The following is a 113,228-nucleotide window of genomic DNA, read 5'->3' as shown; positions in this document are numbered from 1 at the left end:
CACCGCGTCCAGGCAGCCAAATCCCGCTCCACGGTGGTGCCGACGACTGCCGCGGCTCGTCCCGTAACCCCGTCGCCGCGTTCGCTGCCGGCTTCGCAGGCCTCGCGCTCCGGGTACGCCCGCTGACGAACACGCCCTCTCCCCGACCATGTGGAGCCGCTCATGTCCAACACCACCGCACTCGACCAGGCCACAGCCATGATCGAGAAAGCCTGGAACCGCCCTATCGACGCTCTGGAATCCCTCGCGATCCGCCGCCCCAGCGACGACCCGCTCCTGCGCTCGGCCATGCGCATCCGCTCGGCCATGGTCATCACCGACAGTGATGCGACCGTGCACCAGGACCATCTTCACGCCCTGACCCGCCCCGGCCACGTGCCGGCCTTCTACGGCCTGGAACGGATCACCAGCTCAGCGGCAGACCTCCGCGTCGCCAAGGCGGAGAGCAGTACGTCCCTGCAGGCCATCAGCCACGTGATCGAAGCCCGCGAATCCGCCGCGACCACAGTCTCGGCCCCGGCAGCCCGGCTGACCCAGGCCGCCGTCGCCCGCTCCGGGCACACACCACGCCCCCTGGGTCAGGCACCCGATCAGCCCGCCCATTCGGCCGCTGTCGGCCTTCCGGTGGCCGGCCCGGGGCCGCGCCGCTGACCGTTCAGGCAAGGTCCTCGTCGCGGTGGGCCTCCCCCTTGGGCCTCCCCCACGCGTGAGAACTTCAGTGCGACATCGCACTTTTCAGCAAGAGATGGCCCCGCCCTGACGTCGGCTGGCCTCGGCGCTGGTTGCGCTCGGCGGGTCCATCATTGTGACCGAGTGCGCCACGGCAAGTCTGAGCATTGTTGTTTGCCAGCTCGCTTCGCTCTTGTGCGCAACCGGTGGGCTCTGTCTACCGTCCCTTCTGGGTATGACGTCTTCGCCCTCTCCTGCGGCACCGCCACACTGGTCCCACTGCGCGGAGGGCGTCGACCCTGATAATCTGGTCGGTTGTCGCGGCCGCCGAACTGCGTCTCATGACCGGTGCCTGAACCATCTCACCAGTAGCGAACGCGCCACGTATTTCAGCGGCCTTGGCCCCGGTAGCGCCGTGGATCACCGCGGTACTGATCTGGACGCACCTCTGCTTGATCAACTGCTGATTGCCCTGCGTGATCCCTCTACCGGCACAGCCCGCCTCGGATACGCCGACTTCGGTGAAGCAACTTTCCAGGATGTCGCCAACTTCGGCGAGGCAACCTTCGAGGACGTCGCCCGGTTCGATTCCGCGACTTTCCAAGATGACGCCGACTTCTCGGAGGTGACCTTCCGGGGCGGTACAGGGTTCAACGCGACGATCTTCACGGGCGAGGCCTCGTTCGAATCGGCGACCTTCAACGGATACGCCGACTACTCAGAGGCGATCTTCCATGGCGGTGCAGGGTTCAACGCGACGACCTTCGAAGACAATACCTCGTTCAAGAAGGCACGTTTTAAGGGCGGTGCTGGATTCAGGTCGGCAAGTATCCAGGGTTCCACTAGCTTCGAATCAGCGACCTTCACAGGTGTTGCCGACTTCACGGAGGTGACCTGTGTGGACATTGTGTGGTTCCAGAAGGCGGTCTTCGAGGACAACACCTCGTTCGAATCGGCGACTTTCAACGATGCAGCAGGGTTCGGGGAGGTGGCCTTCAAGGGCGTCGCGGCCTTTAATAAGGCGACCTTCGAGAGTATGGGCGCCTTCGAGGAAGCTAACTTCGAAGGCAGGGCAGGGTTCGAAAGCGTGACCTTCGAAGGCAGCGCCGGGTTCAGCCAGGCGACCTTCACGGACGAGGCCTCATTCGATTCGGCGACCTTCAACAGCCACGCGCTTTTCAGGGAGGTGGCTTTCGCGGGCGACGCCTCGTTCGAATCAGCGACCTTCACAGGTGAAGCCAGGTTCAGGGAGGTGACCTTCGCGGGCAACGCCTCGTTCAGATCAGCAACCTTTGAGCGGGAGGGCATTGTCGGGCCGTTGGTGTGCACAGGGCAGATGACGTTGTCTTTCGCGGTCTTCAGCAGCCCGGTGGTCATCGCGATCGCTGCGCGTCGCCTGTTGTGCCAGCGGACGCGCTGGTCATCCACGGCCGCGTTGCAGCTGCGATACGCCACGGTCGACTTCTCCCACGCGGTTTTTGAATACCCGCTCACGATTGCTGCGGAGGCCAGCCCCTTCGACTCAGCGAACGAAGAGATTCTCGCCGGGGCATCCGGTGCCACGGTCCGGATGGTCTCGCTTAGTGGCGTGGACGCCGCCCATCTGGTCCTGGCCGATGTCGACCTGTCGCAATGCCTTCTCACCGGCACGATCCATCTGAATCAGCTGCGGTTGGAGGGCGCCTGCTCATTCGACAGAGTCCCATCCCGCGTTCACTGGCGGCGCTGGCGCCCGCTGCGGTTCACCCGGCGCCGTTCCCTAGCCGAGGAACAACATTGGCGCGCGGCCCGACCGGCGGCGGTTCGAGGGTGGAACACGTCCGTGTTCGGATCCGAACACGTCGGGCCGGCACAACTGGCACCGGTGTACCGGGCCTTGCGCAAGTCCTTCGAGGACGTCAAGAACGAACCGGGGGCCGCCGACTTCTATTACGGCGAGATGGAAATGCGCCGCCATGACTCCGCCACTCCCTTCGCCGAACGCGGTCTGCTCGCCGCCTACTGGGCCCTCTCCGGCTACGGCCTCCGTGCGACCCGCACGCTGATGTGGCTGCTGCTGGCCATGGCCGGAACACTCCTTGTGATGATGCTGTGGGGCCTAGCCATAGACGACCCGAAGCCGGTGTCGGCCGGGAAGGTAACCGGCCAGGACATTCGGCTCACCACCGACACTCCCGACCCGGTCAACCCCACCGGCCCGCTGCACGAGCGGATATCGACCGAGCGGTTCGAAAAGGGCCTACACGTGGTGATCAACTCCGTTGTCTTCCGCTCGTCCGACCAGAACCTCACCACTACCGGCACATACACCGAAATGTTCTCCCGCCTGACCGAGCCGGTCCTCCTCGGCGTGACCGCCCTCGCGATCCGCAACCGAGTGAAGAGGTAACCGCTACCGACAATGCTGTCGCCCGACGTGCTTGGGCGCTACCCGGGGTGAAGCCCAGACGGGCGTTGCCCTCGGATCTTGAACACCGGAAAGCCTTGGATCTTGATGGTCCAGGAGGACGAAGTCCCCGTGAGGATGAAGCACTATCCGCCGGAGTTCAAGGCGGACGCGGTCGCGTTGTACCGCTCACGTCCGGGAGCGACAATCAAGTCGGTCGCGGCTGATCTCGGGGTGAACACCGAGACGCTGCGCAACTGGATACGGGCCGCCGCCGCGCGGCGTCCGGGCTCACGCTCGGCGGCCCAGACGGCCGCGCCGGCATTGGACTCGGCGGAGGTGACCGACTCGGTCCCGGTATCTGCCCGGCCCCGCCACCCCTGTTCCTCTCCCCTTCGGTTCTGTGTGGCCCGTTGCCGCGACCCGGATACGACAGCCAGGTCCGCTCATCCGTTCCCGGAGCCGCTGGCCATCTGCTGTCAGCGGCCAGTTCGCCCACGGCAGACGCCGCTTCCTGGGAAGGGACTACGTACTTCTGCGCACCGCATGCCAACGTACGGGTGTTGGGAAAAACCACAGGTCAACGAAGGGATCGTCCAACCGTGACCGCCTCCGCCACCCGCCTACCCGCCGTCGTCCGCCCCGCCGTGGAAGACCGCTGCCGGCTCTCCTCCGACCACTGCGCAAGCCCGGTGCTCGACCTGCTCGACGCCCTCGACTGGGCGGTCGTCGACACCCCGGAGGCCAACGTCCATGCAACGAGCCCGGACGGCCGCATCTACGTCGGCTGGCTCCCCGAAGACCCCGCCACCTGGAAGCGCGACATCGTCTGGCAGATCCAGGTACAGCCCACCGAAGGCGTCTCATGGGTCCAGGAGTTCGGCCTTCATACCCCTGCCGAGGCCGTCGCCGGATTCATCGTCGCCCTCGTCGCACACCGCTGACCACCTCCCGCACAACGTACGTGGCCCATTCCGGCTGCCCTGACGTGCAGACGAACCAGCCTTCCCCGCACCCGCCCTTCCCTACCGATCTTGGAGGCCTTCCGTGCCCCGCCACCTGACCGTCGGCCACGTGCTCCGTCAGCTCCAGGAGCTCGACCCCAACCTGCCGATCCGCCTCGCCGTCAACCCTGACTTCCCCTTCACTCACTACGCGGGTGCCGAGGTCATCGTCCGGGACGGCAAGGCGTTCATCGCCGACGACGGCCAGGAGGGCTACCTCCCGGCGGCGGTGGGCGAGGCTCTCAACTGGACATGACCAACCCCATAAACGCCCTGGAGGTTCCTATCTCGTCGCACGTCCTTCCGCTGCACAGCATCGCCGCGCACCCCATGCCGAGCGGTGTACGCGGGGCACTTGTCCAGCGCGTCTCCGTCCTGCCCGACGGGCCGCTCGACGTCATCTGGCTCGCCGCCGTATCCCCGAGGCTCCCTCTCGGGCGCATTCGCCTCCGCTGGGAGCCGGCTTCCCTCACCGGCTGGGACGTCACCGCCCACCTGGGCCTGGCCACCGCCGAGGTGCATCTCGCCTCCTGGCCCGCCGCACCGGACGACTGGCCGCTCCTGGTCCGCCCGACCATCCACGAGGTACTCGGCCTGTGCGCCGCCCTCACGGTCGCGACCGCCGCCCTCAACCTCTCGAATCGTCTCGCCCAGGTCTGACCGGAACCGCAGCACCTTCCTTCAACTTCGCGGCCAACTCGTCGAGGAGCCGGGCCTCGGCCACCGACTATCGGAGCACCTACGAGATGCGGGGGCCGTCCTGTGGCGTGCGTGAGTCACGGTGCGTCGGCGGGCAGCCGAGAAGCTCTGTGCAGAGCGACTGTCAGCCCTTGGCGGCCTGGGCTGCCAATGCCGCTTCTGGCAACCGTGCCGTCGACCCTCCCTTCGCTGCCCGGACCGCATGTTCCCCACAGGATCCGAGGTCCGTCGAAGACCTGACCGGTGCGCTCTCCCTCCGGCGTGTCCCATCCACTGCTTCAAGACTCGCGGGGACGGACGGGACGGCAGCGCATATTCGTGAAGCGCTGTCACGGTCGGCCGGGCGTGAGTCCGGTCGCTCCTGCCGGTCCGCCCCGGGCGACTTCGCCGTGTTCGGATGGCTGGAAGTCTCTGCCCGACGTTGCGCCAGATGTGATCTAAGTTACCTTCGGGGGGACTGAATGGAGAACCGTGATGATTCGGGGCTGGGAAGCCGATCCTTCTTCGCCGCTGGTGCGCCGCCTGGGTAAATCCCCCACCGAGCTCGGGACCACGGGCGGCGAGCAGGGATGCCCGGATATCTGGGAACTGGAGAACGGGGACATCGCCATCGTTGGCCGCGACCTCACCGATTCCTACCTGCCCAGCCTTCCCCCGGGGCTCGTCGTCGCCCCGGATGAACGGATCGTCGTCATCCCCCGCAGGACAGCCGCTGCGGCGAAGGTGGACCTTCCCGATGCTTAGCCCACAGGCCGGCGGTCCGGGTCAGCGCCTCGGACTTGACGACTACTCCGAGGACTTCGGTCGCCATTTCTGGCGTTCCGGCTCCGAAGGCTTCTGGAAGCTCGAACGTCAGCAGAGCTTCCAGGAGCCCGGGGTGGAGAGCTGGGAGGCCTTCCGCAAGGGGCACTGGGACGAGTCCCTGGCACTGATCGAGGGACAGCGGGGTCACTACGAGGAGTACCTCCGGCGAATCACCGGAAGCGGATTCGCCCTCCACCGTGTCCGCTGCGTGGAGGAGCCCATCGCTCCATACCTCCAGTGGGAACTCCACCTGCTCAACCTGAAGGCCCAGTGCGGGGAGGACACGAGAGTCCTCAGCCTGGACGGCATCCTCCGGTACGAAGCGCAGCATCCGCTTCCGGAGATCGTGGTCCTCGGTTCCTCGGTGATGTACGAGGTGTTGTATGACGACGACGGAAAACTCGCCGGCGGTATCCGCTTCGACGATCCGCACGTCATCTCCCGTTGGCGGAAGACGATCCAGGAGATGCACCAGGCTGGTGAGCCGTTGAACGACTTCTTCAGCCGCCGGGTCGCTCCACTGCCTCCGCCGTCCGTGACCGAGGAGTAGGGCGGAGTAATCCCGCCCGGAACTCGGTGGAGAGTCAGGGATGGGCATGAGGGTTTCGGCCGGACGCTGGTCGCACCACAAGGGCTACATATGCGCATTATCCTGATTTCATACTCTGCACAGGGCTTCGCGCTCCTGCACCGCGTGTGCGAGCGGGCCGGACACACGCCCGTCGCTTACCTGCATGCGCGATCACTACGGCCGGGCGAGCCGACGCGAAGCGGTGCTGGCGATGTCGTGGGCGAGATCGTCGACGCGCTGCCGAACGGGATGGATCTGCTGATTCCGGGCCGGAAGAGCATGCTGCCGCACATCCTCGCGGGATATCAGGCGGATCTCATCGTCTGCTACGGCTTTCCCTGGAAGCTGCCGCCGGCGGCACTCCGGTCGACGAACTTGGGTGCCCTCAACGTGCATACGTCGATGCTGCCGAAGTACCGAGGCCCTATTCCGGTCAACTGGGCGATCAGGAACGGCGACAAGGAAATCGGCGTCAGCATCCACTGGATGGAGAGCGAATTCGACTCCGGCGGGATCCTGGCGCAGGAGGCGGGTATCGCGTTGGGTGACGATGTCGCCCCCCGGTTGTTGTGGGAAGAGGTCGACCGGTACATCGAGCGGCTTCTGCCCGGCGCGCTCTCGCTGGCCGAAGCCGGTTCGCCCGGTACACCGCAGGAGGAGAGGTCGGCCACCTACGCGGGGTGGATGGAACCAGCGTTCTCGCAGATCGACTGGACCGCCTCCAGGGAGGAGATCCACAACCAGGTGCGCGCCGTCAGGTTCGGCAGCTCGGGAAGATCCGGCCCGGTTGCCGTGGTGGCTGACCGTCGTCTGCGGGTTCTGCGGACATCGTTGCAGCCGACGGACGGAGTCAAGGTGACGTGTGGAGATGGATCCGTGTGGATTACGGAGTCCGTACCGGTGGCGGACTCCGAATCCTGAACGGACACCGAACCACCGCGAGTCAGCTCGGGTCCGGTGACGTTGCCTCCGCCAGGGAACGCCGGTACCGCCCGAGCTTGTCCCGGATTCCCCTCGTCCACGGGTGCTCTGGACCGAGTACCCGCTCGCGCCATTTCCTGACGATTTCCGCCTGTTCGATGGCTTCACGGTCCTCGCCGACCGCGTGCAGGACGTTGCTGAGCAGGCTTCGTGCCGCCAGCGTGATGGGGTAGCGAGCTCCGAACCGGCGTTCGTGCGCCGCCAGCGCACGGCGGGCCGACAGCAGTGCTTCGGCGTGCTTTCCGGTGTTGAGCAGCGCTCCGGCGCAGTTGAGGTCGGCCGACAGTGTGATCGGGTGGTCGGGGCCCAGCTCACGGCGACAGTCGGCGACCACATCCGGTCCTGCCAGTGCCTCACGGTCCAGGTCCGGACCGGGAGGCAGTTCGAGCAGACATGCCCTCGCCTCCAGCGCCAGCGGGTGCCATGGGCCCAGCAGCGCGGCTCGCCCGGCGACCGCCCGGTGCATCAACTGCACGGCTTCCGTCACTCGATCGAGCCAGACCAATGGTCGGGACAGATGGAGGCAGGTGGTCAGGGTGTCCAGCGCCTCGGGACCGCAGACCCGTTCGAAGTCGTCGAGCAGCCCGCGGTGGAGATCCGCAGCCGCGTCGAGGCGCCCCAGACGATCGGTCGCCTTCCCGATCCGCTGCCGCAGGCGCAGCGCCAGGACGTGATCGTTTCCCAGTCGTCGTTGCACGAGGGCTGTCGCCTGTTCGGCCGTGGCCAGCGCAGATGCGTAATCGCCGGAACGATGCTGGGCCGTCGCCAGACGCAGGGCGCAGGTGGCAGCTGACTCGGCGGTGCCGATCGTGATCTCGGGCCAGGTCATGACGCGGCGAAGCAGTGCCAGGACATGGGGGGTGAGGGGGGTGAGCAGGCTGTCGCGCAGGCCGCGTTCCGGGGATGCGGGTAGGGAGTGCAGGAGAAGTCCAGCCGCTGCGGCGGCGAGTTGGTCGCGTTCATCGGCCGGGGTGACGCGTGCGACGCTGTCGAGCAGCACTCCGTGCGTACGCAGGCAGCGGATGTCGCCGGGAACGAGTTCGGTGAGCGAGTGGTCAAGCAGCCCCCGAAGCGCCAGTTCCACCCGGTCTGCGGGCAGGGTCAGGTCGAGCCGGATGTTGGCCAGCAGCGACAGGGGCAGCGGGTCGTTCGACCAGCAGGCCAGCAGGCGCAGCAGGGTGACGGCCTCGGGCAGGTTCTGCCCGGCCAGGGAGTTCAGCGAGAGCTGCCACGTTCCGCTGACCAGGTGGCGCGAGTCGTTGCCCGCGTCGAGGGCTCCCTGGTCGATCAGTTCGATGGGATCCGGACGCTCCTGCAGACGGCGCCCGTACTCCTCCATCGTCCAGGGGTCGATCACCTGGTGGGCCAGAAACCCGCCGGCCAGAGTCAGGGCGAGCGGCAGGCGGCCGAGGCTGTCGGCGATGGCGGCCGCGTCCTCGGCGGAACCCGTTCCGGGGGCGAGGTCGCGCAGGACCTGGGCCGCCTCCTCACGCGGCAGGACATCCACGTACAGCAGTTCGGCTGCGGGCCACCAGTGGCCGGCGGCCTGCCGTGTGGTCACGAGGACGGTTCCGCGCGGGCTGGTGCGCAGCCATCCGCCGTCCCGTAGCACCGCTGGGTCATCGGCGTTGTCCAGCACCAGCAGCCAGGGTGTGTCGGACCGGTCGAGGTGGTCCCAGACCAAGTCTGCGGCTGCGCGTAAGCCGTTGCGCGCAGCCATCAGTTCGCCGTCGCCGGCGCCGCGGTCTGCGGCCACAGCGAGCATCCCGGCCCGTAGGGATGCCTGATCGGAGGCGTTGACCCACAGGCCCAGGCGTCCGCGTTCCCGGATGGCGTGTTCGAAGAGTGCGCACGCCACGGCTGTCTTCCCGCATCCTCCCAGGCCGTGCAGGACGAACACGGTGCTTCCGGCGCCCTCGCTCACCGCCTCCCTCAGTCGCCCGATGAGTTCGCCGCGATCCCTCAGGATCGCCGGTGCTCGGCCGATGGGCGGATGCCGCACCGAGTCCGGGCCGGCCCAGGCGGCGCCGTGATGGTGGTGCTCGGTGATGTGTTGGTCACCGGAAGCCTGGTAGACGCGCCCCTGATCAGTGGCACGGCCGTCGTTGCGGCCGGTCACCGCTGGTCGACGTTCAGGTCACGGCCGGCCTGGTAGACGCGTGAGCTGCCTGATGCGGTCGCACGTTGGGTGACGGTCGGGATGGCGGGTGTGCCGGGGTCGAGTTCGGTCAGCAGAGAGCGCAGTTCCGCCACCAGTTCGGGGTGCGCGACGAGGAGACGGCGAATGCGGCCCTGCCACTCCGCCGCGATCTCCCGCTCGGTCTCCTCGTCACCACTGCTCTGCGCGCCCAGGAGGTCCCGGCGCGACGTGTCGAGCTGGGCGCCGACTTGCTCCTCATGGCCCGGCCGGACACGTCGCCACAGACCGACCACGCCGTTCCGTACGCCGTTCCACGTATCGGTCGCCAGCAGCGTCGCGATCGTCGTCCCGGCGGTACCCGCTAAAAGCGCGATCTCCGCGTCCATCCTTTGTCCTCCCTCGATCCGGCCCGGGTCACAACTCTATGGAGCCGACGCGGTGCCAGTACACCGGACTTTCAGCGACATTTCGCGCCGCTCTCGGCCCACTGACACGGACCTACCGCTCCCAGTCGTCACCCGGCTCGCCACCGAATCCCCAGACTCCCTGTCGGACGCATCCGCCTCCACCGGCAGCCGACTTCCCCCGCCGGCTGGAACGTCACCGCCCACCTGAGCCTGGCCACCACCGAGGTACGCCTCACCTCCTGGCCCGCCGCACCGGACGACTGGCCGCGTCTGATCCACCCGACTATCCACGAAGTACTCGGCCTGTGCACCGCCCTCACCATCGCGACCGCCACCCTCGACCGCTCAAATCAACTCGCCCATTACTAACCGGAAGGACGCCCGCGCCGAACAGGCAAGGGCGGCCTTGCCGTACTCGGTAAGGCGAAGCGCGCCACGGAGCGCCGAACGTCGTCCATCACCTCGCGTGGTCCGGCCGTCATCGGCCTCGTCCTGGCCGCCTCGGTCGGGCTGCTTCTAGGATTGGCCGGCCCACACTGGATTACCGGCTTCTTGCACGTGCAGGGTCGGTGAATGCTCCCGGTATGCCCACTGTGTCGCCCCGTACGGTGTTACCCAGGCTTTGGCCTGGAATGCCTGAATGGGTGTCAGCGCAGCGGTGCAGGTGTCAAGCGGGCTGATTCGAGTGGCCCTGGCTGGGATGGTGATGGTCGCCGAGGTTCCCCAGGGAGCGGGGCAAGTCTGCTCCACGGAGGCTTGGACGTAGGCGAGTTTCGCTTTCACTGTCATCGGCTTGCCCGAGGTGTTGGTGAACTGAACGAGGAAAGCCATCGTCGCCTCGTCGGTGACGATCAGGCATGGCTTCCACACCACCGTCCCCGCGCTCCGCTTTCTTCCGCATCGGCGATTCCCGTTCAGGCTGCCTGACACGGCGGAGGTAACAGCGTTGGGACCGGCGGCATCCATGGCATGCGCGCTCGGTGACGCTGACCTGTCCGGGCCCCTGCCAGCCGTGGTCGGCGCTTCTTCGCCCGGCCACGCCCACAGGCCGATCGACACAGCCGCCGCGGCGGTGAGTGCTCCTGCCCCGATCCACCTCCTCCTCGCCGGGCACGATGTCCGGTCGGTGATGCCCGCCGCCACGATCACGCCGGTTTCCGCCTCAGCCGCAACTGCTGCGCTGGGTGCCCCGGGCGAGACTGCAATGGTGACGGGTTCGACCGGCAACAGCTCGTGGAGTTCCGGCTCGGTAACTGCCGTCGATTCCACGTTCGCCTGGAGTGCGACAGGTTCTGCGGGGCTTGGTTCAACGGCTTCGCTCGATGCGACGGCTACGGAAAGCCCGATGGATTCTCCAGGGCTGATCTGCCCGGGGGAATGCAGACATCTGCTCTCCCCAATCCGGCGGCGCCACCCGCGTCCAGCTGTCTCCTGAAGCCTGTGTGCCAGATCGGCGATCTCCCGGCCAATCATTGGCAACCGCTCCGCATTGCCGGGTGCATGCAGCTTGAGCGCTCGTGCGATAGCCGCACTGTCCTCCACGCTGGGAAACCGGTTGTGCTTGGTGCCGGGAAGGAGTTGCCTGCGGCCGCGGAGCCAATACGACAGTATTGGCCCGTCGATCGGCGCACGCGATGTCCACTCTGGTGTAGCCCGCTCCTGCTCCAGCGCCCTGACTAATACTTTCCGTGCCGGCCTGTCCTTGGAGATCGGCTCCCCCACACACACTGCCCATGCATCCAGTGCCTGCACCAGGCCGCGCGCGAGGTCCGCGAACTCATCCCCTGGTTCCTCGGTCATCGGCTCCCTTCCGACGGACTCTTCGTTGCAGTGCAACGAAGAAACAGCAGGTTACGGAGGTGCAAGTTGCGCTGCAAATCCCTGATTCTCTTGCACTGGTGTTCTCCCGATCCGGCTACGGCACAGTCGGTTCCGGCGGCACGGAGCATCCGACCGCTGTCCCCAACGAGGGTCGAAAGTATTAGGGAGAGTCGACACCATGAACAATCTCAAGAGCGTTATCGCGGCAGCGGCGGCCACGGCCGTACTCGCCACTGGAGTGGTCACCGCGATGGCCGCGCCGGCCACTGGCACCCCGTCGGCTCGGCACTCCGCTGCTGCGGCATCCCGCGTGGCCCTCGTGTTCGTGAAGAACGCAAAGGACCCGTCCAACTCAACTTTGCAGCTCTGGAACGGAAGGGACCGCATCGCCACGTACCGGGCTGGTTCCGGGCTGGGAACGGCCGCCAACTACAATACGAATAAGGGCAACAGCTACCGGAATGACTGCACGAGCAAAGCCGGGTGGCTTCCCAACGGCACGTACAAGCCGACCTCCTTCGAGACCGGCCGGAACAGCGCGATCAAGGGCTACGCCATCGGCCTGCCGGACACGAAGTGCCGCACCGGCAAGGTCAAGCGCACCGGACTGTTCATCCACAGTGAGATGACGAAGGACAGGAAGCAGGGTCCGCGCAACGGTGCCGACAGCCCGCAGCGCTGGGAAGGCGTACAGGACTACAAGTCCTACGGCTGCATCAAGCTCCACCCCAGCCACATCGCCCAGCTCTTCAACTACATGAACAAGCATGGGCGTGCTGTCTTGCTCACCGTGCGCTGACCCGCCGGCAGCCCCGGCCCCCGAACGGCCCGCTCCGGTGTTTGCGAGGTGCTGCGACGCCGGAGCGAGGCGTGGTCACGGATGGGCTAGTCGAGTCGGACGAGGTTCAGGGTGGAGCGCTGACCCCAGCGGGCCGCGCAGACGTGAGCCTAGTCCAGGTAGGTGCCGGCGAAGGTCCCATCAAAGCCGAGCGCAGCGAGACCGTGCTCGATGCTGGGGTACGTGGTCCCGTCTGGGATGTCTATCAGGGCGTCGAAGTCGGCGCGGCTGATCTCGGGTTCGAGCCACTGGTTGCTGCAGCGGCAGACGATCCAGACGTTGCGGCCGTGGTTGATGAGCAGCCAGTCTCGTCGGGCGTTGCAGGCTGTGCACATCGCCGGGATTCCGCGAAGTGCCAGCTCGCGTGGGTGGTTGAGGCAACGTGTCACGCCGGGGCCCTTGGGTGGCTGTGTCTCGTACTCGTGTTGCAGCAGCGGATCGGTTCCGGTGGGAGGGGTGGGCTGCCCGGGTGTTGTCGGCTCTGTGGGGCGGTGGGTGGTTCTGAGCACGAGTTTCATCTTCCGGTCGGGGTCCTTCTGTTTTCATCCATAGCGGCTGGTGGGGTCGGTTGTCCACGGGTTTCGTGGTCTCCGGCGGGCCGGAGACCGGACTCTGATCAGCGGCGCGGTGGGCGGCTGCGGGGGTCGGAGGCTGCGGGGCGGGATGCTGCCGTGGGTGCCGTCCGGTTGATGGTGTGGTTGGTCGCGGTCTTGGGTCGGCTTGTGCTGGCCTGCGGGCGACGGGTCGCTTCGCCTGGGTGTGCGGGGAGTTGGGCGAGTCGGCGTAGGCGCCAGACCAGGACGTCGTTCGTGTTCTCGGCAGTGTCGAGTTCGCGCATGTCGATGGCCTGCTGGAGAAGGACCTTGGGGTCATGGCCCGCCTGCTCGGCCTGGGCGAGGGTGGCGGCCAGGGCATCGGTCTTCGTCGACGAACTGGTCGCTCGCCGCTCCTCGTTCGGCAGGGCTGCGCGGATGGTGGCCTCGTGGGTTCGGCGTTCGACTTCGGGCAGGGCGCGGCCTTGGTCGCGCAGTGCCCGCATGGGCGTGGCGGCAGCCTGGCGGTAAGCGGCTCGTAGGTGCTCGGCGGCCTGGCGGGATGCGTGGGCCTGCTGGGCGTGGCCGCGGGCGGAGTGCCAGTGGGCGGCGGCGAGGGCGACGAGGACGAGGGTGGAGAGGAGCATGGCGGTGGTGCCGCCGTCCTCGCCACGGCCGAGAGCGCTGCCGGCCTGGATGATGCCTCGAGCCGCCGTGCGGATCGCCCGGGTGTCGGCGTGCTCTGCTCGGACGTGACTGCGGGTGGCACGCTCGAACGCCCTGGCGGCGGCTCCCAGTTCAGCGCGTGTGGCGACCGGGGAGGTCTGGGCGACCGCGTCCAGAAGTTCTCCGACGCCGACGAGCTGGGCGGCGGCTTCGTCGTCGTCGCTGTCGAGGAGGACGGCGGCACGCTCGGCGATCCCGGTGGCGCTCCGTCGCTCTCGGGCGGGCGGGGACCAGTTGGGTCGTCCGTCGGCGGTCGAAGGCGTTGTCCGCTCGGCGGTACCGTCGGCCAGCCGGAGGCGGATCTTCGGAAGTGACAGGTCAGGGGCCAGTTTGGAGCCGGGGTACCAGACCGGTTCACCATGGCGGTTGCGGTCACCGGGCAGGGCCACGTTGTATCCGAGCGCGTCGCCGGACGGGGCGTGGCGCATTTTCACGCGCAGGCCCGCCTCGTGGAGTCGGGTGAAGAACTCCTTCTCGTCGTCCGCTCCGGCAAGGGCCTGGCGGACGGCTTCGCGGAGGGTCTCGCGGGAGGTCTCGGGGCGGCCGGTGCGTTCGGCCTTGAACTTCTCGGCGCTGGTGGGGTTTTTCGCTGCGGTGCCGTCGCCGGCGTTGAGGCGACGCAGGCCCATCTCCTCCTCGATGCGGCGGCATTCGGCCTGGGCCTTGTTGAAGTCGTAGTTGAGGCGCGGGTTGCGCAGGTCGCCTCGGACGAGGGTGGCGACGATGTGGATGTGGTCCTCCGCGTGGCGGACGGCGATCCACCGGCATCCGTCGGGATCACCGTCGGGGGCGATGCCGGTGGCGTGGACGATGCGTTGGGCGACGGTGTTCCACTCCTCGTCGGAGAGTCGCCTGTCGCCGGGGGCGGTCCGGACCGAGCAGTGCCACACGTGCTTGGCGGGTGCGCGGTCGCCGGCCTGCTTGACCCGGAGGTCGAGGGCGGCGGTGAGGCGGGCGAGGGTGACTTTCGGATCGGGGTCGGGGCTGGTGTCGCGGCCGGGGTCGGGGGCGAAGCCGTCCCAGGAGCCGACGAGGTGCGCGTCGCTGTGCTCCTCGCGCCTGCCGGGGCCGTAGAGGTAAATGAGGAGTCCGTGGGTGCGGGAGCCGCGTCCGATGTCGGGAACCATCACAGCCGCCTGTTCACCAGGTCGTTCGCCGCGTCGTCGAGGCGGCCAAGGAGCCGGATCAGAACGCTCAGCGCGTGTTCGAATTCGTCGACGCCCGGGCGGCTGCCGCTGTTGAGGACGTAGGCGATCTGGTTGATGTTGTTGCCGATGCGGGCAAGCGCGGTGCGCAGCGCAGCGAGTTCGTCGATGGCCGCGTCGAGCCGGTCGTTCCTGTGCACGCCGGCGGGCCCGCGGGCGGCAGTCAGGCCGGCGGTGGCGAGGAAGCGGGCGACGGTGATGCCTCGCTGCGCGGCAGCGGCGGCTATCTCGGCTTTCTCGTCGTCGGAGAGTCGGGTGGTCGTCTTGCGAGTGCGCTCGCTCGGGTTGCGGGTGCGGCGGCGCGGTTTGCGGTCGGGGAAGGCGGGCGTGCTCGGGCTCGGCTGCTCGCGGTGGTCGTCGTGTTCGGCTTCTCCCCTGGTGACCGGCGCCCCCTGGTGCCGGTTGCACGGCTGGTCCCCGTGCGCCCTCGCCCGGGGACCAGCCGGGCTTCCCCCGCCCTCCTGGGCGGGGGCAAGTGCGTACGACGGGCCGTAGGACCGTCGTACGCGATAGCTTGCTCCGCCAGGAGCCGTCGTGGGGTCACGCTGCTGTCCGGACGTGGGGACTGCCGGGTCGTGGGCGCTCACCGGGTCGTCTCCGGGTTCTGCTGCCGGATTTCGAGGACGAGTTCCTCGATCCAGTCCATCGCGAGAACCGGGTGGTGCAGGGTCCAGGGGCGGGTGTGCGGGGTTCGTTGCACGGTCCAGGTGTTGTCGGGGGTGGACTTGGCGCGGTGGAGGTGGCCGTGCTGGTGCAGGACGGCCAGCCAGGAGTCGACTTCGGCGGGGGTGGCCGGTTGGGTGCGCATGAGGTGCTCTCCGCTTCGCTTGGGGAGGGTGTGGGGGTACGTGTCCGGGGGCGGGTGACCTGCCGGGGTGTCCGGCTCGGTCACCCGCTTCGGGCTGTCCGGTCAGTTCCGGGTGGAGGTGACCGGCTGTCCGTGCTGCGCGCGGAGCTGGGCCATCAGGACGGTCAGCGTGTCGCTGGAGAGTGGGATCTGCTGACCGCGGATCGCCTGGGCGACCACCTTGCGGGTCAGCTTGTCCTCGGCCCTGACCGCTGACCGGGCGATCTTCAGCAGCTCCTCGGTGTCCGGGTCGGACCGCCGGTCACCGGCCGTCCGGGCGCACCGGTCAGCGACCGGCGGCGGAGTGACTGGCTGACCGGTGACCGGCTCGGGGCTGCCCCGGTGACCGGTGACCGGCTCGGGGCTGCCCCGGTGGCCGGTGACCGGCTCGGTGCCGGCCGGTCGGTCAGTGGCCGCCGGGGCGGTGGTCGGCTGTCCGGGCAGGTCAGCGGCCTCGTCCGGCTGACCGTGCTGACCGGTGCCCGGGGCACCGCTGTCCGCCGGGGCGCTGTCCCCGGTCAGTGACCGAGGGATCGGGGTCGGCTTGTCCGGGGACGGGTGCGGCCGGTCGGTCAGGGCAGTGACCGACTGTCCGGCGCTGACCTGACCGGCCTTCGACTGCGGCTGACCGACCCGGTCAGTCCAGTCGGCCCGAGTGACCTCGCCGTCCTCGGGCCGGTCAGCCTGACCGCGGTGACCGGAGAGACCGACCTGACCGCGGTGACCGAGGTCCTCGCTGTCACTATCCTTGACCGACCCCCGAGCTATGAGGATGTAGAGGTGGACAGCCCCGGCCAGTGCGAGCGGTGCGATGGTGGACAGCACGGCGACCACCGTGTCCCCAAGCCGCAGACCGGTGACCGAGCCGATCTCCTCGTTGAGCCTGACCGCGTGCAGCGCGTTGGCCCAGATACTGGCCGCCGTCGCCGTACCGAAGAGCGTCCATACATAAAGCCGGGCGCGCAGAGGCGCGTCGCGCAGGACCAGCAGGGCCCGTACGCCGTAGGCGATGAACCCGTCGATCACCAGGGGGAAGAGGTAGGTGAGGAAACCGCGGATGTGGATGGCGACGGCCATCTGCTGGAGGGCGTCGTACGACAGGGCGCAACCCGCGCCGCCCAGGGCGATGACGACCGTGCGGTCCCAGCCGGTGATGTGCGCCGTCCTCGGCGCGTGCGTGTTGGTCATGCCGCGGTCCCGAAGTCGACGCGACCCAGGCGCTCGCCGTCGGTCACGGGCGGCTGGACGGTCTTCGTCGCCGGCTCCAGGTCGCGGTGTACGAGTGCCCGGCGGGTCTCGCGGTACAGCTTCTGGGCGTGTTCCTCGGTGATCTTCAGGAGCCAGGCCAGGCGCTGTTCGGTGAGGCCGTGGCGGTAGGCGGCCTGGACGACCGCGCGGCGTTCGGCCTTGGTGAGGTGGACGTCGCGTCCGGCGATGGTGGCGTTGACGCGGCTGTAGTCGAGACGGTGGGCGAGCTTCTCGTGCAGCGGTCGGCGCTCCTCCTCGGTCAGTCCGCCCCGGATGCCGTCGGTGTCGTTGTTCTCGAGGGCGGCGTCCAGGCAGGCGCGCCGCACCGGGCACTGGCCGCACAGCGACTTCGCGGCGGTGATCTTGGCCGTCTCGTCGGGCTCGGGGAAGAAGATTTCGGGGTCCACCGGGTTGTACTCGGTGGACTGGCAGACGGCCTCGTCCTGCCAGGTGTGATCGCCCAGGGACCGGTGGTGGGCAGGGCTAATCGTCGTGGTGGTCATGCGGGTTGCTCCGATCGCTCTCCGCGCGCATGGGGCGTCGGCGGAGAGGTGCGCTGGGTCGTGAGGTGCATGGGGCTGCGCGCTGAGGGCGCGTGGGGCGGCCAGTGGTGGGTCAGGCTGCGGTGCGGTGGCGTCTGCGGTCGACCGGTTCGAACTCGACCCGAGTGGTCATCTGGGCAAGACGGGAGGTGACGCGGTCGCCGAGGTACGCCTTGAGGTCCTTGATCGCCAGGTTGGTGGTGACCAGGGTCGGGAGCATGTGGTTGTAGCGGCGGTTGATCAGCCGGTACGTCACTTCCTCGACCCACTCGGATGCCTTGGCCGCACCGAGGTCGTCGATGATCAGCAGCGGCACCCGGCTGTAGGCCGCCAGTTCCCGCTCGCTGTCGACGCCGGGGCGGGGGCGTAGGTCGGCGTAAAGGTCGGCGGCGGTGGTGGCACGCCAGCGCACGCCGATCCCGTTCTGCACCAGGAGGCGGATCGCGCCATACGCCTGGTGGGTCTTGCCGGCGCCGACGACGCCGGCCATCAGCAGGCTGGGTCCGGTGGCGACCTGCCGCCGGGCTCCCGCGCTGGGGACGACGGCCGCTTCGGTGACCTCCCGGATCCAGGCCAGGACCTGGGGGTGGTCGGCGATGGCGGCCTGGTAGCGCGGAGGCATTCCGGCCGGCAGGGCGTCCAGCGGCGAGAAGGGCTCGGGGTCGTCGGCGATTGCGGCGACGGTGGCCGGGTCGATGTGCCGGGCGGCCAGAATCCGAGCCATCCGGTCCAGGGTGCCCCCGCCGGCGAGGGTCTGCGGTTCGCGGTTACGGGTGCGCATCACAGCTCCTCGGCGTAGGCGGCTGCAGCGTCGGCCGGGTTGGTCCACGCCTGGTGAGCGGGCACGTGAGGCCAGCTTCCCGGCCGTGCCGAACCACCGGGCCTCGCGTTCATGGCCTCGTTGACCATGCTGGTCAGCACGCTCGGGTGCTTGGGGTTGGCCGCGAAGTTCCGCAGCCCAGCCCGGATGTGTTCCGGGGCGATGCCCTCGGCCAGGAGCTTCTTGGTGATCCGCCCGAGGTGCCCGATCACGTCGCTGGGCGGACGCTCCTCGCAGGCAGCGATGTACTCGCCGACCAGCTGATTGGCCGAGACGGTGTCTGCGGGCGCCGTGCGCCCCGTAGGGAAAGAGGATCCAGGATCCAAGATCCTAGATCCAGGCGCCGAGCCCTCGGGGAGGCTTCGGGGAAGGTTCAGGGAAGCCTCGGCGAATGCGTCCTGACCTGCGTTTTTCGCGCCCGTGTGGTGATGGGCGCCGACCGTGACGTCAAGTGGGTCCTGCTGGCCGGTGGGAGGCCCGCCTGCGGGGCCGGGAGATGTCGCGGCGGCCTGGGCCGGCAGATCGAGGCCTCGGGGAGTGTTCGGCGAAGCCTCGGCGAACACTCCGGGAGAAGTAGGGGACGGCGCCTGCGTCCGCTCGGTGCAGGTGCCCTTGCAGGGTGCGCACCGGTGGGCGGCTTGGTGCTGCGGGCAGGACGGCAGGCGGGACTGGCTCGGCTTGTCGATCTTCTGGTGCTCGGACCAGGTGACGATGTGGAGGTAGCGGCGGCCGTCGCAGCCGGTGTACCGGCAGACAAGGCCGGCGTTCGCGAGCTGCTGGAGGTCGTCCTCGACATGGACCGAAGTGTGCTCGGCGCGCAGGGGCCAGAGCAGCCCGGCGATGATCGCAGCGTTGTCGCGGTGACGGCCATGATCGTCGGCCTGGGTGAGCAGCCCGAAGAAGGTCCGTTCGGCCTCGACGCTCACTTCGGCGAGCGACTCGGAGGTGAACGCCTCCGGCTTGATGGTGCGTATCCGTGCCATGTCAGCGACCCCGGCCGGCCGCGAGGTCGCTACGGATGAGGGTCGCGTCGGCGAGGTCGAGGATGTGCGGCCGGGTCCAGTCCGCCTCCGGCCAGACCCGCAGGATCCAGCGGGCCGCGACCCTGGCGGTCGTCCGGCTCAGCGCCACCGTCTCGCCGGCCTCGCCCTTGGCGCTGGCGTGCGGGTGCGGCCAGGCCTGGCTCGGGTCGGTAAGGCTGACGCGGATGGTGACCGCGCCCGGGATCATGCCGGTGAGCTGGGCGGCAAGACGGTGCTGGCGGCCGGTTTCCGGGCAGGCCGGGATTCCGCTCGGCGTGGCGAGCATGCGATACTCCGTTGTTCGTAGGAGCGCGGTGCGGTGGTTCTCCTGAAAAAGCCCGCCGCCCGCGAGATGTGAGTCGGCCCCTCTGGGGCGCCGGCCTGGCGCTCCGGGAGTTGGTAGCTCCCGGGCACTGGGCCCCTCTTCCTTCCCTGCCTCTTCCCTCTCGTTCGTTGCCGCAGCGCCGGTAGGCGATCTGCTGGGACCAGGACCATAGGGTGAGCCTCGTTACAAGTCCACCTCTTGCACCTGCCCTGACCAGGCAATCACCACTCCAGTGGATTAATGCGCGATCAACATACACCGCAATCGCGAACCTTCGTCAACCACAGTGTTGCCATTCGGTACGATCGGACACGTAGCACCACCGAAGTGGATGGGCTCACCCGCGCAGCGAAGGGATCCGGAATGACCACAGAGCGGCAGTTCGCGGAACTGCTCGACCGGCTCTTCAGAGACATGCACCCCAAGGGGCGAGGGCCGTACACCTACGCGGAGGTGTCCGCCGGCATCCGGGAGAGCACGGGGACATCCATCTCGGCCAGCGCCATTCAGCAGCTCCGGACCGGCTCCAACCGCAACCCGAAGCTGGAAACGATCAGAGCGTTGGCCGCCTTCTTCGGCGTACCCCCGGCGTACTTCTTCGACGCCAAGGAGTCGGAGCAGATCGAAGCCGAGCTGGCCCTCCTGACGACCATGCGGGACGCCGACGTCCGCGCCGTAGCCCTACGCGCCGCCGGCCTGTCGACTGAAACGCTCTCGACGATCAGCGGATTCATCGAAAGGGCGCGCGCGCTGGAGGGGCTTCACGACGACCCTGCGAAGCCGAACGCGTGACGGTTGTCACCACGCAAATTCAACACCGCGAAGATCGACGCCGAAAAAATGCACTATGCACCATTTTCGAGCTTGATCAACTGACACCCAATCAACAACAGCCATTCCTTGCATTCCCCCAGCCCATTCGCGCGTGATCACTGTCGTATCGTGATTCGGCCGAAGAACGCTTCGGTATGACATCGAACCGGAGCAGCACGTTGAACCTGCGCAGTCACTTCGGTCGGGTGGGCAGTAGCGCGGCAAAATCCCCGAAGCACAAGGGCTTGCTCGCCACGACAGAGATCCCCGACCCGTTTGACGTACAGACTTTCTGCGAGATGCTGTCTGCACAACGCGGACGCCCCGTATACCTTCACAGCACTCCGGGAATCACGTCCAGCGGAGTTCCCTGCGGGGCCTGGATCGCCACGGAGCGGGCCGATCACATTTTCCACGAGGAATCGACTTCCCCGCTTCATCGCACACACATCGTCCTCCACGAAGTAAGTCACATGCTGCTGGAACACACTTCGTTGCAGGTTGAACGAATGGCGCATCTCTTCAAGCGGGTTGACTCATCAGCCGTGAAAAGTGTGCTCGGGCGGGCCAGTTACAACACGGAGGATGAGCGAGCTGCCGAGCAGCTCGCCGACCTCCTTGCCAGGAAAGCCAACTTGTTCTCCCCGAACGAGACCCGAAGCAACCCCGTCCTGCAGCGCCTCGACGACGCGCTGAGTGACTCCTGATCCGATGGCTTCCTTCATCCCCGCAGCCCTGCTGTGGATCGTCACGGTGTGGCGCACGCCGGCCGCCTGGCGTGTTCCGGCGAAGCGCGCTCTTTGGGTAGCGTTCTTCGCACTGTCCATAGCCATGACCATCCGTCCGGACGACGTCTCATCGGCTCTGGATTCCTGGTTGGGGATCCACAACGTGGCGACCCTGTGCAAGCACCTGGCAGGCATCACAGCCGCCTACGCCGTACTGACCTTCGTGTACGACGTGGCACAGGAGCAGGCCACCTCGCTCCGCGGATCACGTCCGCGCATCGCAGTCCCTCTTGCCGCAGGAGTCGGTCTGACCCTGCTGTTCTTCGCCGCTCCGCAGCCCGGGGAAGCCACCGACCTTCTCACCGACTTCGCCGACGACTGGCGTATCGCCGTCTACGGCGTCATCTGGTCCGGCTACCTCGGTACGGCTCTCATCAGTGCCACTCGACTGTGCTGGCGATGGGGTCGCCTCCCGGAAGCCGGCCTCCTGGGGCGCGGGCTTCGGATCACCGGCATGGGGACGGCTCTGGGGATCGTCTACGCGGGGCACCGCGTACTGGCCTTGGCGCTTCGTTACTTCGGCTTGACGCCGGTATCCCCGCGGACTGATGAAAACATCAGCAGCGCCTTCTTGTTCGGGGCGTTGGTCTTCATCCTCGCCGGAAGCACCTTGCCGGTCGTCCGTCGACTCCACCAATGGGGCCGTGCCCATCTCGCTCTCACGCGGCTCTACCCTCTCTGGCTCGAGCTCACTTCCGCCGTCCCTTCAGTGCGTCTCGATCCACCGCGCAGCAGGCGAGCGGATGCTCTTCTTTTCCGCCACACACGCGGCCGCCTGTATCGACGGGGGATAGAAATCCGAGACGCGATTCTGGATCTCGGGGACCATGCTTCCCCGGCCCTACGTTCCGAGGCCGCACGTTACGTCGCGGAGAAGGGCCTCATAGGCGCCCAGGCCGAGATATACGCCGAGGCGTGCTGGATCGCCAGCGCCAAGGAGGCGCGGGAAAACGGCGACGCCCGCGCGGGTGAGCACACAGCCCCTGCCAGTGGCGGTAAGGACCTTCACAGCGAAGTCGAAGCTTTGAGGCACCTGGCAACAGCCTACGAATCAGCACTTGTTCGAGAATTCTCCTCAGCCCGGAGTTCAGGATGAAGCTCACTTCAACTCGTCTCGCCCGCATAGTCACCGACGCCCTCGCACCGGCTTACCTCGTCATAGCCATTCTGCTGATCATCGGCTGGCACAGCACCGGAAGCGCCGAAGGGCTGGCTTGGGGACTCCTCGCCGCGTTGTTCTGCGGTGGCATTCCCATCGCCATCATCTTGTTCGGTGTGAAACGCGGATCCTGGACGGACAAGCACGTCAAGGTCCGGTCCCAGCGCGCCATCCCACTCACGGCGACCATGATCTCGGTGCTCGTCGGCATCCTGATCCAGGTCGTCTTCGACGCTCCCCGTGAGCTCTTCGCCCTGGTTATCGCCATGCTCGTCGGCCTGGCCGCCACCATGGTGGTCACCGTCTGGTGGAAGGTATCGGTGCACACCGCCGTCGCCGGCGGGGTGGCCACGATCCTGACGCTCGCCTTCGGGCCGGCCCTGGCCGCCCTCGCCCTTGTCGTCGCCGCCGTCGGATGGTCCCGTGTCCAGCTCCGGGACCACACCGTCGCGCAGACCATCGTCGGCGCTCTGCTAGGCGGAGTTGCCGCTGCCGTGACGTTCGGGCTTCTCAGGTAGCGCGGTGTCGGTGAGCGGGCCGGCCTGCACAACTCGACGAGTGCGAGGTGCGGCATCACGCCGCTGACGCGGGGCCGATTCGCCGCCGAACTGACCCTGGCGGCATGTCGGCGAGCGTCCTGATCAGAGGATTCCCGTCCACGTCCACGGCCGCGGACCGGATCGACCGCGCAGGCAGTCGATCCGGTACTGCGCTTGGCTGATCCATTCTTCGTTGCCAGCCGCGTGCTGTGCGGCGTATGTCGCCATCCGCAGCTCCCGAGCGCGCGCGAGGATGGGATAGCCCTCCCACGCCGTGACGTCGTGGCCGTAGGTCGCGCAGAACTGGTCGTACTCGCGCATGGTGACCGCGCCAGTGGTCTTCGCCCGCACTGCGGTGGATACGAGATCCCACTCCGGAGGCCCCACGGAGAAGCGCTCCAGGTCCATCATCAGGACCCCGTCGGCCGTGCGGACGAAGTTGCCGGGCCAGGCGTCGCCGTGCACAGCCCGGTCGGGGAGGCCGGCCGGCCGCTCGGCCCAGGCCGCTGCGAGGTCGCGGTGGAGTCCGTGCAGCCACTCCCTGTCGTCGTCGCGGATCGTCGTGGCTGCTTGGAGTCGTTCGCCGACCCGGACGAAGGGATCGAGGTACCCCAGCTCTATGCCCGGCATGGGCAAGGAGTGAAGCTGCGCGAGGAGTTGGGCGACGTCTTGAACGGAGCCGTGCTCCTGCGGCGGGAGTTCCGCCCAGAAGGTCACCGGCCTACCGCCCACCTCGACCGGCTGCTCCACGCCGACCAGGCGAACAGCCGCGACGTTCTCCCGGGCGAGCCAACGCGCGACGCGCACCTCACGGGCCGCCGCAGCGCTCTGGCCCGCCCGTGATATCCGTACGATCACCCGCCTGCCCGGGAGCCGCCATATCTGGTTCTCGGCCAGCCGTAGCGGTTCCGCCCCGGCGGATTCCAGTCCGACCACGGAACATGCCTGCTCCAGGACGTGACGCGCAGGGGCGGCTGCCTCAGAAGTCATGCGGAAACCGTAGCGGCGATCCGATCGCGCAGCCCGAGAGCCTCTTGGACCGTCTGATGCTTCGAGGCGAAGCGACCGAGCTGTCGTAGGTCGTCGGCAGCGCGGCGGGAGGTGAGCCGGCCCACCTCGTCCAGGGCCTCGTGGCCGAGTGCCGCCGCCTGGCGGGGGTCACCCTTGGCCATGATCAGGGAGGCCAGTTTGGTGCGCGAGATCGCACGGGACCGCTTGTAGGCGTCGGTGTGCCCCTTCACTGCGGTGCCGAATCGGCGGGCTGCCCGGCCCGGGTCCTGTCCGGCGAGGATGGCGAGATCGAACAGGGCGTGGGCTGTGTCCCCGTTGTGCTGCGCCTCGTCGTAATAGGCCATCCACGGCGCCTCTTCGGCAGGCCGGGCCCGGGCGAACGCTTCATCCGCGGCGCCGACGGCCGCCATGGTGTCACGCACGTTGCCCATTTTCCCGAAAGCCCTGGCCCGTGCCGCGTGAAGCATCGCCTGCTCTGTCGCGGACAACCGGTCGGCGCGTACGAGTCCCTTCTCGGCGTAGGTCAGGCCGTCGTCGGGGGCTCCGATCCATACGGCCTGCCGGGCGAGGAACGAGTACGTCTTGGCCCGTAGATGCCAGTCGCCGGCCTCCTCGGCGCAGTCCGCTGCGAACCGGAACGTCTGGGTGGCGTCATCGTGGTGGTAGGCGTCGAACGCGGAGGCGCCCACCACGATCCCGAGTCGCGACACAGAGGCGAACAGTTCGGTTCGCAGGTGCTCGGGAACCTGGGCCTGGAGGAGGCCGGCCGACCACTGCATCGCTCGGCCGGCTACGTCACGCACCATGCCGCCGCCGCCCAGCTCGTTGTCCATGCCGCTGATGGCGGTGGCTGCGGCCAGGACCTGGTCGACGTGGCCGGGGTTGACGTTCGCCGGGAGAGTCAGCTCGGCGGGGGCGAAGATCTCGGTGAGGTCGAGGGGCGCGATGGCGGCGAGGCCACCGAGTTGGAGGAACGAGCGTCGAATCACGGGCTCATGGCTCCCAGGGCGAAGAGTCGGTTCGTCTCTGCCCAGGATGCGGCCTGCCGGCACCTGAGCGAGCCTCTCCCCTCTTCCCGTGGATGTCTTATCGGCATCAGCGCGCTTTCTGTCGGCATCGCGGTTACCGAAGGCCATCGGCCACGCCCGGTCGAACAGCCCTCCCGTACGGAGGACATCATCGAGCCGTTGAGCCACGTCGCGCCGGCAGCTTGGATATTTCCCCTTCTCGATCGACAAGATCATGTCGTCGCTGACCTGCACCAACCGCCCCAGTGCCTTGGCCGACAGCCCTTGCTCCAGGCGCAGGTTGCGCAGCTCGTTGCCGAACCACTCCTGGGGGGAGGCGCCCGGATCGAGCTGCTTCATTGGCTGCGGCATGTTCTGTCCCCGAAGTCGTTGATGCCGAACTTCTCATCTGTCGGCATCAGGCTCTGCACGCTCTCGGTGCGCTCTGCCTAAATGGTTGCTGACCGGTTCCAGTCCAGTACACACCGCAACCCACCCCTGCTGAAGGGGTTCTGGCAGAACGGAGGAAGCAGCAATGGACCTGCTCATCGGCGCCCGCGATCGGGACGCTTCTGTTCGAGCCACGTCCAGAAGCGTGGGCGGTCAACTCGACATGAATTTCGAAGTCCGGGCCGAAGATCTGGGAACCGTCAGGGGCATCGTCGCGGCGCACCTTTGCTGGTGGCGCGTCGACGACAGCACTGCGCACCGCATGCTGACCGTGGTCAACGAACTGATCACCAACGTCTTGCAGCACACGGTGGCGGACACCGATGGATACCGGATGGCCAGCCTGCTCCTCCAGAAGGTGCCGGACGGAGTCACCGCCGTCGTCCGCGACCAGGACCCTTGCCCGCCCGTATACGCGTCTCCGGACCCCCTGGCCGAGGAGGGGCGCGGGCTGTTGTTGCTACGGGCCCTGGCCGACGACACGTCCGTATCCGTGACCCCAGGGGGCAAGGACGTGTGGGTCTTCATCGGAACCCCGGAAACCCCCGAACACTTCTAACCCCCCACGGCCAGCACTTGGCCCTCTACAGGAGTTCCGATGTCCCTCACCGCTCTGGTCCCGGACAACGACGTGGTTCCTCCGCCGGCCGACGAGCCGAGCATCCCGCAGTGGACACCTCCACTCGATGCAGAGGGCTTGAGGTCCGTCCTGGAGCGGATCAAGGACTGGAGTCCGCTAGATGTCGAGGAAGTCTTCGACGACCTCGACACGGCAATCGGCAATCAGCTGCCGTCGGTCACGACGACCGGCGCCTTGATCGACCGCCTCCGCAGCCACTTGAAGCAGCTCAGCGACATCGCCCTCGCGGACGAGCAGTTTCCGCCCACGCGGGCGATGGTCCAGCTCGCTGAACGAGGGCTCCCCTTGAGGGGCGAGCGAACGCCGGCCGCACATCGGCAGGCTGTCGGCCTTGCACGTCGCCTGGCCTTCGTGACCTCCGACCTGGTCGAAGAGCTGATCGAAGCCCGCTACATCACGGGGGCGGAGTGATACACAACCCCAGCGCCGTTCAGACACCCGTCGTGACCGCAACGGCGGCAGCCCTTCCGCGAGACGCGTACGACTTCGGCTCGTCCTGCCCGGACGCCTGCCCCGTTCCGGACGCCCGCCCCGTTATCGAGTGGGGAGAGAAGCCACCGATGCTCCGGGGCGACCGCAGCGTCACCGCCCTTGGTCGGCTTCTACGGCTACAGCGAAACAGCCATCACCGACTTCATGCAGCGGCGCCCCACGACTCCCTCTTCGGCCATCTCCGTTCCGTGTTCCCCCACGGCACCGTAGCCCGCCGAAGAGGGCCCGACTTCCCACCCGAGAGGACGAGCACCATGTGTGCGCACAATCCGCCGTGCCCCGTGGCCGAGGCTCCCGACAGGGAGGCGGCGCGCCCCGTCACGCACCGCCCTGAGCAGGGCTGGAGCCTGCTGTGCAACGGAGTACTTCTCTTCGAGGACACGGGCGAACTCCTCCCCGACGGCCGTGTGATCGCCCCGCACCGGTCCCTCGACAGGGCGAGGGCAGCAGCGTGAAGCGGTCCAGCGCAGCACCGAGACTCGTCCCGTACATCACTTCCCGGGAGGGTGAGTACGGTGCGCTGGAGTCGGAGCTCACGCTACGCACGAATGTCTTCGGCGCCGTACGTCTCGCTTACCACGCCGAGACTCCGGCCGATCGTGGGCCGCGCGGTGAGCTGTGGGCCCGGTGTTCCCAGTCGCTCAACACTGCCGGGAAACCGACAGGCAAGCCGCAGTGGCGCTTGGTCAACCCCGCCCGGCAGCGGGCAGCCATGCAGCAGCTTCGCTGCCAGATCAGCTTCTGTCCGGCCGAAACCGCCCGTGGGTACGTCTTCCTGGCCGGAGCCGCGGAAGACCCGTCTCATCGCCCCTGTGAGCCGGTGAGGACGGCCCAGCCGCCAGTGTGCCTGGAGCACGTGCGACCGGCCGTCGAGCTGTGCCCGCATCTACGGAAGGGGCACGTCGCCTTCCTCGCGGGGGCGACATCGGTCTGGGGTGTCATCGGCTCCCGATACCGCCTCACCGCCACCGGCCTGGAGCCGCTTCCTGCCGAGGACGACGACGCGCCCGTGGCTTACGGGCACTCGCAGTTGGACTGGTTCCTGGCAAGCCAACTCGTGCGCGAACTACACGACTACGAGGTCGTCGAGCTGGACGACCTCGTACCCGCCGCATAGACGGCCGCCCGGCGGTCCTGAGTGGTACAGACGGGACTGTCGGGCGGCTCACCGCCGGCGCGCGAGCGCTCACACGTCGCCCGGCACGACACCGCCGGACTTCGGCGGTCCGCGAGAACGGAGAGCGTTCACCAACAACCTCTCGGCCCACCGCACGCGGTGTCGGCCTACCTACCCCGAACACGAGCGAACGAAGGAAGTCCATGACGAACGTGACCGTCGAGTCCGACGAGGCAACCCGTCTGCGGAACAAGGTGGTGGACGAACTGCGCGCGGACGGCAACATCTCCTCCCCGGAGATCGAAGCGGCCATGCGCAAGGTGCCCCGGCACGAGTTCACGCCCAACACCCCGCTGGACAAGGCGTACGACGCGTACGCTGCCGTGATCACCAAGACGGACGAGCACGGCGTGCAACTCAGTTCCGTCTCCGCGCCGCAGATCCAGGCCATGATGCTGGAGCAGGCCCAGGTGAAGCCCGGGATGCGGGTGTTGGAGATCGGCTCGGGCGGGCTGAACGCGGCCTACCTCGCCGAACTCGTCGGCGAGGACGGTGAAGTCGTCACCGTGGACATCGACCCCGCCGTCACCGATCTCGCGCGCCAGCTCCTGAACGAGCACGGCTTCGGCCGAGTGCACGTCGTCACCGCCGACGCCGCCGAGCCCATCCCGGACCTCGGTGAGGTCGACGTCGTGATGGTGACCGCCGGGGCCTGGGACGTCTCCCCGGCGTGGACCGCGCAGCTCAAGCAGGGCGGCCGGCTCGTCGTCCCGCTGCGGATGCGCGGCCTGACCCGGTCGGTCGCCTTCATCCAGGTCACGGGCGAGCACGGTCCCTACCTGGAAAGCGAGTCGGCGCGGATCTGCGGCTTCGTCCCGATGCAGGGCTCGACCGCCCACCGGGAAGAACTCCTCCTGGTCAACGGCACCCCGGAGATCGGGCTCAAGTTCGATGACGGCCTGCCGGCCGACCCGCACCGGCTCGACAACGCCGTCACGTTTCCGCGCCACGAACTGTGGACCGGCGTCACTGTTCGCATCCAGGAACTCATCGACACCCTTCAGATGGCGATGGCGATCTCTCTGCCGGGCTTCTGCACGATGGCCGTCGATGAGAACTCGGACTCGGGGCTGGTCGCCCCCGTGAACAAGCGGTTCGCCCTCGCGGCCGTCGATGACGACACCTTCGCCTACCTCGTCACCCACCGCACCGAGGACAACAAGCACCTGGAGTACGGCGTGCATGCCCTCGGCCCGGACGCGGAGCAGTTCGCCGACCAGATCGCCGACGTGCTCCGCGACTGGGAGGCCCACCGGCGCGGCGGCCCCAGCCCGGTCATCCGGGTCTATCCGGCCAGCACCCTCGATAACCAGATCCCGGCCGACCGGGTCATCGACAAGGTGCACAGCCGGATCTCGCTCTCCTGGCCCTCGGCGTAACACCGGGAGCCAGGTCGTTCCGCACCACCCCAACAAGAGGAAGGCACATCATGACGAGCGCCACTCTCGCCCCGCCCCCGGTCGCGCCCGCCCCGCTGGCGGGCCTGGATGACGACGACTTCGCGCCCCTGGACGTGAAGGTCGTCATCGCCGAGCACTCGTATGGCCATCTCATGTGCTCCACGGGCGACGGCTGCGGCCAAACCTGCGCGACCGGTGCCTCCGCCTGCGGTTCCTTCACGGAGGACCCGGCCTGATCCAGGCCGACCCCCTGACCTGTGGGCCGGGCGAAGCGCTTCGCCCGGCCCACGGGCCCCTCTCCCCTCCCCGCGCCGCCTCATGGAAGGGCCTCATGGCTTCCCGAGCAGCCGCCGGATACCAGTGGCAAGGCGTTGCGATGCTGCGCGCCACCACCAGCCCCGGGCCGGCAGACATCCCCCGTACCCTCGACCTGGACGACGTGGCCGTCACCCGAGGATGGCTGAACCGCATCTGGCAGCGTGAGGACTTCCGCCGCGCGCTGGAGCTGGCCACCCCCGTCCTGTCCGACGCCATCGAGGCCGTCGTCCGGGGTCGGCAGACCGAGCCCCGTCACGTCCGCCGCACCGCGCTGTCAACGGTCTCCTACCTCCTGCGGTGGCAGCACCGGCCGACCCCGCTCGGGCTGTTCGCCGGCACCGCCCCGGTGTCGGTCGGGCCCCGGGCGAGCGCGCGGTGGCGCGACAAGCACCGCGCGATGATCCGGCCGGACGCCGAATGGGTCACCGACATGGTTCTCCGGCTCCAGCGCACCCCCGCGTTGCTGAAGCGGTTACCGCTCGTCGCCGACAACGCCGCCCGCATCCGCGGTGACCGGCTCGTGGCACCGGGTCCGCCCTCCGACGGCCACGCCGTCCTGCTGGCCCCGGTCGAGATATCCGTCCGCAACGCCCGGCCGGTGACCGCCGCCATGGACGGGGCCCGCACCCCCATCCTCTACGGCGACCTCCACAGCCACCTGCGCGACCGGTTCCCACAGGCGACACCGGAGAAGATCGACGCCCTTCTCACCAGCCTGGTCGAGCAGCAGTTCCTCATCACCAGCCTCTGGGCGCCCATGACCACCGTGGACGCCTTCCAGCACCTGTGCCGGGAGCTGAAGGCGCACCAGGCGGAGGACGTCCCGGAGGTCCGGGACCTGGTCCACGCGCTGTACGGGCTGCGCACCGACGTGTCCGCCCACCAGCCGACGCTTTCCGACACCAGCGTGAGCGCCGTCGCCGCGCGGATGCGCGCCCTCACCACCGTCACCTCGACCCCGCTGCTCATTGACACCGTCCTCGACTGCGAGACCCAGCTCCCGCAGGCCGTGATCGCGGAAGTGCAGGCAGCCGTGTCGGCCCTCTACCGGACCACCCCGCAGCCCTACGGCTACCAGCACTGGCGCGACTACCACCGCCGCTTCCGGGCCCGGTACGGCGTCGGGGCCCTGGTGCCGGTGATGGACCTGGTCGCCGACAGCGGTCTGGGCCTGCCCGCCGGATACGTCGGCTCCGAACGCGGCGCCGCCCTGAAGGTGCGCACCGACCGCGATGAACTGCTGCTCGCGCTGATGCAGCAAGTCCTCCTGGACGGCCGCGATGAGCTGCGGCTGACGGACGACATGGTCGACGCCTTGGAGAAGGCCGCCGGAGAGGACGAGCGGCTGTTCGTGCCCCGGGTGGAGGTGGCCTTCGAGGTCCACTCACCCAGCACCCGGGCACTGTCCAGCGGCACCTTCGATGTCCTTCTCACCGCGGTTCCGCGCCCCGGCAGCAGCATGGCCGGCCGGTTCGCCCACGTCCTGCCGCCCGAGCATCAGGACGCGCTCGCCGCCACGTACCAGGGGGCACCGGACGGCCTGACGGCGCAGCTCGTGTTCCCGCCGCGCCGCCACCGCAACGAGAACGTCACCCGTACGCCGCGGCTGCTGCCGCACGTCATCGAGCTGTCCGGCCACCGGGAGACGGACGAGACGACGATCCCGCTCGCCGACATTGTCGTCACTGCGGACCCGCGCAGCTTCCACCTCGTGCAGCTCTCCACCGGCCGGCGTATCGACGTGCGGGTTCTGCACGCCCTGGAAGGCGGGACACAGACCCCACCACTGGCCCGGTTCCTCGCCGAAGTGGCCAACGGGCGGTACGCCGCCTACAAGCCGTTCGACTTCGGCGCCGGCTCCCGGCTCCCGTTCCTCCCCCGGGTGCGCTACCGCCGCACCATCCTCACGCAGGCCCGATGGCTGCTGATGACCGACGACCTGCCCGGCCGCAAAGCCTCGACCGAGGAGTGGGAGGACGCCTTCACCGCCTGGCGGGACCGGCTACGGGTCCCCATGCAGGTCGCGATCATCGAGTACGACCAGCGCCTTCCACTCGACCTGTCCCACCCGGTCCACCGCCGGACCCTGCGCGCCCACCTCAACAACGCCCGGCGTCTGGAGCTGCGCGAGGTCCCGGACGTAGACGCCCACGGCTGGATCGGACGGGCACACGAGATCTGGCTCTCCCTGGGCCGGTTGCAGCCGGAGACCGCCGATGTGCCCCGGCCGCGCCCCGCCACGTCACCGGTCCCCGGGCGGCACCTTCCGGGCGCCGGTGACGTCCTGCTCGCGCAGCTCCACGCCCACCCGCGCCGCTACGACGAGATCCTGAGCCGCCACCTCCCCAGCCTCCTCGCCGCGTTCGGCGACACCCCGCCACTCTGGTGGTTCACCCGGCACCGGGAGATGGCCCGCCCGGACACCGACCAGCACCTCGACCTCACGCTGCACCTGCCGCCGGACGCGTACGTGGCCGCCGCCCAGCACGTTCGTACGTGGGCGGACAGCCTGCACGGGACCGGTCTGGCGGCGGGGCTCGTCCTGGCTCCCTACCAGCCGCAGACCGGGCGCTTCGGCAGCGAGGCAGCCATGGACGCCGCGCACCAGGTGTTCGCCGCAGACTCCGCCGCTGCCCTCGCACAGATCCAGCTCACCGAGCGCACCGACGCCGTCGCCCCGCAGGCCCTCGCCGCGACCAGCGCCCTGCACCTCGTCACGCCCCTGGCGCCGAACACCGCGGCGGCCGAGGAGTGGTTGGTGCGCAACCTCCCCCAGCACACGGGGCGATTGAGCCGGGCCCTGCGTACCCAGATGCTCGAACTCGCCGCGCCGAACGGCGCCTCCGCGCTCGCGGCCCTCCCCGGCGGCCCTGCGGTCGCCGAAGCATGGCGGGCTCGCGCCGCCGCCGTGGACACCTACCGGAACGCCTTGACCGACCAGCGTGATCCCCTCGGCGTCGCCAGGTCTCTCCTGCACCAGCACCACGTCCGGGCCCTGGGCGTCGACCCGCGCGCCGAGGAGACCACGATCCGGCTCGTACGAACCGCGGCCCTCCAGCACAGGATGGCCGCCCGATGACCGCGCCGGCCGCCACAACCGCGACGATCCTGGAGCAGTACACCGCCCACCTCGCACAACCCGGTCCGCCGCCCCCGGACGAGCCTTGGGCGGTGCAGTCCCTCGCCGACGGCGCCGCCGGAATCAGCCTGCTGCACATCGAGATGGCCAGCCGTCACGGCGGCTCCTGGCGCCCCGCCCACCGATGGATCGCCGCCGCAGCGGCCGGACATATCAGCGCGGCCGACACCGCCGGACTATTCCTCGGCGCCCCGGCCCTCGGCTTCGTCCTCACGACCGTCCCGCCGCCCTTCCAGCACCTGTACGAGCCGGCGCGCCGGACTCTGCACCAGCACATCACCGACCTGGCCCACCGCCGTGTGGATGTCGCGCTCACCCGCATCCGCAAGGGCGACCTGCCCACGTTCGCCGAGTACGACCTGTTCTACGGCCTCACCGGCATCGGGGCCTACCTCCTGCGGACCGACCCCGAAGGGCTCCCCCTGGAACGGGTCCTGAAGTACCTCGTTGCCCTGACCCGCCCCCTCGCCCTCGACGGCCGCGGCCTGCCGGGCTGGTGGGTCCGCCACGACCCGGCCCGCGGTGAGTCCCCCCACTTCCCGGGCGGCCACGGCAACTTCGGTGCCGCCCACGGCATTACCGGCCCGCTCCTCCTCCTGGCTCAGGCCATGCGCCGCGGCATCACCGTCGGCGGCCACCGCGAAGCCATCTGGAGCATCTGCGAACACCTTGACGTCTGGTGCCAGCTCAGTCCCTCCGGTCCCTGGTGGCCCGAGTACATCTCGCGCCGCGATCTCGACCTTGGGCGCCCGCACCACGACGCTCCCACCCGGCCGAGCTGGTGCTACGGAACCTCGGGCATCGCACGGGCCGGGCAACTCGCCGGCCTCGCCCTGGGCGCCCCCGACGTCCAGGCGTTCTACGAGGACGCCCTGTACCGCGCTCTGATCGACCCCGAACAGCTCGCCCACGTCACCGACTCGGGTCTGTGCCACGGCTGGGCAGGCATCTACCAGACCGCAACCCGCGCCGCCGCCGACGCCCTCGACCACCGACTTCAGACCCTCCGGAAGCGCCTCGGCGAGACCCTCGTAGCACAAGCCCAACCCGGCGGCCACCCCACGACCGGGCTGATCAACGGCGATGCCGGCACCGCGCTCGCCCTCCTCACCTACGCCTCACAGCAGGCCCCGATCACCGGATGGGACTCATGTCTCCTGATCAACTGACCCAGAGGGAACCGAACCGGGTCCAAGGTGCGGTCCTCGCTGTCCTCACCGGCCTACCGATCGCCGACGCCGCTCACCAGTACCGGATGGACACCGTGGCTCTGTCCGACGCCGTCAAGATCTACGACCAGGCCGGCAGAGAAGCCCTCGCCCGCCGCTCTGCCACCACCGACTGGTGGCAGGCGTACCTCCACTTCACCGACTGGGCGAACTCCGATAACACCTTCACCACACACGTGCTGCCCGTCCTGCTAGACGCTGAAGCAGCCGGCACCATTGACGGCTGGTGGTACACCCGCAAACACCCCTGCTGGCGCCTGCGTCTGCGCGTACGGCCCACGATCGGAGCCAAGTGGACCGTCGGTGACGGCTTGGACCGCCTCGTCTCCGACGGGCACATCCAACGATGGTGGCCCGGCAACTACGAGCCGGAGACCGCAGCCTTCGGAGGGACAGCTGGCATGACGGCCGCGCACGCCCTGTTCATCACCGACAGCCGGGAGGCACAGCAGTTGCGGCAGCGCGGCGACCTGGCCGTGGGGCCTCGCGAGCTGTCCGTCCTCCTCTGCACGCTCATGATGCGCACTGCCGGGCTGGAGTGGTACGAGCAAGGGGATGTCTGGCACCGCGTCATCACGGAAGAACACCGCTCTGCTATCAACGATGTCGCGGCGGACGGACTCGACGCCCGCGCCCGAGAGATCCGGCCCCTGCTCTTCGCCGACACCAACGCCATGCTGCGGCCCGGTGGGCCGTTAAAGCCCGTGGCCGAGTGGGCTGGTGCTTTCCAGCGCACAGGGCAGGCGCTCAGTAGCGCCGTCCAAGAAGGAACGCTAGACCGTGGATTGAGGCAGGTGCTCAGCTACCATGTGATCTTTCACTGGAACCGACTCGGGCTATCCATGCGTGGTCAGAGCATCCTGGCCTGGGCAGCCCGGGAGGCCATTCTCCACAGTGCGGACGGGCCGTGATCAAGTACAGGCTGCGCCACAGCACACGTCTTTCGCCGTCCGTGACCAACTGGGTCGATGACGTTCCGCCTGGCGGAGATCGTCGACGACCTCGGGTCCGATGTCTCAAAGCTCGCCCGTGCACGCGCACTTCACGAAAGCGCGAAGTTGTGCCTGCCCATTGATCCGAATTCATGGGGTCTACCTCGGGCGCATCGTCTAGATTCGGACCATGTCGGGTCACACAGGTTCGACTGCCAGACGACGACAACGTAGGGGCCAGGTTGCGACACTGGGACGGGGCCAGCAGCCCCCGCGCCGTTCCCCAAGAGATCGTGCACCCGATCGGACGTGGTCCCACCGTAGTGCGAGCCGCTCCTAGCAGGTCTGCGCCTACCGGCGACTCGGCTTCGTTCGATAAGAGGAGCGGTTGCCCATGACGATCACACCACAGTCCTGGACACCGGACTCGGGCCTTGTGCGGGAAGTGGAGGATCAGTTCGACAGGGCCCTCGCGTCCTACAGGGCCAATGCGCACCTCGTCTCCGAGCATGCCAACCACGAGGAGTCCATCCGGGTCGGCGGGTATGCCAATCGAACACTTCTGGAACTCGTCCAGAACGCCGCTGATGCGATGTCAGAGGTCAGCGACGACCAGAGTGGATTCGCGGGCCGGGTCGAGATCGTCCTCGACCCGGAGAAGCGGACCCTCTACTGCGCCAACGCCGGTCGCCCGTTCTCCAGGAGCGGACTCACTGCGATAACGCACGCGCACCTGAGCGGCAAGCGAGGCGACGAGATCGGGCGCTTCGGACTCGGGTTCAAGTCCGTCCTGGCCGTGTCGGACGCGCCGCAGGTCTTCAGCCGCTCGGTGTCATTCGAGTTCAACTCGCGCACGGCGCGGGCCGAGATCGGCCGGATCGCATCCACTGCTAAACGTTATCCGATCCTGCGTACGCCCACTGTCGTCGACCCGTTCGCCATGTTCGCCGAGGACCCGATCCTCGCTGGGCTCGCCGGTTGGGCCACCAGCATCGTGAAGCTTTCGCACGCTTCCAACCTCGAACGGCTCCGCCGGGAGATGGAATCGTTCGCCTCGGAGTTTCTGCTTTTCGTCGGGTCCGTTCGTGAGGTCAGGCTCATGGTGCTTGGCGTCGATGGCTTCGAGACGAGCCACACGTCCCGTGACTTTGGCGGCGGCGTCTACAAGATCGAGACCCCGAACGGCGGCGGCGACGAATGGATCGTCGCGGACCGGATGCACGCACCGTCCGCAGCGGCGCGCAAGGAGGTCGGCGAGGCCGTCTCGCGTACGGAGGTCAAGGTCACCGTCGCGATCCCGAAGCAACAGGCGAGACAGCGCGTCGGACGGTTCTGGTCCTACTTCCCGCTCCAGGACCAGACCTCAGCGTCTGCGCTCTTCAACGCTCCTTGGAGCGTGAACGACGACCGGACCACGTTGTTGAAGAACGACTACAACCGGGAGATCCTCGCGACGCTCTCAGACATGTTTGTCGAAGTGCTACCGCAGGTGAAGCAACCCGACGATCCGGCAGCCCACCTCGACTACATGCCCGCACGAGGACGGGAGCCGTTGTCATTCGGCGACAAGCTGCTCTGCGCGCATGTGCCGGAGATCGCGGCAAGTGTCGGCCTGGTTCCCGACGCCGCGGGGACTCTTGTGAACGCCGACGAGCTACGCCCTCTGGACTTCGCCGTCCAGGTTCACGCGGATATCCACCGCGCGTGGACCATCTCAGTCCACACTGCCACCGACGTGCCACATTGGCGGTGTTACACGTCGCCGCAGCGCGTCACGCGTCTACGACAACTGTTCACTTCCGCAAGTCCGCACGGCGGCATCGATGCCACAGACAGGGACATGAAGCGTGCCCTGGAGGATCTCCCGAAGCGCGGACTCCTCTCCTGGCTTCGCGAATGGGCCGATGGACCGGACTCAGTGTCATCTTCCAACGCATTCAAGTTCGTGCTCGGGCATAAGCCCCAGTCCGCCGTCGAGCAGGCCAAAGTCGTCCCGACCACCGAAGGCATGCGTTCGCTCGCGGACAGAAGTGTCGTCTTCCTGCACCAGGAGGAGGGCGTCGAGATCGAGGGCGCCATCTTCGTCTCCCCCGACTTCCTGGCCCGACCCGGTGTCGACGAGGGTCTCAGGAGGGTCGGTTTCCGAGACCTGGATCCGCGCGCAATCCTCAATGCGCGCCTCGCTGCGCTCTCGAGCACCTCAGGCGACGAAGAACTCACCAAGCTTTGGAAGGCTGTCGTCGGCCTACCTCCGCGCGACACGGGCAAAGCGCTGACTGGCCACCCACTCACGGTCAAGGTTCCCACTAAAGACGGTGGTTGGTCCTGGCCCCACACAGTCTTCGACCTTCCTGAACCCTTGGGTGACGAGTACGCGGCGGTGACGCTCGACCGCCAGCGTTGCACGCCCGAGGTGGCGCACGAGCTGGGCGTGGTCCGTGCGCCCAGAAGCCGCTACCCCGCTGAAGACGAGCTGGCGCTCGCGCAGTACCGGGAGTGGGTCGTAGCAACGCTCAACGAGGCTCAGGGTCCCGGCGAACGGCCAATCGAGAACATCGACCTCCTCCCCGGCGAGGGCCCGGGTCCGTTCTCCATGCTGCCCATCCTGCTCGACTCGAACGCGTCGTCGAAGTTGCGCGAGATCTGGACCGTCGGTCTGCTCGAGATCGGCGACGTCGAGTGGACCTGCGATGACCTCCACACGGGTCGAACCCATACCGTGCCGTCACCAGTTCGTTGGGCGGTGGACCGTGCAGGTCTGCTCCAGTCGACCCGCGGTTTCCGCACACCGGCCGAGATCGTCGCTCCCTCCCTCGTCAGGTACGAGAAACTCCTGCCGCTGTTCCGTGGACCGCGCCGGGTCGCCGAGACGCTGGGTCTGCCGGACGAACTGGAAGCCGTACCCCCTCAGGTGCTCAGGGAGGCCCTTGCAGCGGAGCTCTTCCCCTCGAACATGGAGGACGACCTCCTCGTCGAGTTCATCACGACAGCGTCCCGCATCGCCCATCCAGGTGGCCGCCCGCCGAGCATCCCCGCCCGAGTCAAACGCGCCACCGAGTCGCGTTCCCCCGCGTCGGTCTACCTCGCCACGACGGACGATCAGCAGGATTTTCTGTCTTCGCGTCAGCGCCCGTACCTGCGTGTGACGGATGCCCAAGCTCTGGAACTCATAGCCTCGGTGGGGTGCCGGCGATTCGAGGACAGCTTCGCGTTCTCGATGGTGATCGCCGGGGAGCAGGAGAGTGAGCGGGTCCTCGACCTCTTCACCGGGCTGCGCAACACGCACGTCGCCCGCAGCCTGACCAACGCGACGGTCACCCGCGCAATCCAGGTGGTCAAGCGGGTGACCACGGAGGACGGCGTGGAGGACCAGCCGCTGCCCTGGCACCTCGACGGGGCGGCTCTGGTTGTACGAGACGATGTCGGCGAGCGAGGGCTCCTTGGCTACATCAACGAAGCATTCGAGCTGCGCCTGACTAACGCCGACCTCGAGAACGTGCTTAGGACGGGCCTCGATCACCGGCTCCAAGGGCTTCAACAGGAAGCCCTTGCGGCCGCCACTGACGCCGAACGACTCGACGTCTACTTCGGGCCTGACGACCTGCGCGACGCCCTCCCCAAGGGGCTGTGGCAGGCTCTGGAGACGCAGGGGCTGCTCGATGGCAACGCCTCCGTCTCCGAACTTTTCCTCACGGTGCACGGATCGGACTCGGTCAAGGAGCTTGCCCATCTGTTCCGACAGGAGGGCTTCCCCGATGTCCCGAACGCTTGGGCCGGAAGCGCCAATACCATCTCGTGGTTGCGGAGTATGGGCTTCGGGACGAAGTATGCGGGTCGCCGCAGCGAGCCCCAGGAACACGAGTTCATCGTCCCCGGAGCCGTGAAACTAGATCCCCTTCACCAATTCCAGAAGAGAATCAGCCAGCAACTCAAGGACGTGCTCGTACTACGTGACGCGAACGGCCGCCATCTGAAGGCGATGGTGGAACTCCCCACGGGTGCGGGCAAGACACGTGTCGCGGCGGAGACCGTACTCAGGCTCTTCATCGAGGGAGGCCTGCGGGGGCCGGTCCTGTGGATCGCGCAGTCGCTGGAGCTATGCGAGCAAGCGGTACAGACCTGGACGACGGTCTGGCGGGGGCTCGCGGACGAGCGCCCGTTGACGGTGGGGCGGCTCTGGGAGCGCAACGCCGTACACGAACCAGACACCGAGTTCAGCCTCATCGTCGCGACGGACGCCAAGCTCGACGTCATCCTCGGCAGCCCAGAATACGCGTGGCTCGCCAACGCATCGACGGTCATCATCGATGAGGGGCACCGTGCGGGCGGTTCGGAGCGGTATACGCGCATCTTGGAGTGGCTCGGTGTGGCCGGGCGCGGCTGGGCGCGTCCCCTGGTCGGTCTGTCCGCGACGCCGTTCAAGGGGACGTCCGATGCGGCGACCAAGGCCCTCGCCAACCGGTTCGGCAACCGCAAGCTCGACGCCTTCGGCTCGGACGCGTACAAGCAGCTCGCAGACCTCGAGGTGCTTGCTCGGGTCGAGCACCAGGTGCTCGACGGAATCGACGTCCAGCTTCTGCCGGAAGAGATCACCGAGGCAACGGAGCAGCGCAGGATCAGCCCCCGCGTCATGGAACGTATCGGCCAGGACCAGGCCCGCATGGCGACCCTCGTCAATCACATCATGGGCCTGGACGAGGGCTGGCCGGTGTTGGTCTTCACTCCGAACGTCCTCTCGGCCCAAGTGCTCGCCGCGACTCTGAGGTACCGCGGAGTCGCGGCCGCGGCGGTGAGCGGGCAAACCGGAAGGCAGGAACGCCGCGATATCATCGCGAAGTTCAAGAGGAACGAGATCCGAGTCCTCGCCAATTGCGACCTGCTGATCCAGGGGTTCGATGCTCCGGGCGTCCGAGCCCTCTACATCGCCCGCCCCACCTTCAGCCCGAACGCCTACATCCAGATGGCTGGGCGCGGCCTACGCGGCCCCGCCAACGGTGGCAAGCCCGAGTGCCTCATCGTGGACATGGCGGACAACTTCGGCGACGTCAATGAGTTGCTCGGATACCGTGAGTACGAAGACCTCTGGAAGGAACAGCGCGCGTGATCCTCGTTCCCGATCTCGCTGACATCGAAAGGAACGCTGACAGCCACGCTGAACGCAGGGTCGCCCGTCTGCTCCGAGATGTGGAGGGTGACTCCGATGCAGTCGCCTTCCATTCGGTGAAGTTGCGGTCGCACGCCTACAAGCAGCAAGCGGAGGCGGACTTCGTCATCCTGTGGAAGAAGGTAGTCATCCTCGTCGAGGTGAAAGGCGGGGGAGTCAGGAAATTTGACGGAGCCTGGTACAGCGTCGACCGTCGCGACGACTGGCACAAGTTGTCAGGATCCCCGATGGAGCAGGCCCGCTCCGCCATGCACGCGCTGCGGGACATCCTCCACGAGGAGGGCATCGGGTGGTTCGCACACGAGGCCGTCGTCGTCACGCCCGACACCGAGCCCCTCCCGCACTCGGTCGAATGGCAACCGACCCACTGGCTGGCGAAGAACTCCATGAGCGTCGAGCGCATGACCAGTGCGCTCGACGCCGTCGCTGCGGCTTCGCGGAAGCCTCCGGTCGGCCGGAGGCTCGCGAGGGTCGAGGACCTCCGGGCCCGACTGTTCGGCGAGTTCACCCGAATGCCCGTGATCGACGCTCAGCGCGGAGCAGTCATCGAGGAGCAGAACCGCGCGACGGCAAGCCAGGCCAGAGTCCTCGCGTCGCTCGCGCGCAACCCCCGGGTGATGGTCTTCGGGGGCGCCGGGACGGGCAAGTCGATCGTCCTCGTCGAGGCGGCCAAGCAGGAGGCGGATCAGGGGAGGTCAGTACTGGTGACCTTCCGGTCACCAGGGCTCGTACGCTTCTTCGCTCCGCACGTGACCGATCGCGACATCGACGTGGTCCCGTTCGACAACCTGAGTCCGACTAAGGACTACGACGCGGTGTTCGTCGATGAGGCGCAGGACCTGATGACGGCAGAGGCGATGGACACTCTCGACGCGGTCGTCGGTGGTGGGCGAGCCGGTGGTCGGTGGCGGATGTTCCTCGACATGAACAATCAGGCGCACGTTGACGGCGGCTTCGACGAGGACGTCTTCGAGCTGATCGCCCCCGAGGCACTTTCAGTCGACTTGGACCTTAACGTCCGCAATACGCAGGCAATGGTGCACGTCGTGCAGGAGTACCTGGGAGCAGACGTCGGGGATCCGGGCATCGTTCACGGGGAGCGGGTCCAGTGGCACACTCCTGACGCGGAGGCCGACCTCGCCGCGGCCGACGCAGTGGCGCGGCGGCTTCTGGCCGACGGGGTCCCCGGTGAGGACATCTGGGTCATCAGCACGACTTCGAATACGGCTCCCCGCGAGATGCCCAGCGGTCACATCGTGACGAGCCCGAAGTACGCGAAGGGTCTCGAAGCGGAGCACGTCATCGTCTGCGATCTTCCCTGGACCTACGACGACGCCGGAACGGCGGCATTCTATGTGGCGGTCACGCGCGCTCGCGTCTCGCTTCACATCGTCGCAACCAAAGAGGACCGGCGACGCCTCCAGCAGCTTCTCCCCCAACGGGTGGTGACCTCATGAGTAGGACCAGAGCGCAGGACCTCGCACTGAAGCACCTTCGTGTGGCGTACGTCGGACCGGACGGCGGGGAGGAAGAAGTGGTCACCAACATGCCGGACCGGCAGTACGCCGTCGGAATGTTGTTTCCCGCTGGATCGTCCGCGCCCGGTGCCGAGATGGGTGACGATGGGACGGCGGTCGCGAGCGATGTCACCGAGGGAGAGGTGGAGGAGTCGGGCGCAGGTGTGCCGTTGGCCGAGGACTGGCGCCCCTCCTCGGTGGCGATTTCCTTTGTCACGGACAGGGACACCGTCTCGTGCGACTTCTCGGGGGGCACCTACCAGCCGGTGACAGGCGACGGGCCCCCGCGCTGGCAGCGCCGCCCCTTCCAGTTCGACGGGATCGAACTTTCCGGCAGAAGGCCCCCGCATGAGATGCGGGCGGGGGAGGTAGAGCTGGAGATCGGATCGAGATGGCGCCCGTACGGCGACGCCCATCTCGTGACAGTCCACGCGCGCGTGCTGTCCAAGTCAACGGGCAAGGACCGACCCGACATCGCTCTGATGCTCTTCCAGATCTGCCTAGGTGTGAAGCCCGCCGACGACGGACGAATCCGCGAGTACGACGGTGCGCGGTCACTCGAACTGGACGACGAATCCGCCGAACTGCGGCTGCGCTACCGCGACAAGAGAGTGTATGCAGTCGGCCACGGCATGGCGGCCGACTGGGATCTGCGCGACGGCACTTGCACGCGAGTCTTCCTCGATCCCGTGCCGGCGTACGTCGTCCCCGCAGTCGAGACCACCGGGTTCGCTTCACAATCCGAGGCTGCGAAGGCGCTCCGCCTCGACCTCCTGCAGCGGATCGACACGAATCCGACTGAGGTCCTGTCGACACTGGACGTGTTCGTCAAGTCCTTCTCCAGCTGGGTCACGGAGCAGGAGGACCGCGTCAGTGAACACGGTGATGACGCCCCGATCGCCCGGTCGATCACCAAGCGGGCGCGCTGCGCCGTGCGCCGCATGGAGGCCGGCGTTGACCTGCTGCGCGACCCGGAGCATGAGACGTTGCGAAAGGCGTTCGCGCTCGGCATGGCAGCGATGCGCCTCCAGATGCGTCAGACGGTGATCAAGAGTGGCAAGGACCCAGTAGAGGAGGAGGAACCTCGCTGGCGCCCCTTCCAGCTCGGCTTCCTGCTGGTCTCTCTCGCGTCGACCATCGACGAGAGGCACGTCGACCGGGAGCTCGTCGATCTGATCTGGTTCCCAACCGGCGGCGGAAAGACGGAGGCCTATCTGGGGCTGGCGGCGATCGAGATCTTCCGACGCCGGTTCGTGTACGGATTCGCCGGCGCCGGTACCGCGGTGATCACTCGCTACACGCTCCGTCTCCTGACGGCACAGCAATTCCAGCGCGCCGCCTCCCTCGTCTGCGCGATGGAGGTCCTGCGGCACGACGACCCGCGAGCGAAGGGCATGGCCCGGTTCTCTATCGGTCTGTGGGTCGGCAACGAGGTCACCCCTGCCACGAGGATTGACGCCAAGCATGCCTTGGACCGCTTGCACAAGGCCTCCCGACCCAAGGAGGCGAATGAGTTCCAGGTCGAGAGCTGTCCGTGGTGCGGCGCCTCGCTCCTGCCTCAGGCTAAGGCGCACGACCGGACTCAGTACGGCTTCCGGCTCGTCGGCCACGACGTCACCATCCACTGCACCCGCGAGGACTGCCGGTTCCGTGACGAGCTTCCCGTAGGCGTGGTCGATGATGCTCTCTACGACGAACCGCCGACGATCCTGCTGGCTACGGTGGACAAATTCGCCCGTCTCCAGTTCAAGCCGGAGGCTGGCAGTCTCCTCGGCCTCAACACGTCGTTCCGACTGCCGTCGCTGATCATTCAGGACGAGTTGCACCTGCTGTCGGGGCCGCTCGGCACGACGGTCGCCGTCTTCGACGCGATGATCAAAATGCTCCTGGGCAAAAACGGATCCACCCCCAAGATCATCGCCTCGACGGCCACGATCCGCGCATCGGACGAGCAGGTCCGTGGGCTGTACGGGCGTAGCGTCGCCCTCTACCCACCGACAGGGCTCGACGGTGACCAGACCTTCTTCTCACGCCCTGTCGAGAGCGGCGAGGGTCGCCTGTACGTCGGCCTGATGCCACAGTCCCTCTCGCAGGTCTCCGCGGTCATCGCCGCGACAGCACCCGTGATCGAGATTCCCGAGGTGCTCGCCAAAGCAACCGATCCGGGTACGACACGGGACTCCTACTGGACGGCCGTGATGTACCACAACAGTCTTCGTGAGCTCGGCCGCTCGGGGACTCTGATCGTCGACGATGTGAACGGGCGCCTCGAAGTGCGTTCGGAACGTCTGCGCCTGCCGATGCGGCGAATCCGGGCCGACCGAGTGCTGGAACTGACAAGCCGGCGAGGCCCGGAGGAACTTCCCAACGACCTGCGTGAACTGAGCAGGAGCGTAGAGGACGGCGGTGGGGCCGTCGACGTGGTTTTGTCCTCCAACATGCTGTCTGTGGGCATCGACATCCCTCGGTTGGCACTGATGCTGATGGTCGGCCAGCCCAAGACGACCGCCGAGTACATCCAAGCGACCAGTAGAGTCGGACGCGGGCGCAACAACGGCATCGTCACCACGCTGTTCCGCTCGAATCGGGCGCGCGACCGTTCACACTTCGAGACCTTTCGCGGCTATCACGAAGCTCTATACCGCAGCGTCGAGCCGACGAGCGTCACCCCGTGGTCCGTAGCGTCCCGTGGACGATCGCTGGCCGGCGCACTCGTGGCGTTGCTGAGGCAGTCGTTCTCCACCCTCGCTGACAATGACAACGCGTCGCGTCTCGACCTCTCCGACCAACGGATGCGCGGTGCGATCGACGGGCTCGTCGCGACATTTATCGATCTCGTGAACCGCTCCGAGGGAATAGAGGCCGAGGGAACCGCGGAAGAAGTGCAGCGGCTCCTGCGCGACTGGGACCACCGCGCGCGCACGGCGCGGGAGGCCGGTTCCACACTGTTGTACGACCGACGAAAATCGGACGACAACGCATTGCTCAAACGATTCGGCCAACCGGGCGAGGGATGGCTCGTCGCCGACTCGATGCGGTCGGTCGAGCCGAAGGTCGCTGTGCAGGTCCGTGAACCGATGGAAGGAGGCGACCATGGAACGCATCCTGCATGATCTGCGGTTGTCGGAGACGCTCTCCCCGTTCGGTGTGGGAGCCATCGTCGACGTGCTCGGGGAGTCCTTGATCGCACCCGACACCTCGTGGTGGGACCGCAAGTTCGCTCCCGAGATCAGTTGCGAACGGCTCCTCTCGCGGCTGGGCGCTGGCGTCCTGCGACAGGCCCCGGCCCACTCCGGGCGCGCGGCCAAGGGGACCCCACACCTGCTCTATTGGCGGTTCCCGGCCTGGCGGTTCTGCGAGAGGTGCACCAAACTCTCCCAATTCAGCGGCAAAAACAAAGGCCGTTTCACCAACAGCTGTGAGTGCGGTGGGACGCTTGTGCCCATGCGCTACGTCGCAGTGTGCAAAAAGGGCAGCCACATCCAGGATGTCCCCTGGTTCAAGTGGGCGCACCGCGGAAATGACGGGGGCGTCGGCGACGCCGTGCGGTTCTGCCGCGCCTACAAGGAACTGAAATTCGTTCGTTCATCCCAGCTCGGAGAGGGGCTGGGGTCGCTCCGCATCCAGTGCACCGGGTGCGACCGGTCCCGCCCGCTCTCCGAACTGGTCGGCAGCGAGTCACTGCGCCGTGACGCCATCCGCTGCGAGGGCATCCAACCCTGGGAGGACCCGAAGCCCGGTCACGTCTGCGATCACCACCTCGTCGCCGTTCAGCGCGGTGCCACCGGCAACTACATCGCGGATAGCCTCTCGGCGCTCGACATCCCGGAGGAACGCCCGAGGTCCGCGCGAACGATGGACCTGATCCGCGGCCACGTGTACTTCGAGAAGGTGGTGGTGGACAACGGTGGCCCTCAGGCAGAGCTGGTGGCCGGATGGATTGCGGACGAGATCGATGGGGTGTCGCCGGAAGACGTCCTCGCCCTCGCGGCTGGCGGAGAGGCCTCCGATGAGGACCCGCTCCTCGAACTCAAAGACGGCGAGTGGGCGGCCTTCGTCCGGAAGCTCGAAAGCGGCAGGGACCACGGTGCGGGAGACTTCGTCGTCGACGGCTGGCGGGTGACCGCCACTTCGGATCCACACTCGGCCCTCACGAGCCGACTCCTCGGTGTGGGTCAGGTTCGCCGCGTCCGTGAGGTCAGGGCGCTACGCGGATTCCAGCGTCACGACGCCGACGCCGACTTCATCTCCGCGGATCTCGGTCCCGACCGGCGGCGCAAGCCTGTCTATCCCGCCGTCGAGACGTTCGGGGAGGGGATCTTCCTTCGGTTCGACGAGAAGCAGATGTCCGAGTGGGAGATCCTGCCCGAAGTCCGTGCACGCGCCGACATTCTGGTGCACCGCAGGGACGCGACCCCGTGGGCCCAGCGCCTGGATGTACCCGAACCGCGGTACGTCGCGCTTCACACCATCTCCCACCTGCTGATCCGCAGGCTCGCATTCGCGAGTGGCTACGCGTCGGCGGCCCTACAGGAGCGCATCTATGCACACTCCGATCGGCCGGACCGCACTGCAGGCATCTTCATCTACACGGCATCCGGGGACGCGCAGGGGACGCTCGGTGGGCTCGTCCGCTTGGGTGCACCGGACAAGCTCCTTCCGCTGCTACTGGCCGCGCTGAGCGACGCGGACGTCTGCTCGAACGACCCGGTGTGCATCGAGAGCGACCGGCAAGGCTCGTCGCAGCTGAATCTGTCCGCCTGTCACGGATGCGCCCTCGTCAGCGAGACCTCATGCGAATCGGGGAACCGACTGCTGGATCGGCAGCTCGTCCTCGGCGGAGCGAACGTGCCTGGCCTCCTCGACCGCGTACTCAGTCAGGTTCGGTGCAGGACAGGCCTGTAGAAAGAAGAAGCTCAGATTGAACACCCCTTTCGCCTCAGTACAGCTCAACCTCCTGATCGAATGAAACAGACTGTTTCATGCACGAATACCCACCTTGCGGCTCCTACGCCAAAACCTGGCTTCGGCTTCGAAGCATGAGGTTCAGTGCGCTGCTTTATTCAGTGCTGGCGAGTTGATGCGCCTAGCACCTAGAGGCGAAGCGTCAGGCTTCAAGTAGCCGCCTTGCCAGTTCCATAGTGTGCGCGACGGACGGGCCTGCCAATACCAATAGTTCGGGGCGATTCCCGTCCAGCTCGAATCCACAGCCAGCAGCCTTGACGTGGCGTTGCAGCCGAGCAACGGAGGGGCGATCCGCGGATACATAGACGACGGGGTAGGGGGCCCAGGAATGTGGTCCCGGGTGCCATCTGCAGCTTGCGGCAGGAATACATCCTGCTGCAGCAAGAGCGTACGACAATCCGGAAACCCCCGCCTCAAGCCCGCCGAGGTCTACTGAACCCGCCGAGTCCGCCCACCCAAACAGTTCACCAGCTTCCGGCACACCCTTGAGTCTCACTGGAATCGACTCAACGTCGGAGTACTCGAACGCATCGAGAATCTGCTCGAATTCGTCATGGTCGTTAGCGAAACTGTCTGCCATGCGAACGAGCTCGGACTCGTGCTGCACCATCATCATGGCTTCGTCTGGTGTAACGGATCCGAGTAGCCATACCCCGTCGAAGAAACCTATCGAATCGCGTTCTTTTAGGTCTTGCGAATCCGGCACCCAAAAACTGGCACCCTCGGGGATGGACGAGTCGATTGACGCACCGCTGTTGGGTATCAAAGGCCCCTACCGAAAGGATCTACCGTTGTCTGGAGGATTCGAGTACTTCCCACCGCCGCCCCTCAACCAGCAAGTCGACAGCTACGTACAGGTGCCACCGCCCTCAACGACACCTTGATGCAGCACCAGCGTAGGGCTGGCACCGCCGCCCGCATAGAGCCGCCCTGCGACTCACAAGAGGAGAATCTCCTCAGGTCGCCTGTGGGCTACGGGGAGCGCACGGTGGTCGACAAGGTGCTCGACGCAGGCGATGAGGTCTCCCCCATGGTCGTCACGCGCCATGGCGCGGATCTCGCGGACTAGGTCCCGCCCGTTGACGAGGAGGATCGGGTATTGGTCCTCGACCATCTCCAACTGGGCCGCCTCCGAATAGGAGCCGGTCGTGACGTAGACGCCGATCCAACCGCGGCGCAGTCGCGCGACCACACGGGCGATTTGTTCCGCCGTGACGTTACTCGCCGGCAGGATGCACTTTGCCTGTCCCAACACGACCAGACTCGTACCCGACAGACCTGTCCCAAGGTCGAGTCTCCCGACGAAGTCGGCTCCACCGTCACCCGAGAGGCGGGTGAGCCATCCTTCGCGGTAGGCGTGACCGCCCTGCCGGAGGATGCGGGCGGCCACTGCCGAGGCAAGGGCTTCGAAGTCGTGCTTGCGACCGTCGAAGTGCTCGTACACGAGGTGAAGGTCTCGCTCGTCGGTGCTGCCGGGCGCGGGGCGCTGCTCTCGGACTTTCTCGACCTTCGAGCGGGCCACCCGCCGCCGCACTCGAGGAAGCGCACCATGGCCGTGCTCGACCCACTCCCGCCATGCCACCGGTGCGGCGGAGAGAACCTCGGCGTCTCTCACGCCGTCACGGCGGGCGGTGATCCAATCCCAGTCCAGCCGCTCGTCCTCCGCCGTGAGGCTTATCACGGCGATGTCGTACGCGTAGTTGGTGAAGGTGGTGCGCTCGCGGCCGGCCCACTGCACGATCCGCTCGGCGCGCTCGACGATACCCACGCCGCAAAACTCGACGTGGCCCTTGGGCTTGCCGTTCTTCGTCACGGAACGAAAGAGGAGGAGCGGCACCGCCTTGGCCCGACCTTCGGCCGTAGGCGCCTGGTGACCTTCGAAGGCGTCGAGGAGCGCCGAGTTCCCTTTGCTCCCGTTCGGCGAGCCCAGCGACCCCACCTTGTGGTCCCCGAAGTAGCGGACGTGGCCGTTCTCTAGATCGAACACATCGTGCCAGGGGGTCTGCACGCTGCCAGCCTTCCAGGGACTGGACCGGATGAGGAGGGCGGGCCGGCGTTCGCCGTCGTCGGTCCGCACCCTGCGCATACCATTGATCCCGGCTTCCAAGAGGGCTCGCAGGTGGCCTGGGCTGTCCGTCACGAAGTGAAAGTTCGGGCACCCGTCGATGACAGGCACCCTGGAGTCCTTCTCACTGGTGTAGCGAAGGACCTCTCCGATCCGCATCGTCCTGCCCACGCGTCGCACCTCTCTCACTGCTACCTAATATTTGTTGTTCGCCCTCGCCGATGGCCTGCGTCAGCCGCGAGCGCGGCGAACACCGCCCAGAGGGCGAGAGCGCCGCCGTCAGACACGACCGGTCAGCACTCGAAGCGACTCGTCGGCAAGCCTCCCGAGTTCCTCGTCCAGGTCATCAGCTGTCAACGAATCGAACGAGACGAAGGCTTGAAGCCTCAACACCCTCATCAGGAGATCCCGGAGAAGATCGCGCTCCCTCACCTCGTCTCGAGGCACCTCGATCCCCTCCCAGACTCTGAGAATGCCGCGGACCAGTGAAGGGCTGCCGCCGATGGACGTGCGGCGGGCATAGATCTGATCGAAGGCCGATTCGCCGAGGATGTGCAAAGCGGCGTAGAGGTCTCCCTCTTCGGCCTCACTGTCGTGGACGAGGTGGGCACGCCACCAGAGCCGACCGAAGACGTGTCGGGTGACATCGCTACCCAGGACACGGTCACGGTGCAGATCGGAGTATCGCCAAGCGGCGACGTCCGGCATCAGCACCAAGGAGAGAAACGCCCACAGATCACCCGCGACGGCCTCCGCCGGGATAATCCCGGAATCTCTGTGAAGCATCTCGGCAACCGTGATGTCGAAGGTGGCAGCCTGCTTACGGTTGTGCGAGGCGGGAAACCCTCGCTCCTCAGCTGCTCGAAGAATCTCGGCGCGTATGTCCCTCAGCCGCCCTACGGGCAACCGGACACCGCCTGTCGCTGCGTAGAACATCGCGGTGTGGGAGAGGTCTGCACTGCTTCTCAGCTCCTCCGCTGACTTGCCGAGGTATGCCTCTCGCAGAGTCTTGGCCGCACTGGGGAGGAGGCGAGGGAAAAGGAAGACCATCACGCCTCCTTGGCAAAGAGCCCGACGGCGCTTTGTACTCGGGCTGCGAGCAGGGAGGGGTCGCTACGCCGCAAGTTTCGGAGGGCGGCCAAGGTCATGTCGGGAAGGTGACTGCCGACAACGCCGAGGAGTGTGTGACCGAGGGTGTCCGCTTCGAATTTCGATTGATCGTCCAAGTCTTCGTTGCCGATGGCATGCTCAATCATGAGACGCACCACGTCTTGTCGGAGCGCCGAGTGGATCAGCCTCTCCGCGTGTGTCGCCTTCTCTGCCTTGCGCATGGCGTCCAGGACGAGAGGGGTCCTGCTGTTGACGAGCAGAAGCACGGCGCCCATGGTCGCCGCTTCGAGATTCGATCCGATGTCCAGGTACCAGGGGGCGTCCTCGGGATACCCCGCGCTTTTGAAATCCACGACGGCCATCGGGAACTGCGAGGCGTCGCCCTGCAGACGAATCCGGGCTGCGCGCTGCCAGAGGATGGAGCCGGCTCGGTGGGGTCCGGTCGGGTCGGGGTTGTCCAAGTGCTTTCGCAGAACGAGTTGGGTGTCGATCGACAACACACCGCCGCCCTCCCTGCCGAGAACGGTGAAGGCCAGATGTACCGATAGGGTACCGACGCCTTGGAGTTGCCGGTTGACTGCGAGTAGGCGCAGTCCGGAACCGGAGGAGCTCCAGACGACCGTGAGAGCGAGTTCAGCTTCGGACGGCAGCGCCGCCGTCTCCCGGACCTTGTCGAGATCGACGTCCACCGTGCATTCGAAGTCCAGGTCCCGCTGGTAGTCCCAGTCCACCACCGAGGGCGGGAGTGGGACGCCCTCGCCGTCGGCCTGCTTGAGGAGCCACCCATCGGTGGTGACGGCGTCTGGATGAGGCCGTCTATAGGGGTAGGCGCGGCGATTCACCCCGACCCGTCCTTCCGTTCGGAGGTCACGGCGATCTCGGTGACGGTGTCGGGAGCCGGGCGGACCACGAGAGACCAGATTCTGCCGTCCCCTCCGGCAACGTGAAGCTCGGGGACGGTGAGAACCTCTCCCGTCTCGGACCGCCACCCCAGCACCGTAGGGACGGACGCCCCCTTGGGCGGTTCGCCCTCTCTACCCAGGGCGCCGCTCAGGGCCACGGCCAATCGGGCTCGGACCGCCTGGTCGCCTATATCGAGGAGCTCGAAGCGCTGGACGAGGACCGCCTTCCCGTCCAGGGCGTCGTGGAAAGGGTCGTCCAGATAGCGCAACCGGGCTCCGCGTTTCCCTTGTCGCCCTGTCCCGCTCGGCTCAGCAGCCCCTGATGCCTCGCCACCGGATTGACGTGCTGCATCCGGCCACTGCCGGTCCGCACCGGCGGAACTGACAGATCCGGCTTCAGCCTCTGTGGTGAAAACGGCCGAACCGCCTTGGCCTGGGGCGCCGGCCATGAGTCCGGCCATGAGCTTGCTCATGCCGGCCAGAGAGACGCCCTCACCGGCGTTGTTGACCACCGCAGCCGGCCCCGAGGCTTCCTTCATCGCGTCGGCGATCTTCCTAAGAGCGTGCTTTGCCAGCAGGCGGTCCTCACCCTGCAGTCTGTCGACCATCCAGTTGTCGTGGCTGGCAGGCTCGGTCGCGGCGAAGACCCGGTCCATCCCGGGGTCCGCCCGAAAAACCGCCGCGTATCCGCCGTGCTCCTCGTAGAAGGGTGGGCCCGCGAGGTACCGCACCACGAGGTCCACCGGACGCATGAGGCAGGTGTGGTGTAGCCGGTCTCCTACACCCGCCTCCTGGGCGGCCTTCGGCGGAGGGCCGGGCGGTGCGATGAACTTGCGTACGCCCATGCGCCCGAGGGACCGCCCCAACCTCTTGTGCTCGACGACACGGTTCATCTCCCCGTGTGCCCACAGGAAGGGCCGAAGATGCGGTACATCCGACGGGCCGGGAACGGGGACCTCGACGCCGTCGCGGGTCACGGTGAACCGCATGGGGGCGTTTCCGCCTTCGGGCAGCATCTTGGGCCAGAGGTTCCAGACCATGGCGTCGACGATCCACTGCATAGCTTCGCTGTCGTCCCGCTCCCCAAAGTCCGGGTCGACGATTGCGACGGTGGTACCGGTGCCGTCCGCCGGGAATGCCTTGAGCCCCAGCTTCCGTGCGACCTCGTCGGCTTCGTCTCCCACCAGAGGTTCGACGTAGCCGTTCTGCACGCGCCCCCAGTAGTGTCGACCCGTGAAGGTCTTGGGGCCATCGACAGTGTCCGTGCTGTAACTCTCGTGAACGGCCCAGCCTATAAGGCGTGTCTCGAACCGGTGTCCGATCCGGCAGCGAGTATGGACCAGAACGGTGTGCGGCCTCGAGACCAGGTGGAAGACCGCCTTGCCGTAGCCGTAGGTTCCGCCGCGGCTGCTCAGGTCCTGAGAGCTGCCAGTCTTACGAACGAAGGAGACGAAGTCCGAGTCACCGTCGGATACGACGTCTGCGCGAGTCGGTCCGCCGAGTCCCTTGGTGCCCGTGTCCGTCACCGTCAGGACTCGGACCACAGGGCGAGCGAGTGACGAACGCAGTCGCAGGTGCTCAACGGAGGGTGCGTTCTCTGACAGGAGTTCACGCCACGCCGGCGCCTCGCTCGGGCCGAGTGTGCGCAATCCGATCCGATACTCGACCGGCCCGTCTCCGGACCGGGCATCCCAGCTGTTCTGAGCCGACTCACGGACCAGCAGTGACACGGGGTCCATCTCGGTGGCGTCCAGGTGCCTGAGCATGCCTTCCGCCGCTCCACCACCCCCTGGCCCGTACAACTCGGACAACCACCGTGGCGACGTGGTCACGTCGTCTCCCCCACACGTCTGAGCAAGTCGCCGACCGTCGTCTCGTCGACAGGACTCGTACGAGCTCCGGCCAAGTCAACCGTGTACCGAACGTCGAGGACCCCGGCCGGAACTGTTCCAGCGTGCATCGTGACCGTGGTGAGCCGAGGGAAGTCTTCCTCGACGCGATACCAGCGGTCCTCGGCGAGGGACAGCCTCAGTCCATCCTGACCGGCCTCGTCGGATGGGCGATATCCGACGGAGCCGAGCTTGGAGAGCAGTTCGGCCTGGTCGTCGCACAGGTCTGCCGCACGGTCGACGAGCTCATCGAGCGTGCTACCTCCGGGATGCGGTTCGAAGCGCTGCCAGGCGAGCAGGAGGTCCCCTCCCTCCGGCGCTTCCAACTGGTCCAGCCCGTGAACGACGAAGACGCGGCGCTCCGAGTTCGTGACCGTACTCTTCACCTCTACCGCATGCACGCCGTCGGTGAAATCGTGTCGCTCGCCAGCGGGCCCGGCCCAGTGACGCACAGCTCCGGAGTCACCTTCCAGCAAGCGCACCAAGACGCGGAGCTCACCGAACAGCCCCACCATCTGCTCACGCGTCAGAGAACGAGGACCGCTGCTGAACAGCAGCTTCCAGCGTTCGACCACCGCGCGAGCGGTCCGGTACGGGCGGTCGCCGTCAGCCTCGACCGCCACCAGGACGTCCCGGCAGAGCCCGGTGAAGACATCGTCGAGCTCACGGCTCATGCACTCGATGTCGGCGAAACGTCCGTACGCGTCCTCGTCCTGGAGCGGACGCTCCGTTATCCGGAGGGACGCACTGACCAAGCCGACGGATACACGCTGTCGCACCTTGAGCGGCACCAGGAGATGCCGCAGACCCGCGCGGTCGACCGCCACCAGGATTGGTCCGTGGACGGTACCCACCGGCAGAGCGGAGGTCCTCAGCGTGTGCCCGACGGACACTGGCTCGGCCCCAAGCCGGCTCCAGTGTTCCTCCAGCACCACACGAAGGTCGGCCGTCGTCATCGGGCGTCGTCCTCGAGCAGCATCTCAAGCTCGTCACTGTCCAGCATGCCGAACTCGTCCTCTTCGAGAACCACGTTCGAGAGATCCGCGCTGTACCACTCGACCTCGCTGTCTTCTCCCCTGGGCAGCGGGAAGACGAGTCCGACACCGATGACGTGATCGACCGCGTCCAGAGACTCACGGCGGGGACGCTTGGTGGGTGAGACGCTGTCGATCGGATAAAGGGTCAGGAGGGCGGTCTCCGGGCATTGGATCCGACGAGCTCGCTTGAGAGCATCCTCGGTAACCTCATCTAGCGAGCTCAGGTCGAGGTCGACTCCCGCGTCCCTGCGGCTCATGAGCGTCTTGATGTTGGCGGCGTCGGGACTACTCGGGAGCTTCGCGCGGAATACGCGATCTACAGCGATTCCCGGGGCGAACTCGTACCTGGTTTCGGGAGATCCACTGAGCGGATTACCGATGACTGCAATGTTCCACCGCTTCAGGGCTCCGCCGCCATGGGATCTGACCCGCCGCTCGACGTAGCTGCGAAGCAGCCCTGCGTCGCAGTCCATCGATTTCCCGTGGAAACGATAGTCCTCGAGGAAGCCCAGGACCATGTCGTACGGAACGTCGCGCAACACGTGCCGGCCCGCTTCGGATCTGTCTTCGTGCCGGGCGCCGGCGATGTTGAGAGCCCTGTCGACGAGCTTGCCAGCCGCGGCCTGATTGCCGCGCAGCCACTCGGAGTCGTCGGTGCGGAAATAGCTGGTCTGGACACGTTGCCCCCCGTAAGAGGCACTGGCCTTGACTGCGTTGCGCATCTTCGCCGCGGCGGTGATACGGAGTGCAGGATGGTTACGGAGACGGACTGCGAAAGACAACGGGGTCTTGTCCTCGACCATGTAGAGCTCGATGTCCCGGCGCATCTCCGACTCGACCGTGGCGATGTGACGGAACCACTCACGCAGCTCTTCGGTCATCCAGATGCGCGGCAAGTCAGCGTAGCCGTCACGGAACCCGAACCAACGGCCCATCTGAAGCAGCGTGTCGTAGGTCGAGGCACCGCGAACGAAGTAGCTGACCGCGAGGCCCTCGAGGGTCAGACCGCGCGAGAGGGTGTTGCCCCCGACCGCGATGGCCACGACCGGACCAGTTTCGTAGTCGAGACGCTCGAGGCTCTTCGAGTTGTCCAGGATGATCCGGCAATCGTCGACGACGCCGGCCAGCTCCGGAAGAAGACACTCGAAGGGCACCTTCGCCTCGCCGAAATCGGGTTCCGCCCCTGGCACCCGAGTGGTCTCCTCGTCCCACAACTCGCGAAGTTCGTCGCGCAGAGAGAGGTCTCCGGCCTGGAGCAACTCCGAAGCCGTGGAACGGAAACGCTCGAGCGGCTGCTTGAAACTCTCGTGGACCAGGGTGCTGACACTGGTGTGGACGAGCATCGTCGAGTGAGGGACTCCTCGTCCGCGTATCCTGCGCGCGGCGGTGGCCAGCCAGAAATAGTGAACGGCGTTTCGAAGCGTTCCGTCGATCTCCGGCGAGAAGCCCTCAATCTCGTCACGACCGGGCTTGACGAGCGGAATCTCCTCTTCCGGCACGATACGGATCATGTCGTATCCGTCCGGCACGTCTTGAGGGTCCTCGCCGTCGAGCGGTTCGCGGCCGAAGAGAACCTCAGTCCCGAAATGCCCTCGTGGCTTGGGCAGGTTAACAACGAAGTCCTCGGGATAAAGGTCCTTAGCCGTCGGATCGATGAGCAGGTTCGCGAACGGGGTTGCGGTGTAACCGATGTACCCGCCGCGTGGGAAGAGGTCGATGATCTCGCGGATCAAAGGGTTCGTCCGCTTGGATGCGATGCTGGCCTGGTCAGCCTCGTCGTCGATGATGAGCGTCGGGCAGTTCCTCAGGTAGTCGGGTGCCTTCCCGAGCCAGTCCTTCAACTTCGTGAGTCGCGGTACGTTCTTCTTCACCACACAAAGGACGTGCTGCTGGCTCTTGTAGGTGAAGAACGCGGCCGGGTTGCCCGCGGGCGGTTCGAAATCGCCTTCGGCGCCGGTGAGGGGATGCCATTGGTCGATGACCGGATCGACGAGTTGACGTTCCAGCCGGAGCTGAGTCTGCCGACGGAGGCCGTTGTGGATTCCCGCGAAGACGATGAAGAACTTGTACCCGGCGTCTGCGGCCTTGGCGATCAGAGCCGTGAAGTTGGTGGTCTTGCCCGACTGCACATATCCCACCACCAGCCCACGGGTGGAGAACTCCTTCTCCATGGGGTGATCGAGCATCGAGACGACCTTGGTGGACGCAGCGTCCAGAGCCCGAAGACCTTCATCGTCCCAAGACGGTTCTCGTTTCAGAAGGTCGTGTAGGGCTGGCCAGCAACGGTCGCCCTCCTGGGGGCCCACGTACCAAGTCTCACGGTTGTTGCGGACCACCGATCCTGGCTGACGCTTGTCCCGGATCTCGATGGTCTCCCGTTGGTGGCGCTCGGCGATCCGTTTGGCAAGGTCGTCACTCATACCGAAAAGCTTGATCGTTCCCAGTGCCTGCTCCGGCGTCTGGCTCTTGATCAATTTACGGAAAGCATCGTACTGCGCGTCGAACTCGTCCACGGGTCCCCTTCCCCACCACACCTCGCCTCGGTCGGAGCAGACGCTCCAACCGGGCGACGACGACACGACCGTACAGGAAGGTTGGGATCGGTCCGATGCACTTCTGGATCACGCACCGGCCTCTAGAGGGGGATGCTTTGTCCACCACCTGCGGCGGGCTGATACAGCGTTGCGTGCGTCCCGTTCAGCCATGCTGGCCGATACCCCGCATCGGTCACGTTCAGCTGTGGACGGAGATCAGACCTCCACCAGAACGCGCCCCTCGGACTGGCGGGGGCACTCGGCTGGCGGCGTCGGACGCTCCACCGACTGTGCAAGGAGCAACGGCGCAAGATGTTCGGCGATGACACGCGCCAGGCCGACGGGGACGGCGTTGCCGATCTGTCGCGCGATCTCGTTCCGGCTTCCGCACCATTTGAAGTCCATCGGGAAGCTTTGAAGGAGAGCCGCTTCCAAGTGTGTGATGGGTCGGTGGAGCCATGGGTGGAGATAGCGACCCTTCTCGGGCTTAAAGAACTCGGTACGGATGGTCACCGACGGCTTGTCCCTGAACACACGGCCCATGACGTCCGCGGATCCCGTCTTGTGCTTCTTCCAGCAATCGGAGAGGAGATGGAATGGGATATTGAAGCGATTCCCGCCTTCCGGGATGTGGGAATAGCGCTCCAGTGAGCGATCCGTGATGCCGTTGCGGCGAAGGTGAAGCTCGTCCATGCAAAACGGACCCTGAATGGAGGTTCCGTTGATCAGTGATTCGCGTGCAGGAAGTTGAGGGTCTAGCTTCTTCAGGACTAGGTTCGAGATCGTCTGCCACACCGTGACCGGGTCGCCTTTGGCGGGGGTGGGGAGCAGGAGATCTCGGAGTTCGTACTCGGACAACTTCTCGAGCCGTTCACCCGACCCGGGAGCCACGAGATCCCTGCGGGCTCCGACGAGAATGGTCCGCCTGCGACGTTGCGGAACACCGTGCTCGTCGGCGCTAATGAGCTCGTGGCGAATGATGTAGTCCTTGAGGAGCCCTCCGGGGCGGGTAGCCTCGTCCATCAAGAGTTGGAACTCGGGGGACCGTCGGAAGGCGTCGACGTTCTCCATCACGAAAACCTTCGGCCGGACGTCGTGGACGACGGCAAGGTATTGACGCCAAAGCTGATTTCGCTCATCCGACGGGTCCTGGTTACCGAGGCGCGAAAACCCCTGGCACGGAGGGCCACCGAGCACGATGTCTGCACGGGGGATGCCACCCTCCCGTCGCACCCAAGCCGTGATGTCGCCCTGGTAGACGTGCGAACCAAAGTTGGCCGCGTAGGTTGCGGCCGCCGCACGGTCGATCTCGACTGCGGCGATCGACTCGTACACCGCTCGACCGTCGCACCGGGCGTCCACGAACCCCTTGGTTAGCCCACCACATCCCGCGAAGAGATCGATCATACGGAAGCGACCGGACGAGGCGATGTCATCGTCGGGCGAGCTGAATCCGCTGGTCAGAGAGTTGGTGTCGGCGGCCATGGAGGCACTCTAGCCGGCCATGGGCATCCTGGACAACACAGACCACAAATGCACACTACTACGTCGACGGCCTGTCGCGCCGGCCCCCCTTTTCGGCCATAGAGGTGCAAGTCGACGCGCTACCGCATCCCGGGCAAGGGAGTCGTATCGTCGGTTCGGAAGTCAATTTTGCGACGAACCGGTGAGACCAATGGCGGGAAAGAGCGCACGTCGAGTGCCGGAGAAAACGGTGCCCGACCGCTCCTGGCGTGCGCGTGCCGGGCTCGACAGAACGCAGCGGGCCCGTGAACAGGTCTGCAGCGCCGGAGGCGCTGACCACCGGTTGGTGGACGTCGGCGGAGGCGACCTGCGGCCCGCGAGCATCGTGTTGCGCCGGACCGCCCGTGGCACACGGGTGGCCGCCGTACTGCGGTGGTCCGTCGACGGCAGGGCAATCAGCATTCCCCTGGGCGAGGTCGATCGCCCCACTCGCGCGGCGAACCTGCGTGAGGGATGGAAACTGGCGCACGTCGCAGGGTTGCTCGCGGAAACGACGATCCCGGCGGGATCGTGGGCGTCATCGCCTGGTTCACGAAAGTCGATGCGGGCGAACAAGCCGAGGGACACCAAGCCCGAATTGCGGCTCCGTTCCCTCCTGCACCGCTCAGGGCTCCGGTTCCGGGTGTCGACTCGACCGCTACCTTCCCTCCGGCGTACAGCGGATGTGGTGTTCACGAAGGTGAAGGTGGCGGTTTTCGTCGACGGTTGCTATTGGCACGGATGTCCCGAGCACCGGAGCATACCTGCGACGAACCGCGATTTCTGGGTGGAGAAGTTCGATAGGAATAGGGCTCGGGACCTGGAGACGACCCGCCTCCTGGAACAATCCGGATGGAAGGTGCTTCGGATCTGGGAGCACGTGCCTGCTCAGGAGGCGGCACGACTCGTGAGCGAGACCGTCGCCGAGGCACGCCGGGAGGCTGGCACGGCGGGGTGATCAGAGAATGCGACCGTTCAGCAGGTCGTCGATGGCGTCCTCTGCTCGACGCAGGACGATCCTGCCGTCCCCGTCGCTGTAGGCCACCAGCCGCTCCCCGACGGACAGGCCAGCCTCGACGATGATGCCCATGGGGAGCTCGACGGTTCCGTCTTCACCGATGGCGGTCTCGGCGGGTTCTCTGATCACCTTCACAGCGTGCCACACGCACCGAGCCCACCGATTCCCCCAGACCATCCATCTGGAGATCCAAACCGCGTCGCACAGCGGAAGTTGCGCCGTTCACCGAGGACGCGGGTCCCCCACGAGGCCAATCGTCAGGCTCCCAGCACATCCCAATCAAGATCACCATGAGGGACTTTTCAGGGACTTTCAGCCCTGTCTGAGGGACTTCCAAGGGACTATTTGCTGCCTAACGCAGTAAGCCACCGAAAGGCCGGAAAGGGCCTCCGACGCAGGTCGGAGGCCCTTTCCCAGGCAAAGCCGCTGGTGGCGGCAGACGAGTCGGGCTGTACGCCGGGTTCTGTCGCCCGGTCGCCTCGCGGCGGCCGGGGAGACGGCCATCCATCTAGGACCGGCATTGCTGCCGGTCTCGTGCGGTCTACCCGCGAACTCGGGCGGGCCGCCCTCGAACGTTCGCGCAGAGCCGTCTTGCGACGGCTCCTTTTGACCTTGCTCCGGGTGGGGTTTACCTAGCCGTCCGAGTCGCCTCGGACGCTGGTGGTCTCTTACACCACCGTTTCACCCTTACCGGGGACCGGAGTCCCAGGCGGTCTGTTCTCTGTGGCACTGTCCCGCGGGTCACCCCGGGTGGCCGTTAGCCATCACCCTGCCCTGTGGAGCCCGGACGTTCCTCGGGAGGGTCCGAAGATCCTCACGCGGCCGTCCGCCCGACTCGTCTGCCGTGGGGCCCATGCTACCCGGCCGGGCGGGGCGGGCCCGACAGGGCGAGCGGACGGCTCAGATGAACGCCTCGGTCTCCATATCGAGCGCGAAGGGCGCCGGGAGGCGGATCGACTTGCCGAACGGAATCGTGCAGTGCTGGCGGTAGTCGTCCCCCTGCGGATCGCTGAACAACGTCACCGAGGACTGCTCACGGTCCACCAGAAGGTAGAGGGGGACGGGCCCCCGGGCATAGCAGTGCCGCTTGCCCGTGCGGTCGGCGGTCGGCTTGGACGACGTGACCTCGACGACCAGGGCCACGCCCTCGCACGGCATCCAGGGATCCGCGCCGCGGTACAGGCGCAGTTCGGTGGGGGCGAAGGTGCCATCGGGGATGACATGGTTCTTGGGACACCCCCCGCCACTGCGCAGCTTCAGCCCCTTGTTCCCGGAGAAATCCATATCGGTCCGGGCATGCCTGATCACCTGCTTCATGATCACGCTGATGTAGTCCTCATGATCCCCGTCCGGCGGCGGCGTCACGACAATCTCCCCCTCGATCAGCTCGGCCCGGAAGCCCTCCGGCGTGTCCAGCGCCAGGAAGCCCTCCAGCAGGACCTCCGCCTGCGAGAGCGGTTCGTGCGGCATAGCAGACATGTCACGCCCCTTCCTCGGTCGCTCGCCAGAGTGGGACATCGGGGAATCCGCCGTCCGTGAGATGGGAGTGTTTCCCCCGATCGTGGCACAGGACCGCACGCCGTTGTCAGAGGCGGACCGAGGCGAAGGCCGCGATCCCCGCCTCCCAGGCCCCCGCGATGTCGGTGTCCGTGAGGAAGCGGCCGTTGAGCTCCATCACGACCATCCCGTGGGCGAAGGCCCAGGCCGCCCTGGCGCGGCCCTCGTCGCCGGCCAGGGCGCGCAGGAGGGGGGCCGCGGCGCGCTCCTCCAGATCCTGCGGGAGGGGGTGGCCGGTGGTGAGGCGGTAGAGGTGGGGGTGGGCCAGGGCGTGGGTGCGGTAGGCGGTGGCCAGGGCGGAGAAGGAGCCGGGGGCCGCGGTCTCGGCCGCTTCAAGGACGTCGGCGGTCTCCCGGAGCATCGCGTCGGCCAGGGCGCGCACCACCGAGGACTTGTCCGGGAAGTGTTTGTAGAGCGAGGGCGCCGTGAGGCCCACGCTTCCGGCGAGGCGGCGCATCGTGAGAGCGTCCGGGCCCTCCCGCTCCAGCAGGGTGCGCGCCGCGGCGAGGATCTGGCGGGCGCGTTCGGTGGCAGGCGGGGCCGCGGGACCGGTGATGACGGACCTCCTCTTCCTGCAGGCTCGGGTGCGGGGCCGAAGGCGCGATCGTACGAGATGGCGCGGGTGCGCCGGTGCACAGGGGCCCGGCGCCTTGACCTTGCCGCAGCGTCAGGGTTTCTACTGGCCCCATGCGCATCGGAGAGATCGCCGCGCTGGTCGGGCTCACTCCCAGGGCCGTGCGGCACTACCACCAGATCGGCCTGCTGGCCGAACCCGCCCGCCGGGCCAACGGCTACCGCTCCTACAACGTGCGCGACGCCGTGCTGCTCGCCCGGATCCGGCGGCTCACCGAGCTGGGGCTCGGGCTGGACGAGGTGCGGGCGGTCCTCGCCGGTGACGCCGGGCGGCCGCTCGGGGACGTACTGCGCGAGCTGGACACCGATCTGGCGCGGCAGGAGCGGGAGATCGGGGAGCGGCGGCTGCGCCTGGCGCGGTTGATGGAGGGGCCGTTGACGGGGGTCGAGCCCGTGTCGCCGGCCCTGGCCGAGCTGCTGGCCGCCGGGCCCGTCACCGACTCCCCCGCCGCCGCCAGGGACCGGGAGCATCTGGCGCTGCTGGACACGGCGGGTGGCGGTGGCAGCGAGGTCTACGCCGTGCTGCGGAAGCTGGCCGGTGATCCGGCGGTGCTCGCCCTGTACGAGGAGCTGGACACGCTCGACACGGCGCCCGTGGACGATCCGCGTGTGGCGCCGCTGGCGGCCCGGATGGCCGCCCTGGTGCCGGACGAGGTGCTGGCCGCGGTCCCTGACGACGGACCGGCCGTGACGGGGTTCGGGGCGGCTCTGCTGGCGGACTACCCGCCCGCGCAGGCCGAGGTGGTGCGCCGGGTGATGGTCGCACTGGCGGAACGGATGAAGGGGAGGACCCGGTGACGGGAGGAGTGAGGGGTGCGCGGCTCGTCGCCCTGGCCGTGCTGCCCGCCGAACTCGCGGTGGGAGTGTGCCTGGTGGCCGGGGTACGGATACCCGGAGCGGTGTGGGCCGGTGCGGAGGCGGCGGTTCTGCTGGGCGTCGCTCTGGAGGCCGTCGTCCTGGGGCGGTTGTGGCGGGCCGGAAGGAGGGCGGGCGCGGGACGGCGGGCGGCGGCGGCCGGGGCGCTGCGGACCGTGGTGCCCGTGCCGGTGCGGCGGCTCGTCGCGCATGAGCTGCGGGCCCTGCACAGCCTGGGGTTGTGGGTGCTGAGGCGGCGCCACGGCGTGCCGGAGGGCGCGCTGCCCGTCCCGTACACGGGGCCGCAGACGGCGATGATGTACGGCCTGGTCTTCGTCTCGGTGGTGGAGACGGTGATGCTGGCGCTGCTGATCCCCTGGCCCGTGGTGCACCGGACTCTGCTCGTACTGGACGTGTACGGGGTGCTGCTGGTGCTCGCCCTGCACGCCGCCTGTGTGGCCCGCCCGCATGTCGTGGGACCGGACGGTTCGCTGCGCGTTCGCTACGGGGCGCTGTTCGATCTGCGGGTGCCGGCTGCCGCGATCTCCGCTGCGCGGGTCGAACGGCGTTTCCCCCAGGGGCGGTTGGTGCAGCTGGACCCGGACGGGGTGCTCGATCTCGCGGTCGGCGGCCAGACGACCGTGACGGTCGAGCTGACCGCGCCGCTGGGTTTCGTACGACCGCTCGGCCGTCGCGGGACGGCGGTCGCGGTCCGGTTCCACGCCGATGATCCGCGCGCCGTCGTGGCCGCGCTCACGCGGGCGCGAACAGCACCTTCGACGATCCCGGATCTGCCTGGGTGAGCCGCACCCTCAGCCGCTCCCCCAGCGGGAGTCCGGCGGTGCCGCCCTCGATGCGGGCGACGATCGCGGGGTCGTCGATGTGGATGGTGCCGGTGGTCGGCTCCTGTTCCTTCACGTCCACCACGTACGCGTCGAAGACCGTACCGACCCGGTCCTTGAGCAGCGCCGCTTCCACGAGGTCGACGCACTCGCGCTCCACCGTGTTGGCACGCCGGGTCCCGTCCGCCATCTCCTTGGGCAGGGCGGGGAGTGCGGTCAGGACCCACTCGGGCGGTTCACGGTCGGCGGCGGCCGCGACGCAGAGTTCGGACGCGTACCGGTCGACGAGCCGGCGCAGCGGCGCGGTGCAGTGGGTGTAGAGGTCGGCGACGGCGGCGTGTACGGCCGGGGTGGGCAGTTCGCCGCGGTCGAAGACGGTGTAGCCGGCGCCGCGCAGCAGCGTGGTGCAGTCCTGGAGGAAGGCGGCGTGGTTCGTCTTCCTCGGGTCGAGCGAGCGGACGACCTGCGCGTACGGGACGTGGTGCGGCCAGTCGATGTGCAGGGCCTCGGCCGAGCGGCGCAGCCGGGCCACCGCGCCGTCGGGGGCGACCGGGAGGGTGCGCAGGATGCCGGTGCCGGATTCCTGCATCAGGCGGGCCGCTGCCATGCCGGTGAGCAGGGAGATCTGGGCGTTCCAGCCGTCGGCGGGGAGCGGGGCGCGGTAGTCGAGGCCGTACGTCCCGTCGCGCTCGACGATTTCCTGTTCGGGCACGTCGAGGGAGATGCCGCCGCGGGCGATCTCCTGCTCCTCGCGCAGCGTGCCGATGTCCTTGAGGAGGGCGAGCGACTCCTCGGCGGTGCCGGCGTCGATCTGCCGCTGCACGCCCGCGTAGTCGAGCTTGGCGCGGCTGCGTACGAGGGCCCGGCGTACCCGGGTGGTCCCGGTGCGGCCCTCGGCGTCGAGGTCGATCTCCCAGAGCACGGCGGGGCGGGTCTCGCCGGGCAGCAGGCTGGCGGCGCCCTCGGAGAGCGATTCGGGGTGGAGCGGCACCTTGCCGTCGGGAAAGTAGAGCGTGGTCACCCGGTGGTGGGCCTCGGTGTCGAGCGCGCCGCCGGGGCGGACGAACGCGGCGACGTCGGCGATGGCGTAGTGCACGCGGTAGCCGTGGGGCCGGCGTTCCAGGTACATGGCCTGGTCGAGGTCCGTGGAGGTGGGCGGGTCGATGGTGAGGAACGGCAGATCCGTGGCGTCCTCGTGCCCGGAGACCACCGGGTCGCGCGCCGCGTCGGCCGCTTCGGCGAGCACATCGGCCGGGAAGCCGTCGGGAAGTCCGAGTTCGGTGCGCAGCGCGTGCAGGGCCGCCCGCAGCGGGGTGTCGGCTGCGCCGGTCATGTGAAGCTGACGGCGGGGCATGGACCGAGCGTATGGCGGGGCGGGGCGGGCGGCATCCCGGGTGGCGGAGGACCGGTCGCCGCTCCCCGTACGCTGACGTGAGGGGATCGCCCCGCATCCGGGCGACACCGCGGATCCGTGTGCGGGCCGGGGCCCCATTTCCGTACGTACGAAGGAGAACCGCCGTGCTCGTGCTGTTGCCGCCCTCCGAAGGAAAGGCCGCCTCGGGGCGCGGAGCACCGCTGAAGCCCGAGTCGCTCTCGCTGCCGGGTCTGGCCGGGGCGCGGGCCGCCGTGCTGGACGGGCTGGTGGAGCTGTGCGCGGCGGACGAGGAGAAGGCCCGCGTGGTGCTGGGGCTCAGCGAGGGGCTGCGGGGCGAGGTCGCGAAGAACCTCGAACTGCGGACCGCGGGTGCGCGTCCGGCCGGGGAGCTCTACACGGGGGTGCTGTACGACGCGCTGGACCTGGCGTCCCTGGACACGGCGGCCCGCCGCCGGGCCGGGAAGTCGCTGCTGGTGTTCTCCGGACTCTGGGGCGCGGTGCGGGTGGGCGACCGGATTCCGCCGTACCGCTGCGCGATGGGGGTGAAGCTGCCGGGGCTCGGCGCGCTCGGGGCGTTCTGGCGCGAGCCGATGGCGGAGGTCATGCCGGAGGCGGCCGGGGACGGTCTGGTGCTGGACCTGAGGTCGTCCGCGTACGCCGCGGCGTGGAAGCCGAAGGGCGCGGTGGCGGAGCGCACGGCGAGCGTGCGGGTGCTGCACTCCCAGCTGGTGGACGGGGTGGAGAGGCGGTCGGTGGTCAGCCACTTCAACAAGGCGACGAAGGGCCGGATGGTCCGCGATCTGCTGCGGGCCGGCGCCCGGCCGAAGGGTCCGGCGGAGCTGGTGACGGCCCTGCGGGACCTGGGATACGTGGTGGAGGCCGAGGCGCCCGCACGGTCCGGGCGGACGTGGGAGCTCGACGTGGTGGTGACGGAGATCCACTGACCCGGCCGAGATGCGTTGCATCATGCGCAACGCTCGTTGCGTACGATGCGGCACCGGTGCAGGATGAGGGACATGACCTCCTCCGTACTGGACCTTGCCCCCGTCATGCCCGTCGTCGTGCTGGAGGACTCCGCCGACGCCGTGCCGCTCGCCCGGGCCCTGGTCGCGGGCGGGCTTCCGGCGATCGAGGTGACGCTGCGGACCGCCGCCGCCCTGGACGCGATCAGGGCGATCGCGGCGGAGGTTCCGGACGCGGTGGTGGGTGCCGGCACGGTGATCTCGGCGCAGAACGTCTCGGACACCGTGGCCGCGGGCGCCCGGTTCCTGGTGAGCCCCGGCTGGACGGACGCGCTGCTGGACGCGATGAAGGCGTCGGGCGTGCCGTTCCTGCCGGGTGTCTCGACGACGTCCGAGGTGGTCGCGCTGCTGGAGCGCGGGGTCACCGACATGAAGTTCTTCCCGGCGGAGGCGGCGGGGGGCACGGCCTACCTCAAGGCACTGTCCGCCCCGCTCCCTCAGGCCCGGTTCTGTCCGACCGGCGGCGTCTCCCTCACCTCGGCCCCCTCCTATCTGGCCCTGCCGAACGTCGGCTGTGTGGGCGGCAGTTGGATGGTCCCCGGTGACGCGGTGGCGGCCCGGGACTGGTCCCGGGTGGAGCGGCTGGCCACCGAAGCGGCGGCGCTGCGCGGCTGAACGCCACGAAGTCGCGCGGTTTCGCGTGCATGCTCCCCGGCAGCCGGGGCACGAGACCTTCAGGGACACGTGACCCGGCCTCCGGGTGACCCGGGTTCCGGCAGGCAATCCCCCGGCCTTCCGGAACCGCCTCGGCCCCGTCGGCCTCCCCCCGCCGACGGGGCCGAGTGCTGTCCGGCCCTAGGCCTGTCGTCAAACTGCCGTCTGCCGCGCGACGGCAGTTTGACGACAGGCCCTACGCCTCACGCAGGTGGGACGTGTCGTTCAGCAGGCGTACGGAGGCGTTGCCGTCCGCGTAGTACGCCACGGCCGACACGGAGGCGGCCGAGAGTTCCATCCGGAACAGCGACTCCGGCGGTGCGCCCAGCGCCAGCCGGACCAGGGTCTTGATGGGCGTGACGTGCGTGACCACGAGGACCGTACGGCCGGCGTAGCGGCTGACGAGGCGGTCACGGGTGGCGGCGACGCGGCGGGCCACCTCGGCGAAGCTCTCGCCGCCTCCGGTGGGGGCCACCTTCGCGGAGGCGAGCCAGGCGTCCAGATCGGCGCCGTACCGCTCCCTGACCTCGCCGAACGTCAGGCCCTCCCAGGCGCCGAAGTCCGTCTCGCGCAGCCCTTCCTCGATCCGGACCTCCAGACCCAGCCGGGCCGCGACGGCGCCCGCCGTCTCGCGGCAGCGGCGCAGCGGGGAGCTGACGATCTCCTGCACCGTCCCCCGGGCGGCAAAGGCCTCGGCGGCGTGCTCGGCCTGCCCGCGGCCGGTGGCGGAGAGCTCGGGATCAGTGCCGCCGCTTCCGGAGAACCGCTTCTCCGGGGTGAGGGCGGTCTCGCCGTGGCGGAGCAGCACGAAGGTGGCGGGCGCTCCGAGGTCCGGGGCGGCGCCCCAGCCGACCTGCGGGGTGGCCGTGGCGGAGGGGGCGGGACGGTTCAGCGCCGCCCGGGCCCTCGCCGCGCCGGCCGCCGCGTCGCCGGGCGGTCCGGAGACCGGTGGCAGCGCGTCGGCCACCGAGGACCTCGGGGTGTCGAGGTCCGCCGTCGAGGCGGACGGTTCCCACTGCCGGCCGCGCTTGCCCGCGTCCATCGCCTCGTTGGCGAGCCGGTCCGCGTGCTTGTTCTGCTCGCGCGGGATCCACTCGTAGGTGACGGCGGAGGCGGGCAGGACGCGCGCGGCCTCGGCCGCGAGCGGCTTCATGTCGGGGTGCTTGATCTTCCAGCGTCCCGACATCTGTTCCACGACGAGCTTGGAGTCCATCCGGACACGGACCTGCGGCCCGCCGTCCGCGGGCCCGTCCGGCAGCAGCGCGCGCACGGCGCGGAGTCCGGCGATGAGGCCCCTGTACTCGGCGACGTTGTTCGTCGCGACGCCGATGTACTCGGCGGCCTCGGCCAGGGTCTCCCCCGTCGCCGGGTCGATGACGACCGCGCCGTAACCGGCGGGCCCCGGGTTGCCCCGGGAGCCGCCGTCGGCCTCGACGACGAACCGGCGCGGCTGCGTCATTACAGACCCGAGTCGGCGGTGCGGACCAGGATGCGGTGGCAGTTCTCGCAGCGCAGCACCGTGTCGGGGGACGCGGCCTTCACGTCGTTGACCTCGGTGATGTTGAGCTCGAGACGGCAGCCCTCGCAGCGGCGCTGGTAGAGGCGGGCGGCGCCCACCCCGCCCTGCTGGGCGCGGAGCTTGTCGTACAGCTTGAGAAGGTCCGCGGGAACGGAACCGGCGACGACCTCGCGCTCCTTGGTGACCGTCGCGGTCTCCGTGTCGATCTCCTGGGTCGCGGCGTCCCGGCGGGCGGTGGCGTCGTCGACCTTGGCCTGCACGGCGGCGACCCGGTCGGTCAGCTCGGCGACCCGTTCCTGGGCGGACTCGCGGCGCTCCATGACCTCGAGGACGACGTCCTCCAGGTCGCCCTGGCGCTTGGCGAGCGAGACGATCTCGCGCTGGAGGCTCTCCAGGTCCTTGGGCGAGGTGACCGCGCCGGAGTCCAGGCGCTGCTGGTCGCGGGCGGCGCGCTGGCGCACCTGGTCGACGTCGTGCTCCGCCTTGGTCTGCTCGCGGGCTGTGTCGCTCTCCTCCGTCGTCGAGGCGACGAGGAGGTCACGGAGCTGGGCGAGGTCGGCCGTGAGCGACTCGATCTCGGCGTGCTCGGGCAGGGAGTTGCGCCGGTGCGCGAGCTGGGAGAGGCGCTGGTCGAGGGCCTGGACGTCGAGGAGTCGGATCTGGTCGGCGGGCGCGGCGTTCAGTTGGGGGCTCCAGAAGAGTGGTGGGTGGTCCAGGGGTCGGTGACCTGCTTCGAGACGTGGACCCGCAGGTCCCATCCGTGGCGGTCGGAAATCGCGTCGAGCTGTGCGGCGGCCTGTTCGCACCACGGCCACTCGGTGGCCCAGTGTGCGGCATCGACCAGGCCGAGCGACGAGTGCTGGACGGCCTCGGAGGCCGGGTGGTGGCGCAGGTCCGCGGTGAGGAAGGCGTCGACACCGGCGGCGCGCACCGCGTCGAAGAGGCCGTCGCCCGATCCGCCGCTCACCGCGACGGTCCGCACGAGGGACTCCGGGTCGCCCGCCAGGCGGATGCCCTGCGCGGTGGCGGGCAGCCGGGCGGCGGCGCGGGCGGCGAAGGCACCGAGGGTCTCGGGGTGGTCGAGCGTGCAGATCCGGCCGAGGCCGCGGCGGCCCGCGGGGTCCGTGGGGTCCGGGACGAGGGGCCGCTCGACGCGCAGGTCGAGGGCGCCGGCCAGGGCGTCGGAGACGCCGGGGTCCGCGGAGTCCGCGTTGGTGTGGGCCACGTGCAGGGCGACGTCGTGCTTGATGAGGGTGTGCACGACGCGGCCCTTGAAGGTGCCGGCCGCGACCGTCGTCGTACCGCGCAGATAGAGCGGGTGATGGGTGACGATCAGCTGGGCGCCGAGCTTCAGTGCCTCGTCCGCGATCTCCTGTACGGGGTCGACGGCGAAGAGCACCCGGTCGACCTCGGCGTCCGGATCACCGCAGACGGTGCCGACCGCGTCCCATCCTTCGGCCCGCTCGGGCGGCCACAGGGCGTCGAGCTCGGCGATGACTTCAGACAGACGGGGCACGGAGGAAAGGCTACCTGGCCTCCGTGCCCCACATCCCATGGCCGGTCGGACCCGTGCCGTCGGACCGTCGGCCGGTCATGAATCGTTACGTCCCGGGGTCCGCGCCGTCCCTGACCGACCGGTCCGCGCCACCGCTACTTGACGAGGTCGGCGCGCAGGTCGTCGAGGACCAGGTTCGCGGCCGTGACGCCGAGGCCCAGGTACCAGGTCTCGTCGGAGACGTTCTTGGCGCGGCCCTCCTTGACGGCGGTCAGGTTCTTCCAGAGCGGGTTGGCCTGGGTGGTGTCGCGCTTGGTGGCCTTCACGTCGCCGTACACACCGGTGAAGATCCAGTCGGCGTCGGCCTCGTCGATCTTCTCCGGGCTGATCTCCGCGGCGAGCTCGTCGATCTGCTGGTTCTTGGGCCGCGGCAGGCCGGCGTCGTCGAGGATGGTGCCGATGAAGGAGGCCTTGGCGTAGAGGCGGATCTTGTCCGGCAGGTAGCGGACCATGGAGATGACCGGCTTCTTCGGGCCGATGTCCTCGCCGAGCTTCTTCGCGTTGGCCTCGTAGGCGCCGAGCTCCGACTTCGCCTTGGCGGTCTTGTCGAGCGCCGCGGCGTTGAGGAGGTAGTTCTCCTTCCAGGTGAAGCCCGGGCGGATGGAGAACACGGTCGGCGCGATCTTGGACAGCTCGTCGTACTTGTCCGCGGCGCGCAGCTGGCTGCCGAGGATCAGGTCGGGCTTGAGTCCGGCGATCGCCTCAAGGTTGAGGTTGTTGATCGTGCCGACGTTCTTGGGGTCGCCCGCGTCCTTCTTCAGGTACGACGGGATCGCCGCGTCGCCCTCGGAGGGGGCGTAGCCCACCGGCTTCACACCCAGCGAGACGACGTTGTCGAACTCGCCGACGTCGAGGACGACGACCCGCTTGGGCGCCGCCTTGAGCTCGGTCCTGCCCATGGCGTGCGTGAGGGTACGGGGGAAGCTGCCCGCAGGGGCGTCGGTGCCGTACTCGGCGGTCTTCTTCGCCGCGTCACCGAAGTCCTTGCCGCCGGTCGCGACCGCGGCCTTCTTGTCGCCGCCGGCCTCGGAAGCGCCCGAGGCGCCCGACCCGCCGTCGTCGCTCCCACAGGCCGACAGGGAGAGGGCGGCCACTACGGCCAGGCCGACTGCGGCGGTGCCGCGGCGACGAAGGGACATCACTTGCTCCAGTCGAGATACGCACAGGTAACGCTTAGGAATGCCTAACCTTAGACATCCGCATCACCCACAGCACAGTCACCCCCGCCCCCTCAGGTGAATCCGGGCATCACCACCCTTATGTGTGAAGAGGTGAGGCTCGTGTTGTTCGGCATCGCGTGCGAAAACTAGCTTCGGTTGCCGGAGGTGACGAGTCGATGACTGCCTGTGCCATCGAGGACGAGGCCGCTGAGGCGGCCGGAACCGGCGAGACGGTGGATCCGGAGTCCGACGAGCCGGACGGGGCCGAGGAGGCACCGGACCCGGCCGGGGGCGTGGCGGAGCTGCCGGAGCCGCTGGGGCCGGCCCCTGGCGAAACGGTTTTGCCCGCGCTCACGCTCACTGCCGACGGCGCCTACGCGGCACGGCTCACGGCCGCCCGCGATCCCGGCACCGGGACGGAGAGCGCCCGGTACGCGGAGCGCTGGACGCTGGACGGCCCCGAGCCGTACGCCGTACCGCTCCCGCTGGACCGGCCGGAGGAGGCCGGCTCGCAGGTGCTGCCACTCGCCGACGGCAGGGTCCTGATCCGGCGCCGGGTCGCGGACCACCACACGTTCTCGCTGCTCTACCCGACCGGGCCCGGCACCGGCGAACTCCCGCTGGGCGCCGTCGAACGCGCCGAGCTGACCCTGCTGCCGCCCGCACCGGACGGCGTCAGCGCGTACGCCCTGTCCACCGGTACGTACTCCACCGGGCTCTGGCGGGTGGCGGGAGGCGCGTGCGGCCCGGAACACCTCGCGGACCTGCCGGGCCGCTGCTCCGGCGGGGTCTGGCTGGACCGGGCCGGCCGGCTGCTGGCCCTGGACCGGGAACCGGCGGGCGGCGGCCCGGTGAAGGCGGTCGCGGTGGACCTGGGGCGGGGCGCCGAGATGACCCCCCTGCTCCAGATCGCGCCGGACAGCGACGACCGGCTGCTGCTCGCCGATCCGGACAGCGGTCTGCTGCTGATCCGCTCCGACGCGCCGGGGCACGACCGGCTCGGCTGGGGGGTGCTGGGCAGCTGCCTGCCGGTGCGCTTCCCGGAGTGCCTGCGGCTGCCGGATGCCGCCGTGACCCCGTTCGCCGTGCAGCCCGGGCAGATGCTGATGCCGGAGAGCTGCGCGGTGGCCCTGCGGATCGACGGGGCGGCAGGCAGCTGGGCCGGCATCTGGCGCCCGTCGGGCCGTCGGCTGCATCAGCTCGCCGCGCCCGAGGGCTGGCTGGCCGGCAGCGGGTCCTGGTCGCGCGACGGCGTACTGCGACTGCCGTACGCGAACGAGGAGACGGCGTGCGCGGTGGCGCTCCTGACAGCCCCCTCCGACCTGGAGTCGTCCGCCGACGCGGCCCCGGCGGGCTGCGCGCAAAGCGGTACGCAACCCTCCGCCGCCGTCACGCATCCTCCTGTGTGCAGACCCGTTCCCCTGGGGCAGGCGCCTCTCATGCGGCGTACGGCATCTGACTAGAGTTGAGGCGGGGATCTCACGCAATCGCGCACCGCGGTCGCCGACGGTGACCGTTCCCGGGCGGTGGCGCGAGGGCCCCGGAGACCAGCACGTAAGCGATCACAACGGGGTGACTTCCCAGATGTCTGAGGCGCGATCCGACACGACCCAGACGCGTCCGCCGGGGGCGGACGCGCAACGGGCCGAAGCCGGCGGCTCCGGAAAGCACCGAGGGGGTGTGGCGACGGACGACTCGGCGGCTCAACCGCACGGCCGCCACCGCCGCCCCGCCGAAGGTGGCAGCAGGGCGGCCTGACCGCCCAGGAATTCCAACGAGGGATACGAGGGAGAGGAGGGCCCCCGCAGCCGGCCGGCTGCGGGGGCCCTCCTCTGCGCGCGTCCCGCCCGCGGTCAGCCGCGCTTGAGGCCCAGCACCTCCGCCGCCGCGAACGTCTCGTTCGGCGGCCGGTCCTCGTAGTACGGGGAGAGCAGCTCGTCCAGTTCCTCGAAGGAGAACGCCTCCTTCGCCGCGTCGAACTTGGCCGCCACCTTGGGGCGTTCGACGACCGCGACCATCCCGCCGTGCACGACGAGCAGTTGCCCGTTCACCTTGGCGGCCGCCGGGGAGGCCAGATAGCCGACGAGCGGCGAGACATGCTCGGGTGCGAGCGCGTCGAGCCGTCCGTCCTGCGGTTCCTCGAACCCCGCGAAGACGTCCTCCGTCATCCGGGTCCGGGCGCGCGGGCAGATGGCGTTGGCGGTGACGCCGTACTTGGCCAGCGCCAGCGCGGTGGAGGTGGTCAGCCCGACGATGCCGCCCTTGGCCGCCGCGTAGTTGGGCTGGCCCGCCGAACCGGCCAGGAAGGCCTCCGACGAGGTGTTGACGATCCGGCCGTAGACCGGGCCGCCGGCCTCCTTGGACCTCGACCGCCAGTGGGCGGCGGCGAAGTGCGTGGTGTTGAAGTGGCCCTTGAGGTGCACCCGCATGACCGAGTCCCACTCGTCCTCGGTCATCGAGAAGATCATCCGGTCGCGCAGGATGCCCGCGTTGTTGACCAGGATGTCGAGCCGGCCGTACGTCTCGACGGCCAGCGCCACCAGGGCGCGGGCCTGTTCGTGGTCGGAGACGTCGCCGAGGTGCGCGACCGCCCGGCCGCCGCCGGCCCGGATCTCCTCGGCGACCTCCTCGGCGGGTGCGGCGGACGCCTCGCCCGAACCGTCGCGGCCCGGCTGCCCGTAGTCGTTGACGACGACGGCCGCACCCAGCCGCGCCAGTTCCAGCGCTTCGGCCCGTCCCAGGCCGCGGCCCGCTCCGGTGACGATCGCGGACAGTCCGTCCAGGGGAAGTGACATCGGTTCTCGGGGTCCTCTCGGGAGGGGGCGGGGCGATGCTGCGGGGCGTCAGAGTTCGATGCAGGTACGCAGCGACTCGCCGGTCCGCATCTGGTCGAGGGCGTCGTTGATGCCGTCGAGCCGTACCCGGTGGGTGATCATCGACTCCAGGTCGATACGCCCGGCCCGCCAGAGCGCGATGGCCCGCTCGTACGACCGGAGCACGTCGCCGCCCCCGTACATGGAGGGCAGGATCCGCTTCTCGTCGAAGAACAGCTCGAACATGTTGACCTGGAAGTTGTCGTCCATGGCGCCCGCGCCGACGATGCAGAGGGTGCCGCCGCGCCGGGTCTGCTCGTACGCGGTGCGGGCCGTGGCGGACTTGCCGACGACCTCGAAGACGTAGTCGAAGCCCTCGCCCGCGGTGATCCGCTGCTTGGCGTCGGCGAACTCGTCGGGCGAGACCGCCTCCGTCGCGCCGAACCGCAGCGCCGCCTCGCGGCGGGAGGCCACCGGATCCACCGCGACGATCTGGGCGGCGCCCTGCACCCTGGCGCCCTGGATGGTGGAGATGCCCACGCCGCCGCAGCCGATCACGGCGACCGACGAACCGGCCTCCACCTGAGCGGTGTTGATGGCGGCACCGAGGCCGGTGGTGACCCCGCAGCCGATCAGCGCGGCGATCTCGAACGGCACGTCGTCCGGGATCGGCACCGCGCAGCCCGCGCCGACGACGACCTCCTCCGTGAAGGTGCCGGTGCCGGCGAAGCCGAAGACATCACCGCCCGGACGCTTGAAGTTGGGGGTGCCCGCGTTCATGAAGCCGGCGAGGCACAGGTGGGTCTGACCGCGCTTGCAGGACGGACAGGCACCGCAGGCCGGCAGCCAGCAGACCAGCACGCGGTCCCCCACGCCCAGCCCGGTCACCCCGTCACCGACGTCGATGACCTCACCGGCGCCCTCGTGGCCGGGTATGAAGGGGGCGGGCTGCGGCAGCACCCCGCTCATCGCGGAGATGTCGGAGTGGCACAGCCCGGTGGCCCGGACCCGCAGCTTCACCTTGCCGGGGCCGAAGCCCACCGCCTCGACGTCGTCGAGTACTTCGAGTTTGTCCTGGCCTATCTCGTGCAGTACGGCTGCGCGCATGGTGCGGCTCCCCTCACGGGCCTGTGGTGCTCTTGGATTCGGTTCGGATTCGGGTTCAGGAATGCTCGACGAAGGTGTCCCCCAGGACCACGGCGTTGTCCCGTTCCGCGGCCCTCACCTCGACGCGTACCTGGTTCGGCGCGGTCCACATCTCGATGCGGAGGGTCTCGCCGGGGAAGACGACCCCGGTGAACCGGGTGCGGTAGGAGCGGATCCGGGTCGCGTCGCCGCCGAGCACCGTGTCGGTGACGGCCTTGAGCGTCATTCCGTAGGTGCACAGACCGTGCAGGATCGGCCGGTCGAAGCCGGCCAGTGCGGCGAACTCGGGGTCGGCGTGGAGCGGGTTCCAGTCCCCGGAGAGGCGGTAGAGCAGCGCCTGGTCGGGGCGGACCGGCCGCTCCACCATGCGGTCACCGGCGATGGCGGGATGGACCCCGCGCCCTGAGGGTCCGCGCTCACCGCCGAAACCGCCCTCGCCGCGCACGAAGATCTCGGAGTCGCTGGTCCACAGCGGGCCGTCCTCGTCGGCGGCGTCGGTACGCAGCACCAGCACGGCCGCCTTGCCCTTGTCGTACACCGCGGCCACCTTCGAGGCCGTCACGGCGCTGCCCTTCGCCGGGAGCGGCCGGTGCACCCGAACGCTCTGGCCCCCGTGCAGCACGGCCGCGAGGTCGACGTCTATACCGGGCATGGCGAGGCCGCCGGCCATGGCCGTGCCGGCGCCCGCGACCGTGGCGAAGGAGGGCAGGACCTGGAGCCGCGACTCCAGCGTGTAGCTCAGCTCACCGGGGTCGACGGCGGGGTCGGCCAGATCGGGGCGGGCACCCGCCCCGATCCCCAGGTGGTAGAGCTGGACGTCCTTGTGGTCCCAGCTGATGTGGCTGGTCCTGGGTTCGGCAGCGAGAGCTTTTTCGGCATCAATGGGCATGGGGAAGCTGCTCCTCGACGGTGAAAGACCTCGGTGCGGCCGTCCGCACCGTCGGCCGCACCGAGGTCGTGCGGGGACCGGTGACCACGCCCGTTCTAGAACGCGTTCTAGCCGGTTGGCCCTATGTATAACGCAGCGCCCAGCACTTGTGAAGACTGCTGACGTCTCGTCAGATCACTTCGGTGGCGGCCCTTTCGCCCCTGTCGCGGCAATGACATTTGTCATCGCGGAGTGCGTACATGAGCCTCTGCCGCGACGGATCCGGGCTCCGTAGCGTCGTATGCATGACGAAGACAACGGGGAACGGGGCCGCGGTGGTCTTCACCGGGGCGGTGAAGACCTTCGGCAGGGCCGGACAGCGGGTGCGGGCGGTGGACGGGATCGGGCTGACCGTCGAGCGGGGCGAGACCGTCGCCCTGCTCGGGCGCAACGGCGCGGGAAAGTCCACCGCGATCAGCCTGCTGCTCGGACTGAACGAGCCGGACGCCGGCACGGTGCGGGTGCTGGGCCGCACGCCCGACCAGGCCGTACGGGCGGGCCTGGTCGGAGCCATGCTCCAGGACGGGCGGCCCATCCAGCGGGTGACCGTCCGCGAGCTCATCACGTTCGTCGCCTCCACCTACCCGAAGCCGCTGCCGGTCACCGAGGCGCTGGCCCTGGCGGGCGTGACGGAGTATGCGAACCGGCGGATCGACAAGCTCTCCGGCGGTCAGATCCAGCGGGTCCGGTTCGCCGTCGCGCTGGCCGGGAATCCGGAGCTGATCGTGCTGGACGAGCCGACCGCAGCCCTGGACGTGGAGGGGCGCCACGCGTTCTGGGAGTCCATGCGGGCCTATGCCCGGCGCGGCAACACCGTGCTCTTCTCCACCCACTACCTGGAGGAGGCCGACGAGAACGCCGACCGGATCGTCGTCGTCGACCGCGGCCGGATCGTCGCGGACGGCAGCGGTGAGGCCATCAAGGCCGCAGCCGGCCACAGCCAGGTCTCCTTCGATCTGGCGGGCCGCTCCACCGAGGGCCTGGACCTGCTGCCCGGTGTCGTGACGGTCGAGGTGACCGGCGACCGGGCGGTGCTGCACACGGACGACTCGGACGCCACCGTGGTGGAACTCGCCCGGCTCGGTCTGGTCCGCGGTCTCCAGGTGTCCCTGGCGACGCTGGAGGCCGCCTTCCTCTCCCTCACCGCGCCGGCCGTCGGCGCCCCCCGGCCCGAGAAGGAGACCGTCTGATGTACCGCTACATCGTTCTCGAAACCCGCCGCACCCTGCGCGACGGCACCTTCCTGATCTTCGGCACCGGAATGCCCGTGATGATGTACCTGATCTTCACGAACATCGGCGGAGGTGACGGGGTCGACGGCTGGAAGACCGCCTCGATGGTCGGCATGGCCGCGTACGGAGCACTCGGCTCCGCCATGTCGATCGGTACGGGTGTCGCCTCCGACAAGTCCCTGGGCTGGCTCCAGCAGTTGCGGATCACCCCGCTGTCCCCCACGCACGCGGTCGTGGGCCGGGCGATCAGCGGTTCGGTGACCGTGCTGCCGACGATCCTGACGGTACTGCTGGCCGGCGGTCTGCTGAACGGCGTACGGCTGGCCGCCTGGCAGTGGGCCGCCCTGGTCCTGCTGCTGTGGATCGGCGCCCTGCCCTTCACCCTGCTCGGCCTGGGCAACGGCTTCCGCCTCACCCCTCAGGGCACCGGAGTCGTCAACGTCGCGTGCCTGATGGGCTTCGGAGTCGTCGGCGGGCTGTGGTTCCCGCTGGAACTGCTTCCGGAGTTGCTGCGCTCCGTCGGCAGGTTCACCCCCGCCAACCGGTTCGCCGACCTGGGCTGGGCGGCCACGGACGGTCATGCGCCCGGCGCGACGACGGTCGGTGTACTCGCGGGGTGGCTCCTGCTGTTCGGCACGTACGCCGTGATCTCGTACCGTCGGTCCGCGAGGACCGTGTGACGGGAGTGAACATGTCCAGGAATGGAAGAGCGGCCCGGAAGGAACGGCGCCGGCTGCGGAAGGAGGGGCGCCGCCCCGGCCCGCCGGGACCGTACGCCCTGCTGCCCTGGCTGCTGATGGGCCTGGGTTCCTTCTCCAACCTCTTCCAGGGCGAGACGCCCAACCCGTGGATCGGCGGGATCGGGCTGCTCGCCTTCAACTCCCTCTACATCTCCGTGGTGTTCCGGGGCTTCGTCAAGGAGAAGCGCGAGAGCCCGCTGTCGTACGTCCTGCTGGGCGTGATGGCCGTCATCACCTTCGGGCTGGCGATCGGTTACGGCGGCAGCTGGCTGCTCTTCTTCCCGCTGCTCTCGCTGGCGTGCGGCACCATCCTGCGCCACCGCTGGCTCGTCGCCGGTCTGCTCGGCCTTGCCGTGGCGGCCTGCCTGATCGCGGTGTGGCGCGACGACAGCACGTCGGCACCCTGGACCCTGGGCTACGGGACGTTCATCTCGGGTGCGGTGACAGCCGCGATCCTCACCCTTTCGGAGACGGTGATGGAACTGCGCTCCACCCGGCAGGAACTGGCCCGCACCGCCGTCGAGAAGGAGCGGCTGCGCTTCTCCCGCGATCTGCACGACCTGCTGGGCCACACGCTCTCGGTGATCGTCGTCAAGTCGGAGGCGGCGCGCAGGCTCGCGCCGCGCGACATGGACGCGGCGCTCTCCCAGGTCGCCGACATCGAGTCCGTCGGCCGGCAGGCGCTCACCGAGATCCGCGAGGCGGTCACGGGCTACCGCGAGGGCAGCCTGGCCACCGAGCTCGACCGGGCGAGGTCCGCGCTGACCGCCGCCGGGATCGAACCCTCGGTCCGCCGCTCGGGCCCCCCGCTCGCACCGCAGACGGAGGCGCTGCTGGGCTGGGTGGTGAGGGAGGCCGTCACCAACGTCGTCCGCCACTCCACCGCGACCACCTGCGCGTTCGTCGTCGAGGGCACCTCCGGCCGGGTCCGCCTCACGGTCACCGACGACGGCCGGACCCCGGCCGCCCCGCCCACCCCGGCCGCCCCGCCCACCCCGGGCGTCGGCGGCACCGGGCTGAAGGGCCTCACCGAACGCCTCGCGGTGGCCGGCGGCTCCCTGGAGGCGGGCCCCGGACCGACGGGCGGCTTCGTGGTCACGGCGGAGCTTCCGGCGGACGCGCCGGAAGAAGCGGGCGGCGACGCGGGTGCCGCCCCTACCCTGTCCCCGTGAACGAGATGCCGCAGGATCACCGGCCGACCAAGTCCGTACGGGTACTGCTCGCCGAGGACCAGGGCATGATGCGCGGCGCGCTCGCCCTGCTGCTCGGGCTGGAACCCGATATCGAGGTGGTCGCCCAGGTGGGCGCGGGCGACGAGATCGTGCCCGCCGCGCTGACGTCGCGGCCCGATGTGGCACTCCTGGACATCGAGCTCCCGGGCCGCAGCGGGCTGGACGCGGCCGCCGATCTGCGGGAGGAGGTGCCGGACTGCCGGGTGCTGATCCTCACCACCTTCGGCCGGCCCGGGTATCTGCGGCGCGCGATGGAGGCGGGGGCGGCGGGGTTCCTGGTGAAGGACGGGCCGGTGGAGGAGCTCGCGTCGGCGATCCGGCGGGTGCTGACCGGAGAGACCGTCATCGACCCGGCCCTGGCCGCCGCCGCGCTGAGCGCCGGCCCGAGCCCGCTGACCGCGCGGGAGCGGGACGCGCTGGTCGCCTCGGTGGACGGGGCGACGGTCGCCGACATCGCGCTGAAGCTGCACCTGTCGGAGTCGACCGTCCGCAACTACCTGTCCGCCGCGATCGGGAAGACGGGCACCCGCAACCGGATGGAGGCGGTCCGGGCGGCCCGGCAGCAGGGGTGGCTCTGAGGACCGTGGATGGCCCTCAGCGCTTCGCCGCCCCGTGGCGCGGCAGCCAGAGGGCCATCAGCAGCAGTCCGCCGAGCAGCACCCCGCCCGCCGTCCGGAAGGCCAACGCGTAACCGGCCGTGAGTTCCACCGGGTCCGTGGAGCCGTCCGTGCGGGCCGCGGCGACCGTGGAGAGCACGGCCAGGCCGAGGGCGCCGCCCATCGTGCGGGAGGTGTTGACGAGGCCGGAGACCAGGCCCGCCTCGCCGGGGGCCGCGCCCGAGGTGGCGAGGGTGGCGAGCGGGGTGGCCGCGAGGCCCGTGCCGGCCATCATCAGGACCCCGGGCAGACAGACCGCGGTGAGGTACGAGCCGTCGGCCGTCATCGTCGACTGCCAGCCGAAGCCCGCGGCGGCCATCGCCGTGCCGATCAGGGCCAGGTTCTTCGCGCCGGTGCGCGCCATCAGCCGCGGCGCGCACTTGGAGCCGACCACGATCGCCACCGAGGTGGGCATCAGGGCGAGTCCGGCCTCCAGCGCGGAGTACCCCAGCACGTTCTGCGCGTACACCGTCATGAAGTACCACATGGAGAACGTGGCCGAGCCGATCACGAGCATCGCCACGTTCGCCGACGCCACCGCGCGCGCCGCCAGCACCCGCAAGGGCATCAGCGGCTTCGCCGTCCGGGACTCCACCAGGACGAACAGCGCGAGCAGCGCCAGTCCGCCCAGCAGCGGCACCAGGGTCGCCGCGGCCGTCCAGCCCGACTCCTCGGTCTGCACGATGCCGTACGCGACCGAGGCCAGGCCCGCCGTGACGAGTACCGCGCCCAGGAAGTCGATCCGGCCGCGCTCGCCGGCCCGGCCCTCGGCGAGGCGGAGCGCGGCACCGATCAGGACGAGCACCCCGACGGGCACGTTGATGAGCAGGACCCACCGCCAGGACAGGGTGTCCGTGAGCACCCCGCCGATCAGTCCGCCGGCCGCACCGCCGCCCGCGCCGACGGCCATCCAGGTGCCGATGGCCCTGGTTCTGGCGGGCCCTTCGGGGACGGCGGCGGTGAGCAGGGTGAGGGTGGCGGGGGCCAGCACGGCCGCGCCGAGCCCCTGGGCGGCCCGGGCGGCGAGCAACTGCCAGCCCTCCTGGGCGAGTCCGCCGGCGAGGGAGGCCGCCGTGAACAGGCCGAGGCCGACGAGGAACATCCGCTTGCGGCCGTAGAGGTCGGCGGCCCGGCCGCCGAGCAGCATGAATCCGGCGAAGGCGATCGAGTACGCGTTGAGCACCCACTGCAGGCCCGCGGTGCTCAGCCCCAGATCGGCGCGCATGGACGGGAGGGCCACGTTGACGACGGACACGTCGAGCACGACGAGGAACTGCCCCGTGCAGGCGGCGAGCACGACCGCCCACGTACGGGTCCGGGTACCGCTGCCACGGCGTGTGGGCGTCGAGACGTCAACCATGGACGTCATACTCGCAGCCGCCCTGCGCCCCGTACATCGGTTTCCGGACCCTGCAGGACCGGGACCATCGGCGTAGGACCCGCGCCCCACCGGCAGCTCAGCGCCTCAGCAGGGTCACCACCGCCGCGCCGCCCAGTCCGATGTTGTGGGCGAGGCCGGTCCGGGCGTCCGGCACCTGACGGGGTCCGGCCTCTCCCCGCAGCTGCCAGGTGAGTTCGGCGGCCTGGGCGATTCCGGTGGCGCCGAGCGGATGGCCCTTGGAGATCAGCCCGCCCGACGGGTTGACCACCCAGCGGCCGCCGTGGGTGGTGGCGCCGGACTCGACGAGCGCCCCGGACTCGCCCTCGCCGCACAGCCCCAGCGCCTCGTAGGTGAGCAGTTCGTTGATGGAGAAGCAGTCGTGGAGCTCGATGACGTCGAGGTCGTCGGCGCCGATGCCCGCGGTCTCGTACACCTGCCGTGCCGCCTCCCGCGACATGGGAAGTCCGACCGCGTCGATGCAGGTCCCAGAGGCGAAGGAGGCCTCGGTGTCGGTCGTCATGGCCTGGGCGGCGATCTCGACGGCCCGGTCGCCGAGGCCGTGCTGCTCGACGAAGCGCTCGGAGACGACGACGGCCGCCGCCGCCCCGTCGGAGGTCGGGGAGCACTGGAGCCGGGTGAGCGGGCGGTGGATGGGCTTGGCGGCCAGCACCTCGTCGACCGTGTACGGGTCCTGGAACTGGGCGTACGGGTTGCCGGCCGAGTGGCGGTGGTTCTTGGCGGCGACCGCGGCGAGCTGGGCCTCCGTGGTGCCGTACCGCTCCATGTGCTCCCGGGCGGCGTTGCCGAAGATCTGCGCGGTGGGCGGGGTCATCTCGAAGCCGTGGGCGGCGGCCATGATGCCGTAGTGCCGGGCGACCGGGGATGTCTTGAAGTCGCCCGCGCCACCGTCGGATCCGCCGCCGCCGAGCGATCCTCGTGCCATCTTCTCGAAGCCGAGCGCCAGTACGCAGTCGCTGGCGCCGCCCTCGACGAACTGGCGGGCCATCATCAGGGCGGTGGAGCCGGTGGCGCAGTTGTTGTTGACGTTGTAGACCGGTATGCCGGTCAGGCCGAGTTCGTAGACGGCGCGCTGCCCGGCGGTGGAGGCCTGGAAGCAGTAGCCGACGGCTGCCTGCTGAATGTCCTCGTACGCGACGGAGGCATCGGAGAGCGCCGCGGTGCCGGCCTCCTTGACCATGTCCCAGTACTGCCAGTCGCGGGTCTCGGGCTTCTCGAACTTCGTCATGCCGACGCCGACGATGTAGGCCTTCATGATCGTTTCCTCTCAGTCCCGCGGGAGGCCGAGGATGCGCTCGGCGACGACGTTGAGCTGAACCTGGGTGGTGCCGCCCGCGATGGTGAGGCAGCGGGACATCAGGAAGCCGTGCACCGCCCGCTCCCCCGCTCCTTCGCACACCGCCCCGTCGGGTCCGAGGAGTTCGAGGGCGAGTTCGGCGACCTTCTGCTGGTGGACGGTCTGGACAAGTTTGCGTACGGAGGCTCCCGCGCCCGGTTCCAGTCCCGAGACCTGCTGGAGCGTGGTGCGCAGCGTGATGCAGGCCAGGGCGTGCGCCTCGGCGGCCAGTGCCCCGATCCGGGCCCGGCAGGCGCCGTCGAGTCCTTCGGCGCGGCCGATCAGGGCTTCCAGGCCGGTGTCGAAGGCCACCTGGTCGGCCATGTGGACGCGTTCGTTGCCCAGGGTGTTGCGGGCGACCTGCCAGCCGCCGCCCGCCTCGCCGACGAGGGCGTCCTCGGGCAGCAGGACGTCGTCGAAGTACACCTCGTTGAAGAGGGAGTCGCCGGTGATCTCCTTCAGCGGGCGGATGTCGATGCCTTCGGTGTTCTTCATGTCCACGAGGAAGTAGCCGAGCCCCTGGTGCTTGGGCGCGTCCGGGTCGGTCCTGGCGAGCAGGATCCCGTGGTCGGCCCACTGGGCGGCGCTCGTCCACACCTTCTGGCCGTTGATCCGCCAGCCCTCGGCGGTCCGTTCGGCGCGGGTCCGCAGTGCGGCGAGGTCGGAGCCGGCGCCTGGTTCGGAGAACAGCTGGCACCACAGGAGTTCGCCGCGCAGCGTGGGCAGGAGGTAGCGGTCCTGCTGCTCGGCGGTCCCGTGTGCGATGAGGGAGGGCACCACCCAGGTGGCGATGCCCAGGTCACTCAGCTTGACGCCCTGTTCCCGCAACTCCTGCTGGACGGCCAGCTGTTGTACGGGACCGGCGCCCAGCCCGTGGGGTGCGGGCAGGTGCGGGGCCGCGTAACCGGTGGGGGCGAGGGCACGGCGGGCCGCTCTCGGGTCGAGGCCGCGGGCGGCGGCGACGGCGTCGTGGGCCGCCGAGCGGTGCGCGGCGGCCTGTGGCGGCAGTTCCAGGGTGAGTTCGCGGCGCGCACCGCCGGTGGCCAGCCGGACGGCGCGCTGCCGGTGGCCGTCCCCGGCGCCCAGCAGCTGCCGCGCCACCACCGCGCGGCGCAGATACAGATGGGCGTCGTGCTCCCAGGTGAAGCCGATGCCGCCGAGGATCTGGATGGCGTCCTTGGCGCAGCCGTACGCGGCGTCCAGGGCGGTCGCGGCGGCGAGCGCGGCGGTCAGGCCGCGCGTTTCCTCCGGTTCACCGGCTGCCCGGGCCGCGTCCCAGGCCAGGGCACGGGCCTGTTCCACACGCACGAGCATGTCGGCGCACAGATGCTTGACGCCCTGGAACCGCCCGATGGGGCGGCCGAACTGTTCGCGGACCTTGGCGTGCTCGGTGGCCGTGTCCAGACAGCGGGCGGCGGTGCCACAGGCCTCGGCGGCGAGGAGGACGGCCGCGAGGTCGCGGACGAGCGCGGAGTCGGTGCGCAGGGCGCGTGCGGCGGGGACCAGGACCCCGTCGGCACGGACCGCGGCGGTGGGCCGGGTGGGGTCGGCGCTGCGGTGCGGGCGCACGGTGAGGCCCTGCGTTGCGGCGTCGACGGCGAACCAGCGCGGGCCGGTGGCCGAGGCGGCGGGCAGCAGGAGCAGGTCGGCCTCGGCGCCGGAGAGCACCGGCGGCAGCTCACCGTCCAGGAGGTGGCCGTCCTCGCGCTCGACGGCGGTGAGTGTGCCGGGGCCGAGCGCGACGGCCCCGACGCGTGTGCCGTCCGCCAGGTCGCGCACCAGCCCACCCGCGCCCGAGGCGTGCGGGACGGCTTCGCGCAGGACGGCCTCGTGCAGGACGGCCGAGGCGAGGGCGCTCGCCAGGTACGGCCCCGGCAGTGCGGCACGGCCCGCCTCTTCGAGGACGACCGCCAGATCGAGGAGGTCGCCGCCCCCGCCCCCGTACGCCTCGGGCAGATGGATGCCGAGCAGCCCCTGCTCCGCGAGACCCTCCCAGTGGGCGGGGCGTCCGCCGGGGGCTTCCACGTCCAGGAGCTTGCGGACTTCTGCGGGCGGTACGGCGCGTGCCAGCCACCCCCGCACGGCCTGCGCGAGCTCCCTGTGTTCTTCGGTGATTCCGATGCCCATGCGGATCCTCGCCGGTCGCAGCCACTGGAACGGCGCAAGAGTAGAACACGTTCCAATCTGACGGAAGGTCAGATGGGCACCGATTCGGACCGGGCCGGAATCCGGGCGGACCGCCTTGACCTGTTCTTGCCCAATTCACCGGAATACCTCGGACGTGCGGAAGGTTGCACCGTGCACGCACTTGGCGGTCAGCGCTGTCCGCCGCAGGGACCGCGCTCCCGCCCCCATCCCTCCCCTTCCGCTGCCCGGAGGCCGCACGCATGCCACGAACGACGTATGAACAGCCCGCCGCGGAGCTCCCTGATCCACGGACATCGAAGGCGGGCCGCGGGATCGTCCCCGTGCTCGCCTTCGCGGGCATCACCGTCGCGGTGATGCAGACCCTGCTCGTCCCTGTCATCAAGGACCTGCCCGTCCTCCTGCACACCGACCCGTCCAACGCCACCTGGGTGATGACCGCCACCCTGCTCGCCGGAGCCGTCGCCACCCCGATCATGGGGCGGCTCGGGGACCTCAACGGCAAGCGGAGGATGCTGCTGGCCAGCCTCGCCGTGATGGTGGTCGGCTCGCTGATATGCGCGTTCACCGACGACCTCGTGATCATGATCGTGGGCCGTGCGCTCCAGGGCTTCGCCATGGGCGCCATCCCGCTGGGCATCGGCATCATGCGGGACGAGCTGCCCCGCGAGAAGCTCGGCTCGGCGATGGCCCTGATGAGTTCCTCGATCGGAGTGGGCGGCGGACTCGCGCTGCCCGCCGCCGCGCTGGTCGCCCAGCACGCCGACTGGCACACCCTCTTCTTCGGCTCGGCCGGTCTCGGCGTCCTGGCCATGGGCCTGACCGTGCTCGCGGTGCCGGAGACCTCGCTGCGCGCTCCCGGGCGGTTCGACGTCACGGGCGCGCTCGGTCTCTCGCTCGGCCTGGTCCTCCTGCTGCTGCCGATCACCAAGGGCAGCGACTGGGGCTGGACCTCGGGCACCACGCTCGGCCTGATCGCCGCCGCCCTGGTGGTCCTCGTGCTCTGGGGCGTCTTCGAGCTGCGGAGCGAAGCACCCCTGGTCGACCTGCGGACCACGGCCCGGCGCGAGGTGCTGCTCACCAACCTCGCCTCGATCATGGTCGGGGTCGCCTTCTACGCCGTCTCGCTGGTCCTTCCGCAGCTGCTCCAGCTGCCGACCTCGACCGGTTACGGGCTCGGCCAGTCCATGGTGGTCGCCGGCCTGTGCGTGGCCCCGCTCGGCCTGACGATGATGTTCGTCGCCCCGGTGTACGCGCGGATCTCCGCCCGGTACGGCCCCAAGACGACCCTGATGCTCGGCATGCTGGTCATCGCGGTCGGCTACGGGGCCGGGCTCGGCCTGATGTCCGCCGCCTGGCAGACCATCGTGATCGCGGTCCTGCTCGGGGCCGGTATCGGACTCGCGTACTCCTCGCTGCCCGCCCTGATCATCGGGGCGGTCGACGCCTCGGAGACGGGTGCGGCCAACGGTCTGAACACCCTGATGCGCTCGATCGGCACCTCGGTGTCGAGCGCGGTCATCGGCATGGTGCTGGCGAACACCTCGGTGCGCATGGGGCCGGTCTCGGTGCCCAGCATGGAGGGGTTCCGGACCTCGTTCATGATCGCTACGGGAGCGGTGCTGGTCGGTCTCGTCCTGGCGGCTTTCCTGCCGTCACCGCGGAAGACCTCCGCGCCGGTGCTGCTGGCGAGCAGCGCGGCCGACGACGCCGCGCGCGAGGCCGGGACCCCGCTCCCCGCCGTCCCGCACCCGTTCGCCGGCTCCGACGGATTCCGCGGCCGGGTACTGGAGGCGGACGGCACGCCGGTGGCCGGTGCCAACGTCACCCTGATCGACCGGCACGGCCGGCAGGCCGGGCTGACCACCACGGACGCACAGGGCCGCTACGCGCTCGCCGCGCCGGGCAGCGGCAGCTTCGTCCTGGCCGGATCCGCCGCCGGATACGCGCCGCGGGCCCGGCCCGCGTCGTACCCGGCGGACGGGCCGGAGGACGAGACCGATCTGGTGCTGACGCTCAGCGCACCGGAGCGTCGAACCGCGCTGCGGTCGTGAGCAGATGAGAGACGTCCGCCCCCACCGGGAGCTCCTGCGGCTGCGCGCCGCGGGTGAACAGCCGGGCGGGGCGGGCGCCCTGGACCCGGGCCTGGCGCCCGTCGACCCGCAGCCATGAGCCCTCGCGCAGACCGAGCACGGGGACGTCGTTCTCCTCCAGGAACTCGCTGAGCCGCTCCTCGCGGGTCTCGCCCTTGTGGGTGCTGGCCGGGTCCGGGTCCAGGTAGTGCGGGTTGATCTGGAACGGGACGAGGCCGAGCGTCTCGAAGGACGGCGGCTGCACGATGGGCATGTCGTTGGTCGTACGGAGGGTGGGCGCCGCCATGTTCGTCCCCGCGCTGGCACCCATGTACGGGAGCCCCTCGCGCACCGCCTCGGTGACGGCGTCCCGCAGACCGGTCCGGTAGAGCGCGCTCAGCAGCCGGAACGAGTTGCCGCCGCCGATGAACACAGCGTCGGACGCGGCGAGTTCGGCGACCGGGTCGGCGTTCTCGTGGACACCGCGGACGCTGATTCCGGCGGGTTCGAGGGCGTCCCGGACGCGTGCGGTGTACGTGGTGTAGTCGGCGAGCGCGTAGGGCACGAAGGCCAGCCGGGCGCCGGCGGGCAAGAAGGCGGCCACCGTGTCGAGGGCGTGTTCCAGGTAACCGCGGCCGTGCTGGGTGGAGTTGGAGAGCAGGAGCAGATTCACGGGGTTCCTCTTGGGGTTCTCTTCGGGTCAGGTGGTGCGGGGGCCGGGGCTGCTCCCGGGTCAGGCGGCCCGGGTCCGGCGGGCCTTGGGCTTCGGGCGCTGCGGCGGGTGGGTCAGGCGCTTCTCCAGCAGGTCGGCGGCCTGCCGCAGCGCGTCGAGACGGTTCTCCGGCGCCCCGTCGAACCGCTCCTTCGCGCCGCCCAGACTGAGGCTTCCGTACGGTTCGCGTCCGAGGAAGACCGGCACGGCGACGGTCGCGATGCCGGCGTCGTACTCGCCGACCGTCCAGGCGTACCCCTGGGCGCGGACCTTCAGGAGCTCCTGCTCCAGCAGGTCCGGATCGGTGACGGTCCGGTCGGTGAACCGGGCCATCGGGCGGCCCCGGAAGAGCCGGTGGCGCTGTTCGTCCGGCAGGTAGGCGTAGAAGGACTTGGCTGTAGCCCCGGCGTGCGCCGGGTAGAGCTCACCGACCAGCGGGTAGTAGCGCAGCGGCCCGGCCTCGCCCTCCTCGGCGGCCACGCACCGCATGTGGAAGCTGTCCGGCAGACAGAACAGCACGGTGTCGCCGGTGACCCGGCGCAGCTCCTCCAGGACCGGCCCGGCCAGCAGCTCCAGCGATCCGGAACGCTCCCAGAGCCGCCCCAGGCGCAGTACGGCGGGGCCGATGCGGTAGCGGCGGGTGGCCGGGTCGGAGACCAGGAAGCCGCGCCCCGCGAGGGTGGCGAGCAGCCGCTGGGCCACCGAGGTGTCCCAGCCGAACTCCTCGGCGACCTCGGTGACGCCCCAGTCGGGCCGGGTGCGCTCGAACGCGAGCAGCACGAGGAGCGCCCGGTCGACGGTTTGCAGGGCGCCGGCGGGGGTGCGCCGGTCCAGATCGAAGTCCGCCATGTGATCTCACCATTCAGACCTGAGTTGCAGATAACGGGAAATGGTTGCGCTCAACGCTATCCGATCCCGACTCTGCTCTCAGCACCCCGTCCGGCGTCCCACTCCCTGCCGGGCGCCGGACGGGTGTGATGGATGCGCGAGAAAGGCCCCCCATGTTGAAGTACGTACTGGACGTCGTCGATCTCCTCGACGATCCCCAGGCCAGTGGCAAGACGGTCGTCGAGTACCTCGACTCCGTGGCTGGGGCCGAGGGCTCGTCCGCGGAGGTCACCACGGTCGCCGGTGAGCGGGGTTCGACGGACTTCGTGATGGTCCGCGTCCCCGGCTCCCGGGGACGTACGGCCGGAGGCACCGCCCGCACCCTGGGCGTCGTCGGCCGGCTCGGCGGCATCGGCGCCCGGCCCGAGGTGACCGGCATGGTCTCCGACGCCGACGGCGCCGTCTCGGCCGTCGCCACCGCCGCCAAGCTGCTCGACATGCGCCGCCGCGGCGATGTGCTGCCCGGCGATGTGATCGTCGCCACCCACATCTGCCCGAACGCGCCGACCGAGCCGCACGACCCGGTGCCGTTCATGGGCTCGCCCGTGGACATCGCCACCATGAACCGGCACGAGGTGACGGACGAGATGGAGGCCGTGCTCTCCATCGACACCACCAAGGGCAACCGGATCATCAACCACAGGGGCCTCGCCCTGTCGCCCACCGTCAAGGAGGGCTGGGTGCTCCGCGTCAGCGAGCAGCTGGGCGAGCTGCTGGCCGTGGTGACCGGTGAGCCGTTGGTCACGTACCCCGTGACCACCCAGGACATCACCCCGTACGGTAATGGGGCACACCACATCAATTCGATCCTCCAGCCCTCCACCGCGACGGCCGCCCCCGTCATCGGTCTGGCCATCACCTCGGCCGCCGCGGTGCCGGGCTGCGGTACCGGCGCGAGTCACGAGAGCGACATCGCATCCGCCGCCCGCTACGCCGTGGAGGTCGCCAAGGCCTACGGCGGCGGCCACCTGGACTTCCACGACGCGGTGGAGTTCGACAACCTCGTCAATCGCTACGGGTCGCTGGCTCACCTGCAGACCTTCGGCCGCACCTCCCAGGAGTCCTGATGGCAGCCGCCCCGCAGGCCGACGCCGTGGTCCAGGAGACCAAGAGCATCGGCAGCGACGACTACTCGCTCTCGCGCGTCCCGCGCGACAAGCGGTTCGGCTTCTGGTCCATGCTGCTCCAGTGGCTGGCCCAGTCCGGTTCGATCTCACAGTTCACACTCGGCGCCACCATCGGCGTCGGCATGACCTTCGGCGACGCCTTCCTCGCCTTCACGCTCGGCGCGGTGATCCTGGAGGTCGTGATCTTCGCGATCGGCCTGGCCGGCATGCGCGAAGGTCTCGCGACCCCGATGCTGACCCGCTGGGTGGGCTTCGGCCGCAACGGCTCCGCCCTGGTCAGCTTCGTCATCGCGGTCAGCCTCGTCGGCTGGTTCGGCGTCCAGAACACGATCTTCGGCAACAGCGTCTCGGCGCTGGTCGGCGGACCGTCCTGGATGTGGTGCGTGTTCGCCGGGATCGCCATCACCGCCCTGGTGATCTTCGGCTTCAAGTACATGGCGAACTTCGCGAAGGTCGTCACCCCGCTCTTCTTCGCGATGGTCGCCTGGTCCGTCATCACCACGCTCAACGACCACTCGTTCAGCGACCTGATCCACTCGCCGCCGCCCGGCCAGACGATCCCGCTGGCCGTCGCCGCCACCGCCATCGCGGGCGGCTACATGACGGGCGCCATCGTCTCCCCGGAGATGACCCGCTACAACAAGCGCGGCTCGCACGTCTTCCTGCAGAGCGCCTCGTCGATGATCCTCTCCGAGTACATCGTCGGCCTGACCGGTGTGCTGCTCGGCCACCTGGTCAAGAGCAACGAGGTCTCGCACATCGTGCTCTCCACCTCCGGCGCCTTCGGCGTGATCGTGGTCCTGATGTCCACCGCCAAGATCAACGACTGGAACCTGTACGGCTCCTCGCTCGGTGTCGTCAACTTCTTCCAGGTCGTCTTCGGCAAGCGCGTCCACCGCGGCGCGGTCACGATCGTCCTCGGCATCGCGGGCACGCTCCTGTCCGCGGTCGGGATCATGACCCACTTCACCGAGTTCCTCACGATCCTCGGCGTCGCCATCCCGCCGATCGGCGGCATCATCGTGGCCGAGTACTGGGTCGTGAAGAAGATGCGCAAGCCGCTGGACGACACCCGGGAGTCCGAGACCCTCCCGAAGACCTCGCCGACCTGGGTCCCGATGTCGATCGTCATCTGGGTCGCGGCCTTCTGCGTCGGCAAGTTCTACGACGGCGGCATCCCGGCCCTGAACTCGCTGGCCACCGCCTTCGTCCTGTACAGCGTCCTCGGCCTGCTGGGCTGGGTGAGGCCGTACGGCACCTCCACCCTGGACGACGAGGGCGACGGCGACGCAGCCCCCACCGCCCGCACCACCACCTCCGTGGGAGCAGCATGAGCACCGTCCCCGACCCCGCCGCACCCCTGGTCCCCGCCTCCGACGAGGCCCAGGCCGAGGTCGTCGACCTCTGCGCCGAGCTGATCCGCTTCGACACCTCCAACCCGACGAGCAACGAGCGCGCGAGCGCCGAGTGGGTGGTGGGCCGCCTCGCCGAGGTGGGCATCGCGTCCGAGCTGATCGAGTCCGCCCCCGGGCGGGCCAGCGTCATCGCCCGGATCGCGGGCCGCGATCCCGAGCGCGGCGCCCTCATGGTCCACGGTCATCTGGACGTGGTCCCGGCGGACGCCTCCGAGTGGCAGGTGCCGCCGTTCTCCGGCGAGATCCGGGACGGCTACCTCTGGGGCCGCGGCGCGATCGACATGAAGGACACGGTGGCCGTCATGCTGGCCACCGCCCGTCACTTCGCCCGTACCGGTACGCGGCCCTCCCGGGACCTCGTCCTGGCCTTCCTCGCCGACGAGGAGGCGGGCGGCAAGTTCGGCGCCCACTGGCTGGTCGAGCACCGCCCGGAACTGTTCGCCGGGGTCACCGAGGCGATCGGGGAGGGCGGCGGGTTCTCCTTCGCCCTCGACGACACCCGTCGCCTCTACCCGATCGAGAACGCCCAGCGCGGCATGGCCTGGATGGAGCTCACCGCGACCGGCCGGGCCGGCCACGGCTCGTCCCCCAACGACGAGAACGCGGTCACCGACCTCGCCGAGTCGCTGACCCGGATCGGCCGCGAGACCTTCCCGATCCGGCTGATCGAGCCGGTCCGCGCGCTGCTGGAGGAGGCCGCCCGCCTCTACGGCGTCGAGTTCGACGAGAACGACATCGAGGGCAGCCTCGCGAAGCTCGGCCCGGTCTCCGACTTCATGCAGGTGGTGCTCCGCAACTCGGCGAACCCCACCATGTTCAACGCCGGCTACCAGACCAACGTGATCCCCGGGAAGGCGACCGCCCGCGTCGACGGCCGCTTCCTGCCCGGCCACGAGCAGGAGCTGATCGACACCATCGACAAGCTGCTGCTCCCCTCGGTCAGCCGGGAGTGGGTCAACCACGACATCGCGATGGAGACCACGTTCGACGGCCCGCTCGTCGACGCCATGTGCGACGCGGTACGCGCCGAGGACCCGGACGGCCACCCCGTGCCGTACTGCAACCCCGGCGGCACGGACGCCAAGGCCTTCACGCACCTGGGCATCCGCTGCTTCGGCTTCAAGGGCCTGAAGCTCCCGCACGACCTGGACTACGGTCGGCTCTTCCACGGCGTGGACGAGCGGGTCCCGCTGGAGGGACTGCGCTTCGGCGTCCGCGTCATGACCCGGCTCTGGCAGAGCTGCTGAACCGTCCTGCGTAGCCGCACACCCCCGCCGACCGCGTCGGCGGGGGTGTGCGGCACGATGGGGCGCCGTCGAATCGCCCCGTCCCACCAGGAGGAACCCGTGGCCGCCGAGCCCAAGCCGGAGATTCTCGCCGCGTTCCAGGCCGCCAAGGGCTTCATGCCGGTGGTCGAGGGACTCGCGCTGTACGCCGCCGCCACCGAGGCGGCCGCACTCGGTCTGCCGCTGCTGGAGGTGGGCACGTACTGCGGGCGCTCCACGATCCTGCTCGCCGACGCGGCGCGTGCGGCGGGCGTGACGGCGCTCACCGTCGACCATCACCGGGGCAGCGAGGAGCAACAGCCCGGCTGGGAGTACCACGACCCGACGGTGGTGGACCCCGAGGTGGGCCGGATGGACACGCTGCCCACGTTCCGCCGGACGCTGCACGCGGCCGGTCTGGAGGACCACGTGGTGGCGCTGGTCGGACGTTCCCCGCAGGTGGCGGCCGTCTGGGGCGGCCGGCTCGGCCTCGTCTTCATCGACGGCGGTCACACCGACGAGCACGCGAACGGCGACTACGAGGGCTGGGCGCCGCATGTCGCCGAAGGCGGGCTGCTGGTGATCCACGACGTGTTCCCGGACCCGGCGCACGGCGGCCAGGCCCCGTACCGGGTATATCTGCGGGCGCTGGCCTCGGGGGCGTTCACCGAGATCTCCGTCACGGACTCGCTGCGGGTCCTGCGGCGTACCGGCACGGGAATCTGAGCGCCCCGCGCACCGCGACGGCCCCCCGGAAACCACCCGCCAGAACGGCGTACCGGCACGGGAATCCGAGCGCTCCGGACAGCGTGCGGGCTCCCGGATAGCATCGCCGGGTGCGTCACGACGAGAGTGTTCCCCCCACCCCCCGCCGCCCGAAGCCGGCCGCCGCGGCGGCGCTGACCGTGCTGTGCCTGGGCATCGGCGTCTCCGGCTGCGGTGGCGACAGCGGCGCGCAGGCGCAGCCGGGGAAGGGCGGCGCCCCAGCCCCGTCCTCGGCGGCCGCGTCCGCACCGGTGACGGCCTCCCCGGCGCGGACGAGCCCGGCCCCGTCGAAGAAGCCCGCCTCGCACTCTCCCTCCCCCTCCGCACCGGCGACCGCTTCCGGGCCGCTGTCCGGGAAGACGGTCGTCATCGACCCGGGCCACAACCCCGACAACCACCTGCACACCGCCGAGATCAACCGGCAGGTGGACATCGGCACCACGCACAAGGAATGCGACACCACCGGCACCTCGACCAACTCCGGTTACGCGGAAGCCCGGTTCACGCTCGACGTCTCGCACCGGCTGCGGACCCTGCTCCAGGCGCAGGGCGCGAAGGTGATCCTGACGTACGACGGCGACCGGGCGTTCGGGCCCTGTGTCGACGAGCGGGCCCGGATCGGCAACAAGGCCGGGGCGGACGCCGTCGTCTCCGTCCACGCGGACGGCTCTGCGGTGGGGAACCGCGGCTTCCATGTGATTCTCCCCGCATCCGTGCGCGGCGGCGGCGCGGACACCTCGAAGATCGTGGGTCCCTCGCGCGATCTGGGCACCCGGATCGCCGGACTCTTCGTGCGCGCTACCGGAAGTGCGCCTTCCAATTACATCGGCGGCAATACCGGTCTGGACACCCGCAAGGATCTGGGCGGCCTCAATTTGTCGACCGTGCCCAAAGTCTTCATCGAATGCGGCAATATGCGTGATCCGAAGGACGCCGCCCTGCTCACCAGCGCGGGCTGGCGTCAGAAGGCTGCCCAGGGCATCGCGGACGGCATCAGCAGCTACCTCAACGGGTAGTAAGAGGTGGTTCTGCGATGAATTCGGGAGGATGCCCGCCCAAGGACCGGGCAGGGACACAACCCGCCCGGGCAGACGATAGATTCATCCGTACGATGGGGGGCCGCTCCCGAGCTTCGCGCCGTACCCGCCGTACCGGTGGCAGCGACGACCGCCCCGACGAGACGACCGACTAAGGACCTTCACGTGAATATCCGCTCCCTCACTCGAGGCGATGGCGTGGTGATCGGAGCAGCGGTCGTGCTGTTCATCGCCTCTTTCCTCGACTACTTCGACTACGGAAGCACCAGTGTCGACGCGCCGAACTCCTGGGACTCCCTGGGTAACGCGATCGGTGTCTACATGGTCGGTGTGATCGGTGCCGCACTGATCGTGCTGTCCCGTTCGCAGCCGCAGCCGCGCAAGGTCGTCGGTCTCGACCTGGCCCAGTTCGGTGTCGCCGCCACGGTGTTCACCGCGTGGAGCCTGTTCTGGACGATCATCGACCTCGGCCAGATCGACGCCGGTGCCGGCCTGATCCTCGGCCTGATCGCCTCGCTGGCGCTGGCCGCGGGTGCGGTCGCCTCCCCGCTGCTCCCGGCGCTCAAGGCCCCGCTGGCGGGCGCCCCGAAGCCGCAGGCCGTGCAGCCGCCGTACGGTGGCCAGCCCGGTCAGCCCGGCCAGGGCTACGGCTACCCGGGCGCCCAGCAGCCCTCGTACGGTGGCCAGCCGCAGGGCCAGGCACCGGCGTTCGGCGGTCAGCCGCAGCAGCCCGACCCGCAGCAGGCTCAGGCTCCGGCCCAGCAGGCGGCGCCCGCCGGTGACTTCACCCCGTTCTGGTTCGCGGTGCCGGTTGCCCGCCCGCTGTACGGCGAGGACGGTTCGCCGGCCCCGATCGCCGAACTGGCGCCGGGTACCTGGTACCTCGCGGTCGAGCAGCGCGGCCCGGGCCTCATCGCCCAGACGCAGGACGGCCGTCGTGGTGTGCTCCAGGACACCACGGGCATCCAGCGCGGCTGACGCGAAGGCGCGCACGCACACGCATCACCGACAGCGGCCCCCCGCCCCTTCCGGGCGGGGGGCCGCTGTCGTACCCTCCGACTACATCTGACGCCTCGTCAGCACTTCGGTTCGTGGGAGGCAGCGACCATGCGGCTCGGACTCGCTCTCGGTTACTGGGGCCGCGGCCCGAACCCGGCCCATCTGGACCTCGCCCGCGCGGCGGAGGACCTCGGCTATGGCTCGGTGTGGACGGCGGAGGCCTGGGGTTCGGACGCCTTCACCCCGCTGACCTGGATCGCCGCCCACACCTCCCGTATCCGGCTGGGCACCGCCATCGCGCAGATGGCGGCCCGCACCCCGACCGCCACCGCGATGCACGCCCTGACCCTGGACCACCTCTCCGGCGGCCGGATGATGCTCGGCCTCGGCCTGTCCGGCCCCCAGGTCGTGGAGGGCTGGTACGGGCGGCCGTTCCCCCGCAGTCCGCTCACCGCGACCCGCGAGTACGTCGACGTGGTGCGCCAGGTCCTCCGCCGCGAGGCGCCCGTCGCCCTGGACGGGCGGTTCCACTCCCATCCGTACAACGGCCCGGACGCCACCGGCCTCGGCAAGCCGCTGAAGCCGATCACGCATCCGCTGCGCGCCGGACTCCCGCTGCTGCTCGGCGCCGAGGGCCCGAAGAACATCGCCCAGACCACCCGGATCGCGGACGGGTGGCTCCCGCTGTACTGGTCGCCGATGCGCACGGATGTGTACGAGGCCTCCCTGAGCGGCCTGCCCGAGGGGTTCATGATCGCGCCGATGGCCCGGGCGCACGTCTGTGACGATGTCGCGGAGGGCCTGCTGCCGGTGAAGGCGATGCTCGGCTTCTACATCGGCGGCATGGGCGCCGCGGCCCGCAACTTCCACGCGGACCTGATGGCGCGGATGGGCTTCGAGGAGGAGGCGCGGCACATCCAGCAACTGTTCCTGGACGGGCGCAAACAGGAGGCGGTGCTGGCCGTCCCGGACGCGTTCGCCGACGAGATCTCACTCGTCGGCCCCCGCGAACGCATCGCGGAACGACTGGAGTTGTGGCGCAAGGGCCCGGTCACCGATCTCCTGGTGACGGCGCCGGACCCCCACACCCTGCGCGTACTCGCAGAACTCAACCAGTAGGACCGGAACCGTTACCGCTTGGCGGCGACGAATCCCCACTGGTCGACCGGCTCACCGACGACGGGCTCTTCGGGGCGCCACAGGCTGATCGAGCCGAACCCCGGCTCCACCAGCTCGAGTCCGTCCGCGAAGGTCGCCATGATCTCCTTGGGCCGCGAGATGTACGGCATGGCGCCGCCACTGGCGTACTCCTCGGACCCGGCCTCCGTCTCCGGCGTCCCGATGGTGTCGCACTGCATCAGGTAGCTGCCCGCGGGAAGCTCGTCCAGGTAACTGCTGAGCAGGGCCGCGGCCTCGCCCGAATCCGCGACGTGACCCAGCGTCGAGAGCACCATCACGGCCACCGGCTTGTCGAGGTCCAGCGTCCGGGCGGCCTCGCGCAGCACCGTTTTCGCGTCCCTCAGGTCCGCGTGCACATAGTCCGTCCTGCCTTCGGGCCGGCTGGTCAGCAGGGCCCGCGCGTGCGCCAGGACGATCGGGTCGTGGTCGACGTACACGATGCGTGCCGTCGGCTCGACGTCCTGGGCGACCTCGTGCGTCGCGTTGGCCGTCGGCAGCCCGGTGCCGAGATCCAGGAACTGCCGTATCCCCGCCTCACCGGCCAGATAGCGCACCGCCCGCGCCTGGAACGCCCGGGAGGCGCGCGCTATGTCGATGATCTGCGGGTACAGCTCCTCCATCGTCGCCCCGAGCCGGCGGTCCACCTCGTAGTTGTCCTTGCCGCCCAGCCAGTAGTTCCACACCCGCGCCGAATGCGGCGTGCCCGTGTCGATTCCGTCCACCGGCGTCGGGGTGCCTTGCTCGTCAGTCATGGGCCCTCTTCAAGTCGCACATCGTTTGCGCGCACGACCCCCGTACCGCGCACACCCATGCTGACTCACCAACATCATCCGTACCAGCCTGAACGGGTGGCAACTGCCCGGCGTGACCTCGGTGTCGAGCGTGGGCAGCTCGGGCACAGGGCAATCGGGGCCGGGCGCGTGATGGGACGGGGCGGCGGCTCCGGAAGCGCCCAACGAGTTCTCCGGGCCCGTGGTTCAGAGGGGTCGGCTCCGGAGTCCTCCTCGGTGGGCTGACGTCGGTGGTGGCCACTGCTGCCATCGGGAGGGCGTGGGCTGCTTGTGACGTCGGCGGCAACGCAGCTGCCAACAGCATGACTCTGCTGTTTCTTGCGCCTCTCATATGGATCGCCGCCGTGGTGCCGTGGGTGCTCCTGCACAGCACCCTGGGGAAACGTCACCGCAGGTCAGCCCTCACTGCGGGACTCGTCTTCACCGTCTGGTCCACCTGGTTCCTCGTCACATGGCTCGGCATGCCCGACTCCTACTCCGCCCCGCTGTGCCCGGCCAACGTCCCACCCTGGTGGCCGGGCTTCATCCCGGCATGACTCCCGCGAAGCCCGTGAACGGTGTCGGCACCTGCTGGACGAAGCGACACCGATGCCCGCGAGGGAGAAGCCGCGGCTCAGACCCCCGCCCCAGCCCCGCCCGGCACCCGCCCCTCCCGCGTCCAGCCCAAAAGCTCGTCCGCCGTCCACGTCGTGACGACGCGCTCCGGCGGGACCTCGCACTCCTGCGCGCGGGCGCAGCCGTAAGCCTGCCAGTCGAGTTGGCCCGGGGCGTGCGCGTCCGTGTCGAGGGCGAACAGGGTGCCCGCGGCCACGGCCTGGCGCAGCAGGCGGCGGGGTGGGTCGAGGCGTTCGGGGCGGCTGTTGATCTCCACTGCCGTGCCCGACTCGGCGCAGGCGGCGAAGACCTCGTCCGCGTCGAACTGTGACTCGGGGCGGCCCCGGCCGGTGAGCAGGCGGCCGGTGCAGTGGCCGAGGATGTTCGCCCGGGGGTGGCGGACCGCGGCGAGGAGGCGGCGGGTCATCGGGGCGGGGTCCATCCGCAGCTTGGAGTGGACGGAGACCACGACGACGTCCAGCCGTTCCAGCAGCTCCTCCTCCTGGTCGAGGGAGCCGTCGAGGTGGATGTCGCACTCGATACCGGTCAGCAGCCGGAACGGCGCCCAGCGCTCGTTGAGTTCGGCGACCACGTCGAGCTGTTCCCGCAGCCGCTCGGGCGAGAGGCCGTTCGCGACCGTCAGCCGGGGCGAGTGGTCGGTGAGGACCGCCCAGTCGTGGCCGAGCTCCGCCGCCGTGCGGCCCATCTCCTCGATGGTGCTGCCGCCGTCCGACCAGTCGGAGTGCAGATGGCAGTCGCCGCGCAGCAGGGCGAGCAGGCGCTCACCGCCCTCGGCGAGCGGGCCGCTCTCGTCGGTCTCCGTCTCCAGGTGTTCCAGGTAGACGGGCGTCTGTCCGGCGACGGCCTCGCGGATCACCTGGGCGGTGCGGGGGCCGATGCCCTTGACGCGCTCCAGGGAGCCGTTCGTGACCCGCTCCACGGCCTCGCCGTCGGGCATCGCCGCCACCGTGCGGGCGGCGGTGCGGAAGGCCTGGACGCGGTACGTCTCGCCCCTGCCGCGCTCCAGCAGGAAGGCGATCCGCTCCAGGGCCCGGACCGGGTCCATCGGCACCTCCTGGAGGCGAAGGGGGCGGGCATCCCGTCCAGCTTGGCCCAGGCCCGCCTCGTCCGCACACCGGAAGCGCCCCCGCCGACGCTCAGCCGAAGGAGGAGCGGGCCAGCCAGAAGTCCAGCAGGTCCGCGTCGCCCAGCACCTCGACCCGGTCGTCGTCCGGGGCCAGGCGGCGGTTGAAGACCAGCATCAGGTCGGTGAGCGGGCCCCGCAGCGCCACGGTCGCCTTTCCGTGCGCACGGCGCCAGGTGAAGCCGTTCTCACCGAACTCGATGAGCCACTCGGCGTCCGGTACGTCGGTGGCGTGCAGGTGGATGGAGCGGTCTCCGCCGCGCAGCTCCGCGGCCTCCGGGTCGCCCTCGGCCTGGGCGTGGGCGACGATCTCCAGCCACTCGTCGATCGTGTCGGCGGCCAGGTCGGGCACCATCGTGTACGGCACCTTCGCGGCCAGGGACGCGTCCGCCAGGTGGACCACCGTCTCCAGCGCCATCCGCCGCGCCCAGAAGCCGGCGCTGCGGTCCCGGTACCAGGACCAGACCTCCGCCTCCGGGCCCGCTTCCCGCAGCGCGCCGGCGGTGCCGGCCGCCCCGGCCGCCAGCCAGGTGTCGAGCACCCCGGGGTCGTCGCCGTCGGGGGTGAACGCCGGCACGTCTTCGTCCGGGAGCTCCTCGGTGGCCCGGGTGCGGATGATCTCGCCGGCCCAGCGGTGGGCGCCGCCGATGTGGACGGCGAGGTCGCGCAGCGTCCACTCGGGGCAGGTCGGGACGGTCGCTTCGAGATCCGCGCCGCTGATCGCCGACCTCAACACGTCGGTCAGCCGCACGATTTCGTCGCAGTAGCGCTCATGCGCGAGGGGGGTGGTCATGCCCGCACTCTAGTGCGGGCGCGACCCTCCCCACATGCGGTTATCCGCCGAGCTGCGAGGCGGACGGCACCTTGTCCTTGACCTCGGCGCCCGCGCTCTTGCCGGCGTCCTTGATGTCGTTGATGACGCTCTCGAACGCGCCGATGTCCCCGTCGCCCATCTCGCCCTTGCGGAGCTTGGTGGCCATGCCCTTGAGGGACGCGATGCCCGCGGTGAGCGGGGCGACGGCCTTGGACAGCAGCGGGTCGCCCTTGGCGTTCTCCGTGGCCGCCTTGAGCCGGTTGTAGGAGAAGCCGCCCGCGAGCCCGGCCTTGACGAGTGCGAAGGTCCGCCCGTCCGCGCCCTTCTTGAACTTCCCGGCGCGGTACGGCTTGACGATCCACTGGTACGTCGCGCCCGCCGCGAGCCCCGCGTTGGCGACGAACCGCGTCTTGGCGAACTTCTGCGCCTCGGCCGACGACGTACCGCCGGGCGACGCCGAACTGCTCGCGCTGCTGCTGCTGTTGCCGTCGTCGCCCCCGCAGGCGGTGGTGCCGACCAGCACGGAGCAGGACAGCAGCAGCGCGACGAACAGTCGGCGGAGCGGTACGGAACGGGGCACGGCGGGCCTCCCTGACCGGGGACATCACGGTGGTGCCGGGGCCCGGCACTCCCCCGCCAGGCTGGCCGCGGCCGGTCCGTGCCGCCACCCGGGACCGCCGTCCGGGTTTCGTACGGCCGAAAGCGGCAACCCGGAGTCCATGTCTTACAGACGAGGCAACGGAAGCAGTACCGCCGCACGTGTCATAGCCGTGGTGGCCGACATCATGGCTTTCATCATCGGCCTGTGGATCCTGATGTACCTGCTCGACGCCAACCGGGGCAACGACCTGGTCGACTTCGTGCAGCACAGCGCCCGGTGGCTCGCCGGCTGGTCGTACGACCTGTTCACCTTCGACGCGGCATGGGCCCGGGTCGTCTGCGGATACGGTCTGGCCGCCGTGGTGTACCTCTTCGTCGGGCACGCGGTCGCCGGCCGCATCCGGCACTGAGTGCGCCGTGGAAGCAGGCGCGTTCAGCCGCAGCAGTCGGGCTCAAGGCCCTTCGGCAGCCTCTCCCCGCTGAAGACCGCGGTGGTCGCCTCGTCCCCCCCGAGGGCGGCCACCGCCAGCAGGAGGGAACCGGCGGTCCACGCCGTGTGCTCCTCGGGCCAGAACGCCCGGTCGCCCTCGAAGACGTACCCCGTCCAGTACATCCCGCCCTCGGCCCGCAGGTGCTGGATCGACTGGAGGATCTCCAGGGCCCGGTCGGACTCGCCCATCACCCAGAGGGCCAGGGCCAGTTCGCAGCTCTCACCGCCGGTCACCCACGGGTTGGGCAGCACGCAGCGCACACCGAGGCCCGGGACGACGAAGCGGTCCCAGCCCTCGTCGATCCGCTGCTGGGCCGCCGGCCCGCTGAGCGCACCGCCGAGGACCGGGTAGTACCAGTCCATCGAGTAGTGGCTCTTGTCGAGGAAGCGCTCCGGGTGGCTGCGGATCGCGTGCCCCAGCGCCCCGGTCGCCAACTCCCAGTCGGGCTGCGGCTCTTCACGGCACTCGGCGAGGGCGAGCGCACAGCGCAGGGCCTGGTGGATGGAGGAGGAGCCGGTCAGCAGCGCGTCCGTCACCGGGGTGCCGTCGGCCTCCTGCTTCCAGCCGATCTGCCCACCGGGCTGCTGGAGCCGCAGGACGAACTCGACGGCGGCGAAGACCGTCGGCCACATCCGGTCGGCGAACGCGTCGTCGCCGGTGGCGAGGTAGTGGTGCCAGACGCCGACGGCCACGTAGGCGCAGAAGTTGGTCTCCAGGCCCCGGTCGGTCGGCTGCTGCGGGTCGCCGTCGTGGTAGGCCGCGTACCAGGAGCCGTCCTCGTTCTGGTTGCGGGCGAGCCACTCGTAGGCCCGCTCCGCGGCGGCGTGCTCGCCGGCCGCGTCCAGGGCCATGGCGGCCTCGGTGTGGTCCCACGGGTCGAGGTGGTGGCCGCGGAACCACGGGATCGCGCCGTCGTCGCACTGCACGGCGAGCACCGCGGCGACGGTCTCGGCGGCCTCCCCGGCGGTGAGCACTCCGGGCAGGACGAGGTGTTCGGTCCGCTCGGGAAGACTCACGCCTCGGCCTTGGCGGAGTCGCCGGCACGCACGGGGGCCTCGTCGGTCACCACGGCGGGCAGGTGCGGCTTGGTCGCGTAGGCCACGAAGGACTTGCCGACGACCGGGTTGAGCAGCTGCTCGGCGACCCGGGTGGCCATGGGCTTCTTCATGATGTCCCAGACGAGCAGCTTGTGGTACGCCCGGACGGGCAGCGCCTTGTCGTTGTCGACGCCGAACGCGCACTTCAGCCACCAGTAGGGCGAGTGCAGGGCGTGCGCGTGGTGGGTGCCGTAGGGCTTGAGGCCGGCGCCGCGGATCTTGCCCAGCAGCTCGTCGGCCCGGTAGATGCGGATGTGGCCGCCCTCGACCTCGTGGTACGCGTCGGAGAGCGTCCAGCAGACCTTCTCGGGGCCGTAGCGCGGCACGGTGATCGCGATCCGGCCGCCGGGCTTCAGGACCCGGACCATCTCGGCCAGCACACCCTTGTCGTCCGGGATGTGCTCCATGACCTCGGAGATGATCACGACGTCGAAGGACGCGTCGGGGAACGGCAGGTTGAGCGCGTCGCCCTCCATCGCGGTGGCGGTGGCGCCCTCGGGGGCCTCACCCGCCTCCTTCATCGCGGCGAACCACTTCGCGACCTCGCGGATCTCCTCGCCGTTCTGGTCGAGCGCCACGACCTGGGCGCCGCGCCGGTAGCACTCGAAGGCGTGGCGTCCCGCGCCGCAGCCCAGGTCGAGCACTCGGTCGCCTGCGGCGAGCGGGAAGCGGGTGAAGTCCACGGTCAGCACGAATGCCTGCTTTCGCGGTCGAGGGGTCGGAGTCGGAGAGGGAGGTTGCGGGTGAGGAGCGTGGTCACCTTCGGCCGCCGGGGCCGGTGGCGGCGCGGGCCGCGATCGCCTCCCGGTACAGCGCGGCGGTGCCGATCGCCGCCTGCTTCCAGGTGAACCGGGCGAGGACCCGTGCGCGGCCCGCCGCCCCGAGCCGGGTGCGCAGCTCCGGGTCGCCGAGCAGCCGGCCCAGCGCGTCGGCCAGGGCGCCGGGGTCGGCGGGCGGGACCGCCAGACAGGTTTCGCCGTCCGGGCCCGCGACCTCGGGGATCGCTCCGCCGGTGGTGGCGACGAGCGGGGTGCCGGTGGCCATGGCCTCGGCGGCGGGCAGCGAGAAGCCCTCGTACAGCGAGGGGACGCAGGCGATCTGGGCGCCGCGCACCAGGTCGACGAGTTCGGTGTCGCTGATGCCCTTGACGAACTCGACGGCGTCCCCGAGTCCGTGCCGTGCGATGGCCTGGGCGACCGGGCCGTCCTCGGCGCGGCGGCCGACGACCACGAGGTGCGCCGCGGGGTTGTCGGTACGGAGCTTGGCCAGCGCCTCGACGAGGTGGACGAGGCCCTTGAGCGGGACGTCGGCGCTGGAGGTGGTGACGATCCGGCCGGGCACCTCGGCGACGGATGCGTCGGGCGACCACAGGTCGGTGTCGGCGCCGATGTGCACGACGCGGACGCGGCGGGGGTCCACACCGAGATGGTCGACGATCTCCTGCTTGGAGGAGCCGGAGACGGTGAGCACGGACGGCAGCTTGCGCGCGACCCGCTTCTGCATGCGGGTGAAGGCGTACCAGCGGCGTACGGATGCGCGGCGGCGACGGGTCGGGGCGGCGTCCAGGTCGAGCTGCCGGTCGACGGTGATCGGGTGGTGGATCGTGGTGACGAGCGGGGCGCCGAGGTCGGAGAGGAGCCCGTAGCCGAGCGTCTGGTTGTCGTGGATCACGTCGAACTCGCCACGCCGGGCCGCGAGGTGGCGCCGGGCACGCAGGCTGAAGGTGAGCGGTTCGGGGAAGCCGCCGGTCCACATGGTGGCGACCTCGGCGGCGTCGATCCAGTCCCGGTACTCGCCGCGCTTCGGGGTGCGGAACGGGTCCGGCTGCCGGTAGAGGTCCAGGCTCGGCAGCTCGGTGAGGGGGACGCCCTCGTCGAGCACGGGGTAGGGCTGGGCGCCGATCACCTCGACGCTGTGGCCGAGACGGGCGAGCTCCCGGGCGAGGTGGCGTACGTAGACGCCCTGGCCGCCGCAGTAGGGATTCCCCTTGTACGTGAGGAGCGCGATGCGCAGGGGCCGGTCGTCAGCCGGGCCGGCGCCTGTGTCCGACGTATCGACGCCCGTACGGGGGCCCGACTCTATGGCCTCAGCGGTCACACTCGGCTCCCCTTCTCACTGCGTGTCCGCCGGAGCGTATCCGCTCGCGCTAATCTAGAACAAGTTATAGACCGGACCGTTCAATGAGCTACGAATCTACCGGCAGGTAGCAACGGTACAACGGCCGGATCAGGTGATTCGCGCCACGGCACACACCCTGGCATGCTGTGCGCCGCCGGACCGGCCGCCGCAGCCTCGCGGCCGCGGACAGAAGCCTCGGGATGGGACACATGACAGCGGAAGCCAGACCGGCATCGCCGCCCCTGACGGAACGCCAGGAGGCCCGCCGCCGCCGTATCCTGCACGCCAGCGCCCAGCTCGCCAGCAGGGGCGGCTTCGAGGCCGTCCAGATGCGTGAGGTGGCGGAGGCCGCGGGGGTGGCCCTGGGCACCCTGTACCGCTACTTCCCGTCCAAGGTCCATCTGCTGGTCGCCACCATGCAGGACCAGCTCCAGCACATGCACGGCACGCTCCGCAAACGGCCCCCGGCCGGGGACGACGCGGCGGAACGGGTCGCCGACACCCTGATGCGGGCCTTCCGCGCGATGCAGCGCGAACCGCATCTGGCGGACGCGATGGTGCGCGCCCTGACCTTCGCCGACCGCAGCGTGAGCCCTGAGGTGGACACGGTCTCGCGGCTCACGACGGCGATCATCCTGGACGCGATGGGGCTCGACCACCCGTCGCCCGAGCAGCTCTCGGCCGTCCGGGTCATCGAGCACACCTGGCACTCGGCGCTGATCACCTGGCTGTCGGGCCGGGCCTCGATCGCGCAGGTGAAGATAGACATCGAGACCGTCTGCCGGCTGATCGACCTGACGGCACCGGATCCGGCCCCCTGACTTCTTCCGGACCCTGCCCATGTGCGGCGCCCACACGCCTCCCGGGTCAGGTGGGGTTCCCTGCACCATATCGACGACGGCACGGTCTTCATACGGTTCGGCGACATCACAGGAACACGCCGAGGAGCCGGTCACCATGCGTCGCAGAACCAGCCGAGCCAGCAGATCCCGCAGATCCCTCACCGACATCCGTGCCGCCGCCGTCCTGGCCGCCGCCGGTCTGCTGCTGACCGGCTGCACCGCCGCCGGCACGGCGGGCGACTCCGGGTCCGGCGGGTCCGGTGAGTCCGACGACGCGACCGTGAAGGTCGGCCTGGTCTACTCCCGGACCGGACTGCTCGCGGACTACGGCAAGCAGTACCGCGACGGCTTCATGGCCGGCCTTGACTACGCGACGAAGGGCACCGGCAAGGTCGCCGGCCACCGCATCGAGGTCACCGAGCAGGACGACGCGGGCGACCCCGGCAAGGCCGTCTCCGCCGCGAAGAACCTCATCGGCAAGGGCTACAAGGTGCTGGCCGGCACCACCGACTCCGGCGTCGCCCTCCAGATGGCACCGCTCGCCGCGCAGAACAAGGTGCTGTACGTCAGCGGCCCGGCGGCCACCGACGCGGTGACCGGCATCAACCACTACACGTTCCGCTCGGGCCGGCAGTCCTACCAGGACATCCTGACGGCGGGCACGATGCTCGGCGACGCGAAGGGCAAGAAGGTCACGGTCCTCGCGCAGGACTCCACGTTCGGCCAGGCCAACGTCGCCGCCGTGAAGGCGGTGCTCGGCGCCAAGGGCGCGAAGGTCGGCTCGGTGCTGGCGCCGCCCAGCGCGACGGACCTGACCCCGTTCGCCCGGCAGGTCAAGGCGGGCGGGCCGGACCTCGTCTTCGTCGCCTGGGCCGGTTCGACCGCCCCGGCCCTGTGGACCGCGCTGGACCAGCAGGGCGTCCTGGGCGCGGGCAAGGTCGTCACCGGGCTCGCCGGGACCGCCTCGTACCCGGTCTTCGGGACCGCCGGGTCCGAGGTGTCGTTCCTGGCGCACTACTTCCCGGGCGCGGGCGGCGGCAACGCCGTGGAGAAGGCCATGCTCGACGCGGTGGCGAAGGCCGGCGGCACACCCGACCTCTTCACCCCGGACGGCTTCACCGCCGCCCAGATGATCGTGCACGCCGTCGCCGAGGGCAGCGCCACCGACCCGGCCGCGATGGCGAAGGCCCTGGAGGGCTGGACCTTCGACGGGGCCAAGGGCAGGCAGCAGGTCCGGGCCGAGGACCACGCGCTGCTCCAGCCGATGTTCGTGGCCCGGCTGTCCGGCAAGGGCGCCGCCCTGAAGCCGGAGCTGCTGGACACCGAGGCGATGGACACCGTGGCGCCGCCCGCGAAGCCCTCGGCGGGCTGAACCGTGACCGCACCCCACAGCCCGGCGGTCCTGGCATCGTCCGTGCTCCGGCTGGACGGAATCGGCTGGAGCGTCGGCGGCGCGACCATCGTCCGAGACATCACCCTGAGCGTCCGCGAGGGCGAGTTCCTCGCCTTCATCGGCCCCAACGGGGCGGGCAAGACGTCCCTGTTCAACCTGATCAGCGGACTGACCCTGCCCACCGCCGGCACGATCGCACTGGACGGCGCCGACATCACGGACCGGCCCGCGCACCTCCGCGCCCGGCGCGGCATCGGCCGGACGTTCCAGACGTCCAGCCTCTGGCCCGCGATGACGGTGGCCGACCACGTCCGCCTCGCCGCGCAGGCCGCCCGGGGCGGCTCGTACCGTCTCTGGCGGCGGGCCGACCCGTTCACCGCCGAGGTGGCCGGCGTCCTGGAGCGCACCGGCCTCGGCCACCGGGCCCGGGCCACGGCCGCCGAACTGTCGCACGGCGAGAAGCGGAAGCTGGAGCTCGCCGTACTGCTGGTGGGCGAGCCCCGGCTGATGCTGCTCGACGAGCCGATGGCCGGAGTGAGCGCCGAGGAGGTCCCGGCGCTGACCGAACTGATCCGCGCCCTGCACCGGGAGGAGGGCCGCACGGTCCTCATGGTGGAGCACCACATGGACGTCCTGCTCGGCCTAGCGGACCGGCTCGCCGTGATGCACCACGGGCGCCTCCTCGCCCTGGACACCCCCGAAGCCGTGACCGCCGACCCGACCGTGCAGCAGGCCTACCTCGGGGAGGGGTTGTGACAACGAAGCCGGAGCAAACCCTCCTCTCCGTACAGGACTTGCGCGTCCTGATCGGTGGCCGCCACATCCTGCACGGCGTCGGCCTGGACGTCGCCGGCCACGGCGTGACCGCGCTGCTCGGCCGCAACGGTGCCGGGAAGACCACGACCGTACGGGGCATCCTCGGCCTCGTCCCGCGCAGCGGCAGCATCCGCTTCGACGGCGAGGAGACCGTGGCGCTGCCCACGCACGCGCTGGTCCGGCGGGGGATCGGCTACGCCCCCGAGGACCGGGGCGTCTTCGCCGGGCTGACCGTGGCGGAGAACCTTCGGCTGGCGGAACGGCGCGGCGCGGGCGAGCCGGCCTACGCGCTGGTCCATGAACTCTTCCCCGAACTGCAGCAACGGTCACGGCAGTTGGCCGGGACGCTGTCCGGCGGTCAGCAGCAGATGGTCGCGATCGGCCGCACCCTGCTCAACGCCAACCGGCTGATCATCGCGGACGAACCGACCAAGGGCCTCGCGCCGAAGGTGGTCACCGAGGTCGCCCAGGTGCTGGAGCGGGCCGCCGAGGCGGTGCCGGTGCTGCTCGTGGAGCAGAACCTCGCCGTCGTGCGCCGGCTGGCCGCGCACTGTGTGGTGCTGGCCGACGGCCGGACCGCCCACCGGGGCCCGGCGGACGAACTGCTCGGCGACGCGGAGGCAGCCCGCAGGCTGCTCGGCGTGGGCCACGGACCGCTGACCCCCCACACCGCGGAGGCGGATTCCTGATGTCCACCCTCGTCCTGCTCACCCTGACCGGACTCGGTCTGGGAGCCCTCTACTTCCTCATCGCGTCCGGACTCTCCCTGATCTTCGGCCTGATGGACGTCCTCAACTTCGCGCACGGGGCGCTGCTGTCCATCGGCGCCTACGGCACCTGGTGGGCCGCGTCCGGGAACCTGCCCGGCGCGGGACCCGGCGGCGCCGGCTTCGCCCTCGCGGTCCTGTTCGGTACGGCGGTGGGCACCGCGGCCGCCGTGCTCCTGGAACTCGCCGTCGTCCGCCCGCTCTACACCCGGCCGCGCGAGCAGGTGCTCGCCACGGTCGGGGTGGGGCTCGCCGTCCCGGCGCTGCTGTCGGGCATCTGGGGCTCGGACGCCCGGACCTTCCCTGGGCCCGAGGCCCTGTCCGGCACCTTCGGGCTGCTGGGCGCGCAGGTCCCGGTCAACCGCCTCGTCCTGATCGCGGCGGCCGTCGTGGTCCTGGTGGCGCTGCGGCTCTTCCTGGGCCGGACCCGGCACGGACTCGTCGTACGGGCGGGCGTCGAGGACCGGGCCATGGTCACCGCGCTCGGCATCGACGTCCGCAGGGCGTTCACACTCGTCTTCGCGATCGGGGGCTGCGCCGCGGCGCTCGGCGGGGCGCTCGGCGGGCTGTACTTCGGCTCGGTCGACCCCCGCCAGGGCACCTCGCTGCTGATCTTCGCGTTCGTCGTCGTGGTCACCGGCGGCATGGGTTCGGTGACCGGCGCCGCCGTGGCGTCCGTCGTCATCGGCCTGGTCCAGCAGTTCGCCAACTACTACACCGCCGCGGGCCTCGGCGACCTGGCGGTCGTCGTCCTGCTCGCCGCGCTGCTGCTGATCCGCCCGCGCGGACTGACGGGGAGGCTCGCGTGAGCACCGCCACCGAGACACACGACCGCACGGAAGGCCCGGTGGCCCCCGCGCCACCGGCCGGCCCACCACGGCTGCTGCGCTGGTGGCCCGCCGCCGTCCTGCTGCTCCTGGCCGTCGCGCCGTTCAGCGCCGTTCCCGTGCCGGGACTGCTGGACGGCCCGCTCGGCAGTGCGGGCAGCCTCCAACTCCTCGCCACCTGCCTGCTGTTCGGCGCACTGGCCACGGGCTACGACCTGCTGCTCGGGCGCACCGGGCTGCTCTCGTTCGGCCACGCCCTGTACTTCGCCTCGGGCAGTTACGCCACCAACATGTTCCTGCTGGAGGCGGGGCTGCCCTTCGCGCTCGCCGCGGTACTCGGCCTCCTCTTCGGGATCGCGCTGGCCCTGGTCCTGGGGTCGGTGAGCCTGCGCGTCACCGGGATCGGCTTCTCCATGGTGACCCTGGCCTTCGCCCAGGCGGGCTCGATCCTGGTGTCCCGCAACCCCGGCGGCGTCACCGGGGGCGAGGAGGGCCGGGCGGCCCCGGCCGATCTGCTGCCGTCCTGGCTCGTCGGCATCGACCACACCGCGAACCTCTACTGGATCGCGCTGGCCTACCTCGTCCTGACCCTGTCCGTCGTCGCCTGGGCGGTCCGCTCCCCCACCGGGCGCGTCTGGGAGGGCATCAGGGAGAACGAGCGCCGGGTGGAGGTGCTGGGCCTGAAACCGTACGGATTCAAGTTGACGGCCTTCGTCGTCGCGGGCGCGCTGGCCGCGCTCGGCGGCGTCGTGCACCTGCTCCTGACCGGCGGATCCACCCCCCAGACCACCACCTCCGACTTCACCCTGTCGCTGCTGGTGATGGTGGTGCTGGGCGGTTCGGGCACCCGCTGGGGGCCGATGGTCGGCGGAATCCTCTACACGTGGGCGGACCACCGCCTCGGTGATCTGGCCGGTTCGGGCGCGGTCGCCGACCTGCCCGCGGTACTCCGCGTCCCGCTCTCCCAGCCGCTGTTCCTGCTGGGCGTGCTGTTCGTGGCCGTGGTACATCTGCTGCCGGGCGGCCTGGCCCGGCTGCCCTCCAGGCTGAGGGCCGTCGCGTACCGGAAGGAGACCGGAGACCAGTGATTCCGTACGAGGAGATAGAAGTCCCCGTGAGCGGGGGCGCGTTGACCGCACTGCGCTGGCCGGCCACCGATCCGCAGGCGCCGACGGTGGTGGCGCTGCACGGCATCACCGCCAACGCGCTCTCCTGGGCCGCGGTGGCCCGGCAGCTGGCCGGCCGCGTCACGCTCGTCGCCCCGGATCTGCGGGGCAGGGCGGGGAGTTCGGGGCTTCCGGGCCCGTACGGCATCGTCGCGCACACGGACGACGTGGCCGCCCTGACCGAGGCGCTGGGCCTGGACAGGGCGGTACTGGCCGGCCACTCGATGGGCGCGTTCGTGGCGGCCCTGGCGGCGGTGCGGCACCCGGACCGCTTCGGCCCGCTACTGCTCGTCGACGGCGGCATCGGCTTCCCCGCGCCCACGCATCTGACGCCCGACGAGCTGCTGACGGCGGTGATCGGCCCGGCGATGGAACGGCTGTCGATGACCTTCACGGACCGGGCCGCCTACCGCGCCTTCTGGCAGGCGCATCCGGCGTTCGCGGGCGCGTGGTCGGACGAGGTGGACGCGTACATCCAGCGCGACCTGACGGGCGAGGAGCCCGCCCTGCACTCGACGTGCCGGATCGAGGCGATCCGCACGGACGGCGTCGGCCTGTTCGACGAGGAGGTGCTCGCGGCGGTACGGAAGCTGCCTGTCGGGGCGACCCTGATGTGGGCGGCGCGCGGCCTGATGGACGAGGAGCAGGGGCTGTACGACGAGAGCCGGCTCGCGGCGGCGGACCTGGGCGGGACCCGGGTGGAGCCGGTGCCGGTGAAGGACGTGAACCACTACACGGTTCTCACGGGCGAGCGGGGCGGGCGGGAGGTCGCCGACCGGCTGGTGGCGCTCGCGCGCTGAGCGGCATCCCGCACGTTGCCCCGGGCCCCGACAGGGGCTTCGGCCGCGGCCCGAGCCAGAGGCAGCCGCGGAGCGGAGGGCGCGGGGCGGTTATCGGCCCAGTGGCCAGTTGCGCAGCGCGGCGTCGGCCGTCGCCTGGAGTTCCGCACGGCCGACGCCGCTCGCGGCCTGCACGGCGATACCGAAGGACAGGGTGCTGACGTAGCGGGCCAGGACCGCCGGGTCCGCCTCCGGAGGCAGGTCACCGTCGTCGACGGCCTGCCGGAATCGCTGCTGGAGGCGGGAGCAGCCGTCGTTCCGCCAGGCGGCAAGGAGGTCACAGACCGCCCGTCCGGAGTCGCTCGCGGCCAGGGCGCTCTGGACGCCCAGGCAGCCCCGGGGGCCGGCCGGGGCCGTGGTGGTCCGGACGGTGCCGGCCAGGAGCGCGGTGGCTGTGCCCAGGGCGGTCGGCTCTTCGAGAGCACGGTCCAGATACGCGCTCGGGCCTTCGGTGTAGCGCTCCAGAGCCTTGCGGAACAGCTCCTCCTTGTTGCCGAAGGCCGCGTACATGCTGGTGGTGGAGATACCCATCGCGTCGGTCAGCGTGGCCAGGCTGGCGCCCTCGTAGCCGTGCTCCCAGAAGACCAGCATGGCGCGCTCGAGCGCCTCGTCGGCGTCGAACCCTCGCGGGCGGCCGACGGTGCGGCCCTGTTTCGTTCCCATCCTCCGCAGGTTACCCCTTCCGCATCGACCGCTGCGGAAGTGGTACGTTCACATTCTGCATCGATCGATGCGGAATTCAGGGGAGGTTATTGCCGTGGGACTGCTCGAAGGAAAGACAGCTCTCGTCACCGGGGGCAGCACGGGGATCGGCCTGGCCGCCGCGGTGCGGCTGGCGGCCGAGGGAGCGCATGTGTTCATCACCGGCCGGCGCGAGGCGGAACTCGAAGCGGCCGTCGAGACGATCGGCTCGGCGACCGCCGTGACCGGCGACATCGCGGACCTGACCGATCTGGACCGGCTCTACGACGCGGTCCGGGATCGTGGGCAGGGGCTGGACGTCCTGTTCGCGAACGCCTCCGTCGCCGCGTTCGCACCGCTGGAGCAGATCACCGAGGAGCACTTCGACACGCTCTTCGGGATCAACGTCCGGGGCACCCTGTTCACCGTCCAGAAGGCGCTGCGGCTGCTCAACGACGGCGCCTCGGTGATCCTGAACGGCTCCACCAACGTGGACGCCGGCGACGAGGCGTTCGGCGTGTACGCGGCGTCCAAGGCCGCCACCCGGTCCTTCGCCCGGACCTGGGCCAACGAACTCAAGGGCCGGGGCATCCGGGTCAACGCGGTCACACCCGGCCCGACCGACACCCCCGGCCTGTCGGGGCTCGTCCCCGATCCGGAGCAGGCCGCCGGACTGCGGCAGGCCCTGGCGGAGCAGGTGCCGCTGGGCCGGCTCGGGCGCCCGGAGGAGATCGCCGCCGCCGTGGCCTTCCTCGCCTCCGGCCAGAGCAGCTTCATCACCGGTACGAGCCTGTACGTCGACGGCGGCCTGAACCAGATCTGAGCTCGACGGCGGCCCGCCCGAAGGTGACTTCGGGCCCGGGCCGCCGCCGGCGGCTCGTCAGCCCGTGACGCAGCCGCTGTCCGCGATCACGAAGTGGCCGGCCGGTGACTCCTTCAGGGTGTGGGTGACGAAGACGTTGTACAGGCCCATGTTCTGGTCCGAGCCGTTGGCGTACACGTACCCGCCGGTGGTGTGGGCCCTGCCCGCCGCCACGTGCGCGTAGTTGGTGGCGGTGTGGCAGGTGGCGGGTGCGCTGCCGCCGGTGGTCGTCGCCGTCACCTGACCCGAGGCGGTGCCGGCCCTGCCCTCGGCGTCGATCGCCGTCACGGTGTAGCGGTAGGCGGTCCCGGCGGTGAGGCCGGTGTCCGTGTACGCGGCGGCGGTGGGCGAGGCGACCTTCGTGCCGTTGCGGTGGACGGCGTACGAGACGGCGCCCTCGACGGCGTTCCAGGACAGGGAGGCGGTGGTGTCCGTGGTGCCGGTGACGGTCACGCCCGCGGGAGCCGGGAGCTGGTCACCGCCCCCGCCGGGGCCGGTGCCGTCCAGGCCCCAGAAGACGCCCGTGTAGTACGTCGAGCAGATCGTGTTCAGGAAGTACGCGGCCGTCGTCCCGCACTGCTGGTCGCCCGAGCCGGGGCTGACGGGCAGGCCGTGGCCCATGCCGGAGAGGGAGTACGTCTCCACGGCCGGGTTCCCGGAGGCGTCGTCGTAGACGCTGCGGGTGGTGTTCCCGGGCAGGGTGTCGGTGGACGACGGGGTCTGGCCGATGCCCCAGACGTCCGTCCACTGGTCGCGCAGGGCCGTGGCGTTCGCCGGGTAGACCGTGTAGTCCGAGGTGCCCTGCCAGATGGCCACGCGGGGCCAGGGGCCGGAGTATCCGGGGTAGGCCGCGCGGACCTTGTCGCCCCACTGTGCGGGCGTCAGCTTCTGGGGGCCCGTCTGGCAGCCGGACGCGGCCGCCTGGCTCGTGGCGCACTGGGCGGGCAGCCCCGAGGCCACGGAGCCGCCCGCGAACACGTCCGGGTAGGCGGCCAGCAGGTCCGCGGTCATGCCGCCGCCCGCCGAGAGGCCGGTGACGTACACCCGCCGGCCGTCCGAGCCGTAGGCCTGCTTCGCGTACTCGACCATCTGCACGACCGACGCGGCCTCGCCCTTGCCCCGGGTGTCGTCGGCCGGGTCGAACCAGTTGAAGCAGGACAGCGCGTTGTTCGCGGACGTGGTCTGCGGGAAGACGACGGAGAAGCCCCACGCGTCGGCGAACTTCGGCCAGCCGGAGTTGGTGTAGTACGCGGAGGCCGTCTGCGTACAGCCGTGCAGGGCGACGACCAGGGGCGCGCCGGTCGGGAGTCCGGCGGGTGTGTAGGCGTACATCTGCAGGTTGCCGGGGTTGGAGCCGAAGCCGGTGACCTGCTGGAGGCCGCCGGCCGCGGCTGCGGCCGGCGTCGCGGCGGCGGTGGTGCCCAGTGTCGCCGCGAGCAGGCCGAGGACGGCCGTGGACGCGAAGCGGCGGAGCAGGCGTCTCAGGATCGATGGGCGCACGGGTGCCTCCCTGGTCGGTGCGTGCGGCGGATCGGGTTGCTGCCGGAACCTATGAGCAGGGGGCATCCGCGCCCATGTGCCGGGCGGACACCGGCGCGTGCCCGGTGTGTGCGACCGGGCCCTTGTGCGGTCCGGGGCCCCGCGGCGGGCGTCCCCGCGCCGTGTGGCACCACGTACGCCACCACCATGCCGGGGCGGGAGGGTGTGTGCACCGGCGCCATGTGACACGGGCCGCCGCGTACCTACGGTGACGACCATGGAGACTTCCCGCAGACCGGATCACGAGCCCGCCGCCCCTTCCCCCGGCGCCTCACCGCAGGTACCCGCAGAACCGCTGCTGGCCGGGCGCACCGCGCTGGTCACCGGCGCGGCGAGCGGTATCGGGCGGGCCTGTGCGCAGGCGCTGGCCTCGGCGGGAGCGCATGTGCATGTGGTGGACCGGTCGGGCGGGGCGGCGAAGAGCCTGGCGGAGGAGATCGGCGGGACGGCCTGGGTGGTGGACCTGTCCGACCCCGCGGTCGTCGACACGCTGCCGGCCGATGCGGACGTCGTGGTCAACAACGCGGGGATCCAGCACGTCGCACCCGTCCACACGTTCCCGCCGGACCGCTTCGCGCTGATCCAGCGCGTGATGGTGGAGACCCCGTTCCGCATCTTGCGCCGGACCCTGCCGGGCATGTACGAACGCGGCTGGGGGCGCGTGGTCAACATCTCGTCGGTGCACGGGCTGCGCGCGAGTCCCTACAAGTCGGCCTATGTGACGGCCAAACACGCGTTGGAGGGGCTGAGCAAGGTGGTCGCGCTCGAAGCGGCGGAGTACGGGGTGACGAGCAACTGCGTCAGCCCCGGCTACGTACGCACCCCCCTGGTCGAGAACCAGATCGCCGACCAGGCACGGACGCACGGCATCTCGGAGGCGGACGTGGTGGGGCGGGTGATGCTGGAGCGCAGCGCGATCAAGCGGCTGATCGAGCCGGCGGACGTCGCCGAGGCGGTCCTGTGGCTGTGCGGGCCGCGCACCGGCCACATCACGGGCACCTCGCTCTCCATGGACGGCGGCTGGACCGCCAACTGACCGGCCTGCCCCGAACCCCCTACGAACGCTGGACGCCATGCCTGAACCGCTCCCCTCCGCCGCGCCCCATCTCCGGCGCCTGTTCGACCTGCTGGCCGACGACGCGCCCGCGGAGGCGCTGGGGGCGGTCTCCTCGCAGGCGCGGGGGGACGGTGTGCCCGCCGAGG

Annotated in this window: 105 protein-coding genes and 1 other RNA gene (2 of these 106 only partly in view); 58 read left to right on the top strand and 48 right to left on the bottom strand. The window is 69.5% G+C overall.

The features are described 5' to 3' along the window. From OG959_RS27955 to OG959_RS27910, 10 genes are all read left to right on the top strand, one after another. On the top strand, window positions 1–126 hold the final stretch of the coding sequence (locus tag OG959_RS27955) for a DUF317 domain-containing protein (RefSeq protein WP_326662861.1). It extends 735 nt beyond the left edge of the window; the window shows 126 of its 861 coding nt (coding positions 736–861); the start codon falls outside the window, past its left edge; its stop codon occupies window positions 124–126. Window positions 127–162: 36 nt separating this feature from the next. Then, a complete protein-coding gene (locus OG959_RS27950; RefSeq protein WP_326662860.1) occupies window positions 163–651 on the top strand; it encodes a hypothetical protein in 489 nt (162 codons plus the stop codon). 433 nt (window positions 652–1,084) lie between these two features. Beyond that, on the top strand, window positions 1,085–3,058 hold the full coding sequence (locus OG959_RS27945) for a pentapeptide repeat-containing protein (RefSeq protein ID WP_326662858.1): 1,974 nt from the start codon (window positions 1,085–1,087) through the stop codon (window positions 3,056–3,058). 105 nt (window positions 3,059–3,163) lie between these two features. Further along, a complete protein-coding gene (locus tag OG959_RS27940) occupies window positions 3,164–3,661 on the top strand; it encodes a transposase (RefSeq protein ID WP_442805758.1) in 498 nt (165 codons plus the stop codon). Next, window positions 3,658–3,999 carry a DUF317 domain-containing protein gene (locus OG959_RS27935; protein ID WP_326662856.1) on the top strand — a complete coding sequence of 114 codons (342 nt, stop codon included), beginning with the start codon at window positions 3,658–3,660 and terminating at the stop codon, window positions 3,997–3,999. The genes OG959_RS27940 and OG959_RS27935 overlap by 4 nt, the downstream gene beginning before the upstream one ends. Window positions 4,000–4,102: 103 nt before the next feature. Further along, a complete protein-coding gene (locus tag OG959_RS27930; protein WP_326662854.1) occupies window positions 4,103–4,315 on the top strand; it encodes a hypothetical protein in 213 nt (70 codons plus the stop codon). Further along, on the top strand, window positions 4,312–4,719 hold the full coding sequence (locus tag OG959_RS27925) for an esterase (protein WP_326662853.1): 408 nt from the start codon (window positions 4,312–4,314) through the stop codon (window positions 4,717–4,719). The genes OG959_RS27930 and OG959_RS27925 overlap by 4 nt, the downstream gene beginning before the upstream one ends. A gap of 513 nt (window positions 4,720–5,232) precedes the next feature. Continuing rightward, window positions 5,233–5,502: a hypothetical protein gene (locus OG959_RS27920; protein ID WP_326666646.1), complete on the top strand. Its 270-nt coding sequence runs from the start codon at window positions 5,233–5,235 to the stop codon at window positions 5,500–5,502. After that, window positions 5,495–6,112 carry a DUF6879 family protein gene (locus tag OG959_RS27915; protein ID WP_326662851.1) on the top strand — a complete coding sequence of 206 codons (618 nt, stop codon included), beginning with the start codon at window positions 5,495–5,497 and terminating at the stop codon, window positions 6,110–6,112. Before OG959_RS27920 ends, OG959_RS27915 begins: the two co-directional genes overlap by 8 nt. Window positions 6,113–6,202: 90 nt before the next feature. Next, on the top strand, window positions 6,203–7,054 hold the full coding sequence (locus tag OG959_RS27910; RefSeq protein ID WP_326662849.1) for a methionyl-tRNA formyltransferase: 852 nt from the start codon (window positions 6,203–6,205) through the stop codon (window positions 7,052–7,054). A gap of 22 nt (window positions 7,055–7,076) precedes the next feature. Here the strand turns inward: OG959_RS27910 and OG959_RS27905 are convergent, their stop codons facing one another. The 3 genes from OG959_RS27905 to OG959_RS27895 all read right to left on the bottom strand — a co-directional run bounded on the left by OG959_RS27905 (window position 7,077) and on the right by OG959_RS27895 (window position 11,461). Further along, window positions 7,077–9,233: a tetratricopeptide repeat protein gene (locus OG959_RS27905; RefSeq protein ID WP_326662847.1), complete on the bottom strand. Its 2,157-nt coding sequence runs from the start codon at window positions 9,231–9,233 to the stop codon at window positions 7,077–7,079. Beyond that, window positions 9,230–9,640, bottom strand: a complete 411-nt coding sequence (locus OG959_RS27900) for a hypothetical protein (protein ID WP_326662846.1) — start codon at window positions 9,638–9,640, stop codon at window positions 9,230–9,232. The genes OG959_RS27905 and OG959_RS27900 overlap by 4 nt, the downstream gene beginning before the upstream one ends. Window positions 9,641–10,177: 537 nt before the next feature. Beyond that, a complete protein-coding gene (locus OG959_RS27895; protein WP_326662844.1) occupies window positions 10,178–11,461 on the bottom strand; it encodes a hypothetical protein in 1,284 nt (427 codons plus the stop codon). A gap of 199 nt (window positions 11,462–11,660) precedes the next feature. Between OG959_RS27895 and OG959_RS27890 the strand changes: the two genes are divergently transcribed. Then, entirely contained in the window at window positions 11,661–12,281 is a 621-nt protein-coding gene (locus OG959_RS27890; RefSeq protein ID WP_326662842.1) for a L,D-transpeptidase, read from the top strand. Window positions 12,282–12,430: 149 nt separating this feature from the next. Here OG959_RS27890 and OG959_RS27885 read toward each other — a convergent pair whose 3' ends face one another. The 9 genes from OG959_RS27885 to OG959_RS27845 all read right to left on the bottom strand — a co-directional run bounded on the left by OG959_RS27885 (window position 12,431) and on the right by OG959_RS27845 (window position 19,549). Beyond that, the gene (locus OG959_RS27885; protein WP_326662840.1) at window positions 12,431–12,655 is read right to left on the bottom strand and encodes a hypothetical protein; all 225 of its coding nucleotides are present in this window, start codon (window positions 12,653–12,655) and stop codon (window positions 12,431–12,433) included. A gap of 281 nt (window positions 12,656–12,936) precedes the next feature. After that, window positions 12,937–14,706, bottom strand: coding sequence for a relaxase/mobilization nuclease domain-containing protein (locus tag OG959_RS27880; protein WP_326662838.1), 1,770 nt, complete (start codon window positions 14,704–14,706; stop codon window positions 12,937–12,939). Continuing rightward, entirely contained in the window at window positions 14,706–15,371 is a 666-nt protein-coding gene (locus tag OG959_RS27875; RefSeq protein WP_326662837.1) for a plasmid mobilization protein, read from the bottom strand. The genes OG959_RS27880 and OG959_RS27875 overlap by 1 nt, the downstream gene beginning before the upstream one ends. Further along, complete coding sequence (locus OG959_RS27870; RefSeq protein ID WP_326662836.1) at window positions 15,368–15,592, bottom strand: hypothetical protein; 225 nt, start codon at window positions 15,590–15,592, stop codon at window positions 15,368–15,370. Before OG959_RS27870 ends, OG959_RS27875 begins: the two co-directional genes overlap by 4 nt. A 102-nt stretch (window positions 15,593–15,694) precedes the next feature. After that, window positions 15,695–16,819 carry a DUF2637 domain-containing protein gene (locus OG959_RS27865; RefSeq protein ID WP_326662834.1) on the bottom strand — a complete coding sequence of 375 codons (1,125 nt, stop codon included), beginning with the start codon at window positions 16,817–16,819 and terminating at the stop codon, window positions 15,695–15,697. Further along, complete coding sequence (locus tag OG959_RS27860; protein WP_326662832.1) at window positions 16,816–17,382, bottom strand: WhiB family transcriptional regulator; 567 nt, start codon at window positions 17,380–17,382, stop codon at window positions 16,816–16,818. The genes OG959_RS27865 and OG959_RS27860 overlap by 4 nt, the downstream gene beginning before the upstream one ends. 112 nt (window positions 17,383–17,494) lie before the next feature. After that, on the bottom strand, window positions 17,495–18,202 hold the full coding sequence (locus OG959_RS27855; protein ID WP_326662830.1) for an ATP-binding protein: 708 nt from the start codon (window positions 18,200–18,202) through the stop codon (window positions 17,495–17,497). Further along, window positions 18,202–19,224, bottom strand: coding sequence for a hypothetical protein (locus OG959_RS27850; protein ID WP_326662828.1), 1,023 nt, complete (start codon window positions 19,222–19,224; stop codon window positions 18,202–18,204). The genes OG959_RS27855 and OG959_RS27850 overlap by 1 nt, the downstream gene beginning before the upstream one ends. 1 nt (window position 19,225) lies before the next feature. Beyond that, window positions 19,226–19,549: a transcriptional regulator gene (locus tag OG959_RS27845; RefSeq protein ID WP_326662826.1), complete on the bottom strand. Its 324-nt coding sequence runs from the start codon at window positions 19,547–19,549 to the stop codon at window positions 19,226–19,228. A gap of 402 nt (window positions 19,550–19,951) precedes the next feature. On the opposite strand from OG959_RS27845, the gene OG959_RS27840 reads away from it, so the two are divergent. The 4 genes from OG959_RS27840 to OG959_RS27825 all read left to right on the top strand — a co-directional run bounded on the left by OG959_RS27840 (window position 19,952) and on the right by OG959_RS27825 (window position 22,866). Next, on the top strand, window positions 19,952–20,380 hold the full coding sequence (locus OG959_RS27840) for a helix-turn-helix domain-containing protein (RefSeq protein ID WP_266412440.1): 429 nt from the start codon (window positions 19,952–19,954) through the stop codon (window positions 20,378–20,380). A gap of 494 nt (window positions 20,381–20,874) precedes the next feature. Then, entirely contained in the window at window positions 20,875–21,108 is a 234-nt protein-coding gene (locus tag OG959_RS27835) for a hypothetical protein (protein WP_326662822.1), read from the top strand. 4 nt (window positions 21,109–21,112) lie between these two features. Continuing rightward, window positions 21,113–22,285 carry an MAB_1171c family putative transporter gene (locus OG959_RS27830; protein WP_326662820.1) on the top strand — a complete coding sequence of 391 codons (1,173 nt, stop codon included), beginning with the start codon at window positions 21,113–21,115 and terminating at the stop codon, window positions 22,283–22,285. Beyond that, entirely contained in the window at window positions 22,282–22,866 is a 585-nt protein-coding gene (locus tag OG959_RS27825; RefSeq protein WP_326662818.1) for a phosphatase PAP2 family protein, read from the top strand. Before OG959_RS27830 ends, OG959_RS27825 begins: the two co-directional genes overlap by 4 nt. A 123-nt stretch (window positions 22,867–22,989) precedes the next feature. Here OG959_RS27825 and OG959_RS27820 read toward each other — a convergent pair whose 3' ends face one another. Continuing rightward, window positions 22,990–23,877 (bottom strand): phosphotransferase family protein, encoded by an 888-nt coding sequence (locus OG959_RS27820; RefSeq protein ID WP_326662816.1) that lies wholly within the window; start codon window positions 23,875–23,877, stop codon window positions 22,990–22,992. After that, window positions 23,874–25,265 (bottom strand): helix-turn-helix transcriptional regulator, encoded by a 1,392-nt coding sequence (locus tag OG959_RS27815; protein WP_326662814.1) that lies wholly within the window; start codon window positions 25,263–25,265, stop codon window positions 23,874–23,876. The genes OG959_RS27820 and OG959_RS27815 overlap by 4 nt, the downstream gene beginning before the upstream one ends. Window positions 25,266–25,440: 175 nt before the next feature. On the opposite strand from OG959_RS27815, the gene OG959_RS27810 reads away from it, so the two are divergent. The 13 genes from OG959_RS27810 (at window position 25,441) to OG959_RS27750 (ending at window position 46,268) form a co-directional block, all read left to right on the top strand. Beyond that, a complete protein-coding gene (locus OG959_RS27810) occupies window positions 25,441–25,914 on the top strand; it encodes an ATP-binding protein (RefSeq protein ID WP_326662812.1) in 474 nt (157 codons plus the stop codon). 39 nt (window positions 25,915–25,953) lie between these two features. Beyond that, window positions 25,954–26,406, top strand: a complete 453-nt coding sequence (locus tag OG959_RS27805; protein ID WP_326662811.1) for a DUF6415 family natural product biosynthesis protein — start codon at window positions 25,954–25,956, stop codon at window positions 26,404–26,406. 335 nt (window positions 26,407–26,741) lie between these two features. Next, window positions 26,742–26,942, top strand: a complete 201-nt coding sequence (locus OG959_RS27800; RefSeq protein ID WP_030881369.1) for a DUF5999 family protein — start codon at window positions 26,742–26,744, stop codon at window positions 26,940–26,942. Between the two features lie 401 nt (window positions 26,943–27,343). Further along, window positions 27,344–27,604: a hypothetical protein gene (locus OG959_RS27795; protein ID WP_326662809.1), complete on the top strand. Its 261-nt coding sequence runs from the start codon at window positions 27,344–27,346 to the stop codon at window positions 27,602–27,604. Between the two features lie 203 nt (window positions 27,605–27,807). Further along, window positions 27,808–29,043 carry a methyltransferase, FxLD system gene (gene fxlM, locus OG959_RS27790; protein ID WP_326662807.1) on the top strand — a complete coding sequence of 412 codons (1,236 nt, stop codon included), beginning with the start codon at window positions 27,808–27,810 and terminating at the stop codon, window positions 29,041–29,043. Between the two features lie 50 nt (window positions 29,044–29,093). After that, window positions 29,094–29,300: an FxLD family lanthipeptide gene (gene fxlA / locus OG959_RS27785; protein ID WP_277333773.1), complete on the top strand. Its 207-nt coding sequence runs from the start codon at window positions 29,094–29,096 to the stop codon at window positions 29,298–29,300. A 95-nt stretch (window positions 29,301–29,395) separates the two neighbouring features. Then, complete coding sequence (locus OG959_RS27780; protein ID WP_326662803.1) at window positions 29,396–32,461, top strand: lantibiotic dehydratase; 3,066 nt, start codon at window positions 29,396–29,398, stop codon at window positions 32,459–32,461. Next, window positions 32,458–33,690: a lanthionine synthetase C family protein gene (locus OG959_RS27775; protein WP_326662802.1), complete on the top strand. Its 1,233-nt coding sequence runs from the start codon at window positions 32,458–32,460 to the stop codon at window positions 33,688–33,690. Before OG959_RS27780 ends, OG959_RS27775 begins: the two co-directional genes overlap by 4 nt. Next, window positions 33,672–34,661, top strand: coding sequence for a thiopeptide-type bacteriocin biosynthesis protein (locus OG959_RS27770; protein WP_326662800.1), 990 nt, complete (start codon window positions 33,672–33,674; stop codon window positions 34,659–34,661). Before OG959_RS27775 ends, OG959_RS27770 begins: the two co-directional genes overlap by 19 nt. 415 nt (window positions 34,662–35,076) lie before the next feature. Then, entirely contained in the window at window positions 35,077–39,786 is a 4,710-nt protein-coding gene (locus tag OG959_RS27765) for a sacsin N-terminal ATP-binding-like domain-containing protein (RefSeq protein WP_326662798.1), read from the top strand. Continuing rightward, complete coding sequence (locus OG959_RS27760) at window positions 39,783–41,303, top strand: nuclease-related domain-containing DEAD/DEAH box helicase (RefSeq protein WP_326662796.1); 1,521 nt, start codon at window positions 39,783–39,785, stop codon at window positions 41,301–41,303. Before OG959_RS27765 ends, OG959_RS27760 begins: the two co-directional genes overlap by 4 nt. Further along, complete coding sequence (locus OG959_RS27755) at window positions 41,300–44,476, top strand: helicase-related protein (RefSeq protein WP_326662794.1); 3,177 nt, start codon at window positions 41,300–41,302, stop codon at window positions 44,474–44,476. Before OG959_RS27760 ends, OG959_RS27755 begins: the two co-directional genes overlap by 4 nt. Continuing rightward, window positions 44,457–46,268: a DUF1998 domain-containing protein gene (locus OG959_RS27750; protein ID WP_326662792.1), complete on the top strand. Its 1,812-nt coding sequence runs from the start codon at window positions 44,457–44,459 to the stop codon at window positions 46,266–46,268. Before OG959_RS27755 ends, OG959_RS27750 begins: the two co-directional genes overlap by 20 nt. A gap of 202 nt (window positions 46,269–46,470) precedes the next feature. Here the strand turns inward: OG959_RS27750 and OG959_RS27745 are convergent, their stop codons facing one another. The 8 genes from OG959_RS27745 to OG959_RS27710 all read right to left on the bottom strand — a co-directional run bounded on the left by OG959_RS27745 (window position 46,471) and on the right by OG959_RS27710 (window position 57,350). Further along, entirely contained in the window at window positions 46,471–47,034 is a 564-nt protein-coding gene (locus tag OG959_RS27745) for a hypothetical protein (RefSeq protein WP_326662790.1), read from the bottom strand. 231 nt (window positions 47,035–47,265) lie between these two features. Beyond that, entirely contained in the window at window positions 47,266–48,564 is a 1,299-nt protein-coding gene (locus tag OG959_RS27740) for a restriction endonuclease (protein WP_326662788.1), read from the bottom strand. Between the two features lie 108 nt (window positions 48,565–48,672). Beyond that, a complete protein-coding gene (locus OG959_RS27735) occupies window positions 48,673–49,443 on the bottom strand; it encodes a DUF6339 family protein (protein ID WP_326662786.1) in 771 nt (256 codons plus the stop codon). Next, window positions 49,443–50,345, bottom strand: coding sequence for a hypothetical protein (locus OG959_RS27730; RefSeq protein ID WP_326662784.1), 903 nt, complete (start codon window positions 50,343–50,345; stop codon window positions 49,443–49,445). The genes OG959_RS27735 and OG959_RS27730 overlap by 1 nt, the downstream gene beginning before the upstream one ends. Further along, window positions 50,342–52,171 (bottom strand): hypothetical protein, encoded by a 1,830-nt coding sequence (locus OG959_RS27725; RefSeq protein WP_326662782.1) that lies wholly within the window; start codon window positions 52,169–52,171, stop codon window positions 50,342–50,344. Before OG959_RS27725 ends, OG959_RS27730 begins: the two co-directional genes overlap by 4 nt. 62 nt (window positions 52,172–52,233) lie before the next feature. Then, window positions 52,234–53,250, bottom strand: coding sequence for a PD-(D/E)XK motif protein (locus OG959_RS27720; RefSeq protein WP_326662780.1), 1,017 nt, complete (start codon window positions 53,248–53,250; stop codon window positions 52,234–52,236). Beyond that, the gene (locus OG959_RS27715) at window positions 53,247–55,844 is read right to left on the bottom strand and encodes a Z1 domain-containing protein (RefSeq protein ID WP_326662778.1); all 2,598 of its coding nucleotides are present in this window, start codon (window positions 55,842–55,844) and stop codon (window positions 53,247–53,249) included. The genes OG959_RS27720 and OG959_RS27715 overlap by 4 nt, the downstream gene beginning before the upstream one ends. 237 nt (window positions 55,845–56,081) lie before the next feature. Next, complete coding sequence (locus OG959_RS27710) at window positions 56,082–57,350, bottom strand: DNA cytosine methyltransferase (protein WP_326662777.1); 1,269 nt, start codon at window positions 57,348–57,350, stop codon at window positions 56,082–56,084. A gap of 19 nt (window positions 57,351–57,369) precedes the next feature. On the opposite strand from OG959_RS27710, the gene OG959_RS27705 reads away from it, so the two are divergent. Next, entirely contained in the window at window positions 57,370–58,326 is a 957-nt protein-coding gene (locus tag OG959_RS27705) for a very short patch repair endonuclease (RefSeq protein ID WP_326662775.1), read from the top strand. Here the strand turns inward: OG959_RS27705 and OG959_RS27700 are convergent, their stop codons facing one another. From OG959_RS27700 to OG959_RS27685, 4 genes are all read right to left on the bottom strand, one after another. After that, window positions 58,327–58,515: a hypothetical protein gene (locus OG959_RS27700; protein ID WP_326662773.1), complete on the bottom strand. Its 189-nt coding sequence runs from the start codon at window positions 58,513–58,515 to the stop codon at window positions 58,327–58,329. Window positions 58,516–58,822: 307 nt separating this feature from the next. Then, window positions 58,823–59,224: RNase P RNA component class A (rnpB, locus tag OG959_RS27695), an RNA gene on the bottom strand. 62 nt (window positions 59,225–59,286) lie between these two features. After that, entirely contained in the window at window positions 59,287–59,856 is a 570-nt protein-coding gene (locus OG959_RS27690; protein WP_326666644.1) for a Uma2 family endonuclease, read from the bottom strand. Between the two features lie 115 nt (window positions 59,857–59,971). Further along, complete coding sequence (locus OG959_RS27685; protein ID WP_326666642.1) at window positions 59,972–60,499, bottom strand: TetR/AcrR family transcriptional regulator; 528 nt, start codon at window positions 60,497–60,499, stop codon at window positions 59,972–59,974. Between the two features lie 131 nt (window positions 60,500–60,630). Between OG959_RS27685 and OG959_RS27680 the strand changes: the two genes are divergently transcribed. Both OG959_RS27680 and OG959_RS27675 read left to right on the top strand, forming a co-directional pair. Beyond that, complete coding sequence (locus tag OG959_RS27680) at window positions 60,631–61,374, top strand: MerR family transcriptional regulator (RefSeq protein ID WP_326662772.1); 744 nt, start codon at window positions 60,631–60,633, stop codon at window positions 61,372–61,374. Beyond that, window positions 61,371–62,234: a hypothetical protein gene (locus OG959_RS27675; RefSeq protein ID WP_326662771.1), complete on the top strand. Its 864-nt coding sequence runs from the start codon at window positions 61,371–61,373 to the stop codon at window positions 62,232–62,234. Before OG959_RS27680 ends, OG959_RS27675 begins: the two co-directional genes overlap by 4 nt. Here OG959_RS27675 and OG959_RS27670 read toward each other — a convergent pair. Beyond that, on the bottom strand, window positions 62,185–63,606 hold the full coding sequence (locus tag OG959_RS27670) for an RNB domain-containing ribonuclease (RefSeq protein WP_442805757.1): 1,422 nt from the start codon (window positions 63,604–63,606) through the stop codon (window positions 62,185–62,187). The two genes, OG959_RS27675 and OG959_RS27670, sit on opposite strands and share 50 nt — an antisense overlap. 185 nt (window positions 63,607–63,791) lie before the next feature. Between OG959_RS27670 and yaaA the strand changes: the two genes are divergently transcribed. Both yaaA and eda read left to right on the top strand, forming a co-directional pair. Next, the gene (gene yaaA / locus OG959_RS27665; RefSeq protein WP_326662768.1) at window positions 63,792–64,592 is read left to right on the top strand and encodes a peroxide stress protein YaaA; all 801 of its coding nucleotides are present in this window, start codon (window positions 63,792–63,794) and stop codon (window positions 64,590–64,592) included. Between the two features lie 72 nt (window positions 64,593–64,664). Further along, the gene (gene eda / locus OG959_RS27660; protein ID WP_326662766.1) at window positions 64,665–65,285 is read left to right on the top strand and encodes a bifunctional 4-hydroxy-2-oxoglutarate aldolase/2-dehydro-3-deoxy-phosphogluconate aldolase; all 621 of its coding nucleotides are present in this window, start codon (window positions 64,665–64,667) and stop codon (window positions 65,283–65,285) included. Between the two features lie 235 nt (window positions 65,286–65,520). Here eda and OG959_RS27655 read toward each other — a convergent pair whose 3' ends face one another. The 4 genes from OG959_RS27655 to OG959_RS27640 form a co-directional block, all read right to left on the bottom strand. Continuing rightward, window positions 65,521–66,783 (bottom strand): bifunctional RNase H/acid phosphatase, encoded by a 1,263-nt coding sequence (locus OG959_RS27655; RefSeq protein WP_326662764.1) that lies wholly within the window; start codon window positions 66,781–66,783, stop codon window positions 65,521–65,523. Next, window positions 66,783–67,526: a zinc ribbon domain-containing protein gene (locus OG959_RS27650; RefSeq protein WP_326666640.1), complete on the bottom strand. Its 744-nt coding sequence runs from the start codon at window positions 67,524–67,526 to the stop codon at window positions 66,783–66,785. Before OG959_RS27650 ends, OG959_RS27655 begins: the two co-directional genes overlap by 1 nt. After that, window positions 67,523–68,359: a Nif3-like dinuclear metal center hexameric protein gene (locus OG959_RS27645; protein ID WP_326662762.1), complete on the bottom strand. Its 837-nt coding sequence runs from the start codon at window positions 68,357–68,359 to the stop codon at window positions 67,523–67,525. The genes OG959_RS27650 and OG959_RS27645 overlap by 4 nt, the downstream gene beginning before the upstream one ends. Before the next feature lie 134 nt (window positions 68,360–68,493). Continuing rightward, a complete protein-coding gene (locus tag OG959_RS27640; RefSeq protein WP_326662760.1) occupies window positions 68,494–69,537 on the bottom strand; it encodes an ABC transporter substrate-binding protein in 1,044 nt (347 codons plus the stop codon). Between the two features lie 197 nt (window positions 69,538–69,734). On the opposite strand from OG959_RS27640, the gene OG959_RS27635 reads away from it, so the two are divergent. Then, the gene (locus tag OG959_RS27635) at window positions 69,735–71,021 is read left to right on the top strand and encodes a hypothetical protein (protein WP_326662758.1); all 1,287 of its coding nucleotides are present in this window, start codon (window positions 69,735–69,737) and stop codon (window positions 71,019–71,021) included. Window positions 71,022–71,411: 390 nt separating this feature from the next. Here OG959_RS27635 and OG959_RS27630 read toward each other — a convergent pair whose 3' ends face one another. Genes OG959_RS27630 through OG959_RS27620 form a run of 3 tightly spaced genes read right to left on the bottom strand, consistent with a single transcriptional unit; the run spans window position 71,412 to window position 74,406 of the window. Continuing rightward, window positions 71,412–72,353, bottom strand: a complete 942-nt coding sequence (locus OG959_RS27630; protein WP_326662756.1) for a 3-oxoacyl-ACP reductase — start codon at window positions 72,351–72,353, stop codon at window positions 71,412–71,414. Window positions 72,354–72,401: 48 nt separating this feature from the next. Further along, window positions 72,402–73,478, bottom strand: coding sequence for a Zn-dependent alcohol dehydrogenase (locus OG959_RS27625; RefSeq protein ID WP_219575768.1), 1,077 nt, complete (start codon window positions 73,476–73,478; stop codon window positions 72,402–72,404). Window positions 73,479–73,533: 55 nt separating this feature from the next. Continuing rightward, complete coding sequence (locus tag OG959_RS27620; RefSeq protein ID WP_326662752.1) at window positions 73,534–74,406, bottom strand: MaoC/PaaZ C-terminal domain-containing protein; 873 nt, start codon at window positions 74,404–74,406, stop codon at window positions 73,534–73,536. A 284-nt stretch (window positions 74,407–74,690) separates the two neighbouring features. Between OG959_RS27620 and OG959_RS27615 the strand changes: the two genes are divergently transcribed. The 4 genes from OG959_RS27615 to OG959_RS27600 are packed head-to-tail and all read left to right on the top strand — an operon-like array spanning window position 74,691 to window position 78,227. Continuing rightward, the gene (locus OG959_RS27615) at window positions 74,691–75,635 is read left to right on the top strand and encodes an ABC transporter ATP-binding protein (RefSeq protein WP_326662750.1); all 945 of its coding nucleotides are present in this window, start codon (window positions 74,691–74,693) and stop codon (window positions 75,633–75,635) included. Beyond that, window positions 75,635–76,357 (top strand): ABC transporter permease, encoded by a 723-nt coding sequence (locus OG959_RS27610; protein WP_326662748.1) that lies wholly within the window; start codon window positions 75,635–75,637, stop codon window positions 76,355–76,357. The genes OG959_RS27615 and OG959_RS27610 overlap by 1 nt, the downstream gene beginning before the upstream one ends. Window positions 76,358–76,368: 11 nt before the next feature. Then, window positions 76,369–77,589 (top strand): sensor histidine kinase, encoded by a 1,221-nt coding sequence (locus tag OG959_RS27605; RefSeq protein ID WP_326662746.1) that lies wholly within the window; start codon window positions 76,369–76,371, stop codon window positions 77,587–77,589. 5 nt (window positions 77,590–77,594) lie between these two features. Further along, window positions 77,595–78,227, top strand: a complete 633-nt coding sequence (locus OG959_RS27600; protein ID WP_326666639.1) for a response regulator transcription factor — start codon at window positions 77,595–77,597, stop codon at window positions 78,225–78,227. A gap of 16 nt (window positions 78,228–78,243) precedes the next feature. Here OG959_RS27600 and OG959_RS27595 read toward each other — a convergent pair whose 3' ends face one another. The 3 genes from OG959_RS27595 to OG959_RS27585 all read right to left on the bottom strand — a co-directional run bounded on the left by OG959_RS27595 (window position 78,244) and on the right by OG959_RS27585 (window position 83,167). Then, window positions 78,244–79,674, bottom strand: a complete 1,431-nt coding sequence (locus OG959_RS27595; RefSeq protein ID WP_326662744.1) for an MFS transporter — start codon at window positions 79,672–79,674, stop codon at window positions 78,244–78,246. A gap of 88 nt (window positions 79,675–79,762) precedes the next feature. Further along, the gene (locus OG959_RS27590) at window positions 79,763–80,959 is read right to left on the bottom strand and encodes a lipid-transfer protein (RefSeq protein ID WP_326662742.1); all 1,197 of its coding nucleotides are present in this window, start codon (window positions 80,957–80,959) and stop codon (window positions 79,763–79,765) included. A 12-nt stretch (window positions 80,960–80,971) separates the two neighbouring features. Further along, window positions 80,972–83,167: an acyl-CoA dehydrogenase gene (locus OG959_RS27585; protein WP_326662740.1), complete on the bottom strand. Its 2,196-nt coding sequence runs from the start codon at window positions 83,165–83,167 to the stop codon at window positions 80,972–80,974. A 260-nt stretch (window positions 83,168–83,427) separates the two neighbouring features. Between OG959_RS27585 and OG959_RS27580 the strand changes: the two genes are divergently transcribed. Further along, a complete protein-coding gene (locus tag OG959_RS27580; protein ID WP_326662738.1) occupies window positions 83,428–85,239 on the top strand; it encodes an MFS transporter in 1,812 nt (603 codons plus the stop codon). On the opposite strand, the gene pepE is transcribed toward OG959_RS27580, so the two are convergent. Both pepE and OG959_RS27570 read right to left on the bottom strand, forming a co-directional pair. Then, window positions 85,202–85,930 (bottom strand): dipeptidase PepE, encoded by a 729-nt coding sequence (gene pepE / locus OG959_RS27575; RefSeq protein WP_326662737.1) that lies wholly within the window; start codon window positions 85,928–85,930, stop codon window positions 85,202–85,204. The two genes, OG959_RS27580 and pepE, sit on opposite strands and share 38 nt — an antisense overlap. A gap of 60 nt (window positions 85,931–85,990) precedes the next feature. After that, window positions 85,991–86,818 (bottom strand): IclR family transcriptional regulator, encoded by an 828-nt coding sequence (locus OG959_RS27570; RefSeq protein WP_326662735.1) that lies wholly within the window; start codon window positions 86,816–86,818, stop codon window positions 85,991–85,993. Between the two features lie 152 nt (window positions 86,819–86,970). On the opposite strand from OG959_RS27570, the gene OG959_RS27565 reads away from it, so the two are divergent. The 7 genes from OG959_RS27565 (at window position 86,971) to OG959_RS27535 (ending at window position 94,584) form a co-directional block, all read left to right on the top strand. Further along, the gene (locus tag OG959_RS27565; protein ID WP_326662732.1) at window positions 86,971–87,924 is read left to right on the top strand and encodes a DUF1177 domain-containing protein; all 954 of its coding nucleotides are present in this window, start codon (window positions 86,971–86,973) and stop codon (window positions 87,922–87,924) included. Beyond that, on the top strand, window positions 87,924–89,318 hold the full coding sequence (locus OG959_RS27560; RefSeq protein ID WP_326662730.1) for a cytosine permease: 1,395 nt from the start codon (window positions 87,924–87,926) through the stop codon (window positions 89,316–89,318). The genes OG959_RS27565 and OG959_RS27560 overlap by 1 nt, the downstream gene beginning before the upstream one ends. Then, window positions 89,315–90,646, top strand: coding sequence for a M20/M25/M40 family metallo-hydrolase (locus tag OG959_RS27555; RefSeq protein WP_326662728.1), 1,332 nt, complete (start codon window positions 89,315–89,317; stop codon window positions 90,644–90,646). The genes OG959_RS27560 and OG959_RS27555 overlap by 4 nt, the downstream gene beginning before the upstream one ends. 57 nt (window positions 90,647–90,703) lie before the next feature. Next, window positions 90,704–91,390, top strand: a complete 687-nt coding sequence (locus OG959_RS27550; RefSeq protein WP_442805639.1) for a class I SAM-dependent methyltransferase — start codon at window positions 90,704–90,706, stop codon at window positions 91,388–91,390. Window positions 91,391–91,500: 110 nt separating this feature from the next. Beyond that, the gene (locus OG959_RS27545; protein ID WP_326662725.1) at window positions 91,501–92,445 is read left to right on the top strand and encodes an N-acetylmuramoyl-L-alanine amidase; all 945 of its coding nucleotides are present in this window, start codon (window positions 91,501–91,503) and stop codon (window positions 92,443–92,445) included. Between the two features lie 219 nt (window positions 92,446–92,664). After that, the gene (locus OG959_RS27540; RefSeq protein WP_326662723.1) at window positions 92,665–93,444 is read left to right on the top strand and encodes a hypothetical protein; all 780 of its coding nucleotides are present in this window, start codon (window positions 92,665–92,667) and stop codon (window positions 93,442–93,444) included. A 129-nt stretch (window positions 93,445–93,573) separates the two neighbouring features. Continuing rightward, window positions 93,574–94,584, top strand: coding sequence for an LLM class F420-dependent oxidoreductase (locus OG959_RS27535; protein ID WP_326662721.1), 1,011 nt, complete (start codon window positions 93,574–93,576; stop codon window positions 94,582–94,584). Between the two features lie 11 nt (window positions 94,585–94,595). On the opposite strand, the gene OG959_RS27530 is transcribed toward OG959_RS27535, so the two are convergent. After that, the gene (locus tag OG959_RS27530) at window positions 94,596–95,396 is read right to left on the bottom strand and encodes an SAM-dependent methyltransferase (RefSeq protein WP_326662719.1); all 801 of its coding nucleotides are present in this window, start codon (window positions 95,394–95,396) and stop codon (window positions 94,596–94,598) included. Between the two features lie 341 nt (window positions 95,397–95,737). Here OG959_RS27530 and OG959_RS27525 point away from each other — a divergent pair, with 341 nt between their 5' ends. Next, window positions 95,738–95,971 (top strand): hypothetical protein, encoded by a 234-nt coding sequence (locus OG959_RS27525; protein WP_326662717.1) that lies wholly within the window; start codon window positions 95,738–95,740, stop codon window positions 95,969–95,971. Between the two features lie 77 nt (window positions 95,972–96,048). Here the strand turns inward: OG959_RS27525 and OG959_RS27520 are convergent, their stop codons facing one another. The 3 genes from OG959_RS27520 to OG959_RS27510 form a co-directional block, all read right to left on the bottom strand. Next, window positions 96,049–97,095, bottom strand: a complete 1,047-nt coding sequence (locus OG959_RS27520) for a PHP domain-containing protein (RefSeq protein ID WP_326662715.1) — start codon at window positions 97,093–97,095, stop codon at window positions 96,049–96,051. Window positions 97,096–97,186: 91 nt separating this feature from the next. After that, on the bottom strand, window positions 97,187–97,966 hold the full coding sequence (locus OG959_RS27515; RefSeq protein ID WP_326662713.1) for a maleylpyruvate isomerase family mycothiol-dependent enzyme: 780 nt from the start codon (window positions 97,964–97,966) through the stop codon (window positions 97,187–97,189). 40 nt (window positions 97,967–98,006) lie between these two features. Continuing rightward, window positions 98,007–98,567 carry a hypothetical protein gene (locus OG959_RS27510; protein WP_326662711.1) on the bottom strand — a complete coding sequence of 187 codons (561 nt, stop codon included), beginning with the start codon at window positions 98,565–98,567 and terminating at the stop codon, window positions 98,007–98,009. A 139-nt stretch (window positions 98,568–98,706) separates the two neighbouring features. Here OG959_RS27510 and OG959_RS27505 point away from each other — a divergent pair, with 139 nt between their 5' ends. Then, window positions 98,707–98,997, top strand: a complete 291-nt coding sequence (locus tag OG959_RS27505; RefSeq protein WP_148017523.1) for a hypothetical protein — start codon at window positions 98,707–98,709, stop codon at window positions 98,995–98,997. Window positions 98,998–99,020: 23 nt separating this feature from the next. Here OG959_RS27505 and OG959_RS27500 read toward each other — a convergent pair whose 3' ends face one another. The 3 genes from OG959_RS27500 to OG959_RS27490 form a co-directional block, all read right to left on the bottom strand. Next, window positions 99,021–100,094 carry a prenyltransferase gene (locus tag OG959_RS27500; RefSeq protein ID WP_326662707.1) on the bottom strand — a complete coding sequence of 358 codons (1,074 nt, stop codon included), beginning with the start codon at window positions 100,092–100,094 and terminating at the stop codon, window positions 99,021–99,023. Then, window positions 100,091–100,867 (bottom strand): class I SAM-dependent methyltransferase, encoded by a 777-nt coding sequence (locus OG959_RS27495; RefSeq protein WP_326662705.1) that lies wholly within the window; start codon window positions 100,865–100,867, stop codon window positions 100,091–100,093. Before OG959_RS27495 ends, OG959_RS27500 begins: the two co-directional genes overlap by 4 nt. 64 nt (window positions 100,868–100,931) lie before the next feature. After that, window positions 100,932–102,272, bottom strand: coding sequence for a glycosyltransferase family 4 protein (locus tag OG959_RS27490; protein ID WP_326662703.1), 1,341 nt, complete (start codon window positions 102,270–102,272; stop codon window positions 100,932–100,934). Window positions 102,273–102,502: 230 nt separating this feature from the next. On the opposite strand from OG959_RS27490, the gene OG959_RS27485 reads away from it, so the two are divergent. From OG959_RS27485 to OG959_RS27455, 7 genes are all read left to right on the top strand, one after another. Then, entirely contained in the window at window positions 102,503–103,114 is a 612-nt protein-coding gene (locus tag OG959_RS27485; RefSeq protein ID WP_148017809.1) for a TetR family transcriptional regulator, read from the top strand. 136 nt (window positions 103,115–103,250) lie between these two features. Beyond that, entirely contained in the window at window positions 103,251–104,507 is a 1,257-nt protein-coding gene (locus tag OG959_RS27480; protein ID WP_326662700.1) for a substrate-binding domain-containing protein, read from the top strand. Between the two features lie 3 nt (window positions 104,508–104,510). Further along, window positions 104,511–105,284, top strand: a complete 774-nt coding sequence (locus tag OG959_RS27475) for an ABC transporter ATP-binding protein (protein WP_326662698.1) — start codon at window positions 104,511–104,513, stop codon at window positions 105,282–105,284. After that, entirely contained in the window at window positions 105,281–106,033 is a 753-nt protein-coding gene (locus OG959_RS27470) for an ABC transporter ATP-binding protein (RefSeq protein WP_326662695.1), read from the top strand. The genes OG959_RS27475 and OG959_RS27470 overlap by 4 nt, the downstream gene beginning before the upstream one ends. Then, the gene (locus OG959_RS27465; RefSeq protein WP_326662693.1) at window positions 106,033–106,920 is read left to right on the top strand and encodes a branched-chain amino acid ABC transporter permease; all 888 of its coding nucleotides are present in this window, start codon (window positions 106,033–106,035) and stop codon (window positions 106,918–106,920) included. The genes OG959_RS27470 and OG959_RS27465 overlap by 1 nt, the downstream gene beginning before the upstream one ends. Further along, the gene (locus OG959_RS27460; RefSeq protein WP_326662691.1) at window positions 106,917–108,026 is read left to right on the top strand and encodes a branched-chain amino acid ABC transporter permease; all 1,110 of its coding nucleotides are present in this window, start codon (window positions 106,917–106,919) and stop codon (window positions 108,024–108,026) included. Before OG959_RS27465 ends, OG959_RS27460 begins: the two co-directional genes overlap by 4 nt. Further along, a complete protein-coding gene (locus OG959_RS27455; protein WP_326662689.1) occupies window positions 108,023–108,904 on the top strand; it encodes an alpha/beta fold hydrolase in 882 nt (293 codons plus the stop codon). The genes OG959_RS27460 and OG959_RS27455 overlap by 4 nt, the downstream gene beginning before the upstream one ends. 90 nt (window positions 108,905–108,994) lie before the next feature. Here OG959_RS27455 and OG959_RS27450 read toward each other — a convergent pair whose 3' ends face one another. Further along, on the bottom strand, window positions 108,995–109,606 hold the full coding sequence (locus OG959_RS27450; protein WP_326662687.1) for a TetR/AcrR family transcriptional regulator: 612 nt from the start codon (window positions 109,604–109,606) through the stop codon (window positions 108,995–108,997). A gap of 94 nt (window positions 109,607–109,700) precedes the next feature. On the opposite strand from OG959_RS27450, the gene OG959_RS27445 reads away from it, so the two are divergent. After that, window positions 109,701–110,447: an SDR family NAD(P)-dependent oxidoreductase gene (locus tag OG959_RS27445; RefSeq protein ID WP_326662684.1), complete on the top strand. Its 747-nt coding sequence runs from the start codon at window positions 109,701–109,703 to the stop codon at window positions 110,445–110,447. Window positions 110,448–110,504: 57 nt separating this feature from the next. On the opposite strand, the gene OG959_RS27440 is transcribed toward OG959_RS27445, so the two are convergent. After that, the gene (locus OG959_RS27440) at window positions 110,505–111,986 is read right to left on the bottom strand and encodes an extracellular catalytic domain type 1 short-chain-length polyhydroxyalkanoate depolymerase (protein WP_326662682.1); all 1,482 of its coding nucleotides are present in this window, start codon (window positions 111,984–111,986) and stop codon (window positions 110,505–110,507) included. A gap of 256 nt (window positions 111,987–112,242) precedes the next feature. Here OG959_RS27440 and OG959_RS27435 point away from each other — a divergent pair, with 256 nt between their 5' ends. Both OG959_RS27435 and OG959_RS27430 read left to right on the top strand, forming a co-directional pair. Then, window positions 112,243–113,061: a 3-hydroxybutyrate dehydrogenase gene (locus OG959_RS27435; protein ID WP_326662680.1), complete on the top strand. Its 819-nt coding sequence runs from the start codon at window positions 112,243–112,245 to the stop codon at window positions 113,059–113,061. A 37-nt stretch (window positions 113,062–113,098) separates the two neighbouring features. Continuing rightward, window positions 113,099–113,228 carry the beginning of a helix-turn-helix domain-containing protein gene (locus OG959_RS27430; protein WP_326662678.1) on the top strand. 1,856 nt of this gene lie beyond the right edge of the window, so only the first 130 of its 1,986 coding nucleotides appear in the window; it begins with the start codon at window positions 113,099–113,101; its stop codon lies beyond the right edge, outside the window.

The organism is Streptomyces sp. NBC_00385 (genome assembly GCF_035917155.1).
GTDB classification, from domain to species: domain Bacteria; phylum Actinomycetota; class Actinomycetes; order Streptomycetales; family Streptomycetaceae; genus Streptomyces; species Streptomyces poriferorum.
This window is presented reverse-complemented; position numbering and strand designations above follow the sequence as displayed.

What these genes read in the sequence shown, in the direction of transcription:
- OG959_RS27950 (WP_326662860.1), top strand. Translation starts at nt 163, where the DNA reads ATGTCCAACACCACCGCACTCGACCAGGCCACAGCCATGATCGAGAAA.
- OG959_RS27940 (WP_442805758.1), top strand. Translation starts at nt 3,164, where the DNA reads ATGGTCCAGGAGGACGAAGTCCCCGTGAGGATGAAGCACTATCCGCCG.
- OG959_RS27925 (WP_326662853.1), top strand. Translation starts at nt 4,312, where the DNA reads ATGACCAACCCCATAAACGCCCTGGAGGTTCCTATCTCGTCGCACGTC.
- OG959_RS27920 (WP_326666646.1), top strand. Translation starts at nt 5,233, where the DNA reads ATGATTCGGGGCTGGGAAGCCGATCCTTCTTCGCCGCTGGTGCGCCGC.
- OG959_RS27915 (WP_326662851.1), top strand. Translation starts at nt 5,495, where the DNA reads ATGCTTAGCCCACAGGCCGGCGGTCCGGGTCAGCGCCTCGGACTTGAC.
- OG959_RS27910 (WP_326662849.1), top strand. Translation starts at nt 6,203, where the DNA reads ATGCGCATTATCCTGATTTCATACTCTGCACAGGGCTTCGCGCTCCTG.
- OG959_RS27900 (WP_326662846.1), bottom strand. Translation starts at nt 9,640, where the DNA reads ATGGACGCGGAGATCGCGCTTTTAGCGGGTACCGCCGGGACGACGATC.
- OG959_RS27895 (WP_326662844.1), bottom strand. Translation starts at nt 11,461, where the DNA reads ATGACCGAGGAACCAGGGGATGAGTTCGCGGACCTCGCGCGCGGCCTG.
- OG959_RS27890 (WP_326662842.1), top strand. Translation starts at nt 11,661, where the DNA reads ATGAACAATCTCAAGAGCGTTATCGCGGCAGCGGCGGCCACGGCCGTA.
- OG959_RS27885 (WP_326662840.1), bottom strand. Translation starts at nt 12,655, where the DNA reads ATGTGCACAGCCTGCAACGCCCGACGAGACTGGCTGCTCATCAACCAC.
- OG959_RS27880 (WP_326662838.1), bottom strand. Translation starts at nt 14,706, where the DNA reads ATGGTTCCCGACATCGGACGCGGCTCCCGCACCCACGGACTCCTCATT.
- OG959_RS27870 (WP_326662836.1), bottom strand. Translation starts at nt 15,592, where the DNA reads ATGCGCACCCAACCGGCCACCCCCGCCGAAGTCGACTCCTGGCTGGCC.
- OG959_RS27865 (WP_326662834.1), bottom strand. Translation starts at nt 16,819, where the DNA reads ATGACCAACACGCACGCGCCGAGGACGGCGCACATCACCGGCTGGGAC.
- OG959_RS27860 (WP_326662832.1), bottom strand. Translation starts at nt 17,382, where the DNA reads ATGACCACCACGACGATTAGCCCTGCCCACCACCGGTCCCTGGGCGAT.
- OG959_RS27855 (WP_326662830.1), bottom strand. Translation starts at nt 18,202, where the DNA reads ATGCGCACCCGTAACCGCGAACCGCAGACCCTCGCCGGCGGGGGCACC.
- OG959_RS27850 (WP_326662828.1), bottom strand. Translation starts at nt 19,224, where the DNA reads ATGGCACGGATACGCACCATCAAGCCGGAGGCGTTCACCTCCGAGTCG.
- OG959_RS27845 (WP_326662826.1), bottom strand. Translation starts at nt 19,549, where the DNA reads ATGCTCGCCACGCCGAGCGGAATCCCGGCCTGCCCGGAAACCGGCCGC.
- OG959_RS27840 (WP_266412440.1), top strand. Translation starts at nt 19,952, where the DNA reads ATGACCACAGAGCGGCAGTTCGCGGAACTGCTCGACCGGCTCTTCAGA.
- OG959_RS27835 (WP_326662822.1), top strand. Translation starts at nt 20,875, where the DNA reads ATGCTGCTGGAACACACTTCGTTGCAGGTTGAACGAATGGCGCATCTC.
- OG959_RS27830 (WP_326662820.1), top strand. Translation starts at nt 21,113, where the DNA reads ATGGCTTCCTTCATCCCCGCAGCCCTGCTGTGGATCGTCACGGTGTGG.
- OG959_RS27825 (WP_326662818.1), top strand. Translation starts at nt 22,282, where the DNA reads ATGAAGCTCACTTCAACTCGTCTCGCCCGCATAGTCACCGACGCCCTC.
- OG959_RS27820 (WP_326662816.1), bottom strand. Translation starts at nt 23,877, where the DNA reads ATGACTTCTGAGGCAGCCGCCCCTGCGCGTCACGTCCTGGAGCAGGCA.
- OG959_RS27815 (WP_326662814.1), bottom strand. Translation starts at nt 25,265, where the DNA reads ATGAAGCAGCTCGATCCGGGCGCCTCCCCCCAGGAGTGGTTCGGCAAC.
- OG959_RS27810 (WP_326662812.1), top strand. Translation starts at nt 25,441, where the DNA reads ATGGACCTGCTCATCGGCGCCCGCGATCGGGACGCTTCTGTTCGAGCC.
- OG959_RS27805 (WP_326662811.1), top strand. Translation starts at nt 25,954, where the DNA reads ATGTCCCTCACCGCTCTGGTCCCGGACAACGACGTGGTTCCTCCGCCG.
- OG959_RS27800 (WP_030881369.1), top strand. Translation starts at nt 26,742, where the DNA reads ATGTGTGCGCACAATCCGCCGTGCCCCGTGGCCGAGGCTCCCGACAGG.
- fxlM (WP_326662807.1), top strand. Translation starts at nt 27,808, where the DNA reads ATGACGAACGTGACCGTCGAGTCCGACGAGGCAACCCGTCTGCGGAAC.
- fxlA (WP_277333773.1), top strand. Translation starts at nt 29,094, where the DNA reads ATGACGAGCGCCACTCTCGCCCCGCCCCCGGTCGCGCCCGCCCCGCTG.
- OG959_RS27780 (WP_326662803.1), top strand. Translation starts at nt 29,396, where the DNA reads ATGGCTTCCCGAGCAGCCGCCGGATACCAGTGGCAAGGCGTTGCGATG.
- OG959_RS27775 (WP_326662802.1), top strand. Translation starts at nt 32,458, where the DNA reads ATGACCGCGCCGGCCGCCACAACCGCGACGATCCTGGAGCAGTACACC.
- OG959_RS27770 (WP_326662800.1), top strand. Translation starts at nt 33,672, where the DNA reads ATGTCTCCTGATCAACTGACCCAGAGGGAACCGAACCGGGTCCAAGGT.
- OG959_RS27765 (WP_326662798.1), top strand. Translation starts at nt 35,077, where the DNA reads ATGACGATCACACCACAGTCCTGGACACCGGACTCGGGCCTTGTGCGG.
- OG959_RS27755 (WP_326662794.1), top strand. Translation starts at nt 41,300, where the DNA reads ATGAGTAGGACCAGAGCGCAGGACCTCGCACTGAAGCACCTTCGTGTG.
- OG959_RS27750 (WP_326662792.1), top strand. Translation starts at nt 44,457, where the DNA reads ATGGAACGCATCCTGCATGATCTGCGGTTGTCGGAGACGCTCTCCCCG.
- OG959_RS27735 (WP_326662786.1), bottom strand. Translation starts at nt 49,443, where the DNA reads ATGGTCTTCCTTTTCCCTCGCCTCCTCCCCAGTGCGGCCAAGACTCTG.
- OG959_RS27725 (WP_326662782.1), bottom strand. Translation starts at nt 52,171, where the DNA reads ATGCTCAGGCACCTGGACGCCACCGAGATGGACCCCGTGTCACTGCTG.
- OG959_RS27720 (WP_326662780.1), bottom strand. Translation starts at nt 53,250, where the DNA reads ATGACGACGGCCGACCTTCGTGTGGTGCTGGAGGAACACTGGAGCCGG.
- OG959_RS27710 (WP_326662777.1), bottom strand. Translation starts at nt 57,350, where the DNA reads ATGGCCGCCGACACCAACTCTCTGACCAGCGGATTCAGCTCGCCCGAC.
- OG959_RS27705 (WP_326662775.1), top strand. Translation starts at nt 57,370, where the DNA reads ATGGGCATCCTGGACAACACAGACCACAAATGCACACTACTACGTCGA.
- OG959_RS27690 (WP_326666644.1), bottom strand. Translation starts at nt 59,856, where the DNA reads ATGCCGCACGAACCGCTCTCGCAGGCGGAGGTCCTGCTGGAGGGCTTC.
- OG959_RS27680 (WP_326662772.1), top strand. Translation starts at nt 60,631, where the DNA reads ATGCGCATCGGAGAGATCGCCGCGCTGGTCGGGCTCACTCCCAGGGCC.
- OG959_RS27670 (WP_442805757.1), bottom strand. Translation starts at nt 63,606, where the DNA reads ATGACCGGCGCAGCCGACACCCCGCTGCGGGCGGCCCTGCACGCGCTG.
- eda (WP_326662766.1), top strand. Translation starts at nt 64,665, where the DNA reads ATGACCTCCTCCGTACTGGACCTTGCCCCCGTCATGCCCGTCGTCGTG.
- OG959_RS27655 (WP_326662764.1), bottom strand. Translation starts at nt 66,783, where the DNA reads ATGACGCAGCCGCGCCGGTTCGTCGTCGAGGCCGACGGCGGCTCCCGG.
- OG959_RS27640 (WP_326662760.1), bottom strand. Translation starts at nt 69,537, where the DNA reads ATGTCCCTTCGTCGCCGCGGCACCGCCGCAGTCGGCCTGGCCGTAGTG.
- OG959_RS27635 (WP_326662758.1), top strand. Translation starts at nt 69,735, where the DNA reads ATGACTGCCTGTGCCATCGAGGACGAGGCCGCTGAGGCGGCCGGAACC.
- OG959_RS27630 (WP_326662756.1), bottom strand. Translation starts at nt 72,353, where the DNA reads ATGTCACTTCCCCTGGACGGACTGTCCGCGATCGTCACCGGAGCGGGC.
- OG959_RS27625 (WP_219575768.1), bottom strand. Translation starts at nt 73,478, where the DNA reads ATGCGCGCAGCCGTACTGCACGAGATAGGCCAGGACAAACTCGAAGTA.
- OG959_RS27620 (WP_326662752.1), bottom strand. Translation starts at nt 74,406, where the DNA reads ATGCCCATTGATGCCGAAAAAGCTCTCGCTGCCGAACCCAGGACCAGC.
- OG959_RS27615 (WP_326662750.1), top strand. Translation starts at nt 74,691, where the DNA reads ATGACGAAGACAACGGGGAACGGGGCCGCGGTGGTCTTCACCGGGGCG.
- OG959_RS27610 (WP_326662748.1), top strand. Translation starts at nt 75,635, where the DNA reads ATGTACCGCTACATCGTTCTCGAAACCCGCCGCACCCTGCGCGACGGC.
- OG959_RS27605 (WP_326662746.1), top strand. Translation starts at nt 76,369, where the DNA reads ATGTCCAGGAATGGAAGAGCGGCCCGGAAGGAACGGCGCCGGCTGCGG.
- OG959_RS27600 (WP_326666639.1), top strand. Translation starts at nt 77,595, where the DNA reads ATGCCGCAGGATCACCGGCCGACCAAGTCCGTACGGGTACTGCTCGCC.
- OG959_RS27595 (WP_326662744.1), bottom strand. Translation starts at nt 79,674, where the DNA reads ATGACGTCCATGGTTGACGTCTCGACGCCCACACGCCGTGGCAGCGGT.
- OG959_RS27590 (WP_326662742.1), bottom strand. Translation starts at nt 80,959, where the DNA reads ATGAAGGCCTACATCGTCGGCGTCGGCATGACGAAGTTCGAGAAGCCC.
- OG959_RS27585 (WP_326662740.1), bottom strand. Translation starts at nt 83,167, where the DNA reads ATGGGCATCGGAATCACCGAAGAACACAGGGAGCTCGCGCAGGCCGTG.
- OG959_RS27580 (WP_326662738.1), top strand. Translation starts at nt 83,428, where the DNA reads ATGCCACGAACGACGTATGAACAGCCCGCCGCGGAGCTCCCTGATCCA.
- OG959_RS27570 (WP_326662735.1), bottom strand. Translation starts at nt 86,818, where the DNA reads ATGGCGGACTTCGATCTGGACCGGCGCACCCCCGCCGGCGCCCTGCAA.
- OG959_RS27565 (WP_326662732.1), top strand. Translation starts at nt 86,971, where the DNA reads ATGTTGAAGTACGTACTGGACGTCGTCGATCTCCTCGACGATCCCCAG.
- OG959_RS27560 (WP_326662730.1), top strand. Translation starts at nt 87,924, where the DNA reads ATGGCAGCCGCCCCGCAGGCCGACGCCGTGGTCCAGGAGACCAAGAGC.
- OG959_RS27555 (WP_326662728.1), top strand. Translation starts at nt 89,315, where the DNA reads ATGAGCACCGTCCCCGACCCCGCCGCACCCCTGGTCCCCGCCTCCGAC.
- OG959_RS27550 (WP_442805639.1), top strand. Translation starts at nt 90,704, where the DNA reads ATGGGGCGCCGTCGAATCGCCCCGTCCCACCAGGAGGAACCCGTGGCC.
- OG959_RS27535 (WP_326662721.1), top strand. Translation starts at nt 93,574, where the DNA reads ATGCGGCTCGGACTCGCTCTCGGTTACTGGGGCCGCGGCCCGAACCCG.
- OG959_RS27530 (WP_326662719.1), bottom strand. Translation starts at nt 95,396, where the DNA reads ATGACTGACGAGCAAGGCACCCCGACGCCGGTGGACGGAATCGACACG.
- OG959_RS27525 (WP_326662717.1), top strand. Translation starts at nt 95,738, where the DNA reads ATGACTCTGCTGTTTCTTGCGCCTCTCATATGGATCGCCGCCGTGGTG.
- OG959_RS27520 (WP_326662715.1), bottom strand. Translation starts at nt 97,095, where the DNA reads ATGGACCCGGTCCGGGCCCTGGAGCGGATCGCCTTCCTGCTGGAGCGC.
- OG959_RS27515 (WP_326662713.1), bottom strand. Translation starts at nt 97,966, where the DNA reads ATGACCACCCCCCTCGCGCATGAGCGCTACTGCGACGAAATCGTGCGG.
- OG959_RS27505 (WP_148017523.1), top strand. Translation starts at nt 98,707, where the DNA reads ATGTCTTACAGACGAGGCAACGGAAGCAGTACCGCCGCACGTGTCATA.
- OG959_RS27485 (WP_148017809.1), top strand. Translation starts at nt 102,503, where the DNA reads ATGACAGCGGAAGCCAGACCGGCATCGCCGCCCCTGACGGAACGCCAG.
- OG959_RS27480 (WP_326662700.1), top strand. Translation starts at nt 103,251, where the DNA reads ATGCGTCGCAGAACCAGCCGAGCCAGCAGATCCCGCAGATCCCTCACC.
- OG959_RS27465 (WP_326662693.1), top strand. Translation starts at nt 106,033, where the DNA reads ATGTCCACCCTCGTCCTGCTCACCCTGACCGGACTCGGTCTGGGAGCC.
- OG959_RS27450 (WP_326662687.1), bottom strand. Translation starts at nt 109,606, where the DNA reads ATGGGAACGAAACAGGGCCGCACCGTCGGCCGCCCGCGAGGGTTCGAC.
- OG959_RS27435 (WP_326662680.1), top strand. Translation starts at nt 112,243, where the DNA reads ATGGAGACTTCCCGCAGACCGGATCACGAGCCCGCCGCCCCTTCCCCC.